At 50.8% G+C, this 115,343-nt stretch carries 108 protein-coding genes and 8 tRNA genes (2 of these 116 cut by a window edge); 77 read left to right on the forward strand and 39 right to left on the reverse strand.

What is annotated here, in order from left to right; all coding sequences use genetic code 11:
* The 4 genes in view from E1H14_RS07370 to E1H14_RS07385 are tightly spaced (at most 6 nt apart) and all read left to right on the forward strand, a layout consistent with a single transcriptional unit that may run on beyond the window.
* On the forward strand, positions 1–875 hold the 3' portion of the coding sequence (locus E1H14_RS07370; RefSeq protein ID WP_149390822.1) for a 2-isopropylmalate synthase. The gene continues 664 nt to the left of window position 1, outside the view; 875 of the gene's 1,539 nt are visible here — the last part of the coding sequence; the start codon falls outside the window, past its left edge; it ends in the stop codon at positions 873–875.
* A 6-nt stretch (positions 876–881) separates the two neighbouring features.
* Positions 882–1,802 carry a uracil-DNA glycosylase family protein gene (locus E1H14_RS07375; protein WP_149390823.1) on the forward strand — a complete coding sequence of 307 codons (921 nt, stop codon included), beginning with the start codon at positions 882–884 and terminating at the stop codon, positions 1,800–1,802.
* Positions 1,799–2,251, forward strand: coding sequence for a ribosomal protein S18-alanine N-acetyltransferase (gene rimI / locus E1H14_RS07380; RefSeq protein ID WP_149390824.1), 453 nt, complete (start codon positions 1,799–1,801; stop codon positions 2,249–2,251). The genes E1H14_RS07375 and rimI overlap by 4 nt, the downstream gene beginning before the upstream one ends.
* Positions 2,251–2,919 carry an energy-coupling factor ABC transporter permease gene (locus tag E1H14_RS07385; protein WP_149390825.1) on the forward strand — a complete coding sequence of 223 codons (669 nt, stop codon included), beginning with the start codon at positions 2,251–2,253 and terminating at the stop codon, positions 2,917–2,919. The genes rimI and E1H14_RS07385 overlap by 1 nt, the downstream gene beginning before the upstream one ends.
* A 91-nt stretch (positions 2,920–3,010) precedes the next feature.
* On the opposite strand, the gene E1H14_RS07390 is transcribed toward E1H14_RS07385, so the two are convergent.
* Together E1H14_RS07390 and E1H14_RS07395 are read right to left on the reverse strand one after the other, a co-directional pair.
* Positions 3,011–3,544: a response regulator transcription factor gene (locus tag E1H14_RS07390; RefSeq protein WP_149390826.1), complete on the reverse strand. Its 534-nt coding sequence runs from the start codon at positions 3,542–3,544 to the stop codon at positions 3,011–3,013.
* On the reverse strand, positions 3,545–4,801 hold the full coding sequence (locus E1H14_RS07395; protein WP_149390827.1) for an ATP-binding protein: 1,257 nt from the start codon (positions 4,799–4,801) through the stop codon (positions 3,545–3,547).
* Positions 4,802–4,927: 126 nt separating this feature from the next.
* On the opposite strand from E1H14_RS07395, the gene E1H14_RS07400 reads away from it, so the two are divergent.
* The 3 genes from E1H14_RS07400 to E1H14_RS07410 all read left to right on the forward strand — a co-directional run bounded on the left by E1H14_RS07400 (position 4,928) and on the right by E1H14_RS07410 (position 8,191).
* Entirely contained in the window at positions 4,928–5,371 is a 444-nt protein-coding gene (locus tag E1H14_RS07400; protein ID WP_149390828.1) for a c-type cytochrome, read from the forward strand.
* 103 nt (positions 5,372–5,474) lie between these two features.
* A complete protein-coding gene (locus E1H14_RS07405) occupies positions 5,475–7,520 on the forward strand; it encodes a TonB-dependent receptor domain-containing protein (RefSeq protein WP_149390829.1) in 2,046 nt (681 codons plus the stop codon).
* A 50-nt stretch (positions 7,521–7,570) separates the two neighbouring features.
* Positions 7,571–8,191 carry a DUF1826 domain-containing protein gene (locus E1H14_RS07410; protein WP_160142043.1) on the forward strand — a complete coding sequence of 207 codons (621 nt, stop codon included), beginning with the start codon at positions 7,571–7,573 and terminating at the stop codon, positions 8,189–8,191.
* A gap of 1 nt (position 8,192) precedes the next feature.
* On the opposite strand, the gene E1H14_RS07415 is transcribed toward E1H14_RS07410, so the two are convergent.
* Positions 8,193–10,562 (reverse strand): ATP-binding protein, encoded by a 2,370-nt coding sequence (locus E1H14_RS07415; protein WP_149390831.1) that lies wholly within the window; start codon positions 10,560–10,562, stop codon positions 8,193–8,195.
* A gap of 96 nt (positions 10,563–10,658) precedes the next feature.
* Positions 10,659–12,521 (reverse strand): putative bifunctional diguanylate cyclase/phosphodiesterase, encoded by a 1,863-nt coding sequence (locus tag E1H14_RS07420; RefSeq protein WP_149390832.1) that lies wholly within the window; start codon positions 12,519–12,521, stop codon positions 10,659–10,661.
* Between the two features lie 230 nt (positions 12,522–12,751).
* On the opposite strand from E1H14_RS07420, the gene E1H14_RS07425 reads away from it, so the two are divergent.
* Both E1H14_RS07425 and E1H14_RS07430 read left to right on the forward strand, forming a co-directional pair.
* Positions 12,752–14,329 carry a peptide chain release factor 3 gene (locus E1H14_RS07425; RefSeq protein ID WP_149390833.1) on the forward strand — a complete coding sequence of 526 codons (1,578 nt, stop codon included), beginning with the start codon at positions 12,752–12,754 and terminating at the stop codon, positions 14,327–14,329.
* Positions 14,330–15,136 (forward strand): TatD family hydrolase, encoded by an 807-nt coding sequence (locus E1H14_RS07430; protein WP_149390834.1) that lies wholly within the window; start codon positions 14,330–14,332, stop codon positions 15,134–15,136.
* 39 nt (positions 15,137–15,175) lie between these two features.
* Here E1H14_RS07430 and E1H14_RS07435 read toward each other — a convergent pair whose 3' ends face one another.
* A complete protein-coding gene (locus tag E1H14_RS07435; protein ID WP_149390835.1) occupies positions 15,176–15,574 on the reverse strand; it encodes a hypothetical protein in 399 nt (132 codons plus the stop codon).
* Between the two features lie 38 nt (positions 15,575–15,612).
* Positions 15,613–17,529, reverse strand: coding sequence for a beta-ketoacyl synthase (locus E1H14_RS07440; RefSeq protein ID WP_149390836.1), 1,917 nt, complete (start codon positions 17,527–17,529; stop codon positions 15,613–15,615).
* Between the two features lie 330 nt (positions 17,530–17,859).
* Between E1H14_RS07440 and E1H14_RS07445 the strand changes: the two genes are divergently transcribed.
* Entirely contained in the window at positions 17,860–18,513 is a 654-nt protein-coding gene (locus tag E1H14_RS07445; protein ID WP_149390837.1) for an OmpA family protein, read from the forward strand.
* Between the two features lie 209 nt (positions 18,514–18,722).
* Here E1H14_RS07445 and zapB read toward each other — a convergent pair whose 3' ends face one another.
* Together zapB and E1H14_RS07455 are read right to left on the reverse strand one after the other, a co-directional pair.
* Entirely contained in the window at positions 18,723–18,917 is a 195-nt protein-coding gene (zapB, locus tag E1H14_RS07450; protein ID WP_149390838.1) for a cell division protein ZapB, read from the reverse strand.
* 116 nt (positions 18,918–19,033) lie between these two features.
* Complete coding sequence (locus E1H14_RS07455; RefSeq protein ID WP_149390839.1) at positions 19,034–20,242, reverse strand: flagellar assembly protein T N-terminal domain-containing protein; 1,209 nt, start codon at positions 20,240–20,242, stop codon at positions 19,034–19,036.
* 134 nt (positions 20,243–20,376) lie between these two features.
* Here E1H14_RS07455 and E1H14_RS07460 point away from each other — a divergent pair, with 134 nt between their 5' ends.
* On the forward strand, positions 20,377–21,090 hold the full coding sequence (locus E1H14_RS07460; RefSeq protein ID WP_149390840.1) for a FlgO family outer membrane protein: 714 nt from the start codon (positions 20,377–20,379) through the stop codon (positions 21,088–21,090).
* Positions 21,087–21,542, forward strand: coding sequence for an LPP20 family lipoprotein (locus E1H14_RS07465; RefSeq protein WP_235017418.1), 456 nt, complete (start codon positions 21,087–21,089; stop codon positions 21,540–21,542). Before E1H14_RS07460 ends, E1H14_RS07465 begins: the two co-directional genes overlap by 4 nt.
* A 22-nt stretch (positions 21,543–21,564) precedes the next feature.
* Here the strand turns inward: E1H14_RS07465 and E1H14_RS07470 are convergent, their stop codons facing one another.
* Both E1H14_RS07470 and map read right to left on the reverse strand, forming a co-directional pair.
* The gene (locus E1H14_RS07470) at positions 21,565–24,267 is read right to left on the reverse strand and encodes a [protein-PII] uridylyltransferase (protein WP_149390842.1); all 2,703 of its coding nucleotides are present in this window, start codon (positions 24,265–24,267) and stop codon (positions 21,565–21,567) included.
* Positions 24,268–24,299: 32 nt separating this feature from the next.
* Complete coding sequence (gene map, locus E1H14_RS07475) at positions 24,300–25,070, reverse strand: type I methionyl aminopeptidase (RefSeq protein ID WP_149390843.1); 771 nt, start codon at positions 25,068–25,070, stop codon at positions 24,300–24,302.
* 266 nt (positions 25,071–25,336) lie between these two features.
* Here map and rpsB point away from each other — a divergent pair, with 266 nt between their 5' ends.
* The 26 genes from rpsB (at position 25,337) to rpoS (ending at position 53,274) form a co-directional block, all read left to right on the forward strand.
* Positions 25,337–26,071, forward strand: coding sequence for a 30S ribosomal protein S2 (gene rpsB / locus E1H14_RS07480; protein ID WP_149390844.1), 735 nt, complete (start codon positions 25,337–25,339; stop codon positions 26,069–26,071).
* 96 nt (positions 26,072–26,167) lie between these two features.
* The gene (gene tsf / locus E1H14_RS07485; protein ID WP_149390845.1) at positions 26,168–27,028 is read left to right on the forward strand and encodes a translation elongation factor Ts; all 861 of its coding nucleotides are present in this window, start codon (positions 26,168–26,170) and stop codon (positions 27,026–27,028) included.
* 115 nt (positions 27,029–27,143) lie between these two features.
* Entirely contained in the window at positions 27,144–27,902 is a 759-nt protein-coding gene (gene pyrH, locus E1H14_RS07490) for a UMP kinase (RefSeq protein ID WP_149390846.1), read from the forward strand.
* Positions 27,892–28,449 (forward strand): ribosome recycling factor, encoded by a 558-nt coding sequence (gene frr, locus E1H14_RS07495; RefSeq protein WP_149390847.1) that lies wholly within the window; start codon positions 27,892–27,894, stop codon positions 28,447–28,449. Before pyrH ends, frr begins: the two co-directional genes overlap by 11 nt.
* 42 nt (positions 28,450–28,491) lie before the next feature.
* Entirely contained in the window at positions 28,492–29,256 is a 765-nt protein-coding gene (gene uppS / locus E1H14_RS07500) for a polyprenyl diphosphate synthase (RefSeq protein WP_149390848.1), read from the forward strand.
* Positions 29,249–30,061, forward strand: a complete 813-nt coding sequence (locus E1H14_RS07505; protein ID WP_149390849.1) for a phosphatidate cytidylyltransferase — start codon at positions 29,249–29,251, stop codon at positions 30,059–30,061. The genes uppS and E1H14_RS07505 overlap by 8 nt, the downstream gene beginning before the upstream one ends.
* Positions 30,062–30,079: 18 nt before the next feature.
* Positions 30,080–31,429 carry an RIP metalloprotease RseP gene (rseP, locus tag E1H14_RS07510; RefSeq protein WP_149390850.1) on the forward strand — a complete coding sequence of 450 codons (1,350 nt, stop codon included), beginning with the start codon at positions 30,080–30,082 and terminating at the stop codon, positions 31,427–31,429.
* Between the two features lie 57 nt (positions 31,430–31,486).
* Positions 31,487–33,862, forward strand: coding sequence for an outer membrane protein assembly factor BamA (bamA, locus tag E1H14_RS07515; RefSeq protein ID WP_149390851.1), 2,376 nt, complete (start codon positions 31,487–31,489; stop codon positions 33,860–33,862).
* A gap of 9 nt (positions 33,863–33,871) precedes the next feature.
* Positions 33,872–34,366, forward strand: a complete 495-nt coding sequence (locus E1H14_RS07520) for an OmpH family outer membrane protein (protein WP_149390852.1) — start codon at positions 33,872–33,874, stop codon at positions 34,364–34,366.
* Positions 34,367–34,375: 9 nt separating this feature from the next.
* Positions 34,376–35,431, forward strand: a complete 1,056-nt coding sequence (lpxD, locus tag E1H14_RS07525; RefSeq protein ID WP_149390853.1) for a UDP-3-O-(3-hydroxymyristoyl)glucosamine N-acyltransferase — start codon at positions 34,376–34,378, stop codon at positions 35,429–35,431.
* Positions 35,428–35,865 carry a 3-hydroxyacyl-ACP dehydratase FabZ gene (fabZ, locus tag E1H14_RS07530; protein WP_149390854.1) on the forward strand — a complete coding sequence of 146 codons (438 nt, stop codon included), beginning with the start codon at positions 35,428–35,430 and terminating at the stop codon, positions 35,863–35,865. The genes lpxD and fabZ overlap by 4 nt, the downstream gene beginning before the upstream one ends.
* Positions 35,862–36,638: an acyl-ACP--UDP-N-acetylglucosamine O-acyltransferase gene (lpxA, locus tag E1H14_RS07535; protein WP_149390855.1), complete on the forward strand. Its 777-nt coding sequence runs from the start codon at positions 35,862–35,864 to the stop codon at positions 36,636–36,638. The genes fabZ and lpxA overlap by 4 nt, the downstream gene beginning before the upstream one ends.
* 21 nt (positions 36,639–36,659) lie before the next feature.
* A complete protein-coding gene (gene lpxB, locus E1H14_RS07540) occupies positions 36,660–37,856 on the forward strand; it encodes a lipid-A-disaccharide synthase (protein ID WP_149390856.1) in 1,197 nt (398 codons plus the stop codon).
* Positions 37,841–38,431, forward strand: coding sequence for a ribonuclease HII (rnhB, locus tag E1H14_RS07545; protein ID WP_149390857.1), 591 nt, complete (start codon positions 37,841–37,843; stop codon positions 38,429–38,431). The genes lpxB and rnhB overlap by 16 nt, the downstream gene beginning before the upstream one ends.
* 54 nt (positions 38,432–38,485) lie before the next feature.
* A complete protein-coding gene (dnaE, locus tag E1H14_RS07550; RefSeq protein WP_149390858.1) occupies positions 38,486–41,992 on the forward strand; it encodes a DNA polymerase III subunit alpha in 3,507 nt (1,168 codons plus the stop codon).
* 102 nt (positions 41,993–42,094) lie between these two features.
* Entirely contained in the window at positions 42,095–43,054 is a 960-nt protein-coding gene (gene accA / locus E1H14_RS07555) for an acetyl-CoA carboxylase carboxyl transferase subunit alpha (RefSeq protein ID WP_149390859.1), read from the forward strand.
* Complete coding sequence (gene tilS, locus E1H14_RS07560; RefSeq protein ID WP_149390860.1) at positions 43,035–44,378, forward strand: tRNA lysidine(34) synthetase TilS; 1,344 nt, start codon at positions 43,035–43,037, stop codon at positions 44,376–44,378. Before accA ends, tilS begins: the two co-directional genes overlap by 20 nt.
* Before the next feature lie 47 nt (positions 44,379–44,425).
* Entirely contained in the window at positions 44,426–46,054 is a 1,629-nt protein-coding gene (locus E1H14_RS07565; RefSeq protein WP_149390861.1) for a CTP synthase, read from the forward strand.
* Positions 46,055–46,091: 37 nt separating this feature from the next.
* The gene (eno, locus tag E1H14_RS07570) at positions 46,092–47,387 is read left to right on the forward strand and encodes a phosphopyruvate hydratase (protein WP_149390862.1); all 1,296 of its coding nucleotides are present in this window, start codon (positions 46,092–46,094) and stop codon (positions 47,385–47,387) included.
* An 89-nt stretch (positions 47,388–47,476) separates the two neighbouring features.
* Positions 47,477–47,776, forward strand: a complete 300-nt coding sequence (ftsB, locus tag E1H14_RS07575; RefSeq protein WP_149390863.1) for a cell division protein FtsB — start codon at positions 47,477–47,479, stop codon at positions 47,774–47,776.
* Positions 47,773–48,837 carry a tRNA pseudouridine(13) synthase TruD gene (gene truD, locus E1H14_RS07580; RefSeq protein WP_149390864.1) on the forward strand — a complete coding sequence of 355 codons (1,065 nt, stop codon included), beginning with the start codon at positions 47,773–47,775 and terminating at the stop codon, positions 48,835–48,837. Before ftsB ends, truD begins: the two co-directional genes overlap by 4 nt.
* A gap of 138 nt (positions 48,838–48,975) precedes the next feature.
* Positions 48,976–49,731, forward strand: a complete 756-nt coding sequence (gene surE / locus E1H14_RS07585) for a 5'/3'-nucleotidase SurE (RefSeq protein WP_149390865.1) — start codon at positions 48,976–48,978, stop codon at positions 49,729–49,731.
* On the forward strand, positions 49,731–50,393 hold the full coding sequence (locus E1H14_RS07590) for a protein-L-isoaspartate(D-aspartate) O-methyltransferase (RefSeq protein WP_149390997.1): 663 nt from the start codon (positions 49,731–49,733) through the stop codon (positions 50,391–50,393). The genes surE and E1H14_RS07590 overlap by 1 nt, the downstream gene beginning before the upstream one ends.
* 20 nt (positions 50,394–50,413) lie before the next feature.
* The gene (locus tag E1H14_RS07595; protein WP_200834059.1) at positions 50,414–51,331 is read left to right on the forward strand and encodes a DUF368 domain-containing protein; all 918 of its coding nucleotides are present in this window, start codon (positions 50,414–50,416) and stop codon (positions 51,329–51,331) included.
* A gap of 17 nt (positions 51,332–51,348) precedes the next feature.
* On the forward strand, positions 51,349–52,215 hold the full coding sequence (locus tag E1H14_RS07600; RefSeq protein ID WP_235017419.1) for a peptidoglycan DD-metalloendopeptidase family protein: 867 nt from the start codon (positions 51,349–51,351) through the stop codon (positions 52,213–52,215).
* A 42-nt stretch (positions 52,216–52,257) separates the two neighbouring features.
* Positions 52,258–53,274, forward strand: coding sequence for an RNA polymerase sigma factor RpoS (gene rpoS, locus E1H14_RS07605; RefSeq protein WP_200834060.1), 1,017 nt, complete (start codon positions 52,258–52,260; stop codon positions 53,272–53,274).
* Between the two features lie 30 nt (positions 53,275–53,304).
* Here rpoS and mutS read toward each other — a convergent pair whose 3' ends face one another.
* Positions 53,305–55,917 carry a DNA mismatch repair protein MutS gene (gene mutS, locus E1H14_RS07610; protein WP_407670242.1) on the reverse strand — a complete coding sequence of 871 codons (2,613 nt, stop codon included), beginning with the start codon at positions 55,915–55,917 and terminating at the stop codon, positions 53,305–53,307.
* A gap of 223 nt (positions 55,918–56,140) precedes the next feature.
* Here mutS and E1H14_RS07615 point away from each other — a divergent pair, with 223 nt between their 5' ends.
* The 15 genes from E1H14_RS07615 (at position 56,141) to E1H14_RS07685 (ending at position 69,760) form a co-directional block, all read left to right on the forward strand.
* On the forward strand, positions 56,141–57,688 hold the full coding sequence (locus E1H14_RS07615) for a GGDEF domain-containing protein (RefSeq protein WP_149390866.1): 1,548 nt from the start codon (positions 56,141–56,143) through the stop codon (positions 57,686–57,688).
* A 74-nt stretch (positions 57,689–57,762) separates the two neighbouring features.
* A complete protein-coding gene (locus tag E1H14_RS07620) occupies positions 57,763–58,992 on the forward strand; it encodes an EAL and HDOD domain-containing protein (RefSeq protein WP_149390867.1) in 1,230 nt (409 codons plus the stop codon).
* A 51-nt stretch (positions 58,993–59,043) separates the two neighbouring features.
* Positions 59,044–59,547: a CinA family protein gene (locus E1H14_RS07625; RefSeq protein ID WP_149390868.1), complete on the forward strand. Its 504-nt coding sequence runs from the start codon at positions 59,044–59,046 to the stop codon at positions 59,545–59,547.
* Positions 59,548–59,609: 62 nt separating this feature from the next.
* On the forward strand, positions 59,610–60,656 hold the full coding sequence (gene recA, locus E1H14_RS07630; protein WP_149390869.1) for a recombinase RecA: 1,047 nt from the start codon (positions 59,610–59,612) through the stop codon (positions 60,654–60,656).
* Between the two features lie 57 nt (positions 60,657–60,713).
* On the forward strand, positions 60,714–61,187 hold the full coding sequence (locus E1H14_RS07635; protein WP_149390870.1) for a regulatory protein RecX: 474 nt from the start codon (positions 60,714–60,716) through the stop codon (positions 61,185–61,187).
* Positions 61,188–61,328: 141 nt separating this feature from the next.
* The gene (gene alaS, locus E1H14_RS07640) at positions 61,329–63,932 is read left to right on the forward strand and encodes an alanine--tRNA ligase (RefSeq protein WP_149391002.1); all 2,604 of its coding nucleotides are present in this window, start codon (positions 61,329–61,331) and stop codon (positions 63,930–63,932) included.
* A 41-nt stretch (positions 63,933–63,973) separates the two neighbouring features.
* On the forward strand, positions 63,974–65,209 hold the full coding sequence (locus E1H14_RS07645; RefSeq protein WP_149390871.1) for an aspartate kinase: 1,236 nt from the start codon (positions 63,974–63,976) through the stop codon (positions 65,207–65,209).
* A 55-nt stretch (positions 65,210–65,264) separates the two neighbouring features.
* Positions 65,265–65,453: a carbon storage regulator CsrA gene (gene csrA / locus E1H14_RS07650; protein ID WP_149390872.1), complete on the forward strand. Its 189-nt coding sequence runs from the start codon at positions 65,265–65,267 to the stop codon at positions 65,451–65,453.
* Positions 65,454–65,512: 59 nt separating this feature from the next.
* Positions 65,513–65,602 (forward strand) — tRNA-Ser (locus E1H14_RS07655).
* A 12-nt stretch (positions 65,603–65,614) separates the two neighbouring features.
* Positions 65,615–65,691, forward strand: a tRNA-Arg gene (locus E1H14_RS07660).
* A 29-nt stretch (positions 65,692–65,720) separates the two neighbouring features.
* Positions 65,721–65,797: transfer RNA gene (locus E1H14_RS07665), tRNA-Arg, on the forward strand.
* 40 nt (positions 65,798–65,837) lie between these two features.
* Positions 65,838–65,914: transfer RNA gene (locus tag E1H14_RS07670), tRNA-Arg, on the forward strand.
* A 450-nt stretch (positions 65,915–66,364) separates the two neighbouring features.
* Complete coding sequence (locus tag E1H14_RS07675) at positions 66,365–66,619, forward strand: OadG family protein (RefSeq protein ID WP_149390873.1); 255 nt, start codon at positions 66,365–66,367, stop codon at positions 66,617–66,619.
* Between the two features lie 33 nt (positions 66,620–66,652).
* On the forward strand, positions 66,653–68,446 hold the full coding sequence (oadA, locus tag E1H14_RS07680; protein WP_149390874.1) for a sodium-extruding oxaloacetate decarboxylase subunit alpha: 1,794 nt from the start codon (positions 66,653–66,655) through the stop codon (positions 68,444–68,446).
* Positions 68,447–68,458: 12 nt separating this feature from the next.
* Positions 68,459–69,760 (forward strand): sodium ion-translocating decarboxylase subunit beta, encoded by a 1,302-nt coding sequence (locus E1H14_RS07685; RefSeq protein ID WP_149390875.1) that lies wholly within the window; start codon positions 68,459–68,461, stop codon positions 69,758–69,760.
* Between the two features lie 81 nt (positions 69,761–69,841).
* On the opposite strand, the gene E1H14_RS07690 is transcribed toward E1H14_RS07685, so the two are convergent.
* From E1H14_RS07690 to E1H14_RS07700, 3 genes are all read right to left on the reverse strand, one after another.
* Positions 69,842–70,939: a TRAP transporter substrate-binding protein gene (locus E1H14_RS07690; protein ID WP_200834061.1), complete on the reverse strand. Its 1,098-nt coding sequence runs from the start codon at positions 70,937–70,939 to the stop codon at positions 69,842–69,844.
* An 87-nt stretch (positions 70,940–71,026) separates the two neighbouring features.
* Positions 71,027–72,121, reverse strand: coding sequence for a TRAP transporter substrate-binding protein (locus tag E1H14_RS07695; RefSeq protein ID WP_149390876.1), 1,095 nt, complete (start codon positions 72,119–72,121; stop codon positions 71,027–71,029).
* Between the two features lie 87 nt (positions 72,122–72,208).
* Entirely contained in the window at positions 72,209–73,123 is a 915-nt protein-coding gene (locus tag E1H14_RS07700; RefSeq protein ID WP_149390877.1) for a DMT family transporter, read from the reverse strand.
* 146 nt (positions 73,124–73,269) lie between these two features.
* Between E1H14_RS07700 and E1H14_RS07705 the strand changes: the two genes are divergently transcribed.
* From E1H14_RS07705 to E1H14_RS07715, 3 genes are all read left to right on the forward strand, one after another.
* A complete protein-coding gene (locus tag E1H14_RS07705; protein ID WP_149390878.1) occupies positions 73,270–74,010 on the forward strand; it encodes a sulfite exporter TauE/SafE family protein in 741 nt (246 codons plus the stop codon).
* A 127-nt stretch (positions 74,011–74,137) separates the two neighbouring features.
* The gene (locus tag E1H14_RS07710) at positions 74,138–74,686 is read left to right on the forward strand and encodes a TRAP transporter small permease subunit (RefSeq protein WP_149390879.1); all 549 of its coding nucleotides are present in this window, start codon (positions 74,138–74,140) and stop codon (positions 74,684–74,686) included.
* A 2-nt stretch (positions 74,687–74,688) separates the two neighbouring features.
* Positions 74,689–76,083: a TRAP transporter large permease gene (locus E1H14_RS07715; RefSeq protein WP_149391004.1), complete on the forward strand. Its 1,395-nt coding sequence runs from the start codon at positions 74,689–74,691 to the stop codon at positions 76,081–76,083.
* A gap of 128 nt (positions 76,084–76,211) precedes the next feature.
* On the opposite strand, the gene E1H14_RS07720 is transcribed toward E1H14_RS07715, so the two are convergent.
* Both E1H14_RS07720 and E1H14_RS07725 read right to left on the reverse strand, forming a co-directional pair.
* Entirely contained in the window at positions 76,212–77,141 is a 930-nt protein-coding gene (locus tag E1H14_RS07720) for a histone deacetylase family protein (protein ID WP_149390880.1), read from the reverse strand.
* A gap of 227 nt (positions 77,142–77,368) precedes the next feature.
* Positions 77,369–78,736: a DEAD/DEAH box helicase gene (locus tag E1H14_RS07725; protein ID WP_149390881.1), complete on the reverse strand. Its 1,368-nt coding sequence runs from the start codon at positions 78,734–78,736 to the stop codon at positions 77,369–77,371.
* A 196-nt stretch (positions 78,737–78,932) separates the two neighbouring features.
* On the opposite strand from E1H14_RS07725, the gene E1H14_RS07730 reads away from it, so the two are divergent.
* The 8 genes from E1H14_RS07730 (at position 78,933) to E1H14_RS07765 (ending at position 82,280) form a co-directional block, all read left to right on the forward strand.
* A complete protein-coding gene (locus E1H14_RS07730) occupies positions 78,933–79,436 on the forward strand; it encodes an NlpC/P60 family protein (protein ID WP_149390882.1) in 504 nt (167 codons plus the stop codon).
* Positions 79,437–79,695: 259 nt separating this feature from the next.
* On the forward strand, positions 79,696–80,679 hold the full coding sequence (locus E1H14_RS07735) for a sensor domain-containing diguanylate cyclase (RefSeq protein WP_149390883.1): 984 nt from the start codon (positions 79,696–79,698) through the stop codon (positions 80,677–80,679).
* A gap of 123 nt (positions 80,680–80,802) precedes the next feature.
* Positions 80,803–80,890, forward strand: a tRNA-Ser gene (locus tag E1H14_RS07740).
* Between the two features lie 18 nt (positions 80,891–80,908).
* Positions 80,909–80,984: transfer RNA gene (locus E1H14_RS07745), tRNA-Asn, on the forward strand.
* A gap of 16 nt (positions 80,985–81,000) precedes the next feature.
* A tRNA-Lys gene (locus E1H14_RS07750) sits at positions 81,001–81,076 on the forward strand.
* 17 nt (positions 81,077–81,093) lie between these two features.
* A tRNA-Lys gene (locus tag E1H14_RS07755) sits at positions 81,094–81,169 on the forward strand.
* Between the two features lie 84 nt (positions 81,170–81,253).
* Entirely contained in the window at positions 81,254–81,745 is a 492-nt protein-coding gene (gene greB, locus E1H14_RS07760; protein ID WP_149390884.1) for a transcription elongation factor GreB, read from the forward strand.
* A 73-nt stretch (positions 81,746–81,818) separates the two neighbouring features.
* On the forward strand, positions 81,819–82,280 hold the full coding sequence (locus E1H14_RS07765) for a hypothetical protein (protein ID WP_149390885.1): 462 nt from the start codon (positions 81,819–81,821) through the stop codon (positions 82,278–82,280).
* A gap of 46 nt (positions 82,281–82,326) precedes the next feature.
* Here the strand turns inward: E1H14_RS07765 and E1H14_RS07770 are convergent, their stop codons facing one another.
* The 7 genes from E1H14_RS07770 to dapC are packed head-to-tail and all read right to left on the reverse strand — an operon-like array spanning position 82,327 to position 87,567.
* On the reverse strand, positions 82,327–82,710 hold the full coding sequence (locus E1H14_RS07770; protein WP_149390886.1) for a hypothetical protein: 384 nt from the start codon (positions 82,708–82,710) through the stop codon (positions 82,327–82,329).
* Entirely contained in the window at positions 82,685–82,978 is a 294-nt protein-coding gene (locus E1H14_RS13160; protein WP_200834062.1) for a hypothetical protein, read from the reverse strand. The genes E1H14_RS07770 and E1H14_RS13160 overlap by 26 nt, the downstream gene beginning before the upstream one ends.
* Entirely contained in the window at positions 82,975–83,817 is an 843-nt protein-coding gene (locus tag E1H14_RS07780; RefSeq protein ID WP_149390887.1) for a putative RNA methyltransferase, read from the reverse strand. The genes E1H14_RS13160 and E1H14_RS07780 overlap by 4 nt, the downstream gene beginning before the upstream one ends.
* Positions 83,814–84,950 carry a succinyl-diaminopimelate desuccinylase gene (dapE, locus tag E1H14_RS07785; protein WP_149390888.1) on the reverse strand — a complete coding sequence of 379 codons (1,137 nt, stop codon included), beginning with the start codon at positions 84,948–84,950 and terminating at the stop codon, positions 83,814–83,816. Before dapE ends, E1H14_RS07780 begins: the two co-directional genes overlap by 4 nt.
* Before the next feature lie 22 nt (positions 84,951–84,972).
* Complete coding sequence (dapD, locus tag E1H14_RS07790; protein WP_149390889.1) at positions 84,973–86,004, reverse strand: 2,3,4,5-tetrahydropyridine-2,6-dicarboxylate N-succinyltransferase; 1,032 nt, start codon at positions 86,002–86,004, stop codon at positions 84,973–84,975.
* The gene (locus E1H14_RS07795; protein ID WP_149390890.1) at positions 85,997–86,356 is read right to left on the reverse strand and encodes an ArsC family reductase; all 360 of its coding nucleotides are present in this window, start codon (positions 86,354–86,356) and stop codon (positions 85,997–85,999) included. The genes dapD and E1H14_RS07795 overlap by 8 nt, the downstream gene beginning before the upstream one ends.
* A gap of 11 nt (positions 86,357–86,367) precedes the next feature.
* Complete coding sequence (gene dapC / locus E1H14_RS07800; protein ID WP_149390891.1) at positions 86,368–87,567, reverse strand: succinyldiaminopimelate transaminase; 1,200 nt, start codon at positions 87,565–87,567, stop codon at positions 86,368–86,370.
* A gap of 205 nt (positions 87,568–87,772) precedes the next feature.
* On the opposite strand from dapC, the gene E1H14_RS07805 reads away from it, so the two are divergent.
* The gene (locus E1H14_RS07805; protein WP_149390892.1) at positions 87,773–88,804 is read left to right on the forward strand and encodes a hypothetical protein; all 1,032 of its coding nucleotides are present in this window, start codon (positions 87,773–87,775) and stop codon (positions 88,802–88,804) included.
* On the opposite strand, the gene E1H14_RS07810 is transcribed toward E1H14_RS07805, so the two are convergent.
* From E1H14_RS07810 to E1H14_RS07825, 4 genes are read right to left on the reverse strand one after another with little or no spacing between them, the layout of a single operon-like run.
* Positions 88,770–89,462, reverse strand: a complete 693-nt coding sequence (locus tag E1H14_RS07810; RefSeq protein WP_407670244.1) for a hypothetical protein — start codon at positions 89,460–89,462, stop codon at positions 88,770–88,772. The genes E1H14_RS07805 and E1H14_RS07810 overlap by 35 nt on opposite strands.
* A 27-nt stretch (positions 89,463–89,489) precedes the next feature.
* Positions 89,490–91,427: a PqiB family protein gene (locus tag E1H14_RS07815; protein WP_149390894.1), complete on the reverse strand. Its 1,938-nt coding sequence runs from the start codon at positions 91,425–91,427 to the stop codon at positions 89,490–89,492.
* Positions 91,427–92,056 (reverse strand): paraquat-inducible protein A, encoded by a 630-nt coding sequence (locus E1H14_RS07820; RefSeq protein WP_149390895.1) that lies wholly within the window; start codon positions 92,054–92,056, stop codon positions 91,427–91,429. The genes E1H14_RS07815 and E1H14_RS07820 overlap by 1 nt, the downstream gene beginning before the upstream one ends.
* On the reverse strand, positions 92,046–92,690 hold the full coding sequence (locus E1H14_RS07825) for a paraquat-inducible protein A (RefSeq protein ID WP_149390896.1): 645 nt from the start codon (positions 92,688–92,690) through the stop codon (positions 92,046–92,048). The genes E1H14_RS07820 and E1H14_RS07825 overlap by 11 nt, the downstream gene beginning before the upstream one ends.
* A gap of 131 nt (positions 92,691–92,821) precedes the next feature.
* Between E1H14_RS07825 and pdxH the strand changes: the two genes are divergently transcribed.
* Entirely contained in the window at positions 92,822–93,472 is a 651-nt protein-coding gene (gene pdxH / locus E1H14_RS07830; RefSeq protein WP_149390897.1) for a pyridoxamine 5'-phosphate oxidase, read from the forward strand.
* A 34-nt stretch (positions 93,473–93,506) separates the two neighbouring features.
* Here pdxH and E1H14_RS07835 read toward each other — a convergent pair whose 3' ends face one another.
* Positions 93,507–93,701, reverse strand: a complete 195-nt coding sequence (locus E1H14_RS07835; protein ID WP_235017420.1) for a hypothetical protein — start codon at positions 93,699–93,701, stop codon at positions 93,507–93,509.
* A gap of 403 nt (positions 93,702–94,104) precedes the next feature.
* On the opposite strand from E1H14_RS07835, the gene E1H14_RS07840 reads away from it, so the two are divergent.
* On the forward strand, positions 94,105–95,187 hold the full coding sequence (locus E1H14_RS07840; RefSeq protein WP_149390899.1) for a DUF3541 domain-containing protein: 1,083 nt from the start codon (positions 94,105–94,107) through the stop codon (positions 95,185–95,187).
* A 13-nt stretch (positions 95,188–95,200) separates the two neighbouring features.
* Here the strand turns inward: E1H14_RS07840 and E1H14_RS07845 are convergent, their stop codons facing one another.
* On the reverse strand, positions 95,201–95,401 hold the full coding sequence (locus E1H14_RS07845) for a hypothetical protein (protein ID WP_149390900.1): 201 nt from the start codon (positions 95,399–95,401) through the stop codon (positions 95,201–95,203).
* A 268-nt stretch (positions 95,402–95,669) separates the two neighbouring features.
* On the opposite strand from E1H14_RS07845, the gene E1H14_RS13370 reads away from it, so the two are divergent.
* The gene (locus tag E1H14_RS13370; protein ID WP_268814361.1) at positions 95,670–95,801 is read left to right on the forward strand and encodes a hypothetical protein; all 132 of its coding nucleotides are present in this window, start codon (positions 95,670–95,672) and stop codon (positions 95,799–95,801) included.
* 87 nt (positions 95,802–95,888) lie between these two features.
* On the opposite strand, the gene E1H14_RS07850 is transcribed toward E1H14_RS13370, so the two are convergent.
* The 3 genes from E1H14_RS07850 to E1H14_RS07860 form a co-directional block, all read right to left on the reverse strand.
* Positions 95,889–98,726 carry a valine--tRNA ligase gene (locus E1H14_RS07850; protein WP_149390901.1) on the reverse strand — a complete coding sequence of 946 codons (2,838 nt, stop codon included), beginning with the start codon at positions 98,724–98,726 and terminating at the stop codon, positions 95,889–95,891.
* Positions 98,727–98,854: 128 nt separating this feature from the next.
* Positions 98,855–99,304 (reverse strand): DNA polymerase III subunit chi, encoded by a 450-nt coding sequence (locus E1H14_RS07855; RefSeq protein WP_149390902.1) that lies wholly within the window; start codon positions 99,302–99,304, stop codon positions 98,855–98,857.
* Between the two features lie 41 nt (positions 99,305–99,345).
* Complete coding sequence (locus E1H14_RS07860) at positions 99,346–100,890, reverse strand: leucyl aminopeptidase (RefSeq protein WP_149390903.1); 1,545 nt, start codon at positions 100,888–100,890, stop codon at positions 99,346–99,348.
* A 96-nt stretch (positions 100,891–100,986) separates the two neighbouring features.
* Between E1H14_RS07860 and lptF the strand changes: the two genes are divergently transcribed.
* Both lptF and lptG read left to right on the forward strand, forming a co-directional pair.
* The gene (gene lptF, locus E1H14_RS07865; protein WP_149390904.1) at positions 100,987–102,096 is read left to right on the forward strand and encodes an LPS export ABC transporter permease LptF; all 1,110 of its coding nucleotides are present in this window, start codon (positions 100,987–100,989) and stop codon (positions 102,094–102,096) included.
* Positions 102,093–103,157, forward strand: a complete 1,065-nt coding sequence (gene lptG / locus E1H14_RS07870; RefSeq protein WP_235017421.1) for an LPS export ABC transporter permease LptG — start codon at positions 102,093–102,095, stop codon at positions 103,155–103,157. The genes lptF and lptG overlap by 4 nt, the downstream gene beginning before the upstream one ends.
* Before the next feature lie 18 nt (positions 103,158–103,175).
* Here lptG and E1H14_RS07875 read toward each other — a convergent pair whose 3' ends face one another.
* The 3 genes from E1H14_RS07875 to gloA form a co-directional block, all read right to left on the reverse strand.
* A complete protein-coding gene (locus tag E1H14_RS07875; RefSeq protein WP_149390905.1) occupies positions 103,176–103,634 on the reverse strand; it encodes an RDD family protein in 459 nt (152 codons plus the stop codon).
* Between the two features lie 62 nt (positions 103,635–103,696).
* Positions 103,697–104,494, reverse strand: a complete 798-nt coding sequence (locus tag E1H14_RS07880) for a tetratricopeptide repeat protein (RefSeq protein WP_149390906.1) — start codon at positions 104,492–104,494, stop codon at positions 103,697–103,699.
* A gap of 158 nt (positions 104,495–104,652) precedes the next feature.
* Positions 104,653–105,045: a lactoylglutathione lyase gene (gloA, locus tag E1H14_RS07885; protein WP_149390907.1), complete on the reverse strand. Its 393-nt coding sequence runs from the start codon at positions 105,043–105,045 to the stop codon at positions 104,653–104,655.
* A gap of 198 nt (positions 105,046–105,243) precedes the next feature.
* On the opposite strand from gloA, the gene E1H14_RS07890 reads away from it, so the two are divergent.
* The 6 genes from E1H14_RS07890 (at position 105,244) to ung (ending at position 110,141) form a co-directional block, all read left to right on the forward strand.
* On the forward strand, positions 105,244–105,570 hold the full coding sequence (locus tag E1H14_RS07890; protein ID WP_268814362.1) for a phasin family protein: 327 nt from the start codon (positions 105,244–105,246) through the stop codon (positions 105,568–105,570).
* Positions 105,571–105,578: 8 nt separating this feature from the next.
* Entirely contained in the window at positions 105,579–106,106 is a 528-nt protein-coding gene (locus E1H14_RS07895; RefSeq protein ID WP_149390909.1) for a flavodoxin, read from the forward strand.
* Between the two features lie 128 nt (positions 106,107–106,234).
* Entirely contained in the window at positions 106,235–106,675 is a 441-nt protein-coding gene (locus E1H14_RS07900; protein ID WP_160142044.1) for a c-type cytochrome, read from the forward strand.
* A gap of 142 nt (positions 106,676–106,817) precedes the next feature.
* Positions 106,818–107,912 carry a peptide chain release factor 2 gene (gene prfB, locus E1H14_RS07905; RefSeq protein ID WP_149390911.1) on the forward strand — a complete coding sequence of 365 codons (1,095 nt, stop codon included), beginning with the start codon at positions 106,818–106,820 and terminating at the stop codon, positions 107,910–107,912.
* 33 nt (positions 107,913–107,945) lie between these two features.
* Positions 107,946–109,448, forward strand: a complete 1,503-nt coding sequence (gene lysS / locus E1H14_RS07910) for a lysine--tRNA ligase (RefSeq protein ID WP_149390912.1) — start codon at positions 107,946–107,948, stop codon at positions 109,446–109,448.
* 6 nt (positions 109,449–109,454) lie between these two features.
* Positions 109,455–110,141, forward strand: coding sequence for a uracil-DNA glycosylase (gene ung / locus E1H14_RS07915; protein WP_149390913.1), 687 nt, complete (start codon positions 109,455–109,457; stop codon positions 110,139–110,141).
* A 73-nt stretch (positions 110,142–110,214) separates the two neighbouring features.
* On the opposite strand, the gene ygfZ is transcribed toward ung, so the two are convergent.
* Genes ygfZ through rsgA form a run of 4 tightly spaced genes read right to left on the reverse strand, consistent with a single transcriptional unit; the run spans position 110,215 to position 114,847 of the window.
* Complete coding sequence (gene ygfZ / locus E1H14_RS07920) at positions 110,215–111,258, reverse strand: CAF17-like 4Fe-4S cluster assembly/insertion protein YgfZ (RefSeq protein WP_160142045.1); 1,044 nt, start codon at positions 111,256–111,258, stop codon at positions 110,215–110,217.
* Positions 111,259–111,297: 39 nt separating this feature from the next.
* The gene (gene asd / locus E1H14_RS07925) at positions 111,298–112,164 is read right to left on the reverse strand and encodes an archaetidylserine decarboxylase (RefSeq protein WP_149390915.1); all 867 of its coding nucleotides are present in this window, start codon (positions 112,162–112,164) and stop codon (positions 111,298–111,300) included.
* 3 nt (positions 112,165–112,167) lie between these two features.
* Positions 112,168–113,802, reverse strand: a complete 1,635-nt coding sequence (locus E1H14_RS07930) for an HDOD domain-containing protein (RefSeq protein ID WP_160142046.1) — start codon at positions 113,800–113,802, stop codon at positions 112,168–112,170.
* Positions 113,803–113,821: 19 nt separating this feature from the next.
* Complete coding sequence (gene rsgA, locus E1H14_RS07935; protein WP_149390917.1) at positions 113,822–114,847, reverse strand: small ribosomal subunit biogenesis GTPase RsgA; 1,026 nt, start codon at positions 114,845–114,847, stop codon at positions 113,822–113,824.
* Positions 114,848–114,955: 108 nt separating this feature from the next.
* On the opposite strand from rsgA, the gene orn reads away from it, so the two are divergent.
* A protein-coding gene (gene orn / locus E1H14_RS07940; protein ID WP_149390918.1) for an oligoribonuclease crosses the window boundary here: on the forward strand, positions 114,956–115,343 show its 5' portion. It continues 155 nt past the right edge of the window; the window shows 388 of its 543 coding nt (coding positions 1–388); its start codon is at positions 114,956–114,958; the stop codon falls past the right edge of the window.

Below are 115,343 nucleotides of genomic sequence, written 5' to 3' on the forward strand. Positions count from 1 at the left end.
GAGCACGTCAGGTCGAGTGTACGATCAATGGATTAGGTGAGCGTGCAGGCAACGCTGCTTTGGAAGAGATCGTCATGGCCTTGCGTACACGCCAGGATGTTATGGGCTTGGAAACAAATATTGATACGACCCAAATCGTACCGGCCTCGCGTTTAGTTTCCAGCATTACCGGCTTTCCAGTACAGCCCAACAAGGCGATTGTCGGAGCGAATGCGTTTGCGCATGAGTCAGGTATTCATCAGGATGGTGTGCTCAAGCATCGTGAGACCTATGAAATCATGACGGCAGAAAGTGTCGGCTGGAATACCAATCGTATGGTGTTGGGTAAGCTCTCAGGGCGCAATGCTTTTCGCAGCCGTTTAGAGGAGTTGGGCACTCAGTTTGCGTCTGAGGCTGAGTTAAATGAAGCCTTTGCGCGCTTTAAAGAGCTGGCCGATAAGAAAAGCGAAATTTTTGATGATGACCTGGTGGCTTTGGTCAGCGACACACGCGCCAGTGCCGGTCATGAAAAATATCGTCTCAGCAGTTTAAGTGTCACCTCACAAACCGGGGAGACTCCGGTGGCTCAGGTGGTTTTAAGTGTCGCAGGCGAAGAAGCGCAGGCGCAATCGAGTGGCGGTGGCCCAGTGGATGCGGCCTTAAAGGCGATTGAAGCGATTGTGGATTCCGGAAGTAATCTTCAACTCTATTCGGTGAATGCCATCACCAGCGGTACTGACTCGCAGGGTGAAGTGACGGTGCGTCTGGAAAAAGGTGGGCGGATCGTCAATGGCCTGGGAGCGGATACGGATATTATTGTCGCTTCAGCTAAAGCCTATATCCATGCGTTGAACATGCTGGATGCCAATATTCAGAAAGCGCATCCCCAGGTTTGATCAGGCATGAGTGAATCGTCATCCAACGCACAGGTGCTGCGACAGCAAGCCTACCTGCAAGCGATGGGGATCGAACGTTGGCTACCTCGGCAGGTGCTGCCGGGAGCGGCGGCTTCGGCATCCTGGGTAGCCGATTTTGTTTGGCCCGCAGCGGCTGAAGATACGCTAGCGGATGAGGTATTTACCGAAGCGCCGGATCTGTCGCCGGAGGTTTCGCTCATGCATCGATCTGCTCAGCCTCAAGCCCGCGTAGGCGAGGTGGCTGGAGTGGTGGCCCGAATCGGATCAGGTGCAGAGGCAAGGGTCAGTGCCTTGGCATCGGTCGGTGCCGATGCTCCGTCCTTAGAGCGGCCACAGGCTTCCAACGCTGTTGTGGCCTTAGAGCCGATTGCGGCCGTGACAACTGGATCGGAATTGACCGTGGCGCTGCCGCCGCGCTTCTCATTGGTCTGGGTCAGCTTGGGAGATCTGCTCTGGATTGATTCACTGCCCCAGCATGCACGGCGAGGTTTTTCATCGGCTCATCTGCGATTGCTCCAGGGCTTATCGCGAGCCATGGGGGTCACGGAAAAGGTGGCCGATGCGACGCCGATACGTCACGATTGGCCAGCCTTTGCCGGTTCTGCGCTGGATCAATCAGCGCCAGAAGCGCTGAAGTCGGTACGTCGGCGCCTAGAGCGGCAGTTAGAGTTTAAGCCAGCGCGTGGTGTGATTTTATGTGGTGAAGCGGCGGCGCAGTGGGTCTTGGAGCGTGATGAAGGCCTCAGCGCTCTGCGTGGTTTGGTGTTTCATCTGCGCCCGGGTGTGCGTGCTCTCGCGACCTACTCCTTAACCGAGATGCTACAACTACCGGAGATGATTAAGCCGGATGTTTGGAAAGATTTGCAAGCTTTAAGCCAAGTCTTGCACCCGAGTCTTAGCGGATGAATGGACAGATTTCACCCTTAGAAATCTCGGCCTTGGCAGAGGTGCAACATCTTGAACCGCTCTGCTTTGATGATCCCTGGCCGACCTCTCTTTGGCAGCATTGTTTGCAAACCTCCCACTTGCAGCCCACCGCTTGGGTTTTACACCAAGGCGAGCAGTTGCTGGCTTTTATCTTGTGTCATGCTGTGTTGGATCAAGCTGAGGTGATGCGTGTGGCGGTGCACCCGGATTGGCAGCGTCAAGGCTGTGCCAGGCGTTTAATGAGTTATGCACTTGATTCTCTACAAAGTCAGGGTATCAGTGAACTGAACCTTGAAGTGCGACGTTCAAATCTAGCAGCCCAAGCCCTCTACCGACGTTTGGGCTTAAGCGAGGTGGGTATCCGTCCTGGCTATTATGATGGAGAGGATGCTTTGTTATTTCAGTCTTGTTTGAATGGCGGTTCGTGATGAGCTTCGCAAATGGATTAATGCAGCCCTTTTGGGTTTGGCTAGCGGCAGCGGTGCAGATCATTTTACTTACCTGGATTGTGACTCGTTTGCCTTGGTCTGTCTTGTTGCGTGAGCGCACGATACAGCATTTGATGTTTGGTTCAGTGGCCGCTTTGGTTTTGTTATGGCAAATGAAAGCCAGTGTGGCGGAGGGTTTGACTATCCATTTTTTGGGCATGACACTGCTGACACTGATGTTTGGCTGGGATCTGGCGATTCTACTTGGAAGCCTGGCGCTGCTGATTGCCTATCTGTTTGCGGCAGGTGGTGTGGATGCTTTGGCTATCCAGATGATTACGCTAGTTGTGGTGCCGGTGTTGGTCAGCTATGGCATTTTGCGTTGGGTTGAAGCGAAGTTACCTCGGAATTTTTTTATCTATTTATTTGCCTGTGCATTTTTTGGAGCCGGTTTTGCGGTGGCGGCTTCAGGTTTGGCGCTCGCCGCTCTGCTTTGGGTGAATCAGGTCTATAGCTGGAGCGAAATCTACCATAATTATGCGATGTATCTCCCTTTGATTATGTTTCCAGAGGGTTTGTTGAACGGCATTATTATGACGGGCATGATGGTTTTCCATCCTGATTGGATACGCACCTTTGATGCGCGTGCCTATATAGATGAGCAATAGTCTAGAGCAACTCTAGCTTGGCATCCCGCTCGTGTATTGAGGTTTTTGCCTCTCCGACTGAGCAGGTGGGTGTGCTGGGAAGTACTTAGACTTAGCGTTTCACTGGATACTTAGCCAGTTTGCGCTGTAGTGTGCGTCGATGCATATTCAACGCCCGCGCCGTCGCGGAAATATTCCCCTCCTGTTCCAACAATACCTTCTGAATATGCTCCCACTCTAAGCGGCTCACGGACATGGGTTCGCTCGGTAGTGCGGCTTCAGCGGTGAAAGCTTGTCCCAACAAGGCTTGTAGAATCTGTTCCGTATCGGCAGGTTTAGGCAGGTAATGATCGGCACCGAGTTTGATCGCCTCGACGGCGGTGGCAATGCTGGCATAGCCGGTCAGCATTAAAATGCGCAGATGAGGTTGCAAAGCACGCAAACGGGGTATGAGCTGTAGGCCACTTTCCTGATCGAGTTTGAGATCAACGCTGGCAAGATCAAAGTGTTCTGTTTCCGCTAGAGAAATGGCAGTTTGCAGATCGCTTGCTACCTGTGTTTGATAGCCTTTGCGTGTTAGAGAACGTGCTAGGACTCGGCTGAACACAGGATCATCATCGACAATGAGAAAATGTGATTCAGACATCTAAGACTTCCTAAGGTGAGTGGTGGGTTCAGATTGGAGAGGAAGACGTACTTCTGTCAAGGTACCACCCTCGGCGCATGAATAGAGTCGGATCTCACCTTGGTGGCGCTCCAGGCTGCTGACACTCAGAAATAAACCTATGCCTAATCCACCTGCGCGTGTCGTGATAAAAGGGGTGCCAAGTTGTTGCAGCTGTTCTGGGCGTATACCTGGTCCGGCATCCTGAATGGAGAGTGTAAGATGTTGCTCTTTTTGACTTAATTTAATTTTAATGTTTTCTGGGCAGGCATCGGCTGCGTTGTTCAATAAATTTAACAGAGCCTGGGGCAAGGTTGAATCACAGAGTAGATACACCCTTTGTGTGAGTTGATTGTCCAGTTGATAGCGGACTTCAGGTCGCAGAAGTTGCCATTCATCGAGCAGGGTCTCGATCAACTCTAAAGCGGGTTGAACCTCAGGCTCTTGGGCCGCTTGGTGGACGAGGCGGTGTAACTTTTGTGAACACAGCTCAACCTGTTGTTGCATCAGTGACAGGTCGTCTAACTCGGGATGGCTAGCGGCAAGATCCTGTAGCAGAATTTTCAAAGTGGACAGTGGCGTGCCGAGTTCATGTGCAGTGCCGGCCGTGACGCTCGCGAGCATGAGCAGTTGTTCGTCTCTGAGACGTTGCTCACGAGCCTGCTGTAACTGAGCCTCCTGTTGTTGCAAGGTTTGGCGCATGCGCACAATAAAAAGAGAGATGAGGAGTGCGGTCAGGATGAAGTTGAGCCAGAGGCCGGTGCGATGCAGATCCACAAGCTGGACTAACGCATGATGATGGCCTGAACTGAAGGCTTCGAGAGGTGTACTTTGGCGCAGTAAAATGGTGTAAAGCGCGGCCACAATCAGTGCCATAAGACTGGTGTATAAACCATTTAATGTGGCAGCGGTAATCAGTAGCGGAGTCAGCAGTAAAAAAATAAAGGGGTTACTGGCCCCGCCAAGTGGGTAAAGCAGGCTGGCGCAGAGAATGGCATCGGCACAGAGTTGGCTAAAGAGTTCAGCGTGGATCACCGGCCAATTTGAATGTAAGCGCAGATACGTGAAGATGAGCAAGAGCAGCATGGCGCTTAAACTGATGATAATCAGCGTCAGATCGGTATCAAAGCCGGGTAAACTGAGGGCAAAAACGATTAAGCCACAAAGGCTGAGAAAAATAACGGCACGAATGTAAGTGAGATGTAACAGGTGCTGATGATGTTGTTGCGGTGAAGTCATGTCGCCGTCAGTCCTGAATCGGAACCTACTAAGTGGGGCAGTATAACCTGAATCTAGGGAACCCTGAGTGCGTCATAAGGTCGCAGAAAAGAATTCGCTTTATGAAATTTAATTGAAGGAGTCCGCATGAAGATAAAACTGATCCTGATCACCTGTCTTGTCAGCCTCAGTACAAGTGTTTGGGCGGATCGTATCAAGCCAGAAGATGCCGTTGAGTACCGTCAGTCAGCTTTTCGTTTAATGGGAGCGCAGCTGAGTGTCATGAATCCTCTGCATCGGCGTCAGGCCTATGACGATGAACAATTTGCGTATCGTGCCCAGGTACTCAGTCAGTTAAGTGCCTTGGCTCTGGAGCATTTCACTGAGGAAAGCAAAGGTATTAAAAGTCGTTCTCATGCACGCGTTTGGGAGGAAAAGGAGCGTTTTACCCAGAGTATGCAAGAGTTTGAAGCCATCACCGCCAATTTGGCAGAAACGGCTGCATCCGGGAATAAGCGTGCCACACGTGATGCTTTCCGTCAGACATTACAGAGCTGCAAAGCTTGCCATGATCGTTATCGGCTAGATTAAGTGTTTACGGCAGTGTAGTAGCATTGCCGATTTCTATAGATCTTAAATATGTTACGATATAACATATACATTAATCTTTATTAATGTATATGGAGTTGACTCAATGCTTTCATCGCGGCCCATCTCTCAATTGAAGCTTTCATTTCTGTCGATTGCGTTAGGCTTGGCGTGGGTGCCCTTGAGTCACGCTCATATTGAGCATCCTGATAGCATCGAATTGGATGAAATCAAAGTTGAGACCTCAGCGCTGTCATTGCAGCTCAGTCGAGATGTGAACATAGAAGATTTGTCCCGCACCCTCGCGAAAGACCTTGATGACGTTTTTAGGTTGGAGCCCAGCGTTCAGGTCGGCACAGGTTCACGTAATGCCCAAAAGATTTTTTTACGTGGAGTAGAGGATTTATTACTTAATGTGCAGGTCGATGGTGCGCGTCGGGGCGCAAACGTGTTTCATCATCAAGGGCGTATTCAGATAGATCCCTTCTTACTTAAACAAGCCCGTGTCTTAACCGGTCCAGCGGCTGCTGATGCAGGCCCTGGTGCTCTAGGTGGCAGTGTGGTCTTTGAAACTGTGGATGCGCAGGATTTGCTTAAGGCTGACCAGACATTTGGAGCTCGTGTTGGTACTCAGTATGAAAGTGCGAGTGATTTAAAGGGCGGTTTGGTGTCATTGTATGCTCAGCCCACTGATCATTTGGGTGTGCTACTTTATGCTCGCGAAAACAAAAACTCTGAAATGCGGGCAGGTGGAGGAGACAAGCTTAAATCAACCGATGGTGAATATACGAACTATCTTTTGAAGGCTAGTTTACTGGATCAGAATGGTCATAACTTACGCATTTCAACCCAGCAAAGTGCAAATTATGGCGGCGCTTTAAGAGGGAATTGGCCTTGGCAAACAAATCAAGGAACGCTTCGTGCCCAAGATCAACAGCGCTTAGCGGAAAGCTCCCACAACATAGGCTATCAATATCGTCCAGAAGGGCAAGAGCAAATCGATTTTCGATGGGATCTATATCAAAGTGAAACAGGACTTAAACGCTTTTTACCGACAGGCAGTGAGGAGTGGTTAACTCAAAGTTATGGAACCAATCTTCGCAATACGCAAAGCGTTGATTTAGGTGCTGTGCAGCATAGCTTCACCTATGGAGTGGACTACTTTAAGGATAAAGGAGTCAGTCGTGATGCAGATTATTCGCTTAGTGAAACGGGTCAGAATTTTGGTTTATACCTACAAGATCGCTTGAGGTTAGGGGCATGGAGCTTTTCGGCAGGACTGAGATATGACATGTATCGTACTGACTATGCAGATATGTACAAAGCATCAGGGCGAGAACTTTCCCCTAATTTGAGTGCAGAATGGGATCTTCTACAGGGAGACACGCAATTGACCCTTTTTGCGGGTTATGGGGAGTCGATCCGTGGAGGACGTTTGAATCAAGCGGGCTGGTTAACCAAGTACTCTGATGATTTTGTGTTGGGGGAAAATGGCAAATTAAAACCTGAAGCCGCAAAGCTGAGCGAAGCAGGTTTGCGTTGGCATGATTTGAACCTGTTTAGACAAGGCGATCATGCGGGGCTAGAACTCACTTTCTATCACACTCGAATTGATGATTATTTGATTACAACAGGGGAGGGGCCGGGGGCAAAAACAGATCGAATCTTTAATGCCGAAGGGCAGGTGATCAGCCAGGGGTTTGAGTTGCGAGGTCATTGGGGAATAGAAAACTGGCTGCTCAATTTGGGTTACAGTCATAATCGTTTGCGTGGTTATGATGGCCTGCCTGCGGATACAACAGGTGATTCGGCTCGAGTAGGGGCTTCGGTAGGAAATAGATGGATATTAGACCTACTCTGGCAAGCACAGCCCGAATTGAGTCTGGGATATACCTTGACGGCCGTTGAGCGTTTAAAAGATGTACGGCCTGGGCGCCCACAAAAACCGGGTTATGTGGTGCATGATCTGCAGATGCAATGGCAACCTAGTCTCGCGCAAGATCAGTTACGATTCATCCTTGCACTTGAAAATATTTTTGATAAGCGTTATGCCGAACATACTAGTGTCAGAGCATTTGGGGCGAACTCTCAAGAGTTTGTGAGTTGGGAAGCAGGGCGTAATCTTCGATTGGGTATGGACTGGTTTTTCTAATAAAAAATATGTTATATCATAACAATTATTTTTGTTATGAGAAAAGCATCATGGCGCTTGTTGAGCCTCAACCTATACAACCCCAATTCTGTTATGAGGCCTCACAGCCTAGGGCGCTTTCACAGATCTATCAGCCTGCTACACAAATAGCAGTTTGGCACGGAGATTGGGGGGTAGAGGCTCTGAATTATGTTGAATCTCTACGAGATTTGCAGTCAGCACTATCGTTACGACAGATTCTTCAGCCTCAGGAGCTAAGTGACTATTTGCAAAGTAGTTTGCCAACAGCTGAGGGTAAGCAAGCCTTAATCGAAGGCATCTCACTAGTAGGTGATATGTTTGGCTATCTCTTTGAGTTGGATCGTTTAGGCTTTCGCTTGGCGATTTTAGAGCAGGCCATGTGTCCAAAATTTCATCGTGATCAAGTACCCTGTCGTCTAGTCTGTACTTTGCGTGGTGCTGCGACAGAGTGGTTGGACGGAAAGCAAGCGTATGACTGGATGCAAAATCCAGCGGCTGAAAGTACTTGTCATCAGCTGCAAACGGGTCATGTGGCTTTGCTCAAGGGCAAGGGTTGGCTAAACAATGAAGATCAGGGCTTAGTGCATCGCTCTCCTCAGGTAAAAAAAGGCGATTGGCGTTTGTTCTTTTCGATGGACTTTGCGCATTAAGTTAATTCAACCAACGTGCTAAAAGCTCAGCCAAACCCTTGAGATGATAAGGCTTGGCAAGGAAGTCGTTCATACCGCACTCGATGCACAAACGGCGATCCTCTGCGGTAGCATTGGCGGTGAGTGCTGCAATCGGGACACGGAAGTCGCTTTGTCTGAGGAGGCGCGTGGCGGTGTAACCGTCCATGACCGGCATCTGGCAATCCATCAAAACAAGATCGTAAACTCCTTCACGTGCCATCTCTAAGGCCTCTTGGCCGTTTTGTGCTAGATCCGCCTGAATCGCAAATTTTTCAAGCAGTTTTAATGCTAGTTTTTGATTCACCAAATTATCTTCTACCAACAAAATCCGTTTGCCTGGATACAGGGTTTGGCCATTACTCTCTACTTTTTCAATCGGAGCCTCACAAGGACGCAGGGGTAAGCTGAACCAAAATTCACTGCCTTGGCCCTCTTTGCTCTCCAAACCCATTTGCCCCTGCATGAGTTTGACCAGTTCTTGGGAAATTTTTAGTCCCAGGCCTGTCCCGCCATATTTTCGACTGGTTGAGCTATCGGCCTGAGCAAAACTTTTGAATAGGCGCTCTTGAGTTTGCGAACTGATGCCGATGCCGGTATCGCGCACGCTGAGGCGGAGCGTTTGGTCAAGACGATGTGCACGCACACAGATTTCACCCTGTTCGGTAAATTTCAGGGCATTCGAAAGTAGGTTGTTGAGAATTTGGCGCAGTCGTAAGGAGTCGCCCAGAATCCAAGAGGGTAGATCTGGTCCGATTTCCAGACGCAGTTCCAGTTTGCGTGCTTGCGCAGCAGGATTAAAGATCTCTTTTAAATTATTCAGAAGTTGCGGCAAATGGACAGGTGCCTGTTCCAGCGTCATTTTTCCCGCTTCAATTTTGGAGAAATCCAAGATGTCATTGACCAAACCAAGCAGTAATTCTGCTGAACTTTGCGCTAAACGCACCTGCTCTGCTTGATGCTCATCCAGCTCACTGTGTTGCAGTAGAGAGAGCATGCCGATTACGCCATTAATTGGGGTGCGAATTTCATGGCTCATATTGGCCAAGAATTGGCTCTTGGCGAGATTGGCTTTGACCATGGCCTGATGCGAAGTTTGTAACTCTAAAGCTGAAGCGTTGATGCCTAGTTTGAGGGCATTCAAATCACCGGGGTAGTCTCCGGTCATACGGCGGTCAAAATCCCCCTGGGCGATGGCGTGAATAACGGAGCTGGATTCTTGTAGACTGGCTTGCAGACTATTCAGAAGACGGTTGAAGTTGATCAGCAAATTGCCCAGCTCATCGTGACGTTTCACTTTTAGGCGCTGCGAAAACTCACCGGCTTGCAAGATATGGTTGATGCAATCGGCCAAGTATTGGATGGGTTGAATAATGCGCTGTTTTACCAGCATCAATAACAGCGCCACAATTAAGATGATGATCGCGACAATGATGGCCGTTACGGTCAACAGAGCATTACGGCTTTCATCTATTTTGGCATTCAGACTATCGGCTTGAGCGGTCAAAAGATGGCGGCCGATCAGTTGTCCCGAGTCATCATAGACGGGTAGGTCAAATTGAATCTCGTTGTCGATTAAATAGGCCTGAGGTGTGGTGCTCGGGGGATGCATACGGGCGATGACACGATCAGCATGGGCTAAATCAAACCAGGTTTCATGGGCGAGCAGGTAGTCATTACCATAACGTTTATTGGCGTGATACACCGGCGGGATTTGGCCGGAGAAGCGTTGCTCCAGACCCGCAATATCCACCAGAAGAGTCCATTCCAAACCCGCCTCTCTGAGGCTTTTGACAACCGAATAGACGCCTTGTGTGACCGAAATCAGACCTAATAATTCGCCCTCTTCAATGACCGGTGCAAATCCAATAATGCCCACACCGGCGTTGCCTATCCCAAAGCTGGCAACCGATCGGCGTTCACTGAGAGCCACTTTAACCAACGGATGGGGAGCCGGTTGTCCTTGGAAGTCTGGATCCCAGGAACGTGCAAGAATGAGGGTATCGGCACGTATCACCTGTGCACGTATGCCCTGATAGGGCGTGATGGCGGCGTAGTCTTCGGTCAGATTGTTTAACGCAGAAAAGGCGAGCGCATGATCCTGATGACGCAGCCCCTCGCGCACGCGCGGATCACGTGCTAGGCTGGCGGCGACTGAAAGGACAGAATCCTCTTTAGAGAGAAGGCGTAGGCTCAGCTCCTTTTCCGCGACCACCATCGCTTCAGCGCTGGCTTGTTGGTCCAAGGGCGCGACTGTCGTTTGGTACATGATGACGATCAGGAAAGAGAGAATCACCAGTGAGGCGAAGACAGCACTCAAAATGAGGGAGCGAAAGATACTGGTGGTGGGCATCAAGTCTGTACTCGTCGATAAGCTTTAAATGACAAAGTTAGCATCCTAATCCCATCGAAACCGTCAGGCAATTCATCCAGTTGGATGACACCATCGCTAGGGTTCTAAAAAGTTCTTTTCCACAGCCTTAGCCGTCTGCAAAAATTCAAGTAACGCGGGTTTTGACATAGGGCGTGCGAATAAAAAGCCTTGTAAAAGATCGCATCCTGATTGTTGTAGAAACGCTTGTTGCTCAGGCTTTTCAATCCCTTCAGCCACCACTTGTAGCTGCATATGATGGGCCATTGAGATGACGCCCTGAATAATCGCGGCATCAGCAGAGCTGTGGGTCACTTCACGTACAAAACTCCGATCAATTTTGATTTTGCTTATGGGTAGACGCTTTAAATAACTCAAACTGGAAAAGCCTGTGCCAAAGTCATCAATCGCGACCTTCACACCGGCTAAGCGCAGAAGTTTCAGTAAACGAATCGCGGTGTCGGGATTATCCATCAAAATCCCTTCGGTCAGCTCCAACTCCAGAGCTTGAGTGGGGCGTTGAAACTCCTCTAAGGAGGCAAATAGATGATCTAAAAAGCTGCTGCGTCGGAACTGCAGGGGTGAAATATTGACGGCAATCGGGTAAAGCTTGTGCAGTTGTTTCTCCAAGTCCAGAGAGTCTAAGCAAGCTTGTTTGATGACCCAGTTACTTAACGGAATGATCTGTCCTGTTTCTTCTGCTAAAGGGATGAAGTCAGCGGGTGAGATATAACCCTTGTCAGGATGATTCCAACGCAGCAGGGCTTCTAGACTGATCACTTCAAGTGTTTGCGCACAAACGAGGGGCTGATAATGCAGCTCGAGCTTTTCAGCATCAATCGCTTCTTGTAGTTCGCGACGTAGGCTTACACGTTGATTTAAACGCTCAGAGATATCGTGGGTGTACCACTCAAAGGTGTTACGCCCCTGTTGTTTGGCGCGTGTCATAGCTTGATCGGCAAACTGAATCAACTCTAGGGCATCTTGCGCCGGATCATGATTGGTCGCAATGCCGATACTGGCGGTGAGATGTAATGCCTCAGGTTCGAGGAGGTAGGGCAGGGCTAGATGGTGCAGAATCTGTTCAGCCAAGGCTTGTGTTTGATCTTCGTCTTCAAGATTCGGCAATAAAAGAACAAACTCGTCGGCGTTAAAGCGTGACAGGGTATCGCTGGGTTGCAGCACACGTTGAATACGCTCAGCCGCTGCGGTGAGGATGGCATCCCCTACCTGATGTCCGAGGCTGTCATTGATGGGTTTAAAGCCATCCAGATCGATAAACATCAGGCTCAGTAAGCGCTGATGCCGACGCGCTAAATCAAAATCATGGCGCAGGCGATCTTCCAACACAGCACGATTGGGTAAAGAGGTTAAACGATCATGGCTGGCAAAATAGGCGAGGCGAGCTTCATAGTCGCGTAATCTAGCGCGATCCTGATGACGTTCTATCGCTAAGCTGGCTAAGCCGGCGGCACGTGCGATACGTTTAATATCTGTCTTACTCGGGCGGCGAGGCTGGCGGTAGTAGGTGGCAAAGGTTCCGAGCAGAGCTTGCTCGGAAGATATCAGCGGATAAGACCAGCAGGCGCGAAGATCATTTTCTTCTGCCAGGGCACGCACCTTACCCCAGCCTGGCGCGGTCAGGATGTCATAGACCACCGTTGCTTCTTTACTCCAAGCGGTATTTCCGCAGGCGCCCATTCCTTCTGCAACCGGGATATGATGCATGGCTTGAGTATAGGCGGCCGGAAGACTGACACTGGCGATCAGATTAAGTGTTTGCTCGGAGGGATCGAGTAACATCACTGAGCAGAGCGCATCGGGGATCTGCTCTTCAAGATAGGCGCAGATGGCATCTAGGACCGCTTGCAGAGAAGCGCCCTGGGCGATCTGATCTTGTATCTGCTGTTGTGCACGCAGTTGCGAGAATATCTGTTGCATCGTTTATCTTTATTATGGAAACCTTCATCAGAAGGTTGGCACAGAATTAATGATTTAGTTGTAACAGATCTTTCTGCAAAATCCCATAAGCCTTTCGCGAAGCTTGCGCAGGCAATGATGACAGCCGTTGTTTAACGTCGCTTGATCAGCGAAAATAGCCGCCAATTTATGATTAACCCACACACGGGGCGCAAGGCCCTGTCCCTGATCAGAACAGAAGACCCAAATTCATGTCGATTGCCCAGGAAGTTTCCAAACGTCGTACTTTTGCGATTATTTCGCACCCGGATGCTGGTAAAACCACCATCACCGAAAAACTCTTGCTCTTAGGTCAGTTGATTCAGGTGGCCGGTACCGTCAAGGGGCGTGGCAGTGACCGCCATGCCACCTCAGACTGGATGAGTATGGAGCAGGAACGTGGCATTTCGATTACCTCCTCAGTGATGCAGTTCCCGTACAACGGACGGATTGTGAATCTGCTGGATACTCCGGGCCACGAAGACTTTTCGGAAGATACCTACCGTACACTGACCGCAGTTGATTCTGCGCTCATGGTGGTGGATGGTGCGAAGGGGGTTGAGGATCGTACGATTAAATTGATGGAAGTGTGTCGGCTGCGTGATACGCCCATCTTCTCCTTTGTGAATAAGTTGGACCGTGATATTCGTGATCCGATCGAGTTGCTGGATGAGATTGAAGAGGTCCTGAATATTCAGGCCGCACCGATCAATTGGCCGATTGGTTCCGGTAAATGGTTTAAAGGTGTCTATAACCTGTACACCGATACTTTACACCTCTACACCCCAGGCATGGGGCACACCCTAGCGGATGAACGTTTGATTCTGGGGTTGGAGAGTGATGAAGCGCGTGCGCTGCTGGACGATGAATACGATAGTTTTGTGGAAGAGATTGAGTTGGTCCGGGGTGCGACCCATGCTTGGGATATGCAGGCTTACTTGCAGGGTGTGATGACACCTGTGTTCTTCGGGACGGCACTGGGCAATTTTGGTGTGCGAGAAATGCTCAATGAGTTTGTGCAGTGGGCACCTGCGCCGCCTTCACGCCCGACTGAAACACGCTCGGTTGCGGCGGACGAGGCCGAGTTTTCCGGGTTTGTCTTTAAAATTCAGGCGAACATGGATCCTAAGCATCGTGACCGTATCGCCTTTATGCGTATCTGTTCGGGCAGTTACACTCGCGGTATGAAGATGCGCCATGTGCGTACTGGAAAGGATGTGCGTATTGCCGATGCGGTGACCTTTTTGGCCGGTGATCGTGAGAACGTTGAAGAGGCCTGGTCGGGGGATATTATCGGGCTGCATAACCACGGTACCATTCAGATTGGCGACACCTTTACGGCAGGTGAAGCATTAAAGTTCACGGGGATTCCTCATTTTGCGCCTGAGATGTTCCGTCGGGTGCGCCCGAAAGATCCGTTGAAAATGAAGCAATTACAAAAAGGCTTGCAGCAGCTTTCGGAAGAAGGTGCGGTTCAGTTGTTCCAGCCACTGAAAAACAACGATCTCATCTTGGGTGCGGTGGGTCAGTTGCAGTTTGAGGTGGTGGTCTATCGTTTGCGGGATGAGTACAAGGTGGAATGTCTGTATGAAGCCGTATCGGTGCAGACCGCACGTTGGGTCGAGTGCACGGATCCGAAAATGCTGGAGGATTTCCGTAAGAAAGCCCATGAAAACCTAGCTTTAGATGGTGCGGGCTTGTTGACTTATCTAGCGCCCACGCGGGTCAATCTCTCTCTCACCCAAGAGCGTTGGCCGGATGTGGCTTTCCGTGCGACACGTGAACATTAAATGCTGATTGATACCCACTGTCATCTTGATTTCCCAGAGCTGGAGTTGGAATGCCAGCTCTGGTTGCAAGAGATAGCTGGGTTAGACTCTGCGTCGAGGGTGGCAGAGGGTCGTTTAGTGGAACGTATCCTTGTGCCGGCGATTAGTGCCGAGTTTTTCCCCCGAGTATTGGCTTGCGCACAGCGGGAGCCGGATCGGATTAAAGTCGCACTGGGTTTGCATCCTTGCTTTCTAGCAGCACATCAGGCGCAAAGTCTTGAGGTCTTAGAGGCTCAACTGGCGGACAATCCTAAGGTGGTGGCCTTAGGTGAGATAGGTTTGGACGCTCGGGAAGGGCAGGCAGATCTAGCTGAGCAGATCCCTTGGTTAGAAGCGCAGTTACGTTTGGCTCAGAGTTACTCTAAACCTGTACTCTTGCATGTTGTGAAAGCACATGATCAGGTTTTGGCTTTATTGCGCCGTTTCTCGCTGCCTTGTGGTGGTATCGTGCATGCTTTCTCCGGCAGTGCACAGCAGGCGCAACAGTATATTGCTTTAGGGTTTTGTTTAGGGGTGGGAGGGGTGCTGACCTATCCACGTGCGCATAAACTCAGGCGCTTGGTGCAGCAGTTGCCTCTCGAGCATTGGGTGTTGGAAACCGATGCCCCGGACATGGTGCCGGCGGGAGTACAGGGCTGTAACTCACCCCGTTATTTGCCCGAGATTGCACATGTTTTGGCAGAGTTGCGTCAAGAATCCTTAGCCAATGTCATCGCACAAACGGGACAGAATGCCTGCCGTTTGATTCCACAGTTAGCTGGGCCTTAAGCCGACTCTTGGAATCGGCAGTTCTTCGCTCCAGCTGCTTTAGCTACGGTTGTAATAACTGGCGTAGATGTTTTCCATAGCACGCCAAGCGGCATCTGTATGTGCATTAATGGGTAAGCGATAAATACGCCCATCATCACTTTCGCTCTGATAACTCTGATCCGGTGGGTTGATCAGCATACGGGCAAAATTAAGGGGATAGTTAGGGCCTTTCACCTGTTGTCCATAGACCTCTTCCACGGGGCGGAGCAGGGTGCGTGCCGAAGCGACATTGCTAAGAGAATAGCAACGTGAGCGCCCATCACCTCGGCAAAGTTTAAGACTGCGAGCGTCCAACGTGTAATAAGTGGCCGCCGGGGTTTGTTGTGGCAGGCTCGGCATCGATAAACAGCCACTGAGCAATAGGCTGGTTAAGGCAACAACCAAGATGGACTTCATCGAATACTCCTTCCTTAGTACAGGCTTCACGCTTAGGGTTATTTTTCTGTCCAGTCGGCATAGGGATTATCCACATCCACCGAGATGGCCTGAGCATAACCGGGCAGTTTGATTTCACGATCGCTGATGGTTAAATCTTCACCGGTCAGCACTTGATGATCGTAGCGATAAATTGGACGTGCCTGACCGCGAATTTGGGCTTGGTCATAGGCCTGAGCGGTTTCGCGAACGCTTTCTCGCGCCTTCTGCCAGTGCGTCAGCGTTTCTGTCGCATAACGTTGTTGCAAAAGTTTCTCGGTCGCTAGGGGAGAGAGTAAAAGGGCGCTGGCATTGTTGCCGCCAAAGCCTTTGGCATTGATTAAAACAGAGTCCATCCCTTCAACACCCACATCCAGATGCTGCAAAGGTAGCTTCAGGTTGGATTGATGGACGTCACCGGCGATCTCTGGCGTCGTGATGAGGCCGGGAATAATGCCATATTTCCAAACCCCTAAAGCGGACATGATCTGATCGCCACCGGCACAGCCTTGCGAGTGGCCAACATAGGCTTTCACTGCCGAGACTGGCCAGTGTGGAATGGAAAATGCTTTGGCTGTTTCGTTAATGACATGCGATTCGGTAACACGGTTTTGTGGCGTGCTGGTGCCATGCGCTTGCACATAACTACGCTGGCGCAGAGACTCTTCACCTAATAAACGGCGTGCTAAGGAGGCCGCTTTAGCGAGGGTCATGTAATTGCCGATACCTGGGGCGGAAATGGATTTTTTATAACCATCGGCATGTACATAAACATCGGCGACCGCTCCGTAAATTTCAGCACCTGTGGCCAAGGCCAGATCATCACTCATCAACACCAGGTATTGGCTGGCTTCTCCGATCGTAAAACCACAGTTATTACCGAAAGGACGACAAGCGCGGCGATAGGCTGCATCGTTCATGGCACTGAGTTGATCCAACGCCATGAGATCCTTGTCTTCAGCCAAAGCCCCCATCGCACGGAAGCCTTCAATGATTTCGGGCGTAACCGGTGCGTCGCTGCCACCCACCAAAACCAGTTTACGGCGCCCACTGCGAATCTCCTCGACACCGCTGCGCAGGTTGTAGAGGAAGGTCGCACAGGCACCCAAGGCGCCACCTGTCATCCCTGCATTGCCTAACAGGTAAGCGTTGACGAAGTCGGCAGGCATCTGTGCATAGCCTAAGGGCATCTGTTTTGAAGTGGTGCGTTTGCCCAAAGCGGGAAATTTAGTCAGCCCCCCAAAACCAGCATCATCTAATTGACCGATGGAGTTGCTGGCAAATACCGCTATTTGATCAGGCGACAGTTGTTGTGCCAGCTGATCAAAATCGATTCCTACCGACTGCATGGCATCGGAGGCCGCAAACACACTCATTTGTAATCCGCGCGGATGGTTGCGCGATTGATAGAGGCTGGCGGGATCAAACCCTGTAGGTAACATGCCGGCACTTTGAACGGCGGCCACACGGCTATCTGGAAAAATTACGTCACACAGGCCGCTGACTTCAACCTGAGTCAACCCACCTTCACGCTCTGTGAGGCGCCAGTTGTCTGGAATGACGGCCGGTAGGTGGCGACTGCGTAAACAGAAGGTTAATCCTGGGGCATCACCTTGAAGGCTCGCGGGACGATTGAGCATGATATGCTGCACATCAAACCAATCCGGATGGATACGTCGGATCAGAGTATTGTCGCGAATGTAGGGCTCGAGCTCCTGGAGCAACTCATGTATGGGGCGTGATTGGCCTTCGCGTGTGACATAGCTGTCACCTTCATAGCGCAGTAAGCCCATCAAGCTGGCCAAGCTCATCAATGTTTCTGTTTTGCTGTCGGTATCCAGTCGATCCAGAATCAAACGGCGGTAGCCGTGATGAAAGGAAGAACGGCCGGCTGGATTAATGCCGCCGAAACCGACGATAACAGGAAGCTGTGACAAGGGGGGCTCCTTGAACTGGCAGTGCAGAAAAATATCAGAGAGTGGTCTATTTTATCTGTAAGGCATCAGGCATACCAGCGTTGTCCGAGGTTGATTCCGATTCAGTCGTTGCTTCATCTTAGGTTCAGGCATTATCCGTTCTGATAGGCCGGTTTTAGGCGCAAGAGTTCAGGCATCAGAGTTTAGGAAGCAGCACTTGGGTGTACAAAGTTTAGTGGGTAGACGTTCGGCTTCAACAACGCTTAAACCTAAGCAAAGGGCGCCGCTTGGATCAGACTGTGCGGGTGCGCAGGAGACATTTTCAATTCAGCTCAAAATGAGATTAAGACGATGAAAAAAATTTTAGTATCGGCTTTGGCATTTAGTGTTTTGGCCGGCTGTACCACGCTAGATCCCTATACGCAGCAGCCCAAAACCTCGAATGTTGTGAAAGGCGGTGCCGGGGGAGCTGTGGGGGGTGCGGCACTCGGAGCCATGGTGGCGGGTAGCGGTAAGCGTAATGAAGGCGCGCTTGCTGGAGCGCTCTTAGGTGCGGTTGTGGGGGGTGGACTCGGTTATTACATGGATCAACAGGAAGCCCAGTTGCGTCAGCAATTACAGGGCACAGGTGTGGATGTGAATCGAGTCGGAGACGAGATTCAGTTGGTGATGCCGGGTAGTATTACCTTTGCAACCAATGAAGATCGCATTGATCCTTCTTTTTTCTCCACTCTGGACTCAGTGGCAAATGTTTTGCGCCAGTATGATCAGACTTTGATTGTGGTGGAGGGGCATACAGATAGCACGGGTTCATTGCAGTACAATCAGCAGCTGTCTGAGCGTCGAGCCAACTCTGTGGCGCAGCGTTTGATGAGTAGCGGCGTGAACGGTATGCGAATCACGACAGTGGGTTATGGCCCTAACCGTCCGGTGGCGGATAATTCCACTGCGCACGGTCGCTCTCTGAACCGTCGTGTTGAAATTAAAATCAGTGGTCAAGGCTAGAGATGATGGCTTGAGGTGAAGTGGCTGAGTGCTTGGCAGAGGGTTCTGGGCTTAGCTTGCTCAAGCCTTTAAATGACTCGAGAATTCTGAACGACTCGATAGATTAGGGGCGCTCAAGCGCCCCTTGTGATACAGTCTAGGCGGTTCGCTGGATAGGTTTGGCGCAAAGTGGGTGGATAATTCGAATCGCCAGATCGGTGTTCCGAGGTTTAAAGGTCGGCGCTTTCATCCAAGCGGTTGAATTTGTTCAGCAGCTGCTGCAAGCGTTCACTTTGGTTTTGGGCGGAGGTTTCCAGCTGAGTTTTTTGTTCACGCAGCTCACTGATTTCCAAGCGTAAGGTTTCTACTTCTTCGATCAAGCTTTCGATTTTGCTGTCTAGCTGATTGAGCAACTCGTTATACATTGCGGGTAAATCTCCGAAAAATCACATGAGGATAGAGCTGCGCAGCCTAAGAGTCGGTTCCTGAGCTGTCAACTTTAAATCTTCACTCCCTAAATATTTACTCTCTAGGGTAGGGTTTAGTGACTGCGCACCCAGTCATCGCGTTGAATGTTGACCGAGGAAGCGGTTTGCGTATTCAGTGTACCTGAAGCAAAGCTGGCTTCAACCTGATCCAGTGTGAGGGTGACGCGCGCATTCTGCAGTTCGGAATAGGGCTGGTGTAAAGTATCGTAATGGGTTTGACGACGGTAGACGCTGAGGCGATCACCCGGTTTGAGTCCGCTCAGACTGCCGGCATTAATCCAAACACGATTGCCTTCTGTTTGGGTGATCCGGGCACTGAAAGCCTGGCAGCGCAACTGTTCACTGATCTCCTGTGACATCTGGCGTATCAAACGCTCAACCGCTTGGCCATAATCTTCCTGCCAAAAGCCAGCGCTGGCAAAGCCTAGAGGCTTTTCACGTGCATTCCAGCGTCCTTGGGTTTGATAGTGTTGTTGGAACATCAGCTGCCCAGTCAGTGCGTCGTGAATAAATAGATCTAGGGCAAACTGTCTTAAGTGATGTTGGCTGGCGTAATCGAGACGGCGATAAAGATCGGTCACCACGTTGGGCTCACGCGGGCCAATAGGATTGGCTTGGCTGAGATCACGAATCACACCGGAAATCAGAAAGTGCACCTGGGTGGTTTCGCTGTGTGCCGTGGCTTGGGTCAGGGTGCCATCCGCCAGTTGTCGAGTCGGTGCCTGTTGTAGGTTGGGATGCAGGCTCAGGTGTGTGGCAAGAATCGTATGCAAGCCGGTTTCATGGCTCAAGCGACGTGCTAACAGGTTTGGCAGTTCAGTCGCTGCATTTTGTAACGCGCCGGTAGCGGCTTGTTGTGGATGTTGGATAGGGAAGGCGGTAAACCCTAAGCTCTTACGGTAGGCCACTTCAGCACGCCCATCCGGACAACCTTGATCGACACTGACTTCAGCGCGGATTCGCACTTTTAAAATCGTGCCTTGAATGCGCTCATCGATGACTTCAACGTTACTGAGGCGGCCTAAACTGCTCATCCTCAGATTGTCCATCTGCAGGATGCCGCCTTGGATTTCGGTGGTGGTGGAAATATAGGCCGCCGCCTGCAGCGCGGCTAACTCAGATGCTTGTGCCACCGCGCTGCGACGCGCATTACCGAGATCACCATTGATAATCGTTGCACTGCCCTCAGCCTCAACCCATAGAGGAGAGGCTTGTGCGGAAAAACAGTAAAGGCTGAGCAATAAAATGCAAAGGCGTAACATGGTTGAGGGTACTCGCTGGTTGAGTCGAGAAGAAAAGGTATGCAATTTGTGCGCAGGCTGCAACTAGCAAAGCCTGTCAGTGGCTGAGGTTTGTGGTAGATTCGCAACATTAAGCGTGAGAAGGCGATAAAAGCATGATCAAAAGAGTTTTGCCGAGTTTAGGGCTGATCAGTGTCTGTTTGGTGAGTTTGGTAGGGTGCCAACGTTGGACTGTGCCGGTCACGCTGGAACAGGTCAGCCCCCAAGCGCAGGTGCAGCTACAAAACAGCCTAGAGGCGTATGATGAAAGTCGCGCTTTGCGTCAGCCTCAACCCTTGCCATTGGTGGAAGCGGTTTCACCCGGTACGGATGCTATCAGTGAAGCCATCGCTTTAATGGCTTCGCATTTGGCGTTGGGTTTGGATGAGCAGCGTGTGCAACGTTTGCCTATGGCGATTATGCCTTTTCGGCGTTTAGAGGCGCGCAACTTTTCCGGTGATATGGGGGAGCGTTTGGCGGAGAGTTTTATCTACCAGCTCCAGCACCTCGGATACAATCTCGTCGATCATCGTGCAATCAGTTTAACCACCACTGCGAAACTTGATCCTGATGGAGAAACCCTCTCTTTGTTGCGCAGTCGTAATCGCATCTATTTTATTCTCACCGGTACATATGCAGCCTACCCTGACGGAGTGGTGATCAATGCTCGAGTGATCGATACCACAACACGTCAGGTGCTTGCCTCGGCACAAAGCCATATTCCGAATCAGCGTTTAGAAGGGCGCTGGCCGGGTTATCATCCGTTGGATGCGATAGAGCGCGGTATGATTATTGAAAATCGTCAAGGTCCAGCTGGAGGTGTGTGGTGATCAAGCGTGCGTTATTCGTTGCATTCTGTGCCTTGAGCTTGAGTGGTTGTGAAACGCTGGCCTATACCCTGGAAAATGCCAGCGCAGATTCTGCACAGTCTCGTCCTGTTCGGCAGGTGGCGAGTCAGCCGCAATGGGTCAGTGCGACAGGCTATGCGCCGATTAGCTTGCAGCCTGGACAAACTGAGCAGCAGAAAATTCTCATGGCGATGCGTGCGTCTAAGTTACAAGCGTATCAAGAGCTGGCGGCGATCATTAACGGACAATACCTGTTCGGGACTTCACGTGTTGAGGATATGGTGCTGCAGAATGATCAGTTCAGAACGTCGGTTGCCGGTATTGTTCGCGGCGCACGGGTGGTGAAAAGCTATCCGGTGCAGAGCGATACCTATGCAACGGTATTGGAAGTCGATTTAAGTCAGGTTGAGCGCGCTTGGGTGCAGGCGCGCTAAGAGTGTAAGTTTAGTCTTGAGGCTAGGTGTTCTGCTGTAAATGCTCGTCGAGCTTTTCACACACGCGCTCCTGAAGGGCGCGGCAAAGCTGTGGGTCACTAATCGGTTGGCCTTCTGGATCGGTTATAAAGAAAAAATCCTCTACGCGCTCGCCGATGTTGGAGATCTTGGCTTTACGCACCGAGATGCCAAACTCTACAAAGATACGCCCTAAGCGTGCCAAGAGCCCAGGTCGATCCGAGGTAATCACTTCCAGCACGGTTTGTTGGGTGCTGGGGTCATTGCTGAGATTAACGCTGGTTGGGATGGCAAATAGCTTCAAGAGTCGTGGTACGCGGCGCTGAATGATTTCGGGGAAATCATCAGGATCGTCCAGCTCCTCGGTTAAACGCTTCTGAATACTGGCTAGATAATCCGGGTTTTCAGACAGAGGTTTGTTGTCCTCGGTGAGTACGGTATAGGTGTTGAGTGTGCGGCCGCTATCGGTGGGAATAATACGAGCATCTTGCACACTTAAATGCAGCTGGTCGAGGGTCGCGACCGTTGCCGGGAAAAGGTTGGGGAGATCATCCGCATAGATAAAAATCTCTGTCGCCCCTTCATACAGGCGGTAAGAGGTTTTTTGCACCAGCACTAAAGGCAGAGGTCGATCACCGTGCTCAAGGATGGCTTGAGTATGCCAGGCAATATTACGAGCGTCTTCGCGCAGAAAGTACTCATCGCCCAGTAATGTCCAGAAGTTGCGGACATCTTGCTCGTTGAGATGGCGCTGCTTCAGCAACGTCATGGCTTCTTGCTGGAGCTGCTCGATGCGGTCTTCTTTGTTAATTGGGTTTTCCAGACCCCGCCTCAGTGCGCGTTTGGTTTCCGTGTAGAGTTGGCGCAGCAGAGTCGCCCGCCAACTGTTCCAAAGGTTGTGATTGGTGGCGTTGATATCGGCGACCGTGAGGGCGTAGAGATAGTTCAGGTGCACAATATCACGAACTTGCATGGCAAACGCATGGATGACTTCGGGATCGGAGATGTCCCGTCTTTGTGCGGTCATCGACATGATGAGATGGTTGCGCACAAGCCAAGCCACGAGGTGGGTGTCCCATTTGCCAATATGATGGCGTTGGCAGAAGGCGATCACATCATCAGCCCCCAGTTCTGAGTGATCCCCGCCGCGGCCTTTGGCAATATCATGATAGAGGCCGGCGATATAGAGAAGCTCGATTTTGGGCAGTTGATTGACGACGCGGTGCGCCAAGGGGAGCTGATCGCGCATTTCCGTATGGCGGAATTGGCGCATCATCTGAATCACCTTCAGGGTGTGGGCATCCACGGTGTAGATATGGAAGAGGTCATGTTGCATCTGGCCGATGATTTTGCCAAATTCCGGTAGATAACGACCCAAAATGCCATAACGATTCATGCGTTTAAGTTGCGTGGATACCCCTTCTGCAGAGCGTAATAGCTCCATAAACAGAGAGGTGTTACGCAGATCTTTGCGGAAATCCTCGTCAATTAAGTGCCGATGTTCGCGAATTAAGCGTATCGTGGAGGCGCGTACACCGCGGATCGCTGGATTTTGCGCAAGCAGAACAAACAACTCCATCAGCGCAAAAGGGTGATGCTCAAACACCTTGTCATAGGTGACTTCTAGATAGTCATCATGGATACGAAAACGGCTGTTAATCGGCTCGATGCGCGGTTCTTGATCGGAGCGCAGAATGGCTTCATCAAAGTATTGCAGCAGCATGTCATTAAACTCCGACATGGCTTTCGCAACACGGTAATATTTGCTCATAAACTGCTCAACGGCCAGAGCGCCCTGTTGATCTTGGTAACCAAAAAAAGCAGCGAGTGTGCGCTGATGATCAAACAGCAGTCGATCTTCGCGACGTTTACACAGCATGTGTAGTGCGTAGCGGACTGTCCATAGATACAGCTCGCCCTTGTTCAGGCTGTCGAGTTCTGATTCCGTTAAAAAGCCGTGGGCAACGAGGTCGCGTAGATAGGTTGCACCAAAGTGGCGTTTGGAAACCCAGCCTAGGGTTTGTAGATCACGCAGGCCGCCAGGAGAGGTCTTGAGATTGGGTTCAAGATTGTATTCGGTGTTGTTGGTTTTAAGGTGGCGTTCTTGTTGTTCGGCAAATTTGGCCTTAAAGAACTCTTGATCTGACCAGGCTTCTTCAGAGACGACCTGGGCATACATTTTCTGTTGGAGTTCGGGGTTGCCGACCAGGGTGCGTGATTCAATCAGGTTGGTCGCAATCGTAATGTCATTGCGACACTCGTTATAACACTCCGAGACACTGCGCACGCTGGAACCGATATCGAGTTTCATATCCCAGAGTAAAGTGAGGAAAGCGCTAATTGTCTCAGAGAAAAGGTTGGCATCCAGTTCATCGGTGAGCAGCAGGATGTCAACATCAGACGCTGGGTGGAGTTCGCCACGGCCATAGCCGCCGACAGCTACCAAAGCGATGCGTTGTGCATCGGGCCAGTCAAATAAGGACCAAGCCGCTTTGAGTACCTGATCCAAGACCCAGGCACGGCCATAAATCAGGCGTCTGATATCGGCTCCCTGGCGAAAGGCTTCGTCCATACGCTCGCTGGCGAGCTTTAAAGCATCGCGCAGGACAAAAAGGGGTTTAGCATCGGCCGCCTGTAAAGCCTGACTGAGTTGATCAGGATCCAGATATTCTGGAACAGCGCATACAACTTCAGTCACTTGGCTCATCTATGCAGACTCCTAGAGCAGGGGGGTAGAAATCAGAATGTCTCTTCGCTGCGGCGGGTGAGGACTTCGTAGCCATCCGCAGTGACTAGAATAGTATGTTCCCATTGGGCTGATAAACGGCGATCCGCTGTTTCCACGGTCCAGCCATCACGTTTAGACAGCTTAACATGACGCTTGCCTGCGTTGATCATGGGTTCAATGGTGAAAGTCATGCCTTCGCGCAGAATCTCCCCGGTCCCCGGACGGCCATAGTGCAAAACCTGCGGATCTTCGTGAAACTCTTTGCCTATGCCATGACCGCAATACTCACGCACAACGGAATAGTGTTGTGCTTCGGCATGCTGTTGGATGATGTGGCCGATATCGCCTAAATGGGTGCCGGGACGTACCAGTTCGATGCCTTTATACAGGCACTCTTGTGTAATTTCACACAAGCGCTGGGCATGGGGGGCGACCTCACCAACATAGAACATTTTGCTGGTGTCACCATGGTAGCCATCTTTAATCACGGTGATATCAATGTTGATGATGTCGCCGGATTTCAGTGCCTTAGGGCCTGGGATGCCGTGACAGACAACCTGGTTCACCGAGGTGCAGATGGATTTTGGAAAGCCGTGATAATTGAGCGGGGCAGGAATCGCTTTCTGCGTTTTGACGATGTACTCATGGCAGATGCGATCGAGCTCTTCGGTTGTGATGCCCACTTCAACATAAGGCGCGATCATCTCTAAGGCTTCGGCAGCAAGGCGGCCCGCCACGCGCATCTTTTCAATTTCATCGGCAGTTTTAATCGTAATAGTCATAAGCTTCCGCAGATCGCTGCTGGTTTGGATAATGAGACACTATTGTAACGAATTCCGGTGGTCTCTGATAACCGCTCTAGAATGCAATTCTTCGCATGGGATGGCTTTAAAAAAAACATGGAATATGCTATAAAATGCGCTCCCAAAAATCGTGCTTCGGCACACCTTAACACACACACTTACCGTCACATATAACCTGGGTGCTGCTTTGCGGTGGGTATATGGGGTAGGTGGAGGTTAAACCCATAATCAGGAATGTAAAGAAAATGGCAAAAGTTTCTATGCGTGACCTGCTGAAAGCAGGTGTTCACTTCGGTCACCAGACGCGTTACTGGAACCCAAAAATGAACAAGTTCATCTTTGGCGCGCGTAACAAAATCCATATCATTAACCTGGAGCACACTCTGCCTGCGCTGAATAATGCGCTGGATGTGGTTCAGGGCATGGCCGCTAACAAAAACAAAATCTTGTTTGTGGGCACCAAGCGTGCAGCGGGCAAGGTTGTGAAAGAAGAAGCTGCGCGTGCAGGCATGCCTTACGTCAACCATCGCTGGTTGGGCGGTATGCTGACTAACTATAAGACGATTCGTCAGTCTATCCGTCGTCTGCGTGACCTGGAAACCATGTCTCAGGACGGTACTTTCGACAAACTGACTAAGAAAGAAGCTCTAGTCCGTCGTCGTGAGATGGAAAAGCTGGAGATGTCTATCGGTGGTATCAAGGACATGGGTGGCTTGCCAGACGCTCTGTTCGTTATCGATGTTGACCATGAGCGTATCGCAATCAACGAAGCGAACAAGCTGGGTATCCCTGTTATCGGTATCGTTGATACTAACAGCGATCCAGATGGCGTTGATTTTGTGATTCCAGGTAACGATGACGCCCTGCGTGCTATCCAGATCTATGCTAAATCCATCGCGGATGCTTGCATCGAAGGTCTGGGTCAGAATGCCGGTGATAAGAGCGAGTTCGTTGAAGTTGAAGAAGCCGCTGCTGAGTAATTCAGTGGGGTTTTGAAGATCGATTCGCAAAGAAGGGGAGCGCGGCTCCCCTTTTTTGAAGACAAGTTTAACGTGATTAATTAAGGGGTAAGCAACATGGCAAACATCTCTGCTGCGCTTGTAAAAGAGCTGCGTGAGCGTACCGGTCTGGGCATGATGGAGTGCAAAAAAGCACTGGTCGAGGCAGAAGGCGATATCGAAAAAGCGATCGACGATCTGCGTAAATCCTCTGGTATGAAGGCAGCTAAGAAAGCAGGCCGTACTGCTGCAGATGGTGTCGTTGCAGTGAAAGTTGCGGAAGACAACAGCTATGCGCTGGTGTTGGAAGTGAACTCTGAAACTGACTTCGTTGCGCGTGATGACAACTTCCTGGGCTTTGTTAACACGGTTCTGGAAAAAGCTTTCGCTGACAAGCAGACAGATATCGCTGCGTTGATGGCAGGTGAGCTAGAAACCGCTCGTGAAGCGCTGGTACAGAAGATTGGCGAAAACATTACTGTGCGTCGTGCCTTCTTAGTTGAGGGTGTGATGGTGGATGCGTACGTTCACAGCACCAACCGTCTGGCTGCAATTGTTGCGCTGTCTGCCGGCACAGCGGATCTGGCGCGTGATGTGGCGATGCACGTTACTGCTGTTAACCCGCGTGTTGTGCGTGGTGAAGATATGCCACAGGAAGAGCTGGATCGCGAAAAAGACATCATCATGGCGCAGCCTGATATGGAAGGTAAGCCTCAGGAAATCAAAGAAAAAATGGCGGTGGGTCGCATCAAGAAATTCCTTGCTGAAAACAGCCTGGTTGAGCAGCCATTCGTTAAAAATCCTGAGCAGACCGTTGCGCAGCTGGTTAAGGCAGCGGGTGCGGATGTAGTTTCTTTCATCCGTGTTGCGGTGGGTGAAGGTATCGAAGTTGAGAAGAAAGATTTTGCCGCTGAAGTTGCTGAGCAGCTGAAAGGTTAATCGATCTCTGCAGCCCGCACTCGTCGGGCTGCTTCTTTTTTGCGCGGAAAAAAGTCTGCGCGCATTCTGGGTTTTCCTGTAAACTATTCCGACTCTTGAGAGTGGAGAAGGACGCATGCCTGCTACAGATAAACAATCCAGTTATAAGCGTATCTTATTGAAACTGAGCGGAGAAGCTCTGCTAGGTGAAGAGAGCTTTGGGATAGATCCTAAGGTTCTGAATCGCATGGCCCTAGAGATCGGCCAGTTGGTAGGTATTGGTGTTCAGGTCGGTATGGTGATCGGAGGAGGGAACCTCTTTCGTGGTGCGGCATTAAATGCAGCAGGCCTCGATCGTGTCACTGGAGATCATATGGGGATGTTGGCCACTGTGATGAATGCCTTGGCCATGCGTGATGCGCTGGAACGTTGTAATATCGCGACCCGAGTGATGTCAGCTATTCCGATGAGCGGGGTGGTGGATCATTATGACCGTCGTAATGCGATGCGTTACCTGCGCCAGAATGATGTGGTGATTTTTGCAGCAGGAACCGGTAATCCATTTTTTACTACGGATTCGGCTGCCTGTTTGCGTGGTATTGAGATTGAAGCCGATGTGGTGTTGAAGGCGACCAAGGTGGACGGTGTTTACACGGCCGATCCGATGAAGGACCCAACAGCTCAACGCTATACACATCTGAGCTTTGATGAGGTTTTGGAAAAGCAGTTGGGGGTCATGGATATGACTGCCATCTGTCTGACACGTGATCACAATATGCCGGTGCGTGTCTTTAATATGAATAAACATGGTGCACTGGTGAATCTGGTGATGGGCGGCGATGAAGGCACACTGATCGATGCTGGCCCGATGGTAGGAGAGAAAAATGATCAATGATATCGTTCGTGATGCTCAGGCACGCATGCAGAAGAGCACAGAGGCTCTCGTTGAAAACTTCAAAAAAATCCGTACCGGACGTGCGCATCCAAGCTTGCTGGATGCGGTTCAGGTGAGTTATTACGGATCACCTGTGCCGATTATGCAGGTGGCGAACATCATGGTTGAGGATGCACGTACTTTGACCATCATCCCTTGGGAAAAAAAGATGGTGCCTGAAGTCGAAAAAGCCATTATGAAGTCGGATTTGGGTTTGAATCCAAATACTGCCGGTGATGTGATTCGTGTCCCGATGCCGGCACTGACCGAAGAAACGCGTAAAGGTTATATTCGTCAGGCACGCAGTGAAGCGGAAGCGGCTAAGGTTGCGGTGCGTAATATTCGCCGCGATGCGAACGGTAACTTCAAAGATCTTTTGAAAAACAAAGAGATCACTGAAGATGAAGAACGCCGTGGTGAAACGGAAATTCAAAAGCTGACCGACAAGTTTGTGGCGGAAGTTGATGCACTGCTGGCTCATAAAGAGTCGGATTTGATGGAAATTTAATAGCTTCAGGGAAAGGGGTCTGAATAGGGCCCCTACTTTTTTATGCCTGCTCAATCATTACAGTCCGATTCCTACTCCCTTTCGATCCCACGTCATATCGCCATCATCATGGATGGTAATAACCGTTGGGCTAAAGCACGTCATTTGCCTTCCCTGGCCGGCCATAAGGCTGGAGTGGAGAGTGTGCGCCAGGTTATAGAGGGTTGCCTGGAGCAGGGGGTGGGGGTGCTTACGCTTTTTGCATTCAGTAGCGAAAATTGGAAACGCCCCGAGCTGGAAGTCAGAGGCTTGATGGAGTTGTTTATGCTGTCGCTGAAAAGTGAAGCAAAAAAACTGCATAAGCATGGCATACGCTTAAAAATTATCGGTGATCGCCAACGTTTTTCCGCCAAGCTGCAAAAGAAGATGCAGGAGGTCGAGGCCTTGACGGCGGGAAACTCGGCTCTGGTGCTGAATGTGGCGGCGAATTACGGTGGGCGTTGGGATATACTTCAAGCCGCCCAAAAGCTCGCCATACATTGCCGAGATCAGCACTTAGATCCTGAGCAGATGACCGAAGCGGATCTGCATGCTTTTACCTCCTTAGCGGATTTGCCCGATCCTGATTTGTGTATACGCACGGGTGGCGAGCAACGCATCAGTAATTTCCTCATCTGGCAAAGTGCCTATACTGAGCTTTATTTTTCACCGGCCTTCTGGCCTGACTTCTCCAAGGCTGAGTTATTGGCCGCTATTCAGGATTATGCCAAGCGTCAAAGACGTTTTGGTCAAACCTCCGAGCAATTAGAGGCGCAGAAGCGTGTTTAAACAAAGATTAATAACGGGCTTAGTGCTTGCACCTTTGGTGCTTGCGGCCGTTTGGTTTGCCCCTGTCTGGCTCTTTTCTCTGTTGATCGCGTTTGCTGTGCTCTATGGAGCTTGGGAGTGGTCGGAGTTTTGCCGTTTTGGTCATCTAGGTCGTGGCTACTACGTTGGATGTTTAGCCTTGTTGATTTTGCTGGTGGCTTGGTTGGCGTCACCAGCGGTGATGTTGTGGATAAATAGTGCGGCTGTCTTATTTTGGCTTATAGCGGCCGTTTGTGTGCTGCGCTATCCAGCTTTAGTCGCTTGGTGGCAAGCGCCGAGTGTGAAACTGCTGATTGGTTGGTTGGTGCTTTTATCTACCTGGTTAGCACTGTCGCAAATCAAGGCTATGCCGCAGGGTGAAGCGTTGATCCTCTTGTTGCTCTTTATCGTATGGGGCGCAGATACCGGTGCCTATGCCGCCGGTAAACTTTTTGGGCGTCATAAAATGATTCCTGCGGTCAGTCCAGGGAAAACTCTGGAGGGACTGCTCGGGGGGGTCTTGACTTGTGCTCTGGTAGGTTGGCTGTTTGCTTGGTTGCAAGAACTTCCCGCTCAGCAGGGAGTCTACTGGCTGTTGTTAAGTTTGGTGGTTGGTCTGGCTTCGGTGTTAGGTGATCTGTTCGAAAGTATGCTCAAGCGTGAGCGTGGCATTAAGGATAGCGGCACGCTGCTGCCAGGACATGGCGGCATGCTGGATCGCATCGATAGCATTACGGCCGCGGCACCTGTGTTTCTTTTGGGGCTGAGTTTTTTGCCTCTAGTTTAAGGTTTTCTGGGGGCTGGCATGGGTCTGATTCATACACTACTTTTTACCCTGATCGCGCTGGGTGTGTTGGTGACCATTCATGAGTGGGGGCACTATTGGGTAGCGCGTCGTTGTGGTGTCCGTGTCCTACGCTTTTCGGTGGGCTTTGGTAAGCCTTTACTGCTTTGGAAGGGTAAAGATCAAACGGAATATGCGATTGCTGCGATTCCTTTAGGTGGTTATGTGCGCATGCTCGATGAGCGTGAAGGCGAAGTGCCGCCTGAGTGGAAATCGCATGCCTTTAATAATAAGCCGGTTTTGCAACGCATTGCGATCGTAGCAGCGGGGCCTCTGGTCAATCTTGCCTTTGCCGTACTCGCCTACTGGTTTTTATTCGTCTGGGGAACCCAAGTGGTGATCCCGAAAATAGGGGATGTGCGTCCCGGTTCGCCCGCTGCTTTGGCGGGTTTGCAGGCAGGTGAAGAGATTCGCTCGGTAGATGGTTTTCCCGTTCAGTCCTGGGACCAAGTGAATTTACGTCTAGCCAGGCATCTCGGCGAGAGTTCGGTTTTGGTGATTGAAGCCGCAGAGCCTGGTCGCAGCACACGTTCTTATACGCTTGCCTTGAATAATTGGGTGGTGGATCTGGAGCGTGAATCCCCTGTCACAGCGATGGGATTCCAGCCTTGGCGCCCACAGATCGAGCCGGTTTTAGGCAGTTTGTTGGCGGATGGACGTGCGGTAGCCGCCGGTTTGCAAACCGGGGATCGGGTGCTGAGTGTCAATCAGGAGACAGTAACGAGTTGGTTGGACTTAGTGGAGCGGGTTCAGGCCAGTCCTGAGCAGCCCATGCTTTGGTGGGTAGAGCGCCAGGGACGCCAGCTAGAATTAGAAGTTGTGCCTGCAGGCAGAGAGGAGCAGGGTGTGGTCACCGGTTTTATTGGTGCCGGTGTGCAGTCGGGCGAATGGCCGGATGAAATGCTGCGTGAAATTCGTTATGGCCCCTTCACAGCGCTCAAAATGGGCTTTGAAAAAACCGGACAGATGATCAGCCTGACGCTCGATTCGATTCGCAAGATGATTATGGGTGTCATCTCTGTAAAAAACTTGAGTGGCCCGATTACCATTGCTAAAGTGGCGGGTGATTCTGCAGCTTCAGGCTTAGAGACCTTCATCAGCTTTCTAGCCTACCTCAGTATCAGTCTGGGTATATTGAATTTACTGCCTATCCCTATGCTGGATGGCGGACATTTAATGTACTATATGGTCGAGCTGATCAGAGGTAAGCCGGTCAGCGAGCAGGTGCAGCTGCTGGGTGTCAAGATTGGCATGTTCTTGTTATTCAGCTTAATGGCTTTAGCACTGATAAATGATCTGGCGCGCCTGTGAGACTTGGACAGACGCTTAAATGCTTTCCCGAGAGTTAACCTTGAAAAGAATCCTGGCATGAAACATACCTTAATACTGTTTTTGATAGCACTGCTCTGGTCGGCTCAGGCTCAGGCGAACACTTCTTTTACTGTCAGTGATGTTCGTGTTGAGGGTTTGCAACAGGTCGATCCGGGGACGGTCTTCCGTAACTTCCCTGTGGTGACTGGTGATCGCGTCGATGAAGTGGGCCTGGCTGCGGCGACGCGTCAGTTGTTCCGTTCAGGGTTCTTTGAAGATGTACAGATCCTGCGTGAAGGTGACGTCTTGGTCTTGCAGTTGCGCGAGCGCCCTGCGGTAGCAATTATTCGTATTAGTGGTAATAAAGCGATCAAAGAAGCGGATCTGCGTGAGGGTTTGCGCCAGTCGGGTCTGCAAGAGGGTGATGTTTTCCGTCGTGCAACTTTAGATCAGATCGAGTTGGATCTGATGCGTGTCTATTCATCTCAAGGACGTTATGGTGCGGATATTCAGACAGAGGTTGAGCCTTTGTCGGGCAACCGTGTGGCTTTGAATATCACCATCCGCGAAGGTCAGATCGCCAGCATCCAGCATATCAATATCGTGGGTAATAGCGTTTTTAGTGATGATGAGTTAACCGATCTCTTCTCTCTGAAACTGCCTAATTTTTTCTCCTTCTATACCAAATCTGATCAATACTCGCGTGAAAAGCTTTCGGGTGATCTAGAGCGTTTACGTTCACACTACCTGGATCGCGGTTACATCAATTTCTCGATTGATTCTGCCCAGGTATCCATCACCCCCGATAAAAAGGATGTGTATATCACCGTGGATATCACCGAAGGTGAGCAGTTCCGTGTGCGTGATGTCAGCATGGTTGGTACCTTAGTCCTGCCAGAAACCGAGTTGCAGCAGAAAGTGAGTTTGGGGCAAGGCGATGTCTTCTCTCGTCGCGAAATGACTGAATCTCAGGAGCGCTTGGTCAAACTGCTGGGCGATCAGGGTTATATGTTTGCGAATGTGAGTCCGATTCCAGAGCTGAATGATGATAACACCGTCTCGATTCGCTACTTTGTTGAGCCGGGTAAACAGACTTATGTGCGTCGTATTAATATCCGTGGCAACACGCGCTCTACGGATGAAGTCGTGCGTCGAGAGTTAGAACAGATGGAGGCCGGCGTGGTTTCGACCTCGGCCATCGAACGTTCAAAAACTCGGATTGAGCGTACTGGACACTTCCGCAACGTAAATATTGAAACCCGCCCAGTGCCTGGTACAGATGATCAGGTAGATCTGGATATCTCTGTGGAAGAGCAGCAGTCTGGTCAGCTTTCAGCCAGTATCGGTTTTTCTCAGAGTGATGGCATTATCGTTCAGTTAGGGGTGTCTCAGGATAACTTCCTCGGCTCAGGGAAAAGTGTTGCCTTTAATATCTCGAATAGCTCAACCCTAACCGAATATAGCTTTAACTATTTGGATCCCTACTTCACCGTAGATGGTGTGAGCCGCGGCTTTAACTTCTACTACCGTGAAGAGGATTTTGATGAAGATGATCGTGGTGATTACAACACCGATGGTATCGGTGGTGGCGTGACCTTCGGTTATCCGATCGATGACTTCCAGCGTTTAAGCTTTTCAGGTGATGTTGAGTTCCTGCGTTTAAAGCCGAATAGCTTTTTATGTACAGATCCCAACGATCGTTCAACCTGTCCAGAAACCAATAATGTTATTCAAACCTTTCTTGATGACAATGGTGATGAATATCTGAACTGGAAACTGACTGCCGGCTGGAGTGATAACCGCCTGAATCGTGGATTCTTCCCGACCAAAGGCTATCAACAGGGTGCAACGCTTGAAGTATCCTTGCCCGGGAGTGATTTAAGTTATTACCGAGCACAGTATAATAATCGTGCCTATTTCCCACTCAATCGTGATGAAACCTGGGTGGCGGCCTTGCGTGGACGTGTTGGTTATGCCGATGCCTATGGCAATAACGATTATCCTTTCTTCAAGAACTATTATGCTGGTGGTTTGAGCAGCATCCGTGGTTTTGAAGCCAATACCTTAGGCCCGCGCTATGAACGGGGAGCAGGTCGTGAACCACGCTCTATGGGGGGGAACGTTCTGGTGGCAGGCAGTGCTGAGCTGATCTTCCCTATGCCTTTCCTCAAGGATAAGAGTGCTTGGCGTACGTTGATGTTTATGGATGCGGGCAATGTGTATACCACGAACTGTTTGAAGAACAATGTTGGCACAAGCAACTCAAGCTGTGTTGACGGCGTTGATCTGAGTGATTTGCGTTACTCGGTGGGTGTGGGTTTAAGCTGGCTGACCCCTGTTGGCCCCTTGTCTATTTCTTTGGGTAAAGCGTTGAATACTAAACCGGGCGATGAGACTGAAGTCTTCCAATTCGCTCTAGGCCAGACCTTCTAAGGGGAAAAAATGAAGTTAAAAGCAGTTGTTTTGGCGGCGATGCTTTTGTGTAGTACATCGGCTTTAGCGGAAACGATTCGGGTTTTAGGCGTGCAAGAAGCACTCTTGAGCTCAAAAGCGGCGGATGCTTTCCGTGCTCAGATGGAGCGCGAGTTTGCCGCAGAAGAAAAAACGCTGCTCGATCTAGAAAAACAAGCCATTGCTGCGCGTGATCGAGTACAGAAAAACCAGGGTTTGGTGTCTGACCAAGAGCTAGAACAGATGCATCTGCAATTCCAAAAAGCTTTTGGTGAGTATCAGGCGCGCGGTGAGTCGATGACACAGCGCCGCATGGAGAAGGAACAGGAGTTCTTAACCCAGATGCGTCCCAAACTGGATCAGGCGATTCGTACCTTGATTGAAAATGAAAAAATAGAAGTGATTGTTGCAAAACAGGCGACTGTTTATGCCAATACTAATATTGATATCACTCCGCGTGTTATTGAACTACTGAACAAGCAGTAAGTTTCTCAGATGATATCTCGTCCTCCCATGCGTTTGGCTGAAATAGCTGAATATGTGAATGCTAAGTGGCATGGAGAGGGCGAGAGTCTGATCACGGGCCTAGCCACTCTGCGTCATGCAAATTCCACTCAGATCTCATTTTTAGCTAATCCGCGTTACCAAAAAGATCTTGCACAAACTCAGGCCGCCGCTGTACTAGTGACTGCTGATTTTGCACAGGTTTTAGGGGATCGTGCTTTAGTCGTCAGCCACCCTTATCTGGCTTTTGCTAAGTTGAGCCAGTTATTTGATTGGCGAGAGCCTTTGGTTCCTGGTATTGCTGGTACGGCGACGGTGGCAGAAACGGCACAGGTTCATCCTGAAGCCCAAATCTGTGCTGGGGCGGTGATTGCTGAAGGTGTGCAGATTGCTGCAGCGGTTTATGTCGGACCTAATACGGTGATAGGCCGAAACTGCACACTTGGTGAGCATACTCGGCTTGAGGCTGGCGTTGTGCTTTATCCACAAGTGCACCTGGGCGCACGCGTATTGGTGCACAGTGGCGCCATTCTAGGGGCGGATGGTTTTGGTTTTGCTCAAGAGCAACAACAATGGGTCAAAATCTGCCAGTTAGGTGGCGTGCGTGTTGACGACGATGTGGAGATAGGTGCGGGGACTACGATTGATCGAGGTGCTCTGGACGACACTTGGGTGCAGAAGGGCGTCAAACTGGATAATCAAATTCAGGTGGCGCACAATGTCGTGATCGGTGAGCATAGTGCTATTGCCGGTGGTACGGCGATTGCAGGCAGTACTCAGATCGGCCGCCATTGCACCATTGCGGGTATGTCAGGGATTACCGGGCATCTCACCCTAGCCGACCATACACATATCACAGCCATGACTTTAGTGAGCAAGTCGATCGAAACGTCAGGCGGTATTTTTTCATCTGGAACGGGTGTCGAGCCTCATGCACAATGGAAGCGTAACGTTGTGCGCTTCCGCCAGTTGGATGAGTTGGCAAAACGGGTTCGCAGGTTAGAGCAGTTATTGGAAACAGATTCTCAAAAAGGTTTAAAAACATGATGGATGTAAAAGAGATCCGCGAATATTTGCCTCACCGTTACCCTTTTCTGTTAGTGGATCGTGTGCTTGAACTGGTTCCAGGTGAATCAGTGGTGGCGATCAAAAATGTCTCGATCAATGAGCCTTTCTTTAATGGCCATTTCCCCGAACATCCGGTCATGCCTGGTGTCTTGTTAGTTGAAGCGATGGCGCAAGCAGCCGGTATCCTCGGTTTTAAAACGATGGATAAGCGTCCACAGGATGGCTCTATTTATTATTTCGTGGGTGCCGATGATCTGCGCTTTAAGCGTCCAGTTGTGCCGGGAGATCAGGTGAAACTGGAAGCAAAGGTGCTTTCTGAGCGTCGCGGCATCTGGAAGTTCGCTGTACAAGCCAGTGTTGATGGCCAGCTGGCCTGTAGTGCAACCATTCTGTGTGCTGATCGTAAAGTATGAGTCAGATACATCCCACGGCCATCATCGAACCGGGCGCTGAGTTAGCCGAAGACGTTAAAGTCGGCCCTTGGACCTATATCGGTGCTGAGGTTGAAATCGGTGCTGGGACGGAAATAGCATCTCATGTTGTGATCAAGGGGCCGACTCGAATTGGCGCTCATAATCGCATCTTTCAGTTTGCCAGTGTCGGTGAAGAGTGCCAGGACAAGAAGTATCGGGGTGAGCCTACTCGTCTTGAGATCGGCGATCACAATGTGATTCGTGAAGGCGCGACCTTGCATCGCGGTACTGTTCAGGATCAAGGTTTGACACGTGTAGGCAGCCACAATCTGCTCATGGCTTACACCCATGTTGCTCATGATTGTGTCCTAGGCGATAACATTATTCTGGCTAATAATGCCGCCTTAGCTGGCCATGTGCAGGTGGATGACTACGCCATTCTGGGTGGCTTTACGGCTGTACATCAATTTTGCCGAATTGGTGCCCATGTCATGTGTGGTGCGGGAAGTGTGGTTTTGAAGGATATTCCAGCCTATGTCATGGCCAATGGGAATTCAGCTGTTCCCCATGGGATTAACAGCGAAGGTTTAAAACGCCGCGGCTTTACTGCGGAATCGATCATGACGCTGAAGCGCGCTTACAAAACGCTCTATCGCCAAGGCTTGACTCTGGAAGAGGCGCTAGAACGTTTACAGGTGTGGTTGTTAGATGAACCTGCACTGGAGCCTTTAATCCGCTCTTTGCGGTTATCTTCGCGTGGCATTATTCGTTAAGCATTCAAGAGGGTGTTCTGAGTGAGGATTGCTCTGGTCGCGGGTGAAGCATCCGGTGATATTCTCGGAGCAAGCCTGCTCCAGGCTTTAAAATCGCGCCTGCCTCAGGTTGAGTTTGAGGGAATCGGTGGAGAATTGATGCAGGCCGAAGGTCTAGAATCTCTCTATCCCCTGGAACGCTTGTCTGTGATGGGCTTGGTGGAGGTGCTGGGACGTTTGCCAGAGCTTATCAGGTTGCGCAAACGCCTCGTACGCGATTGGCGCGCGAACCCCCCAGATCTGTTCATTGGCATCGATGCTCCGGATTTTACTCTGGACCTGGAAAAGTCCTTGCGTGCTGTCGGTATTCCCACCGTTCACTACGTGAGTCCTTCGGTATGGGCTTGGCGCTCAGGGCGAGTGAAAAGTATTCGTCAGGGCACCGATTTGATGCTGACACTCTTCCCATTTGAAGCTGAGTTTTATCGTCGACACCAGCAACCGGTTGCCTTTGTTGGTCACCCTCTGGCCGATGAGATGCCCTTATCACCCGATCTTCAAGCGCAACGGCAGTGGTTAAACCTGCCTCCGGCGGCGAAGGTATTGGCACTTTTACCCGGCAGTCGCGCCGGTGAGGTCCGCCAGCTTGCCAGAATTTTTTTGCAAACTGCCCGTCTTTTATATGCAGAAGATCCAACCTTAATCTTTGTGATGCCAGCGGCTAACCCGCTGCGTTATCAAGAACTCGAAACGCTGATTCGGGAAGATTTTGCAGAGCTGCCGGTGAGGCTGTATCTGAAGCAATCACGTGAAATTATGATGGCCAGCGACAGTATTCTAATTGCCTCAGGCACCGCGACACTCGAAGCGATGATGAGTAAAAAACCGATGGTAGTCGCCTATCGTCTCGCGCCCATGACCTACGCCATTCTTTCGCGGCTCGTCAAAAGTCCTTGGATCTCTTTGCCGAATCTGTTGGCACAAGCGCGCTTGGTACCAGAAGTGTTGCAAAACGAAGTGACACCTGAGCGTTTGGCGGCCGAGCTTAAACCGGGACTGCAGGATGCTGAGTATTGCGCACATTTGTCGGAACGCTTTACTGAATTGCATCAGTCATTGCGTCGTGGCGCAAGTGCGCGTGCGGCGGAAGCGATCCTCGATCTGTTGCGTGCCAAAGGAGTTTTAACCTCTCTAGAAGAGCCAGCATTAGAGGAGCAAAACGCATGCAATGGGGCGTAAGTCTAGAAGGTTTAGCCGGAGTGGATGAAGTAGGGCGGGGCCCGCTCGTTGGGAACGTGGTCGCTGCGGCTGTCATTTTACATCCAGAGCGCCCGATCAGCGGTTTGACGGATTCGAAAAAACTATCTGAAAAAAAGCGTAGACTGCTGGATCTTGAAATTCGTGAGAAGGCGTTAGATTTTGCGATAGCTTTTGCCACCCCTGCTGAAATAGATGAGCTGAATATTTTGCAGGCCAGTTTGTTGGCGATGCATCGTGCGGTGGCCGCCTTAGCGCACAGGCCCGAACTGGTGCTGGTAGACGGTAAGCATTTGCCACATTGGCCTTATAGGGCCAAGGCCGTGATTGGCGGTGATGCGAGTGTGGAGCAGATCAGTGCGGCTTCTATCCTCGCCAAGGTGTATCGAGATCAGGAGATGTTGCACTTGCATCAACAGTATCCGCAATATGCGTTTGATCAACATAAAGGTTATCCAACCGCCCAGCATTTAGCCGCTTTACGTCAGTGGGGGGCTTTGCCTGAACATCGACGCAGCTTCCGACCTGTGCGGCAAGTATTGCAAGATGCGCTCTAAGGGACTCTAGCGCTTTAATCACTGATAGCCACCGCTTAAGTTTGGGAGTTTTTCATGTCATCCGCCAAGTTTGTCCATCTCCGCGTCCACACTGAGTTCTCGCTGGCAGATGGGCTGGTACGTGTGAAAAAACTGGTTGCTCAGGCTAAACAGGTGGGTATGCCAGCGGTTGCTGTTACGGATCACACCAATCTGTATGCGCTGATTAAGTTCTACAAAGCGGCCCTAGGTGCCGGTATTAAGCCGATTTGTGGTGCGGATCTTTGGCTATTAAACCCCGCCGATGAGATGGCTGAGCCTTCACGAATTACCCTGTTAGTTCGAAATGGCCAGGGCTATAAAAACCTAATGCAGCTGATTTCAAGGGCCTATACCCAGGGGCAAGGATTTCAGTCAGAACGTGCTTTATTGCGGCGAGAATGGATATTCGAACAGGCGGAGGGTTTAATTGCGCTCTCTGGTGCGACACGCGGTGAGATCGGCCGCGCGCTTCTAGCAGAGCAGCCCGAACAGGCTGAGCAACTTTTAGACGAGTGGCAAAATGCCTTCCCCGGTGCTTTTTATCTAGAAGTGCAACGTACCGGCCGCCCAGGTGATGAGGTTCTGGTGCATGCCAGTGCAGAATTGTCTGCCCTTAAGGGATGTCCACTCGTGGCCACCAATGAGGTGATGTTCCTTAAACCGGAAGATTTTGAAGCGCATGAGGCGCGGGTGTGCATTAACCAAAGCCGTACGCTGGAAGATCCGAGTCGTCCTAAAGAATACACAGAACAACAATATTTCCGCTCGGCTCAAGAGATGGCTGAGTTATTTGCCGATCTTCCCAGCGCTATCGAAAATACTTGGGAAATCGCCCAGCGTTGTAACATCGAGATTGAATTGGGAACCTACTATCTGCCTGAGTTCCCGATTCCTGAAGGGATGACGTTGGATGAGTTTTTCCGTCAAGCCTCCTCTCAAGGCTTAGAAAACCGTCTGACTCACCTGTTGGATCCTGATGATCCTGAATATGCCGCCAAGCGTCAGGTGTATCTGGATCGACTCACGTTCGAGTTGGACATCATTATTCAGATGGGCTTTCCAGGCTACTTTCTCATCGTGATGGACTTTATCCAGTGGGCTAAGGATAACGATATCCCCGTGGGGCCTGGGCGTGGTTCTGGGGCCGGTTCGTTGGTCGCCTATGCATTAAAAATTACCGACCTCGATCCGCTCGAATACGACCTGCTGTTTGAACGCTTTTTGAATCCAGAGCGTGTTTCCATGCCTGACTTCGATATCGACTTCTGCATGGATAATCGTGACCGAGTGATCGACTATGTGGCCGAAACCTATGGTCGTGAGGCGGTTTCACAGATTATTACGTTTGGCACCATGGCGGCGAAAGCGGTCGTGCGCGATGTGGCGCGTGTGCAGGGCAAACCTTTTGGTTTGGCCGATAAGTTGTCGAAAATGATCCCCTTTGAAGTCGGGATGACTTTGGAAAAAGCGTTTGAGCAGGAAGAGCCCTTGCGAGAGTTTCTTGCGAATAGCGAGGAGGCGGCTGAAATCTGGGAAATGGCGCTGAAGTTGGAGGGGGTGACGCGCAATGTCGGTAAACATGCCGGTGGTGTGGTCATTGCGCCAACGCAGTTAACCGACTTCTCAGCAACCTACTGTGATCCTGCCGGTCAGGGATTGGTGACGCAGTATGATAAAAACGATGTGGAAGAAGCCGGCTTGGTCAAATTTGACTTTCTCGGGCTACGTACCCTGACCATCATAGATTGGGCGTTAAAAACGGTGAATCGTTTGCGTCGCAGTGAAGGTCAACCGGATATCGAGATCGACAAAATTGATTTAGAAGATCCTGAGGTGTTTAAGCTCCTGCAGCGCGCTGAAACGACAGCAGTCTTCCAGTTGGAGTCTAGTGGGATGAAGGATCTGATCCGACGGCTGCAGCCCTCACGTTTTGAGGATATCGTCGCACTGGTGGCACTTTTCCGGCCTGGGCCTTTGCAATCAGGCATGGTGGATGACTTTATTAACCGTAAACATGGTCGTGCCCCTATGGCTTGGCCGCATCCTGATTACCAGTTAGAGAGCTTGCAACCCGTTCTAGAACCCACCTATGGAATCATTCTTTATCAAGAGCAGGTCATGCAGATTGCTCAGGTCATGGCTGGTTACAGTCTCGGTGAGGCGGATCTCTTGCGGCGTGCTATGGGTAAGAAAAAACCCGAGGAGATGGCAAAGCAGCGTGGTGGATTTATCGAAGGTTCTCTGCGCAATGGTATAGATGAAAAATTGGCCGCTAACATCTTTGATCTGGTAGAGAAGTTTGCCGGCTATGGTTTTAACAAATCCCATTCTGCTGCCTATGCGCTGGTTTCTTATCAAACTGCTTGGTTAAAAACCTTTTATCCAGCCCCGTTTATGGCCGCTGTTTTGTCCTCGGATATGCAGAACACCGATAAGGTGGTGATCTTCATTGAAGAGTGTCGACAGATGAAGCTCAAACTGCGCCTGCCCGATGTGAATGCCAGTGAGTTCATGTTCACCGTGAATCCCGCCGGTGAAATCGTGTATGGATTGGGTGCCGTTAAGGGGGTCGGAGAGGGGCCGGTGGAGGCTATAGTCGCCGCGCGTCAAACCGGAGGTGCCTTTAGCGATCTGTTTGATTTTTGTGCACGAGTTGGCGCGAAAAAGCTGAACAAACGAGTCTTGGAAGCGCTGGTGAAATCAGGGGCCTTGGATAGTATGGGTGCTCATCGGGCGCTTCTTTGGGAAGCGATTCCTTCGGCATTACAGGCTGCCGATCAAGCGGCACGTAATCAGGATGCCGGGATGTTCGATCTCTTTGGTGAGGTGGAGGCTGAGATGCCGACGGATCCTTACCTGGAGTTTGCCCAAGCGCGCGAATGGAGTGATAAAGAGCGCTTGCAGGGTGAAAAAGATACCCTGGGGCTGTATGTGACCGGCCATCCCATCGATGAGTATGAGCAGGAGCTGTCGCGTCTGATTAATAAACGCTTGGTGGATATTCAGCCCCAACGTGGGCGTGCGCAAAAGATGGCGGGACTGGTTGTGGATCTGCGGCTTAAAAAAAGCAAAAAAGGCGACAATCTCTGCTTTGTGACGCTGGATGATCGCACTGCACGCATAGACGTGACTTTGTTTGGTGATGTTTACGATCAAGCGCGCCAACTTGTACACAAGGATGCAGTGTTAATTATCGAAGGTGAAGTGGCGCAGGATGATTACAATGGCGGTTTAAAAGTACGCGCACACACGGTGATGAATGTGACTCAGGCACGTGCCCGCCATGCGGCGCGAATTGAAATCTCTGCTCAGCCTAGCCAGTTATCACGCAGGGTTTTACAACACTTAGCGCAGCAGTTAAGCGCCAGCGCTCCGCATACCGAGGCGCTGCCGATCGCTCTGCGTTATCGACGTGAGGATGCGGAGGGGGTTTTGCACTTTGGTGAGGTTTGGCGTTTAGAGCCTTCGGATGACGCCTTGATTCAACTGCGCAGCGAGTTTGGCAATCAGGCCGTGCGTTTGGTTTGGGGGGATCACTGAGTTTGCTGCTGTGCAGCAGGCTGGTGATCTTTTGCCTCAAGAGGTAAAATTGCGTTCTTAAACACTGATTTTTCATCCAACTGACAACAGAAGCGAACGCGCATGAATCCTAACTATCTCGATTTTGAACAGCCCATTGCCGAGCTTGAAGCCAAAATCAATGAGTTACGTAATGTCGGCGAAGGGAATGCCGAGCTGAATCTGTCAGAAGAGATCGAAAATCTTCAGGAAAAAAGCCGTCGTCTGACGCGCTCTATCTTTAGTGAACTTTCACCCTGGCAGGTTTCGCAGTTGTCGCGTCATCCGCAGCGTCCTTATACACTGGACTATATCGCTTTAGCTTTCGATGATTTTGATGAAATTCATGGCGATCGTCATTTTGCCGATGATGCGGCAATCGTCGGTGGTTTGGCTCGTTTGGATGGCGTGCCTGTGATGGTGATTGGCCATCAAAAAGGGCGCGAAGTGAAAGAAAAGGTTCGCCGTAATTTTGGTATGCCACGTCCAGAAGGTTACCGTAAAGCTCTGCGGCTGATGGAGATGGCTGAGCGTTTTCGCATGCCGATCTTAACCTTTATCGATACGCCGGGTGCTTACCCAGGGATAGATGCTGAAGAGCGTGGTCAATCTGAGGCGATCGCCTTTAATTTGGCCAAAATGTCACAACTCAAAACACCGATTATCTCCACCGTGATAGGTGAAGGGGGGTCGGGTGGTGCGCTGGCTATCGGTGTGTGTGATGAACTGCTGATGTTGCAGTACGGCACTTATTCAGTGATTTCGCCCGAGGGTTGTGCGTCAATTCTGTGGAAAAGTGCTGAGCGTGCGTCGGATGCGGCAAAAGCTATGGGTATTACCTCTGAGCGGTTGCATGAGTTAGGTTTAGTAGATCATGTGATCCCTGAACCCTTAGGCGGTGCGCATCGTGATCCTGCAACGATGGCGGCACGTTTAAAAACTCAGCTGCAAGATACCCTGTCCCGTTTGCAGGGCATGGATACAGACACGCTGTTAGCGCGTCGTTATCAGCGTTTGATGTCGTATGGCGCGGGGAGCGTTTAATTCAGGCTCTTTCTCGCCCTCTGCTTGCTTAGCTCAGCTTGATCAAGCTGAGCCCTCTGTACGCCGTTGGGTGATTGCTCTCAGCGGTGGCCTCGATTCAATGGTGTTGCTGCATGCGGCCAGCCAGGTTTGGTCGCCACAATCCCTTCATGTTCTGCATGTTCACCATCAGTTACAAAGTGCGGCCGATACTTGGTCTGATTTCTGTGTAGCGCAAGCGCAAGCGCGTGGTTTGAGCTGTCAGGTGATTCGTGTCGCTCCGACTTCGGCATCGGAGGCGGATGCACGTGCCGCTCGCTATCAGGCGTTTCAGCAAGTGTTGCAGGTGGGTGATTGCTTATTGCTCGCACAGCATGCTGATGATCAGGCGGAAACACTTTTTTTTCGGTTACTGCGTGGTGCTGGCGTCAGGGGCTTGGCTGCCATGCCGGCCTGGCGTCAGCTCGGTTGTGCTGAGTTAAGACGCCCCTTCTTATCCTGGCCACGGCAAGCACTCAAGGCTTGGGCAGAAAGCGAGCGCCTATCTTGGATCGAAGATCCCAGTAATCTGCAAGATCACTATGCACGCAACTTTTTGCGTTTACAGATCCTGCCACGCTTACAAAAACGTTGGCCTGCTCTTGTTACACGTTGTCTAGACACGGCGCAGCAGATGTCTGAAGCTTCGGAATTACTGGATGAGCTGGCGGCTCAGGATCTGGAGAGGCTCATACGTGGGCGCGATAGCCTCTGTTGTCTGGGGTTGAGGTCTTTATCTCTAGCGCGGCAGAGCAATGTGTTACGTTTTTGGTTGCGTCAGGTTGGGCAGACTCCTTCACAAGCGCAGTTACACCAGGTACAGCAGCAGCTGTTAAGTACCCATCCCTCTGAAGAGGCCTGCGTGGAACTTTCTGCTGTGCATTTAAGGGTTTACCGCGAGCAGTTGTATCGCTTACCCAATGTTTGGCCTGAGGCCTATCCGATGTTATCGCACCTCCAGCTTGCCCCCGGCCAGGTGCTCTCTTTGCCGGGGGGTAGACTGTATATTCAAGGGCAGGCCGAAGTCCCCCTTTGTGTGAATCTGCGTTATCGTCGGCTTGGTGAGAAACTGTATCTGCCAGGGCGTGAGCACAGCACACGTCTGAAACATCTATTTCAAGCGCATGGTGTGCCTGTGTGGCAGAGAGAGGGTTGGCCTTTACTTGAGTCAGTCAATCCATCGGAACCGGAGCTGCTTGCGGTGGCCGGTCTGGTGAAAACCAGAGCCTGGCCAGAAGACTGCGGACTTGAGTTTGAGTGGCGGCCATTTTCATTGTCTGAACAGCCTTTTTTTGCTAGTCTGTAGCACCATCTCGTACCCCCTCCCATTATCACGATTTTTACAGGTTTTGCATGACGCGCTATATATTCGTCACCGGTGGTGTAGTGTCCTCACTGGGCAAAGGTATTGCTTCAGCTTCTTTGGCCGCGATTCTCGAAGCGCGTGGTCTGAAGGTCACTATGCTGAAGCTTGATCCTTATATCAATGTGGATCCAGGCACTATGAGCCCTTTCCAGCACGGTGAAGTTTTTGTGACCGATGACGGCGCAGAAACAGATCTGGATTTGGGTCACTATGAGCGCTTCATACGAACCACTATGACGCGCCGTAATAACTTCACAACAGGGCGTGTGTATCAGCACGTGCTGAAAAAAGAGCGCCGAGGTGATTATCTCGGCGGTACCGTGCAGGTCATTCCGCACATTACCGATGAAATTAAACGCCGTGTGATTGACGGTGCCAGTGGCGCGGATGTTGCGCTGGTGGAAATCGGGGGCACTGTAGGTGATATTGAATCTCTACCTTTCCTCGAAGCGGTGCGCCAGTTGCGTATTGAAGTGGGGGCGGCGAATGCGATGTTTATGCATTTAACCCTGGTTCCCTACATCGCGACGGCGGGTGAAACCAAAACCAAGCCCTCTCAGCACTCTGTCAAAGAGCTGCGCTCTATCGGCATTCAACCGGATATTCTGGTGTGCCGTTCTGAGCAGGCGCTGCCCGTTTCAGCACGTCGCAAACTGGCCATGTTTACCAACGTTGAAGAGCGTGCGGTCATCTCTCTCCCTGATGCGAACAGCATCTACAGCATTCCACGTATGTTGGCTGAGCAAGGGTTGGATGAAATCGTTATTGATCGCTTCCGTTTAGCCTGTCCAGCTGCGGATCTCAGTGAGTGGGATCGTGTGTCTGACTGTTTCCTCAATCCAGAGGGTGAAGTCAAAATTGCCATGGTTGGTAAGTACATGGAACTTCTGGATGCGTACAAATCCTTAATCGAAGCCATTACCCATGCGGGCATCGCCTTGCGCAAGAAGGTGCGTATTGATTATATCGACTCAGAGCGCGTTGAGCGTGAAGGTGTTGAAATCTTGCGTGATGCGTCCGCTATCCTGGTTCCAGGTGGTTTTGGGGAACGCGGTGTTGAGGGCAAGATTCTGGCAGCCCGCTATGCGCGTGAAAATAAAGTGCCTTATCTTGGTATCTGTTTAGGGATGCAAGTGGCTGTCATCGAATATGCCCGCCATGTGGCCCAGCTTGAAGGCGCCAATTCAACCGAATTTAATAAACAAGCGCCTCATCCTGTCGTGGGTTTGATCACGGAGTGGGTGGATCTTGAGGGCAATGTTGAGCAACGCTCCGATGATACCGATCTAGGCGGTACTATGCGTCTGGGTGCTCAGGTGTGTCACCTTAAAGAGGGCTCACGCTCGGCACAGGTGTACGGTAAAACCGAAATTCGTGAACGTCACCGCCATCGTTATGAGGTCAATAATCACTACATTCCTTTGCTGGAGGCGGCAGGCCTGTTGATTGCAGGTCGCTCGGCAGATGGAGAGTTGGTCGAAGTGGTGGAAGTACCTGATCATCCTTGGTTTGTTGCCTGTCAGTTCCATCCTGAGTTCACTTCAACACCGCGTTATGGTCATGGACTCTTTACAGGCTTTATTCAGGCTGCGCTGGATCACCAGGCGCACGCATAATTTTTTGCATAACGTTTTTAGCGGGAGACTTGAGGTTATGGCAACCATTGCTGATATCAAAGCGCGTGAAGTATTGGACTCACGAGGGAATCCAACCGTTGAAGCTGATGTGGTTCTCAGCTGTGGTCTGATCGGTAGCGCTTGTGCGCCTTCTGGAGCCTCAACGGGTTCACGCGAAGCTTTGGAACTGCGTGATGGTGATAAATCACGTTATCTGGGTAAAGGGGTATTAAAAGCGGTCGCGGCGATCAAAGGCCCTATCCGTGATGCACTGGTTGGAATGGATGTGACCGATCAGCGTGCCCTAGATAATGCTATGCTGGCGCTGGATGGAACGGAAAATAAATCTAACCTAGGCGCTAATGCGATTCTGGCAGTCTCTTTGGCGGCTGCGAAAGCGGCCGCTCAGGTTAAAGGCATTCCGCTCTATGCGCATATCGCAGATATTAATGGTACGCCAGGTCAGTATTCTATGCCCGTGCCGATGATGAACATCATCAATGGCGGTGAGCATGCTGATAATAACGTTGATATCCAAGAGTTCATGGTTCAGCCTGTCAACTTTACCTCTTTTCCAGAAGCGCTGCGTTGCGGTACGGAAATTTTCCATGCGCTGAAAGCTGTCTTGAAAGCACGTGGCTTGAGCACAGCTGTAGGGGATGAAGGTGGTTTTGCACCTAACCTCGGCTCTAACGAAGAAGCTTTGGTCGTGATTCAAGAAGCGATCGAGAAGGCGGGGTATGTTTTGGGTCAGGACGTTACTCTGGCACTGGACTGTGCATCATCTGAGTTTTATAAGGATGGTCAATATGATCTTGCTGGTGAAGGTAAGGTCTTTGACTCAGCCGGGTTTGCAGATTATCTGAAAGAACTGTCTGAGAAGTATCCTATCGTTTCGATCGAAGATGGTATGGATGAATCAGATTGGGACGGTTGGGCAGATCTGACACGTAAAGTCGGTGATAAGGTGCAGCTGGTAGGTGATGATCTTTTTGTGACCAATACCAAGATTCTGAAAGAGGGCATCGATAAGCAGATCGCCAACTCTATCCTGATCAAGTTCAATCAGATAGGTTCTTTGTCTGAAACGTTGGATGCGATCAAGATGGCGAAGGATGCAGGTTATACGGCTGTCATTTCTCACCGCTCGGGTGAAACGGAAGATACGACTATTGCTGATTTGGCAGTGGGTACTGCGGCTGGGCAGATTAAAACCGGTTCTTTGTGTCGCTCAGATCGTGTCGCTAAGTATAACCGCTTGCTGCGTATTGCAGATGAGTTAGGTGCTGCGGCCGTGTATAAAGGCTTGTCTGAAATCAAAGGTCAGGCGTAAATCACGAGCCGAGATCACAGCGTGAGATAGAATAAGGGGGGCATCGCCCCCCTTTTGTGTCCCAGACAGCAACTAGGGTAGGGTGCTCAGTGTTTCGTTGGTTTTTAATTTTCTTGCTGCTGATGCTGACCGGATTGCAGTATCGACTTTGGTTAGGTACACCTAACCTGCGTCAAGTTTGGCAGCTGGAAGAGGATATTCAGCGGCAAAGACGTGAGAACCAACAGCTCGCTGAGCGTAATCAGCGTCTGGAGGCTGAAGTGGCAGATCTCAAACAAGGCTTGCGAGCCATTGAAGAGCGTGCACGCAGTGAGATGGGCCTTATCCGAGAGGGCGAGGTCTTCTTCCAATTGATCGAACCTCGCCCACAAGAGCGCAAACCAAAATGACCTTAGTTGCCCAACTTCAGGCACGGCCTGAAGCCTATCTATATGGTGAACCTCAAGCTGAGGCACTGATCCGTCATCAACCTGAAGATTTTCGTGTCGACGAGATTTTGGGGTTTGAGCCGGAGGGTGAAGGCGAACATCTGTTTTTGCAGATTGAAAAAATCGGTGAAAATACCGACTGGGTCGCACGCCAGCTGGCGAAATTTATGGGCGCTAATCCACGAGAAATAGGCTATGCCGGTAAAAAAGATCGACATGCTATTACCACTCAGTGGTTTAGCGTCAAACATCCGATTAAAGCGCCTAACCCCAGTTGGGGGTTGTTTAACAGCCCAACCATTCGAGTTCTGCAACAGGTACGCCATAGTCGTAAATTAAAACTCGGTAGCCTGCAGGGAAATCGTTTTAGTATTCGCTTGCGTGAGGTCACTCACCCACAAGAGGTGTTGCAGCGCTGTGCCTTGCTGGAACAGGGTGTGCCTAATTATTTTGGTGAGCAGCGTTTCGGTCATCAGTTGGGTAACCTCATTAAAGGCGAAGCGATGTTGGCAGGGCAGCTGAAAGAGCGCCAAAGCCATAAGCGAGGGTTATACATTTCGGCACTCCGTTCTGCGTTGTTTAATCAAGTGGTGTCCGAACGAATACAGCAAGGTCGTTGGTCGCAGGTGCAATTCGGGGATGTACTGATGCTCAACGGCAGTCAAAGCTGCTTTTTGGCCACAGACGATCTGCTAGAGCTGGAGCAACGTTTGTATCAGCAGGATGTTCATCTTACGGCGCCGATGTGGGGAGTCGGCCCTTTGATGACTCAGGCCGAGGTGGCTGAACAGGAAGCACGTTTAGCACAGGATTGGTCTGTGTGGACGCAGGGTTTGGAAGGCTTAGGTCTTAAGCAAGAGCGTCGTGCTATGCGCTTAGTGCCTCAGGCTCTGCAGGTGGAAAGGATCGGAGAGCAGGATCTGTTGCTGTCCTTTACCTTGACCTCCGGTGCGTTTGCCACCAGTGTGTTACGTGAGTGTGTTAAGGTCAGAAATGAGCGTAGCAGCCTAGATCACGAATAATAAAGAGTCTTGGCGCTAGGTACGAAGAGGATTCGATACTCAGCTTCCAAGAGACAGAAAGCAGTAATAAAAAAGCGTTTAATCATCAAGGCGTTATTTAGGGCGCAATGATTAAAGCGCTATTTTAAGAGAGTGCAGATGAAAATTCTCATTTCCAACGATGATGGTGTCTATGCACCGGGATTGGCGACATTGGCGGCAGCCCTGGCTCAGGATGCGGAAGTCTGTGTAGTCGCGCCGGATCGGAATCGCAGTGGCGCCAGTAATTCTTTGACACTGGATCGACCTCTTGAAGTCTATCGTCATTCCAGTGGTTTTTTCAGTATCAATGGAACCCCTACGGATTGTGTGCATCTTGGGCGTTCGGGTTTGTTCCTGGAGGGCTTTGTACCTGATCTTGTGGTGTCTGGGATCAATGCAGGTGCCAATTTGGGGGATGATGTACTCTATTCTGGTACTGTAGCGGCCGCGATGGAGGGGCGTACCTGTCGATTGCCACCGATTGCGGTCTCCAGTCATAGTTTTCATCCGCAACATTACGCCGCTGCCGCTGAAGTAGTACGTGAACTGGTGAAGCACTTAGAGAGTCTGGTGTTGGCCCCCCGTACGGTGTTGAATGTGAATGTGCCCGACCTGCCTTTACAGCAGTTAAAAGGAATGCATGTGACGCGTTTGGGGCATAGATTACAGGCCGATCTTCCGGTCGCGGCGGAAGATCCACGCGGGCGTTTACGTTATTGGATTGCCGGTGCCGGTGAAGCGGCAGATAAAGAGCCAGGCACTGATTTTTATGCGGTGGAGCAGGGGTATGTATCGATTACACCTTTGCAGATTGATATGACGCACTATTCAGGTATGGATAATCTGGCGAGTTGGCTAGAGGGTCTTGAGTGATAGATTTTGAGTTAGAAGGCATAGGGATGACCTCTCGGCGCACGCGAGAGCGTTTGATTAGCCGCTTGCGTGAAAAAGGGATTCAGGATGAGCGTGTGTTGGATGTAATCTTGCGTACGCCCCGTCATCTGTTTTTAGATGAAGCCTTGGCGCATAGAGCCTACGAAGACACCGCCTTGCCGATAGGTTACAACCAAACCATCTCTCAGCCTTATATAGTTGCGCGTATGACCGAAGTCCTCTTAGCAGCGGGTCCTTTACAACGCGTGCTGGAGGTAGGAACAGGATCAGGCTATCAGACAGCGATCCTGGCTCAGTTGGTTGAGCAGGTCTTTAGTGTTGAACGTATTCGTCCCCTACAGGAAAAAGCGCGCAAACGCTTGCAGCGCTTGAAGCTTTATAACGTCATGCTCAGACATACCGATGGTGGTATGGGCTGGCCCGATAAGGGCGAGTTTGACGGTATTCTTGTAACCGCCGCACCAGAAGAGATCCCCTCCGAACTTTTAGCTCAGCTCGCTGTGGGTGGACGTCTAGTGATTCCGGTAGGGGGGCAACATCAAAATTTACGCCTGGTGACACGTAAAGAGCAGGATCTTTATGAGACGCAAATTCTCGAAGGTGTCAAATTTGTCCCCTTGTTGGGCGGTACCGTTCGTTAAGTTGATATAAGGAACAGAGCATGCAGAGATCAGCCTGGCAGTATTGCAAGCTGGCGGCGAAAGGGATGTTAATGGGAGCGGCCGATGCTGTACCGGGGGTATCCGGTGGCACAGTAGCTTTTATGACCGGGATCTACGAAGAGCTGATCCATAGCATCAAGCAGTTTAACCTTCAGGCATTACGTCTGTTGTTTCAACAGGGCCCTGTCGCTGCTTGGCAACATGTGAATGGTAGTTTCTTGTTCACGCTGTTGGCCGGAATCTTGTTTAGCTTGCTGACTTTGGCACGTGTGGTGCTGTATCTGTTGGCTGAGCATCCGATTTTGATCTGGTCCTTTTTCTTTGGATTGATCCTTGCCTCCACTTGGAGTGTGGTACGCCATATTCCTAAGTTCAACTGGAATCTAGGTGCCGTCTTTCTTCTTGGCTGTGTGTTAGCTTACCAGGTGACTTCGCTCACTCCTGCCGTGGTGGAGCCGCAGCCGCTGATGATCTTTGTGTCCGGTATGATCGCCATCTGCGCCATGATATTACCTGGCATTTCAGGTAGTTTTATTTTGCTGTTACTGGGCATGTATACACCGGTGCTGATGGCTTTAAAGGGCTTAGAGTTGGATTTTATTGCCTTGTTTGTACTGGGCTGTATGATCGGGATTATCAGCTTTTCGCGCCTGTTGAGTTGGGCATTTAAGCACTATCATGCCGTGACTCTGGCCTTGCTCGGTGGTTTTATGCTGGGGTCACTCAATAAGGTTTGGCCTTGGAAGTATACACTGTCTTATAGCATTAACCGTCATGGGGAAGAGGTACCCTTGGTGCAGAAAAATATACTGCCCGAGAGCTTTCTGGAGTTAACGGGACAGGAGCCTTACACCCTGGCCGCTATAGGGTTGATGAGTGTGGGATTGGTTTTGGTTTGGGTATTTGACAGGCGCTAAAGATCACGGGAGTCAGGGTGAGCAGAGTTGGACTTGCAGGTCTGGTGTTGGCAATGCTGCTATGGCTGCAAGGCTGTGGTTCAGGCTTTGCCCCCGTCACCGATCAGTCTTTAGGGGCGCGTTCAGGTAGTTCAGTGACGAGTCTTGCGAGTCCGTCAGCGACGACGAATCGCCCTACACCCTTGCCTAATCCTGGCACTTATCGTGTGGTACGTGGGGATACCCTTTACTCTATATCTTGGCGTTATGGTTTGGATTATCGCCAAGTGGCCATCTGGAACGGCATAGATCAGCGTTACCAGATCTTAGCGGGTCAAACCCTACGCCTGACGCCCCCTGGCACGATCTCTACCAGTTCGGTTGCGATGACCTCTCAGGCGACCCAACAATCTACCTCTTCGGGCACTTCTCAGCCCACTTCGCAGTCCAACTCCCAAACGAATACTCAGACGAATACCCAGGCGCGCACAACGGCTCCAGCTACGGCTCCTCAGTCTGTGGCCCAGGTTGGAAATTTAACTTGGCGCTGGCCGGCACAGGGCCCCATTATTGGCCGATTCTCTGCACAAGCGGGCGGGAATAAGGGGATAGATATTGCGGGTAAAGAAGGTGATCCGATTTATGCGGCGGCACCGGGGCGTGTCGTATACGCAGGGAGTGGTTTGTTAGGTTATGGTAACCTAGTGATTATTAACCACAATCAGCAGTTTCTAAGTGCCTATGCACATAACAGTCGCATACTCGTCAGCGAAAATGATATGGTTAAGAGCGGTGATAAGATTGCTGAGATGGGGCAAACGGGAGCGGATCGAGTGCAGTTGCATTTTGAAATCCGTCGCGATGGTAAACCCGTAGACCCTATGCTCTATTTACCCAAACGATAACAAGAAAGGCGTCGGCATGACCGGCGTAACAGGGGTGATCAGATGGTTTCTATAGACACGAATGATATGGATAAACTGGATGATGATTTTGCCATGGAGGTCGACAATGATAGTGATCTCTATGATGAACAGGATGAGTTGTCTGAAACTGACGATGACTCCGAAGAGTTCCTTGACAGTGCCCGAGGACGCGGAACGCCCACGCATAAGGATCTGATGAATGCTAAGAGCCTGGATGCGACGCAGCTGTATCTGAATGAAATCGGCTTCTCACCTTTACTGAGCGCAGAAGAAGAGGTGTATTTCTCACGTCTGGCTCTGAAGGGTGATGATGCTGCGCGTAAGCGTATGATCGAGAGTAATCTGCGCTTAGTGGTCAAGATTGCCCGTCGTTACATTAATCGTGGACTCACTCTTTTAGATTTGATTGAAGAGGGCAATCTGGGTCTGATACGCGCTGTTGAAAAATTTGACCCAGAGCGTGGATTTCGTTTCTCGACCTATGCGACCTGGTGGATTCGTCAAACGATCGAACGCGCCATTATGAATCAAACACGGACGATACGTTTACCGATTCATGTGGTGAAAGAGCTCAATCTTTATTTGCGAGCATCGCGCCAATTGGCACAAACGCTGGATCATGAGCCGACCGCTGAAGAGATTGCGCAGTTGGTCGATAAGCCAGTGGAAAGTGTCGAGCGTATGCTGGGGTTGAACGAGCGGGTAACCTCCGTCGACGTTCCAGCTGGAAACGGAAATGACAAGCCCTTGCTGGAAACCATTGCTGATAATGAGGCTTCAGACCCAGAAAATCTTCTGCAAAGTACAAACATCACCGGCAATCTCAATCGCTGGTTGGATATGTTGCCAGAGAAGCATGCGGAAGTGTTGTCGCGCCGCTTTGGTTTGCGTGGGTTTGAGATGAGTACTCTGGAAGAGGTCGGTAACGAGATAGGTTTGACGCGCGAAAGAGTGCGCCAGATTCAAGTAGAGGGCTTGCGTAAACTGCGTGAAATCGTAGAAAAGAATGGTCTGACCGGCGAGGATCTGCTGCAGTAAGGCAGGCTGGATCCTCTTCAGTCTACATTCCTAGTTTTTTAATAAGTCCTTGAGTTCATAGATGAGTTCAAGGGCTTTTTTCGGTGTTAACTCATCCGGGTTCACTTCAGCAAGCGCATGTTTGAGTTTCGAGTGATCTGCTTCGATAAACAGATCAGATTGGAGCGGTGTGAGGGTTGGTGAGTGGGGGGCAGATTCGAGCGTCACGGTGGCTGACTGTTTGGCCTGATTCTCCAGCTCGTATAAACGCTTCTGTGCTTGTTCAATCACTTCAGTAGGCACACCGGCCAAACGCGCGACTTGCAAACCATAACTTTGGCTGGCTGGTCCTTCACGCACTTCATGCATAAAAATGATGTGATCTTGATGCTCTAGGGCCGTGAGGTGGACATTAAACACCCCTTCTAGGTTGTCGGGTAGGCTAGTTAATTCAAAGTAATGGGTGGCAAATAACACAAAAGCTTGGACTCGCCGTGCTAGATGTTCCGCGCATGACCAGGCTAGGGATAAGCCATCAAAGGTGCTGGTGCCGCGCCCAACCTCATCCATGAGCACTAGGCTTTGGGCCGTTGCGTTGTTCAGAATGTTAGCGGTTTCATGCATCTCCACCATAAAGGTTGAGCGGCCACCGGCTAAATCATCGGATGAACCCATACGCGTAAAGATACGATCCACTAGACCGATGTGGGCGCTGCGGGCCGGCACGTAACTGCCAATTTGTGCCATCAGGGTGATTAAGGCTATTTGCCGCATATAGGTGGATTTACCCCCCATGTTTGGGCCGGTAATAATCAGCATGCGTCGTGTTGAGTCGAGCTTGAGGTCGTTGGCAACAAAGGGTTGTTGCGTTACGCGCTCGACGACGGGATGGCGTCCCCCTTGAATCCAGATGCCAGGCTCTAGGCTGAGATGGGGAGCAACATAGTCGAGTGTTTCGGCTCTTTCCGCTAAAGTGTTCAGTAGATCTAATTCGGCTAGAGCAGCGGCACACATCTGCAATGGGCCTAGGTCTTCAGCTAAGCGCGTTAACAACTCTTCATACAGGAGTTTTTCGCGTGCTAAAGCACGACTTTTGGCGCTCAGGGCTTTATCTTCGAAAGCCTTGAGCTCGGGTGTTATATAACGCTCAGCGTTTTTTAACGTTTGGCGACGGATATAGTCAGCAGGTAACTCTTGAGTTTGGCTGCGGCTGAGTTCGATGTAATAACCATGCACACGATTATAGCCCACCTTCAGACTGGGAATTCCGCTACGCTCTTTTTCTCTTTGCTCTAATGCCAGCAGATACTCCCCTGCGTTTTCACTCAGGCCGCGCAGCTCATCGAGCTCAGCATCATAACCCGGACGAATCACGCCGCCTTCACGAATCACCACGGGGGGGGTGTCAAGAATGGCCTCCTCAAGTAACTGACATAATTCCGGAAATTCTGCGATCTCTTGGCTGAGTTGTTGAATCCGATCGACTGTACAAGTTCTGAGAGCACTTTGCAGCTGTGGCAACGTTTGCAAAGCGGCGCGCAGGCGTTCTAAATCACGAGGGCGGGCGGAGCCGAGAGCGACCCGCGATAGAATACGCTCACAATCACCGGCCGGTTTGATTAAGGGAGCCAGTTGTATGTGCCGTCCATCCTCCAACAAACAGCGCACAGCCTCTTGGCGAAGTGTCAATCTTTCTAGGTCGCGCAAAGGTCGGTGTAGCCAGCGCTTAAGTAGACGGCTGCCCATGGGGGTTTGACAGTGATCGAGAATCTCCGCGAGAGTGTTTTCACGTCCGCCCTGTAGATTCAGATCTAACTCCAGGTTGCGCCGCGTGGCCGCATCAAGCAGCAGCGCTTCATCTTTTTGTTCAAGGCTGAGTCGGCGTAGATGCGGGAGCTGGTTGCGTTGCGTTTCGCGTGCATAGTGTAAAAGACAACCGGCGGCTGTGATGGCGGCCTCGAGATCTTGGCAACCAAAACCTATTAGATTTTTCACTTGAAAATGTTGGCAGAGGCTCTGCTGTGCTTGCGCAAAATCAAACAGCCAGGGGGCTTGTAGACGTAACCCTTTGCGCTTGCCTAAAAGCTGGCTGAGTGCTGAATCTTCAGAACAGAGAAGTTCAGCCGGTTGTAAGCGCTCCAACTCGGCTAAAAATGCTTCTTCAGAATCTAACTCTAAGACACTAAAACGACCGCTGCTGAGATCCATTTGCGCCAAACCTAGTGCTTGCCCTTGTTGATGCACGGCCACTAAAAGATTATCACGGCGCTCATCCAGAAAAGCTTCATCCGTTAAGGTGCCCGGTGTCACAATGCGCGCCACTTCACGTTCCATCGGCCCCTTGCTGGTTGCTGGATCCCCTACTTGTTCACAGATGACCACGGATTCACCTTGGCGTACGAGGCGTGCAATATAGCCTTCAGCTGCGTGAAAGGGGACACCTGCCATCGGAATCGGATCCCCCGCAGATTTGCCACGTGCGGTGAGTGAAATGTCGAGAAGGCGCGAGGCTTTACGGGCATCTTCGTAAAAGAGCTCGTAAAAATCCCCCATTCGATAGAACACTAGCTGATGAGGATGCTGTGCTTTGATGCGTAAATACTGTTGCATCATCGGGGTATGGGAAGCAAAGCTATCCTGGGTTTCGACTGGCTTGACCATCATGATTCACAAAATAAGAAGTAACAGCAAAAAGGACGAAAAGAATAACAAACCCGCTTTTTTAAAAATAGATAAGAGATGAAAGGGTAAAAATGGGATGTGCAGACAGTGCATCAAAAGGGCTAGTCCTTTGGCCCTATTGTTTAATTCTGACAAAGGTTGGAATCTAGTCAAAGATTTTCAACTCAACCCCTTGGTTGGTGCGCACTAGGATAGACAGTCAAAGATGACAAATACTGAAGATTGGCGTGAAAAATATCGTGCTTTGGCACGCGAGCTGGAGGCCTGCGAAAAACAAGGGTTGAATTTGTCGGAACAGATTCGCAGTCTAGCTATGCAGTTAAGTTTAGCGGTGCACGGTCAAATTCCAGAGTTAGATCGGTTATTAGGGCAACTGACCTCGGCGTTACACCAAGGACCTGCGCCGGCACACCTTGCGCTGCTGCGTGAGACAGAAAAATATATCCGCAGTCTCGATGAAGCACGAGCACAGCAAGCACAAGCCATGCTGGTGCAGTTGCGTGAGTGGATAGAGTTTTTACAGCTCTGGGAGCAAACGCCAATACAACAAACCACCTTGGTAACCCTATCTTCCAAGCTGGACACCGAAGTAGAGGCTTGTCATGCGTTGCCTGGCATGGTGGAAAGCTTGTTGATATTGCAAAAGCAAATCCTTCCGACAGCTTCTGCTCTTTCACTCACTCAGAGTTCGTTACCTTCAGATCAAGAGGTGTTAGCCGCTCGTCTAGCAGAACAATTATTAAAATGCTTAGAGTGTTTGAGTGTGCCGACAGAGCAAGGAGCTCGTGTGCAGCGTTTGATTCAGCGTTTGGAAACTGCCCCCAGTTTTGCTGATCTAGAAGAGTGCGCTCAGGAGCTGGCCGAACTCGCACGTTTATCCGGAGGGGGGGCACAGCAGGAGATTCAGGAATACCTGATTGGCCTCAATGAGCAGTTAGCACATCTACAAAGCTTCTTGGCCAGTGCTGAAAGCATCGAAGCAACACATCGGCAACGCAATAATCTCCTCGATCAAACGGTACGAGTTGATGTGCAGCGCATTCATCATAGCGTTCGCCATAGTGAGAGTCTTGACGAATTAAAACGAGATGTTAAAGCTCAGCTGGTGAGCATTGTTAAAACGATGAACGAACGCAAACAGGCGGAAGATCAACGTTATGAGGCATTAAAAAAAGAACATCAAACACTCCATTTGCGTATGAGCGAAATGGAGCAGGAGTCGGCCGAGTTTCGCAAACAGGCTGAGGCCGCACACAAGCAGTCGCATATTGACCCGCTCACTCATCTGGCTAACCGTTTTGCCTATAATGTTGAATTGGCCAAAGAGTATGAGCGTTTTCAGCGTTATGGAACGGTCTTCTCCCTCTTGATAGCGGATATCGACTTCTTTAAACGAATAAACGATAACTATGGTCATCTGGCTGGGGATAAGGTTCTGCGTCTGATAGCGCGTGTTTTGAAGACCCACCTGCGCCAAGCTGATTTTGTGGCACGTTTTGGGGGAGAGGAGTTTGTGATCCTGATGCCTTCAACTGAGGCGCAGGCAGCCAGTCGAGCTGCAGAAAAGCTGAGGCAGGCCGTCGCGCAGAGCCCATTTAATTTTCAGGGGCAGCCCGTGCAGATTACACTGTCGTTGGGGGTGGCGCAGATTCAGGCGCAGGAGTCACCCGAAGCCCTATTTGAACGGGCGGATCGAGCGCTATATGCCGCCAAACATTCAGGAAGAAATCGTATTTGCATGAGTGAAAAATGATATCTTTAAATCTATCTTTGAATGGAAAGCCATCTAAAGATCTAAGTTTAGGATTCTAAATCAACAAGGAAGCTATGTCCGAAAACCTCACTCAGACCGATTCTGCGGGTTATTGCATTGCTCTTCAGCCGATCTGTGACGCTCAATTACGTCATGTTGCGGATGAGCTGCTTTATCGAGCCTCGGTTCAAGCCAGGGGTGCGATCATCGAGGATCCAATCAGAGCCACGGCAAGAGTGTGTAACGCGGCTTTTTATGAGGCGGGTGTCGAAGCTCTGTGTGGTCAGCGTAAACTCTTTTTTAACGCACCGCGAGATTGGTTGTTACAGCCAGACCTTTTGCCACCGGATCCGCAGCAGGTCGTGATTGAAGTTTTGGAAACCGTGGAAGGGGATGGTGAAGTTATTCAAGCGCTGGAAGAGGTGAAAGCGCGTGGATACACCCTAGCACTGGATGATTTTGTTTTGACGGCCAAGACAAGACCTCTCCTAGAATTAGCCGATATTATCAAGCTGGATATGTTGGAGGCGCCTCCCCAGCTAGGTGATCTCGATCTTTATCGAGGACAAGGCTTAACACTCTTGGCGGAAAAGGTAGAGGATTTTGCCACTTATCAACACTGTGTTGAACAGGGCTTTGAGTTGTTTCAGGGCTATTTTTATGCCCGCCCGGAGATTAAACGCTCAACGGCACTTAAGCGAGCCGGTAATCAAAACGCTCAGCTTCAGCTTCTGGCTGAGCTGCAGAAAACCGACACGGATTTGCGTATTCTAGAAGAGCTTATTGCTCAGGATCCACATCTGTGTATCCGCTTATTGCGCATGATCAACTCACCGTTACACCGCCGCGTGAATGAAATTACTAGCCTGCGCCAAGCGATTTTACTGCTCGGTGAGGTGCGCATGCGGACCTTAGTGACGACCCTGATTTTGGCTAATGATGACCCGAGTAATCTGCTCTTGTTGCCACAGACCTTAACGCGCGCGGCGATGTGCCAACAGATCGCGGTTAATGAGTTTAAGCTCAGTTCAGAAGCGGCATTTATGACAGGCCTGCTATCCATGGCCGACGTATTGTTGAACCAAGACCTGCCCGCGCTCTGTTCGGAGCTGCCCTTGAGTGATGAGATTAAGCGCGCTTTATTGACACAAGAGGGCGACCTAGGGCGAGTATTGAAACTGGTGCAAGCCTTTGAACAAGCCCGTATGGGGAGCTTGAATACGAGGGTGATTGATAAGCTCAATCGCTATTTTTTAGAAAGTCGGCAGTGGTCGAACCAGATTCTGACCGGCATTGAGATTTAGTCTTTAACTGTTGATCTATTGGTCATCTTTTCGAATGTATGTGGGATAGCTATGTTGCTGAACAAGGCTCAAGAAGTTGCTGCTGCGCTCCAAGCTGCTCAAGCAAAGATGAGTTGTGCGGAAAGCTGTACCGGAGGCTGGGTGGCGCAGCTTATGACGGCCATTCCAGGTTCATCAGCCTGGTTTGAAGGCGGTTGTGTCACCTATTCCAATGCGGCCAAAACCAAGATGCTGGGTGTGGATTCAGCGTTGTTTGAACGGGTTGGAGCGGTCAGCCAAGAGGTGGTAGTGGCGATGGCAGATGGAGTGAGAAGGTTGACCGAGAGTGAAATCAGTGTCGCAATCAGTGGTGTAGCAGGACCAGACGGCGGCACACCTGAGAAACCTGTGGGTACAGTTTGGTTGGCTTGGGCCGTAAAAGGTCAACCGACCCAGGCGCAACTCTATCATTTTCAGGGAGATCGTCAGGCTGTTCGTGAGCAGGCGGTACAGGCGGCGTTGCAAGGAATTTTAGACTATCTGCCGAGCTTAACTTGCAATCCTAAGAAAATCTGAAATAATACTGTTCAGATATACAGTAATTATTTCGCGTAACGGCTCAGACTTGGAGGTTCACAATGGACGAAAACAGAAAGAAAGCATTGGATGCGGCTCTGTCACAAATTGAACGCCAGTTTGGCAAGGGTGCGGTCATGCGTATGGGTGATCAGCCCCGCGAGGTGATCCCAAGTGTTTCTACCGGCTCCTTAGGGTTGGATATCGCTCTGGGTTTGGGTGGGTTGCCTTATGGTCGTATTGTTGAGATCTATGGCCCTGAATCTTCTGGTAAAACTACTCTCACCCTGCAAGTGATTGCTGAAGCTCAGAAACAGGGTAAAACCTGTGCTTTTGTGGATGCCGAGCATGCCTTGGATCCGATTTATGCCGAGAAATTAGGCGTTAATGTTGATGATCTGTTGATGTCTCAGCCGGATACCGGTGAGCAGGCTTTGGAGATCACCGATATGTTGGTGCGCTCCAATGCCGTGGATGTCATTGTTGTGGACTCGGTGGCGGCACTGACGCCTAAGGCGGAAATTGAAGGGGATATGGGAGACTCCCATGTTGGCTTGCAGGCACGTTTAATGTCTCAAGCGCTGCGAAAATTAACAGGCAGTGTCAAAAATGCTGGGTGTTTGCTGATCTTTATTAACCAGATACGCATGAAGATTGGCGTTATGTTTGGTTCCCCAGAAACCACAACAGGCGGTAATGCGTTGAAGTTCTATGCGTCTGTACGCCTGGATATCCGTCGTATTGGATCGGTGAAGCAGGGTGATGAAGTGATCGGTAACGAAACACGCGTCAAGGTCGTCAAGAACAAGGTTTCGCCCCCCTTTAAACAGGCTGAGTTCCAGATCATGTATGGTAGTGGCATTTACCACATGGGCGAAGTGATTGATCTGGGCGTTAAGGAAGGTTTAGTGGATAAGTCCGGTGCTTGGTATGCCTATAAAGGTGACAAGATTGGGCAGGGTAAGGCGAATGCAGCGAAGTATCTGGAAGAGCATCCTGAAATCGCGCAGGAGATTGAAGCTGAGATTCGTAAGCGGTTGTTGGTATCCGGGGTATCCGTGAGTGCGGATGCGGATATTGCCACCGAAGCGGAGCTGGATCTAGATTAATTTTTGTTTGACTTAAATAGGGCCGTAAGGCCCTGTTTTGTTTATGGAGCCTGGAGTTTGAAAAAGTCTCAGGACGACGCCAAATCTTTACAAGAGCGCGCACTACGTCTGTTGGCTCGGCGTGAGTACTCTTATGCTGAACTTATGCAACGTTTGAGTCGTTTTGCGTCTAAGGATGTTGTTGAGGAAGTATTGGATCATCTGAGTGAAGCTGGTTATCAAAGTGATCAGCGGTTTGCCGAGGTGTGGATACGTAATCGCCTGCAACAGTATCAAGGAGAGCAGCGTATTCGTTATGAGTTGCGACAAAAAGGGATTGCGCGCGAGCGGGTGGATCAGGAAATCTTGGCCGCGAACCCGAACTGGCCGGAGCTTGCAGCAGCTTTGTATCGACGTAAATATGGAGAAATGCTCGCGCCCAGTCGCGAAGAGCAGGCTAAACGTATGCGCAGCCTACTCAATGCCGGATTTAGTTACGATCAGGTCAGAGAGGCGCTGAAGCATTTGGACTCTGAAGCTGAGTTCGATTAGATCCATCCGTTTTAGCCCATAAAAATTGAGCGCACTCTAGGGCTAGAAAAACGAAAAATATCGTACATTTTATCGATTATCTATATACTATGCGGTCATTTTCTGAACCGTACCAGGCAGCGGATCGATACTATGAAATACATGACAAGTGCGCAGATACGACAGGCTTTCCTTGATTTCTTTGAGCAACAAGGACATAGCGTTGTTGCTTCCAGTCCATTAATTCCCGGCAATGATCCAACCTTGCTATTCACCAATGCGGGGATGGTGCAGTTTAAGGATGTATTTCTGGGAACGGACAAACGTCCTTATAGCCGTGCGACCAGTTCGCAGCGCTGTGTGCGTGCCGGTGGTAAACATAACGATCTGGAAAACGTGGGTTATACTGCGCGTCATCACACCTTCTTTGAAATGCTGGGTAATTTTAGCTTCGGCGATTACTTCAAGCAGGATGCGATTCGTTTTGCCTGGACCTTTTTAACCGAAGTGCTGCAACTGCCGAAAGAGCGTTTGTGGGTAACGGTTCATCACAGTGATGATGAAGCAGAGCGCATCTGGAAAGAGGGTATGGGAATTGACCCAACTCGCTTCTCTAAACTGGATGAAGATAACTTCTGGTCAATGGGTGATACAGGCCCTTGTGGTCCTTGCACGGAAATTTTCTTTGATCATGGCCCGGATGTTGCCGGTGGTCCTCCAGGCAGTCCAGATGATGACGGTGATCGTTACATCGAAATCTGGAACATCGTTTTTATGCAATACAACCGCTCTGCGGATGGGCAGATGACACCTTTGCCCAAGCCATCTGTGGATACCGGCATGGGCTTAGAGCGTATTGCGGCTGTGATGCAGCAGGTACACAGCAATTATGAAATTGATCTCTTCCAAGCATTGCTGCAAGCCGCTGCGGCGGCAGTCGGTACCGATCAGCTGAATAATAAATCCTTACGAGTTATTGCTGACCATATTCGTTCTTCCAGCTTCCTGATTCTCGATGGTGTGCTGCCCTCCAATGAAGGGCGAGGTTATGTTCTGCGTCGTATTATTCGTCGTGCGATACGTCACGGTAACAAATTAGGCGCTAAGCAGGCTTTTTTCCATCAGCTGGTAGCCACTTTGGCTGAGGTGATGGGGGATGCGTATCCTGAACTGCGCCTGCAGCAAGCGCAAATCACCAAGGTTCTGTTAAAAGAGGAAGAGCAGTTTGCGCGCACCCTGGAACATGGAATGGCGATTCTGGAGCAGGCAATCGCCGAGTTGGAAGGGCAGGTCATTGCTGGTGAAACGGTATTTCGTCTTTATGACACCTACGGTTTCCCTGTTGACCTGACCGCTGATGTCGCGCGTGAGCAGGGTTTGACGCTGGATATGGAAGGTTTTGAAACCGAAATGGCGCAGCAGCGCGAACGTGCGCGTGCGGCCGGTCAGTTTAATGTCGATTATAACGATCAGTTGGATCTTGAAGGCCAGACACGCTTTAACGGCTACGATGCCCTAGAGGGGCGTAGTCAGGTGGTGGCCCTGCTAAGCGCAAAAGGTGAAAAGGTGCATCAGCTCAGCGCAGGTGAAGCGGGTGTGGTGGTTTTAGAGTCCACGACCTTTTATGCTGAATCGGGTGGTCAGGCCGGTGATCAGGGGATGTTACGTTGGGATCGTGGCCTCTTTCAGGTGCAGGACTGCACTAAAGAGGGTAAGCATCATTTGCATCATGGCCAGGTCAATGAAGGTGTGATTAAAGTGGGTGACAGCCTGGTCACCGAAGTGGATCAAGCGCGTCGTCAAGCAACGGCGCTGAACCACTCCGCGACACATCTTCTGCATGCCGCTTTGCGTCAGGTGCTCGGTGAGCATGTGCAACAGCGTGGTTCCTTGGTGAATGCCGAGCGTTTACGCTTTGATTTCTCTCACTTTGAGGCGGTGAGCGCTGAAGAGCTGAGTCAAATCGAAGCCCTGGTTAACCAGCAGATTCGTCTCAATAGTCCGGTTGCTACTGAATTGATGCCGATCGATGAAGCGCGTGCTCGCGGAGCGATGGCTCTGTTTGGTGAAAAGTACGACGATGAAGTGCGAGTTTTGAGCATGGGGGGGGACTTCTCGATGGAGTTATGTGGAGGTACTCATGCACAACGTACAGGAGATCTCGGTGTTTTCCGCATTCTTTCAGAAGGAGGCATTGCATCGGGCGTACGTCGTATCGAAGCCGCAGCAGGTGAGAGCGCCTTGCAAACGATTGTGGAAACCGATCAGCTCGTGAGTGAAATAGCGGCCTTGTTAAAAGGCTCACGCGCCACCTTGATGGATAAAGTGAAGTCCTTGGCTGAGCGTAATCGTTCTTTGGAAAAAGAGTTAGAGCGTTTGTCGGCAAAATTGGCTTCTGCGCAAAGCGGCGATCTTCTAGCTCAGGCGGTTGAGGTGCAGGGTGTGCGTGTTCTAGCGACTCAAGTTGAGGGTGTAGATGTCAAAGGCTTGCGTGATCTGCTAGATCAATTGAAAAACAAGATTGGTAGTGGTGTTGTGGTGCTCTTGGCTGCAGATGAAGGGAAGGTCAGTTTGGTCGCCGGTGTCACGGCGGATCTGACGGCGCATCTCTCAGCTGGGAATTTGGTGCGTGAACTGTCAGCCCTCTTAGGGGGTAAGGGCGGTGGTCGTGCGGATATGGCGCAGGGCGGTGGTCAAGATATTAGTGCGATTCCCAAAGCCTTGCAGGCGGTCCCTGAGTGGGTGGCGAGTGCCAGTTTGAATTAAAAGGTTAGTCCTTTAACGGGACGCTCCAGGAGAAAAATGAAATGGCATTGTACGTACAAAAGTACGGTGGTACCTCGGTAGGTTCGATTGAACGTATCGAAGCGGTTGCGGACAAAGTGAAGAGCTTCCGAGATCGTGGGGATGATGTAGTGGTCGTGCTGTCGGCGATGAGTGGTGAAACCAACCGCTTGATTGGCTTGGCAAAAGCCATTTCAGATGAACCCAATCCACGTGAAATGGATGTGCTGGTTTCAACCGGTGAGCAGGTGACAATCGCCCTGTTGTGTATGGCCTTGGAGAAACGTGGTGTCGCCGCGCGTTCTTATACCGGTGCACAGGTCAAGATTCTGACAGATAGCGCCTATACTAAAGCCAGAATTCAGGATATTGAGACTGACAAGATGCGCGCTGATCTGGATCAAGGGCGTGTGGTGGTGGTTGCAGGTTTCCAGGGGATGGACCCGGAAGGCAATATCACAACGCTGGGACGTGGTGGTTCGGATACTACAGGGGTGGCTCTGGCTGCAGCGCTTAAGGCAGATGAGTGCCAAATTTACACAGACGTGGATGGGGTTTATACCACCGATCCACGTGTTGTGGAGTCGGCACAACGTTTGGAAAAAATTACCTTTGAAGAGATGCTGGAAATGGCCAGCCTCGGCTCTAAAGTTCTGCAGATCCGCAGCGTAGAGTTTGCTGGGAAGTACAAGGTGCCTTTGCGTGTACTCTCTAGCATGGTAGAGGGTCCGGGTACATTGATTACAACAGAGGATGAAGAGACTGTGGAAAAACCGGTGATTTCTGGCATAGCCTTTAACCGTGATGAAGCAAAATTGACTGTGATCGGCGTACCGGATCTGCCGGGTGTGGCCTCACGTATTCTCGGCCCAATCAGCCGCGCGAATATCGAAGTCGATATGATTGTGCAGAACGTTGCAGAAGATAAAACAACCGATTTTACCTTCACTGTGCATCGTAATGACTTCGAAAAAGCGCGTAAAATCCTAGATCAGGTTGTCGTTGAGTTAGGTGCGCGTGAGTGTAGCGGTAACAACAAAATTGCTAAGGTCTCGATTGTAGGTGTGGGTATGCGCTCACATGCAGGTGTGGCTAGCCAGATGTTTGATGCGCTGGCGAATGAAAATATTAATATTCAGATGATCTCGACATCTGAAATTAAAGTATCAGTTGTGATTGCAGAGAAGTACCTGGAGTTGGCCGTACGTGCTCTGCACTCTGCGTTCAATCTGGATGCAACCGATACTGTCTCAGAGTGAGACAAAGGTCACCTAGGTGATCCAATCAGCAATAACAAGGAAATAGGAGACCCATATGCTGATTTTAACTCGACGCGTAGGCGAAACCCTCATGGTCGGTGATGATGTCACTGTCACGGTTTTAGGCGTGAAAGGAAACCAGGTTCGTATTGGTGTGAATGCGCCGAAAGATGTATCTGTTCATCGTGAAGAGATTTATCAGCGAATCCAGCGTGAAAAAGTGGAAGGTCAGGAAAAAGAATAATTTTTTTAAATTTTTCTTTTAATTAGGAAATCTTCCTTGTAGTATATGCGCCGTTGTTAGGTGAGTTGGCCGAGTGGCTGAAGGCGCGCCCCTGCTAAGGGCGTATAGGGGAAACTCTATCGAGGGTTCGAATCCCTCACTCACCGCCACTTTTGTTGTAAGCGCCCGTAGCTCAGCTGGATAGAGTACCTGGCTACGAACCAGGCGGTCAGAGGTTCGAATCCTCTCGGGCGCGCCAACAGCAAAACAAACAACGGCTCATGATGTGCGCCCGTAGCTCAGCTGGATAGAGTACCTGGCTACGAACCAGGCGGTCAGAGGTTCGAATCCTCTCGGGCGCGCCATATCTTTATGCATCTGCATATCTGTACAAAGTTCAATAATGCGCCCGTAGCTCAGCTGGATAGAGTACCTGGCTACGAACCAGGCGGTCAGAGGTTCGAATCCTCTCGGGCGCGCCATTGAATCCTCTGATTTTTCGATTACTTAATTCACATCATCTTCTGATTTACATTTCGCGCCAAATGCGCAGGTCCGATTTTCGGTCGTTTTTTGCTTGAGCTGAAAATTGTCGACAATCTGTGCAGGATGGGGTCGGAATTAGCTATTATTCTTAAGTCTAGCTTGGTTTTGTCAGCAGTGATGCAGGCGCAGGCATGGTGATAGCTGTATAGATTGTATTTTTTGTAAAAAAACTACAAGTTGTCGACAATGTTGCTGGCTAGAATAAATTCAGTTTAAATACTTTCCCATATTGTTCGTCGTTGGCAAATCCGCTTTAATGCCAAAGAGAACAAAAACAATATGTATCTGCTGAGTGTCTCTATGTTTGCCTAACCCGGCTAAACAGTGCAGTGGCCAAAAGCCGCCGGCAGATCTTCAACCTGTTTCAGATCATGCAGGAGTATTTTATGGACGATCTAATCGCCGAAGGCTTGTCCTTGATGGTTTTCGGTATGGGGTTTGTCATTGTCTTTCTAACCCTTCTGGTTTTTGTAACCAGTCTCATGTCACGCTTGGTGATGCGCTTTGAGCCGGCACCGGTTGCGAAGCCTGCTGTAACCCGATCTCCGTCTGCTGCACAGCCGGCTCAGAATGATGCTGAGTTGGTCGCTGTGATGACAGCAGCCATCCGTAAATTCCGTTCTGATCGTGATGGTCAGTAATCAAATTTAAGTTTCAGAGAAAAAGGTTATCTCATGTCAGACGCAAAGAAACCGCTTGGCATCACAGAACTCGTTCTGCGTGACGGCCATCAATCCCTCCTCGCAACGCGAATGCGCTTAGACGATATGTTGCCAATTGCGGCGAAATTGGATCAGGTGGGTTACTGGTCAATGGAAAGCTGGGGCGGCGCAACTTTTGATGCTTGTATCCGTTATTTGGGCGAAGATCCTTGGGTACGTATTCGTGAATTAAAAGCGGCGATGCCTAACACACCTCAGCAGATGCTGTTACGTGGTCAGAACTTGCTGGGTTATCGCCACTATGCGGATGATGTGGTGGCTAGGTTTGTGGAGCGTGCGGCAACCAATGGTGTCGACGTGTTCCGAATTTTTGATGCCATGAACGACCCACGTAACTTGGAAGCGGCGATCAAAGCGGTTAAGGCATGTGGTAAACATGCTCAGGGTACTCTGTCTTATACCACCAGTCGCGTGCACACGCTGGATACTTGGGTGGACTATGCGAGAACCCTTGAAGATATGGGTGCTGACTCCATCTTTATCAAGGATATGTCCGGTATCCTCACGCCCTATGATGCCTTTAATCTGGTTTCACGCTTAAAAGCTCAGACCGATCTGGAAGTGCAGCTGCAATCGCATGCGACCTCTGGACTGGCGGATATGACGTTGCTGAAGGCGATTGAAGCGGGTATCGACCGTGTGGATACGTCCATTTCTTCGATGTCGATGACCTATGGCCATACCGCAACGGAAACGGTTGTTGCGGCTTTAGCGGGTCAGGAGCGTGATACCGGTCTGAATCTTGAGTTGTTAGAAGAGATTGCGGCTTATTTCCGTGAAGTGCGGAAGAAGTATGCCAAATTTGAAGGTTCTTTGCGCGGTACTGATTCCCGGATCCTCTTGGCACAGGTGCCAGGTGGTATGTTGACGAACATGGAGAGTCAGCTAAAAGAGCAGGGCGCGGCAGACAAGTTTGATGAAGTGCTGGCCGAGATCCCTAAGGTGCGTGAAGATCTAGGTCTGATTCCATTGGTCACGCCTACCTCACAAATCGTCGGGACTCAGGCCGTGATTAACGTCCTGATGGGTGAGCGTTATAAAACTATTTCCAAAGAAGTTCAGGCCATTTTGCGCGGCGAGTACGGTGCGGCACCGGCACCTTACAATGCTGAATTACAGCAACGCGTTTTAAATGGAGATGAGCCGATCACCTGCCGTCCTGCCGATCTGCTGCAGCCTGAAATGGATAAACTGAATGCTGAGCTGGCGAACCTGGCGCAAGAAAAAGGTATCTGTTTAGAAAGTGGTGAAAAAACCATTGATGACGTGCTTACTTACGCGCTTTTCCCGCAAATCGGTTTGAAGTTTTTGCAAAATCGCGGCAATCCTGATGCGTTTGAACCAGCACCTAGTGCTGAGGCTGCCGTTCCCGCTACCCCGTCTAAAGAGAAGAAAGCTATGTCTGGATCTGAAGTTTATACCATCACTGTGAATGGCCAGAGCTATGTGGTTCAGGTCAGCGAAGGTGGCGATGTTTCTGCCGTTAAAGCGGCTGCACCTGTAGCCGCTGCCCCAGCGCCGGTTGCTGGAAGTGGTGAGCCTGTGGGCGCGCCTCTGGCCGGTAACATTTGGAAGGTTCAAGTGTCGGTTGGACAGCAAGTCAACGAAGGTGATGTGCTGGTCATCCTTGAAGCCATGAAAATGGAGACTGAAGTGCGTGCCGCACGTTCAGGTACCGTTGTTTCTGTGGATGTTAAGGAAGGTGACTCTGTCCAGGTTGGCGATTCTCTGCTGACGCTGGCTTGATAGGGGCGCTACATGGAAAAGCTATTAAATATTTGGTACGCCTCCGGAGCCTACAACCTCAGTATCGGTCAGATGATTATGATTCTGGTGGGTTTGATGTTGCTCTATTTGGCCATCCATAAAAAGTTTGAGCCACTTTTGTTGTTGCCGATCGGTTTTGCTGGGGTGTTAGCGAACATTCCCCAGGCCGGGATGGCATTTTCGGCGGTAGAGAACGCTTTGTACTTCGCGTCAGCAGATGTGCTGAGAGATCTAGCGGTCGTTTTGGGGAGTAGCTCCTTAGATCCAGATCATTTGAAACATTTGTACTATGACTCGAATGCTTCAACGCATGCTGCGGCTTCCCTAGTTGCCCAGGATGCGGGCTATAACAATGGCATGTTGTACAACTTTTACAATATTGCCGTTGCCTCCGGTGCGGCACCTCTGATTATTTTCATGGGTGTTGGTGCGATGACGGACTTTGGCCCACTTTTGGCTAATCCTCGCACCCTGTTCCTCGGAGCCGCAGCTCAATTTGGTATCTTTGCAACCGTTCTGGGTGCTGTGGCCTTGACGGCGATGGGCGTCATGGACTTCTCTCTACGTGAGGCCGCTGCAATCGGTATCATCGGGGGCGCTGATGGTCCGACGGCGATCTATGTTTCAACTATGTTGGCTCCGCATCTTTTGGGCGCCATTGCGGTATCGGCCTATGCCTATATGGCGTTGGTACCAATGGTACAGCCGCCGATCATGCGTCTGCTGACGACTCAGGCCGAGCGTAAGATCGTGATGAGTCAGCTGCGTCATGTTTCGAAACTGGAGAAGATCCTGTTCCCCTTGTCGCTACTGGTGCTAGTGGCCTTGTTGCTGCCAGATGCCGCTCCGCTGTTGGGAATGTTCTGCTTCGGTAACCTGATGCGTGAGTGCGGTGTGGTCGATCGTCTCAGTGACACCGCTCAGAATGCCTTGATCAACATCGTGACCATTTTCTTGGGTTTATCTGTCGGCTCCAAGCTGAGTGCGGATAAGTTCTTGGATATGCAGACACTGGGCATCATGCTGCTGGGGATCGTCGCCTTCGCAGTGGGCACGGCTGCTGGGGTGTTGATGGCCAAGTTGATGAACAAGTTGATGGGTGGCAATGCGATCAACCCGTTAATTGGTTCGGCTGGGGTCTCCGCTGTACCTATGGCTGCACGTGTATCCAATAAGCTAGGTCTTGAGGCTAACCCTCAGAATTTCTTGTTGATGCATGCGATGGGACCAAACGTCGCCGGGGTTATCGGCTCCGCTGTTGCTGCAGGGGTTATGATTAAGTTTGTGGGCTAATCCCGCAACGTTCAACCTAAAAAGCCGGCATTGTGCCGGCTTTTTTAATTTAAGAGCGAGTAGATAAAGATAAGGTTTGGGTTAATCCAGTTGAAAGAACTTCTCGCGGGCGGCTAAGAAGGCTTGATCGACCTGCTCAGTGCGGGTGCGCAGAATAGACAGTGCGGAGGTAAAACTGTCTGCTGTTTTCTGGGTCAGGGCATCTCCACTCGCACGCAGCTCCTGCAGAATTTCGTGAGCGGCTAAAGCACCGGCTTCTAGTATTTCATCTGGGAAACGATGTAAGCGGACACCATGTTGTTCAACCAGTGTTTTTAAGGCGATGGGGTCGTTGGCATAAAACTCAGAAGCTACTTGGTCATACTCCGCCTGACAAGCCGTCTCGACTATCTGCTGCAGGTCTTTGGGCAGAGCTGAGAATTTTGCCTTGTTCACGACCAGTTCAGTGGCTAAGCCTGGTTCGATGAAGCTTGGAAAGTAATAATCCTTGCAGACCTGATGAAAGCCTAGGGCTAAATCGTTATAAGGGCCGACAAACTCAGCGGCATCTAACGCACCAGATTGAAGCGCCGCATAGATTTCGCCCCCCGCCATATTCACCACAGTCGCTCCCAGTTTCTGCCAAACCTGTCCACCTAAACCTGGGGTTCGAAAGCGCAGCCCCTTAATATCCTCTAGACTCTCTAGAGGCTTGCGGAACCAACCACCGGCTTGTGTTCCGGTATCACCGGACAGGAAGCCTTTCACACCAAACTGATCATAGACCTCATCCCAGATCTCCTGCCCGCCCATATAACGAATCCAGGCCGCCAGTTCGCGGGAGGTCATGCCGTAGGGAACACCGGTGAAAAAAGCGGTGGCACGACTTTTGTTTTGCCAGTAATAAGCGGCACCATGGCTCATTTCCGCCGAGCCTTCTATTACGGCATCAAAGGTCCCTAAGGCGGGCACCAGCTCACCAGCGGAGAAAACCTGAATGGTGAGTCGGCCACCGGACATTTGCGTGATGCGATCAGCCAAGCGCTGAGCACCCGTGCCTAAACCCGGGAAGTTTTTCGGCCAGGTGGTGACCATGCGCCAAGTGATACGTGTTTGTGCGAGGGCGGGGGCAACGCTGCTACCGGCGGCTAAACCGGCTCCTAGCGCGGCACCTTTAATAAAACTGCGGCGTTTCATCATGCAAAAATATCCTGTGTGATCGGAGACAAAAACGCAAAAAGGCTACCAGGGTGGTAGCCTTTTGAGTAGTCAGCTTGTGTTTATTCGTTAAGAAATATTGAAATATTTCTGACGTGCCGCGAGGAAAGCCATATCCACAGAATCGGTGCGAGTGCGCAGAATATTCAAGGATTTGACATAGCTTTCTGCTGTTTTCTTGGTCAGCGCATCCCCCCCTTCTCGCAGCTCCTGTAAGATCTCCAGAGATGCTTTGGCACCGGCTTCGAGAATCTCCTCTGGGAATTGATGCACACGTACACCATGCTGATTCACCAGTGTTTGTAATGCGATGGGATCGTTGGCATAGAAATCGGATGCGACCTGGTCATATTCTGCTTGGCAGGCAGTTTCGACGATCATTTGCAGATCTTTGGGTAGAGCTAATAGTTTATCCTTGCTAACCACCAGCTCACAGGCTAGACCGGGTTCAATGAAGCTTGGGAAATAATAATCCTTGCAGACTTGGTGGAAGCCTAGGGCGAGATCATTGTAGGGGCCAATGAACTCAGCGGCATCCAAAGCACCCGACTGCAATGCCGCATAAATCTCGCCTCCGGCCATATTCACCACCGTTGCGCCGAGTTTTTGCCAAACCTGGCCGCCGAGTCCGGGGGTGCGGAAGCGTAATCCACTGATATCACTCAGTCCCTTAAGTTCTTTGCGGAACCAACCGCCGGCTTGTGTACCTGTGTCACCGGACAAAAAGCCTTTGACACCAAACTGATCATACACTTCATCCCAGATCTCTTGGCCACCCATATAACGTATCCACGCGGCCAGTTCGCGCGAGGTCATGCCATAGGGAACACTGGTGAAAAAGGAAGTGGCACGACTCTTATTCTGCCAATAGTAGGCAGCGCCGTGACTCATCTCTGCTGAGCCTTCAATGACGGCATCAAAAGTACCTAGGGCAGGGACAAGCTCACCGGCGGAGAATACTTGAACCGTCAGGCGGCCTTCAGACATCTGGGTGATGCGATCAGCAAGACGCTGAGCGCCAACACCAAATCCAGGGAAGTTACGTGGCCAGGTGGTCACCATGCGCCAATTGATTCGACGCTGAGCAATAGCGGGGGCCGCAGCACCGGCAGCCGCAATACCGGCACCTAGGGCGGCACCTTTGATAAAACTACGACGTTTCATAGATTAAAGCTCCGTTTGTTTTTGTTTTAAAAGCTCAACTTAACTTAGCGATAGACTTGGATTTTGTCGAGTCTGGTGTATGAATTTTTAATTTTTGACGGTTACGGCTCGACCGGTAGAAAGGATCAGCCCACCGACTATCATCCCGATTCCCAAGGCATGAAAGAGATACAAACGTTCTGCCAGAAACAGGTAAGCCAGTAAAATCCCCCAGACAGGGATCAAGTGAATGAAGTAGCCTGTCCGATTAGCACCTAGTTGAGCAACGCCTTGATTCCAAAATAAAAAAGCAAGAACCGAGGCGAAAATGCTGACATAAAAAAGCGCATAAAGACTTTGCTCGTTCCAGATCAGGATTCTAGCTTGAACCCAGTGTTCATAGAGATAAAAAGGCGTTAACAATAAAAAACCTAGGATGACGCTGCTGGCAAAAAACTCAAACCCGGTCAGGCCATGGGGACGCAAGCGTAAGAGCACGGAGTAAAAAGCCCAGCTGATAACGGCGAGCAGAATCCAAATAAGACCCAGATTGCCCTCGAGCTGCGATAGCAGTCGCCAAGGTGCTCCACGACTAATGATCATCAGCACCCCGAGAAGGGACAAGCTCACACCCAACAACTGCCCCGTGCTGATTTTTTCACGATACAACACCCAGGAAATGAGCAGAATCAGAATGGGACCTGCTGAGAGAATCAGTAACGCATCACTGGCGGTTGCTGTTTGTAAACCGAGATAGACTAGGGTGTTAAAAGCCGTAACGCCTAATGCCGCAAGGAGTAAGAGAGGCCAGCGTGCCTGCCATAGTTGCCGACGCTTGCGCCATAAAGGCACTAAGCAAAAGGGTAAGATGAGACCCAGGGCAAAGCACCAGCGCCACCAAGCGAGGGCGATGGGAGGGATTTCAGAGGATACTGCGCGTCCAACCACAAAATTACCGCCCCAAAAAAGTGCGGTGAGAGTTAGCAGGCCATAAGCGATTGCATCAGAGCGTGAAGGCATCATCAGGTTTCTCTAAACCAAGGTTTCAGTCTATAAATTGTCCATTAAGCCAGCTTTTTCTTCCAGGCTAGATTGACCCTTGCTCTTGCGCTGGGTATAACCCCAAGTCAAATTCCGCAAAGACGGAAAACGCGATAGGAGCCCCAGAGATGCTTGAATGGTCCGTGCTGATTCTAGCCGGTTACAGCGCAGGTGTTTTGAATGCGATCGCCGGTGGCGGTAGTTTTCTGACCTTTCCGGCACTGGTCTGGGCGGGTGTTCCTCCTATCATGGCAAATGCGACCAGTGCGCTTGCAGTCTTGCCAGGTTATCTCGGAGGCTCTCTAGGTTTTCGTCGAGAGCTGCGTCATATAGCGCTGAAGCAACATTTACAGATGGCCGCAGTGGGCTTGGCGGGTGGTTTGCTGGGTGCCTTATTGTTGTTGATTACACCGGCCCAAGTCTTTGCTTTTGTCATCCCTTTGTTGCTCTTATTTGCTACCCTGATGTTTGCATTGGGTCAGCGCTTACTGGTTTTAGTGCGTAAAAGCGAACTACCCCTACCGCTTCTCCCGGGCTTGTTCTTGGTTGCCGTCTATGGGGGGTACTTTAATGGCGGCTTAGGGATTCTTTTGCTCGCGCTTTTTGCCGCAGCGGGGATGCAAAGCCTGAATCAGATGAACGGCCTCAAAAACAGTTTGTCGTTTATTCTCTCTTTCATCTCAGTGGCCGCCTTTGCTTGGGCAGGCAAAATACTCTGGTGGGAAGGAGGTGTCATGATGCTTGCCGCAACACTTGGCGGTTATCAGGGGGCGGCTTTGGCGCGGCGCTTACCGGTGCAATGGGTACGTTACCTAGTCATTTTAACCGGCTCCTTAATGACGCTCATATTTACCTGGCGCCTTTTCTGATTTCTGCCTATAAGTTAAGGGCTTTGAGTGGATTGTTCCTTGAGGTTTGGGGTGCTTTAATGGCGCACTTTTTTCAGGCTGCAGGATGCGACCTTTCTTTTTAATGCGGCTCTGTTTGAGGGGTATTATGCACATACTGGCATTTTTTGTTCGTTTGATCTGTCGGATCAATCTGATTCTTGGTCATATTTTTTCCTGGTTTTCACTAGGCATAGTCTTGGTCTGTTTTACGGTTGTAGTGCTGCGCTACTTCTTTTCCACAGGATTTGTTTGGTTGCAAGATCTTTATGTCTGGTTGAATGGCATGATGTTTATGGGCATCGCCGGTTATACCTTGATGAAGAATGGGCATGTCCGTGTTGATATTTTTTACCGCCCTGCAAGCGATCGGCGCAAAGCCTGGGTCGACTTGATCGGTTCGCTGGTGTTCGTGACGCCTTTCCTATGGATTCTAACCAGTTACAGTCTGCCCTATGTGCAGCGCTCTTGGCGTTTTATGGAAGCCTCCAGCAACTTTGGCGGCATGCCGGGTTTGTATATTGTGAAGTCTTTTATTCTGGTGTTTGTCGCGGTCGTGGCATTACAGGCTTTGGCGATGGTGTTGCGCAGTATTTTGATTCTGACGCATCATGAAGAGTTGGTGCCGGAAAGTTTCCGTTATGGTGAAGGGGGGTGATGATGGATCCGGTACTGCTCGGCGAGATACTTGCACTGGTGATGTTTTTCAGCATCATCGTGATTCTGATGATGGGATTCCCCGTGGCCTTTTCTCTGGCAGGGACCTCGGTGATCTTTGCCGCCATTGGCCATGCGTTGGGGGTGTTTGATTTATCGAATTTTTCCAGTCTGGCACCACGTTATATCGGTGTCATGCTCAACGAGGTCTTGGTCGCCGTTCCTTTGTTCATTTTTATGGGCATGATGCTGGAACGTTCTGGGATTGCCGAGCAGTTGCTGATTACGATGGGGCGCTTGTTCGGCAAAATGCGCGGTGGTTTGGGGCTGTCGGTCATTGTGGTGGGGGCCTTGTTAGCGGCATCAACGGGTATCGTGGGTGCCACGGTGGTGACTATGGGGCTTTTGTCTCTGCCGGCCATGATGCGTGCCGGTTATGATCCAAAACTCTCTACCGGTGTGATCTGTGCTTCGGGAACCTTGGGTCAGATTATCCCGCCTTCCACAGTGTTGATCTTTATGGGAGATATGCTGGCGGGTGTGAACCAACAGGTACAGATGTCCAAAGGTAACTTTGCGCCCACTCCGGTTTCAGTCGGGGATCTGTTTGCCGGAGCCTTTATCCCCGGCCTGCTGCTGGTGGCAATCTATATGTGTTTTATGATTTATAAATCGATTCGCCACCCTGAGACCTGCCCGGCATTGGAGGTGACTGCGGAAGAAAAAGCACGCTTGAAGCGGGATGTGCTGGTGACGCTCTTGCCACCTTTGGTCTTGATTATTGCCGTTTTGGGTTCGATTTTAGGCGGGGTGGCAACCCCAACGGAGTCGGCTTCTGTCGGGGCGGTTGGAGCAATGATTTTGGCGGCATTTCGTGGCCGATTAAACTTCAGTAATCTGCGTCAGGTGATGTTTGCGACTGCGAACACGACAACAATGATTTTTATCATTCTTATCGGTGCATCTGTTTTCTCTTTGGTTTTCCGCATGATGGGCGGAGAGGAGCTGGTCAGCGATTTCCTCAATAGCCTGCCAGGCGGTAAGGTCGGTGCGATCATTTTTGTCATGCTATTGATGTTCTTGCTCGGTTTTATCCTAGATACCTTTGAGATCATTTTCTTGGTTATTCCGATCACAGCACCCATTCTGTTGATGATGGATATCGATCCCATCTGGTTAGGGGTGATGGTCGCTGTTAATCTACAAACCAGCTTCTTAACCCCCCCGTTTGGTTTCTCACTCTTTTATCTGCGGGGTGTGGCGCCAGATGCGATCACGACACGGCATATCTACCAGGGTGCTTTACCCTTTGTGGGTTTGCAGGTGTTGATCATCGCTTTGCTGATCCTGTTCCCTGGTTTGGTGACTTGGTTACCAAATATGATTTTCGGACGTTAGAGGGCGTCAAGTTGGAGTTCGAAAAAAGGCTGAGTGAATGACCACTCAGCCTTTTTTTGGAGTGCTTTCTCGGCCAGCAATCCGCAAGTGGGGAGGTGGTCAGACACTTGGATGCTATTTGAAAACGCCTAGTCGCTCAAACCGGCCAGTGTTTCAACATGTGCCTGGACACTGAATGCGAGGGAGACAGGGTTGTATCCACCTTCAAGCACCGAGACGATTCGTTTCTGGCTAAAGCGTTCAGCGATCTGCATGATCTGTTGCGTGACCCAGCGATAATCCTCTTCGTCCAGATTTAAATCCGCCATGGGATCTTCCTTGTGGGCATCAAAACCGGCCGATATAAAAATCATATCCGGTTGATGTGCTTCTAAAGCGGGTATCCAACGTTCAAGAATGGCTTGGCGAAACACCTCAGGCTCTGAGTGGGCAGGGATCGGACAGTTCACGATGTTCGGGCGGTCAATTTCGACATAACGCTCCGGGTAATAGGGATGCTGAAAGGTTGAGCAGACCAAAACCTCGGGACGATCCTTGAAGATATCCACAGTACCGTTGCAGTGGTGTACATCAAAATCCAAAACCGCGACCCTTTCTATACCGTCATGCAGTAAGGCATGGCAGGCACCGATAGCAACATTGTTATAGAAGCAAAAACCCATAGGAGTATTAAATTCAGCATGGTGTCCGGGCGGGCGCACAGCACAAAAGGCATTCTCTGCCTTGCCACTTAAGACACGGTTGGTGGCAAGAATCACGCCTCCGGCCGCTAAACTTGCAGCATGCAGTGAATCTGGACAGAGCGCGGTATCATCATCGGTATACACGACACCTTGCTCAGGAACTTTCATTTCCAGTTTTTTCTGATGCAGAGTGGCATGTGCCAAGCGTATCTGCTCATCAGTAACGGGCACGGCCGTTAGGCAATCCAGTTGCTCCATCAAGCCGGTGCGCTCTAAAACTTTACGGATGGCTTGTAAACGAACAGGGCTTTCCGGATGTTCGGGGCCCATGTTATGCAAAAGACAATCAGAGTGTGAGATGTATGCAGTGGTCATAGTTTTTATAGGCTCCTCAACTCCATTCATTTTAGTGTAAAAAAAGAGTCTTGAGGGTTAGGCGAAGGTTGTAGAGATCAAGAAATCTCTACAGAAGTAAGCGGGTTTTGATTTAGATCAATAACCCGCGTTGCGTGCTTGTTAAGATATCCCTGCAGATAGAACTTACTGAGGCATCCTGCGTTTCACCCAGCGCTTGATGCCTATTTTTTTGTCTGCAGTTCGGCTTAATTGGGGTGGGTTTTACGTTTCAGGGGGGCAAAGCCCTGATCCGTCGCGGGTTTGTCCTGCTGTGTAGCGGCCTCGCCGGGAACACTCGGCGTACGACGCTTACCGATGCTTTTTTGATCACGCAAGCGCTTCTTCACTTTCGGCTTGTCTTCACCCTTGCTGCCTTTTTTGTCTTTCTTTTTCTTGTCTGTGGAGGCTTTTCCAGAAGCCTTCACCCGTTTCGGTCCGGTGAATTGACCTTCAAAGCCAGGTAGAGAGCGGGGTTCTAAACGGATTTTTAGATAACGCTCAACTGAAGACATCAGGTTCCATTCTTGCGGAGCGATGAGCGTGATGGCTAGGCCTTCACGTCCAGCACGTCCGGTACGCCCGATACGATGTACATACTCATCACCACTGCGCGGCATTTCAAAGTTGATCACCAGATCGATCCCTTCGATATCCAAACCGCGAGCGGCCACATCGGTAGCGACCAGCACACGTATCTGTTGATCACGTAATAAACGGATGACTTGGCGACGCTGGGGTTGATCCATTTCACCATGCAGCACGGCCGCACGATGCTTGTGATAACGTAAAACATTGCCTAGATGATTGGCTTGCGAGCGGGTATTGGTAAACACAATCACCTGATTGGCGCTTTCCGATTGCAGCAGAGCATGCACTAGGCGTTCTTTGTGTTTGAGATCATCGGCTAGCACGCGTTGTTGTGTGATGGCTTCGACCTGGGTTTGTGCACTGCTGAGTAAGCAGGTTTCCGGGTCGCGCAAGACTTCGGCGATCAGCTCGCCCAGTTGCTGTTTCTTTAAAGTGGCTGAGAAAAGTAGGGTCTGGCGCTCTGGACGGCAGGCGTGTGTGATTTTGAGCACATCTTCACGAAAGCCCATGTCGAGCATGCGATCGGCTTCGTCGAGCACTAAAAACTCTAAGTCTTTAAAATCCAGCGAGCCTTTATCCAGGTGTTCGATGATGCGCCCCGGTGTCCCTACAATCACTTCTGGATTCTTACGAATTTTGGCCGATTGCTCACGGAAACCTTCGCCACCACACACTGAGAGAGCTTTGATAAAGGTGAAGGCTGAGAGTTGCTCACAGGCTTTACAGACCTGTTCAGCCAGCTCGCGGGTGGGGGTGAGGATTAAGGCGCGAGTGCCGGCACGAGGTGCAGATTGTTGCAAAAAAGCGTGCAGGATCGGGAGTAAGAAAGCGAAGGTTTTACCGCTGCCGGTCTGGGCACTGACCAGCAGATCCTTGGCATTCAGTGCCCGAGGAATCACTTCGGTTTGTACCTCGGTTGGTTGCTGGATTTGAAGATGATCCAAGGCTTTGAGCAGGCGCTCATGTAAGGAAAATTCGCTAAACAAAGTGTTTTCTCACTGAAGAATCAAAATGGCTAAAAATCTTAGCCTGCATAGTAGCAGATGTGCTGTCATTTGTCGGATTTTCGATCCTGCACGCCGCCTGTCCGGACAGGGATTGTGCCTATGCAGCATTTAGGGCTTGTCAAAAGCCTTGGCTTAGGCTTATATAGGCGTTTTGATTTTTAAGACACTTTTTATTATGCGTTCAGTCCTGATTCTTCTACTGGCCTTATTCTTGAGCGGCTGTTATACCCAGACGCGTCAACCCCAGTCTCTAGTGCAAAAGCCGGAACCTGTGCAGGCACCGTTGGAAATTCGTTTAGCCTTAGAGCAGCAATATGTGAGTTGGGCGGGTACCCCTTATCGGTTAGGGGGAACAGATCGCAGTGGGATCGATTGTTCCGGTTTTGTGCGCGAAGTGTTTAGCAATGTTTATGCCTTAGATCTGCCGCGCAGCACCGATGAGCAGGTGCATTTAGGTGCGGAAGTATCACGTCAGGCTTTACAGCCTTCAGATCTTGTTTTCTTCCGTACCGGTGCGACTCAGCGGCATGTCGGAATTTACTTGGGAGAGGGCAAGTTTCTGCACGCGTCCACCAGTCGAGGGGTGATTATCTCACGTTTGGATAATCCCTATTGGAAACGAAACTATTGGACGGCTCGCCGCCTAGCGGATGAACCTCAAACACTGGCCAGTCTCTGACTGGCTTTTTTTTGGTCAAAATTTGCTGGGGTGAAGTGAATCTAAGCGTTAAAGGCAGTGCTGGTGCTTTTTTGTACGCTTTTGCAGATGCCTAAGCTGGTGCGGTCTTGGGCACTTGCCCCCGAACTCTTCAGATCTTATGCACAGACTTATGCAAGGAATGTGTGGATAAGCCAAATTCATCTAAAGCCGTCTGGGGTAAGTTGCCAGGCTCTGCTATGTTTAAGCCATTCATCAGCGATCGAGTTGAAGAGAGACTATGCTGATCCAGTCCTTTGATCGAATTGCGATCCCGGTATTTGTTCTCGACAAAGAGCATCGTATTGTTTTTTGGAACAAAGCCATTGAAGCCATGAGTGGATTGAGCAGTGCCTGCATGATTGGCACGCGTGATCAGTGGCGCTGCTTTTACGCCTCTCCGCGTTATTGCATGGCGGATCTGATGTTATTGGAAGATCCCATATCTCATCTCGAAACCCTCTATGCCGGGCGCTATCGTAAAAGTGATTTAATCGAAAATGCGGTGGAAGCCAGTGATTATTTTCCAGAAATCGGAGGCGGGCGTTGGTTGTCTTTTACCGCTGCGGCGCTCTATGACGCCCAAGGCGAGGTGTGCGGTGCTATCGAGACCCTGGTCGATATATCAGAGCAAAAACGCTTTGAGCAGATGTTACAGGAGCGTGAGCAGCACTTCCGTGAGCTGAGTATTACCGATTCCCTGACAGGGCTGTATAACGTACGCCATCTACACGAGCAGTTACGCCGCGAATTAGCGCGTGCGGTCAGGCATCCACAAGGTTTGAGCCTGTGTATGCTTGATCTCGATTACTTCAAGCAAATTAATGATCGTTATGGACATTTGCTGGGCGATCGCGTTTTAGAGATGTTTGCCGGTGTTGTGCGGACCAGTCTGCGCGAAGCGGATCTAGCTTTTCGCTTTGGCGGAGAGGAGTTCTTATTGCTATTGCCCGATACTTCGGCCGCTGAAGCGTTTCTGGTGGCTGAACGTATTCGTCAGACCCTAGAGCTCAATACCGCGCTGAGCGCAATTCTGGAAGGTTCGGTGGAGGATTCGGTTGCGGATTTAGAACAGGGCCTGAACATGCCTCTACCGCGTGTGACCGTCAGTTGTGGTATTACCGAATACCGACCGGGGGATAACGAAAAAACGCTGATTCAGCGCGCGGATCAGGCCTTGTATCAAGCTAAAGGTGCGGGCCGTAACCGCACGCTGATTGGCTGAATACACCTCCCGATCAAGACTTCCATGCTTCCTGATTAGCAGGAAAAATCAAAAAATTTATTTTTTATTTCAAAAGGGTGTTGACATAAATCGGCTAGGCTGTAGAATCTGCGCCCATCCTTTGGAGGGATGGCTGAGTGGTCGAAAGCACCGGTCTTGAAAACCGACGAGTCGAGAGGCTCCCAGGGTTCGAATCCCTGTCCCTCCGCCAAAGGATAACTTTGAGTGTTCCCTGATAGCTCAGTCGGTAGAGCAGTAGACTGTTAATCTATTGGTCGCAGGTTCGAGTCCTGCTCGGGGAGCCACACTCAGAGGATGAGCGGGTCGTTAGCTCAGTCGGTAGAGCAGTTGGCTTTTAACCAATTGGTCATAGGTTCGAATCCTATACGACCCACCATTTCATCCTCCCAGTTTGGGTCGTTAGCTCAGTCGGTAGAGCAGTTGGCTTTTAACCAATTGGTCATAGGTTCGAATCCTATACGACCCACCATTTTCCAAACTCCCTTCCGTGTTACCCTTTGTTTATCCATAATTTTCGTTTTGAATCTTATCCTAAGCACCGAGTTTTTCTGCCATGAAAAGTCCTTTGATTACGCGTGCAGGTCGTGATGCTTTAAAAGCTGAGCTGGATTATCTCTGGAAGGTCGAGCGCCCTAAGGTCACGCAAGCGGTCTCTGAGGCAGCGGCTTTGGGTGATCGCAGTGAGAATGCTGAGTATAAAGAGGGCAAGCGTCAGTTGCGTTGGATTGATCGACGTGTGCGTTTTTTGGTCAAGCGTTTAGAAGAAGTCAAAGTGGTGGATTACGCGCCGGAGCAGGAAGGGCGTGTCTATTTTGGTGCTTGGGTCGAAATTGAAAACGATGCCGGTGAAATCAAGCGCTGTCGTATTGTGGGCAGTGATGAAATTGATACCGATCTGCAGCATATCACTATCGACTCCCCTATGGCGCGTGCCCTAATCGGCAAGCAGGTGGATGATGAAGCTCTCGTGCACACCCCCTCCGGACCCAAGGTTTGGTATATCAATCGCATCGAGTACACGCCCTTCTCGGATGCAAAGAGCTGAAAAAGCGCGTTGAAAATCACTCAAGCTTAACTCTGCTTGGCCGATACCCTGACTATTCATCAATGGAGTGGTTATGCAGGCCGATTCTTCGCAACTAGCCCATCAGGTACCGCCAACGGTACAGCAGAAAATCGAGCGTTTGACCGCGAGTCTGCCACAAGCTGTGCGTGGGCCGCGTCAGGCGGATTTTGGTTTTTTGCTATCCCTGATAGCCTCTCAGCAGGAATTGCGTCGTGAAGGGCCTTCTGAAGCGTCTGGAGCGGGCTTTCAATTGCCTGAGTCAGCTGTTTTGCGTTATCCGCATCCAGACTCTCTGGTGACCCCCCAAGTGGTTGAGCGTTTAAATACTTCGGTGCGTGAAAGTCAAAGAGGTGAGTTGGCCTATTGGGTGAGCCATCTTGAGGTGAAAGCGCGGATGCCACTGAGCCAGCCACTGGCGAATGATCGTTTTGCGAAAATGAGCTTAGCCTCTTTAGGCGGTGAGTTGCTAAAGCAGATCGAGGCTTCTGAGTCTCTGTTTCAAGCGGTGGCTTAACCGCACTGAGGCGGCCTTGCCGAAGGTGACCGAGTGGTCATTAAACTTACTCGGTACGCCACAAAACTTTTGTCGCTTCCCCCTGTTCTACAGACCACCATTCATCCGGCTCATCGCCTTCTTGCCAGCCTGAAACAATGCAACGTATCTGCGTGTTCAGCGCCGTTGCCGCTTCCTGTGCGCAGTCTAAATCCTGTGACCAGGGGGTTTGGTTGGATTGAAACCAGAGGCTCATCCAGGCCTTTCCGGCCACTTTTTCATGCAGAGTGATAGGAATTTTCTGCCCTTGCCATGTCAGGGCGCTGGTGTGTACCAGGCCTTTACTCTGCCAGGGAGCTAGAGATCCAAAGCGTTGCTCCAGCCAAGCGCTGATTGCTTCAATGGGTGTCGATTTGATATAGATTTCAATATCGGGGTGGGGACTGCTCATCATCAGAATCCAAAAAGCGCATGACACGCAAAATACTTAAACATAGGTAAGCGACAAAAGCGAGTATGCTGCCGAGGCCGATGAGGATCAAGCCTGCCAGTGCCATCAGCTCTTGGCCGAGAGAGGGCAGAAGCGTGAATTCAGCAGCCGTGACCAGCATCAAGCCGAGGAGAAAAATGCCAAAGCCGAGCAAAAGTAAGAAAAAATTCTCGCGTGCTTGATCCGCGCGCTGGTAGAGCCAGGCTTTGATCTTGGTCAGGCGTTTCATCGTTTTTGATAAAGACTCAGCCAGATATCAGCCTGGAGTTGCATCGCCGGTTCCGCTAAGAGTGCGGCACGGCGTTCGGCACGCAAGCGTTGGCCGTGTGGGGTCATCATCAGCAGGTGCTCTAAGTCTTCAGCACGACTGATGTCGAAGCGAAAGCGCAGACGTTCAGCGCGGCAGGGCGTGAAGAGCGTGTTGAGCTGGGCATCGGGATTTAAGTCGGAGTCTTGAACCTGATCATAGATGCGCTCACGCAGCTCGCGTAGATGATCCGGACCTGCCCAGACAACCAGAAAATAACCGCCGGGTTTGAGAATCTTTGCGGTGGCTTCGGGCAGGAGGCGGGCAAAAATCAGCGTTGCAACTTCAACACTGTTGGCTTGTAGAGGAATATCCGCACCGGTTGCGACCAGCCAGCTAATCTCACGATTGCGCTGGCAAGCGAGGCGGATGGCGTCTTTCGAGATATCCAATGCGTAGGTGGTCAGTTGAGGGTCTTGCTCAAGTAGGGCTTGGTGCAGTTGAGTGGTGTAATAGCCTTCACCACAACCCAGATCCAAAAGTGATAAGGGCGTTCGCTGTGCACAGGACTCTGCCAACATCTGTGCCAAGGCCGTGGCGAGAGGGTGGTAAAAACCGCGATCCAGGAAGGCGCGGCGTGCTTGTACCATCTCTAGGTTGTCACCGGGCATTCGTGAACGTTTGCGTTGGGGTAACAAAAGGTTCCAATAGCCTTGACGCGCGGCATCAAAACTATGCCCTTGCATACATTGCAGTTGCTTGTTGTTGAGTAATAGAGGATCTGAACAGACCGGGCAGCGCAACAAAGCGGTGGGCTTCATGTCAGCAAACGTACCAAAATTTGTTCATAAATCGCCGATAACTCATCCAAATCCTGAGCTTTCACGCACTCATTGACCTTGTGAATCGTTGCATTCACGGGGCCTAACTCAACCACCTGCGCCCCAGTCGGAGCAATAAAGCGTCCATCTGAAGTCCCACCGGCGGTCGACAGCTCAGTCTCGCGACCACAAACCTGACGAATCGCCTGACGTGTGGCCTCGACGAGATCACCGGACGCGGTGAGAAAAGGTTGTCCGGATAGGGTCCAATCGATCGACCAATCCAAGGCATGGCCTTCCAGGATTTCGCTGACTCGCGTTTGAATCTGCTGTGCCGTGATTTCCGTGGAAAAACGTAAATTAAACGCTGCTTTCAGTTCTCCGGGCACCACGTTGGTGGCTCCGGTTCCTGCATGAATATTGGAAATCTGGAAGCTGGTCGGCGGGAAAAAATCATTGCCCTGATCCCAAACCTCCTGGCTTAATTCAGCCAAGGCGGGCACCGCTAGGTGGATGGGGTTTTTCACGAGATGTGGATAGGCCACATGCCCCTGAACACCGCGAATGGTTAAATCCCCACTAATGGAACCACGACGTCCATTTTTGATTACATCCCCAACCTCGGCGGTACTGGAGGGCTCTCCAACGATACACCAAGTGATCTTTTCTTGGCGGGCTTCCAAGGTGTCAATCACCCGTGTGGTGCCGTTGATAAAAGGGCCCTCTTCATCGCTGGTGATGAGCAGGGCAATCGAGCCTTGATGATCTGGGTGCTGAGTGAGGAAGCGCTCCAGTGCCGTCATGAAGGCAGCGATACTGCCTTTCATGTCGGCCGCACCACGTCCATACAGATAACCATCGACTATCTGGGGTTCGAAAGGTGGATAAGTCCATTTATCTAGAGGGCCTGAAGGCACGACATCAGTGTGTCCGGCAAAACAAAACAGCGGGCCTTCCTGACCGCGACGTGCCCAGAGATTGGTCACTTCCTCAAACGGCATAGGCTCTAGGTTAAAGCCCAAGGCCTCTAAGCGCTGCATGAGTAGCGCCTGACAGCCGGCATCTTCTGGCGTGACGGAAGGGCGACGAATCAGCTCACAAGCCAGTTCGAGAGTCGCGGAAGGAGTGCTCATGGATCGTTAGCCTTTTTCAGGATCAGTTATGTTTATGCAATTCAGCGTTTAACTCGATAGCCGATTGATTGGTTTTGACTTCAATCTGGCCATTTTGTGAGTTACGGCGGAAAAGTAGATCGGGTTTCCCGGCTAAATCGGAGGCTTTAATGACTCCTACAGGTTGATTTTGATCATCCAGTAGAGTGACTTTAGAGCCGCCTGTAACGTATAGGCCGGCTTCTAAGGTGCAGCGATCTCCTAGCGGAATACCCAGGCCGGCATTGGCTCCGATCAGGCAGTTTTCACCGACCGCAATGACAACATTGTTACCACCGGACAGGGTGCCCATGGTTGAGCAGCCACCGCCAAGGTCGGAACCGTTCCCGACCACCACACCGGCAGAAATACGCCCTTCGACCATGCTGACGCCTAGGGTGCCGGCGTTAAAGTTAATAAAGCCTTCGTGCATGACGGTCGTGCCTTCACCTACATGGGCACCTAGGCGGATGCGTGAAGCATCACCGATACGCACACCTGCAGGCACGACATAGTTGGCCATTTTCGGGAATTTATCCACAGAGAGAACATCCAGTACACGTCCCTGGGCGCGTGCGGCCAGTTGATGGTTTGGCAGTTCTTCCAGAGCGACCGCACCTTCTGATGTCCAGGCAACATTCGGCAGCAAACCGAACATGCCGTTCAGATTAACTGCATGAGGCTTGACCAGGCGATGGGATAGAAGGCTGAGTTTTAAATACACTTCAGCAGTGCTGCTGGGCGCATCATCACTTTCCAGAATGCACAAGACAAGAGGCTGCTGCGTGCCTTCCAGCACTTCGGTGATTTCAGCTTGTGCTTCCGCGCCGACGGCTAAAAAAGCGGCTTCCAGTTCTTTGAGCTGTGTGTTTTTCAGTTCGATTGCCTGATTGCCACCGGTGTAACCCACTTTCTCTGCCACGATGCTGAGGAGTTCGCTGGAAGCATTCAGCAAGGGAGCGTGGTAGTAGACTTCCAGCCAGGTTCCCTGGGATGAACGGGTGCCCACACCCAAACCTAAGGCAAAATTATTCATTGTCTGCTCCATGTAAAAATTCAGTGTAGTTCAATTCATTAAAGCCGATTAAGCACCCTTTGGGGGTTTCTAGAACCGGGCGTTTGATTAGCGTAGGGTGCGTGAGGATCAGCTGTATCAGCGCCTGTGCATCGCTCAGCGCTTTATCCGCATCGGGCAGTTGCCGCCAAGTGGTGCCACGTTTATTCAAAATCTGTTCAAGGCTGACATACTCTAACCAGGATTGAATCTGCTCCTGTGTTAGGCCATCTTTGCGAAAATCATGGAAATGATAGTCCAATTGTTCTGCGTCCAGCCATTTATGTGCTTTACGCACCGTATCACAGTTACTGATGCCAAAAAGTTTGAGCATGCTGCGCCTCCTTAAAGTGTTTCGATATAACGACGGATGCGCTGCGCCGCTTCCACACACTCATCCAGCTCGGCGACCAGCGCCATGCGCACATAGCCAGCCCCTGGCAGGATGCCATCCACTTCGCGTGATAGATAGCGGCCTGGTAAAAGCGTGAGGTTTTCAGCCGCAAAAATGCCTTTCGCAAACGCATCATCGGCGATGGGGGTTTGTGCCCAGAGATAGAAGCTGGCTTGGGGTGCGGCAAAATTCATGACGGGCGCTAAAATGTCCCCGACGGCTGCAAATTTAGCGCGATATTGATCGCGATTGGACAAGACATGGCGCTCATCCTGCCAAGCCGCAATGGAGGCTAGCTGATGTTGTACTGGCATAGAGCTGCCGTGGTAGGTTCGGTACTGGAGGAAAGGCTGAATCAGCGCGGCATCACCGGCGATAAAACCGGAGCGCATACCGGGCAAATTTGAACGCTTGGACAGACTGTGGAAGACGATGCAACGCTTATAATCATGGCGTCCCAGTTCTGCGCAGGCTTGGAGTAGCCCCGGGGGTGGGTTGTCTTCATCCAGATAAATCTCGGAATAACACTCATCGGAAGCCAGAATAAAATCATACTCATCTGCGAGTGCAATCAAGGCTTTTAATTGCTCTAGGCTATGCACCGCTCCGGTTGGGTTGCCGGGTGAGCAGATAAACAGCAACTGGCAGCGCTGCCACACATCCGGTGCGACGGACTGATAGTCGGGAATGAAGTTCTGTTCGGCTAAGCAATTTAAATAATAGGGCTCAGCACCCGCTAAATAGGCCGCCCCTTCGTAAATCTGATAAAAGGGATTAGGGGAAACCACCAGGGGTGCTTTCTGTGTCCGATCCACAGCAGCTTGAGTAAACGCAAAAATGGCTTCACGCGTGCCATTCACCGGCAGAACGTGCTGATTAGCATCTAAGCTTTCAGGCTTGAGATGAAAGCGTGTCTCGGCCCAGCGCGCAATGGCTTGGCGTAACTCAACGATCCCGGCGGTAGTCGGGTAATTGGACAAGCTTTTGAGGTTTTGAGTAAGGGTGTCGGCGACAAACGCAGGAGAGTCATGCTTAGGCTCGCCAATTCCTAACGAAATATGCGCTAAAGCAGGGTTGGCGATAACGCCCTGTTTTAATTGTGCGAGTTTCTCAAAGGGATAGGGCTGCAGTCTGCTGAGATCAGGGTTCATTGCAATATCCTGTAAAATCCGCGCAAAAACCGCGGGTTTGTCGTCTGAAATGGGGCGAAAGTATACCTCAAGGCCGTTTCGCTGGCCAAGAATAGTGTCGGGCTCTGTACGCGCGTCTATATTTTCACTTGCAAGCCTAGGCTGGAGTCGCTCTAATCCCAGCCCATTCTATGTCTAACCGGATACACGTAACCAAGAGGTGTGCATGAGCGTTTTGGTCCATTGGCCGACTGAACATCTGTGTCTGAGTGACGAACAATTGCGCTCCGCGGTTCGAGCTGTGGAATCGGCCTTTGCATCTACCCTGGAAAGCTTAAGGGTCGATATAGGTTTAAAAGAGATGGTACAGGAGATCTACGTGCCCATGTGTGGCTGGATCGCCTGCTGGCAGCAGCGTAAGGGTGGGCCACTGGTACTGGGCATCAATGGTGCTCAGGGGGCAGGGAAGTCAACCCTGTTTAATCTGCTTGAGGTGACTCTGAGTGAAGGCTTTGGCCTCAAAGTGGTGGGGTTTTCCATTGATGATCTGTATAAAACGCGTGCGGATCGTGAGCGCTTGGCGCAGCAAGTCCATCCTCTACTGAGCACACGAGGTGTGCCGGGCACGCACGACGTGGATCTGGGCATTCAGATTTTGGATTCGCTGTTGCAGGCGGAAGAGAATACGGTCACGAAAATCCCTGTATTTGATAAATCGGTGGATGATCGTTGTCTTGATTCAGTTTGGCAGGAGTGGACGGGCAGTGCTGATATCATCGTTTTTGAAGGTTGGTGTGTCGGGGCTCAGGCTCAGGATGAAGCCGAGTTACCCCATCCGGTGAATCAACTGGAAGCGGAAGAAGACCCGCAAGGCCATTGGCGGCGTTATGTGAACGAGCAGTTACAGACTGCCTATGCTGACCTTTTTTCACGCTTGGATCTTTTGATCATGTTGCAGGTGCCGAGTATGCGTTCCGTGTATGAGTGGCGCTCCTTGCAAGAGAAGAAGCTGGCGGAGCGAATGCGTTATATCCATGACACTCAGCAGCCGACAGACCATCTGCGCATCATGAACGAAGAGCAGATCGTACGTTTTATTCAGCATTATGAGCGCCTGACCTGCGCCATGTTGAAAGAGATGCCACAACGTGCGGATCTGACTTTACGCCTCAATGAAAATCACAAAATCTGTGACCTTCTGCTCAATCAACCCTGCTGCTTGTCTAAATTGGAAAAAGCGCGGTGGTCGCCAAGCTAAACACGGTTTTGTTGATGGTGCGGTTGGTTTTATCTGAAACAATCCGTGCCATCATATCCTGATGAGCAATCAGTTTGCCGAACAAGCGCTCAAAGCTCAGATTGGCTACACCCTGCTCATCCCAGCCATTGGTTAGCAGGAAAAGCTCCCCTTGCGGATTTTTACGGTTACTGAGTCGCCAGACGATGATCTCAAGATTGCGTGCCGAATCGTAAAGCTTTTGTTGGTCGATCTCGTTCAGTAGGTAAAACTCATGGCGATAATTGTAAGAAGCATGCAGCATACCGCCAATGCCTACCATTAAGGCAAAGACGCGATCACCGTCAAAATCTGGATCGAACACCAGAGGAATCGCATCCACTCCATAACGATAATCCAGTTCAGAATGAGTGATAAAGCGGGGGCGATCGAATAACAGGGCTAAACGCCGTTCCAGTGTCATGCCGGGCGGGCCTTTACGCAGCTCACGTGGGTTGCGTTGGTAGAGTTTGATCGTGAGTTCATGGGCTAAGCGCGTGACTTCTTCAACATGAGCATCGGCGACTAGGTCGATATCACTCTTAGCCAGATTCTTCAGTAGAAACGGGCGCTCTCCTGGTGATTGTGCGCAGCCCATCAGGCCCAGACACAAAACAGGTAGAAGCCAAAGTCGTTTCACAAGCATTCTCCGCGTCAGGTGGGTGGATCAACGTAGTTGGGGCTCTTCAGCGCTTAGCAGCGGAAAGTGTAAGCCTTCCGTTGCCACGGGCGCTGATCCGGGGGTAATCAGCTCGATACCACCTACTAAAAGGGTTTCTAAGCTGGATACTTGAAGATCTAAACCTTTAAATAAGCCCGCACTGGCACGAATGCCTCCGACATTACGAAACTGGCTCGCGGTGGTCACCAGGGATTGGTATTGCGGTTGAATATGCAGATAAATCTCTACCCGCTCCCCCTGGGGGCTGAGCTGATAACCACTGACTTCGCCAATCGCCACACCACGGTAGAACACTTGACTACCTTGATCTAAAGAATCCAAGCGTTCCGCTGTGAGAACCAGATTTAACCCCGGCCCAGGTAAAAAAGCGGGGGCTGTTGAGAGAGCAACAAAGTGTTGGCGCGGCTCGCGACTTGCGCCTGCGCTGACGGCAACATGATTACCTAAGAGTAAGGCTTCCGGATGGCGCACCCCGCTGAGACGAATTTTGGGTTGTACCACCCAGAAGCGGCTGCCTGCTCGAGCGAGAAAGCGCGCTTCGGGATAGAGTAGAGCCTCAGCAAATAAGTGCCCTTCGGCATTTAGCAGAGAAACTGAGAGAATTTCTCCCACCGGCTGTTCACGAAAGCGTATCTGACTACCGGCGTGTAGAGCAGGGCCGGGTGGAAACTCCAAGGTGATTCGAATGCTATCTTGATGGCTTTCGCTCTCATTGTTGAAGAGCGTAAAGTGTGTGCCCGCAGGGGCCTGCGGGCCATCGGAGGTGGAGAAAGCAATACCGCCTTGAATCAGCGTGCGCAGAGTATCCATTTCCAGCTCAAACCCTTGCTGCAGGGAAAAGCGACTGCGCACAGGCTGTAAGCGCCAGAAGCGAGAGTCCTGCCGTAGCAGATGGGCATAACGTTGGCGCAGGCTGGCGTAAATAATGACCCCGGGTTCGTTAGGATTGAGTTGATACCCTGTAACCTGGCCAACTTTAATACCGGAATGTAATAAAGCGCTGCCGCGTGTAATGCCATCCAGTGCTGGGGCCAATAAGCGCAGACTGACGCCCTCAAACCCCGGGGCTTGATAGTTCAGATCTTCACGTGAGCTGTCTTCGTCGGCATAGAGAGTAAATTCGGCGCCTTGTCGAGCCGGGCGTGGCTGCCCGAAATCAGGTGAGTCAAAATGAATCCCTCCACTGATCATCGATAAGAGAGAGCCAGTATGTAGGGTAATATCTGGCAGCTGGGCATCGATCTGTATGCCACTGGCGTTCCAAAAACGTGAGCGTTCGGTGACGCGTGTTGCAAACTCAGGGCGAATATATAGATCAATTAACACCTGTTTGCCCGAGTCATCCAGGCGGTAATCGAGAATGCGGCCAGCTTCCAGGCTGCGGAAAAATACCGGCGCATCACGTTGTAAGGAGCGTGCCGAATCGGCTCGTAGCGTGATATACAAGCCCTCTTCATCGCGGGAGGGCGGAGGGGGTTGAGTCAGGGCGATAAATTGGCGCTGACTCTCACCTTCACCCGGTAAGATTCCAATATAGTAACCTGAAATCAGGGTTTCCAAGCCACTCACTCCCTGGAGCGACACCTGGGGTTTGACTAACCAAAAACGTGTTTCTGAGTTCAGCATGCTCTGTGCAAGGCTGTTCATTTCGATATGCGCGGTAACGCTCTGGAAATCCTCATTGAGTGTAATGCGGCGCACATCTCCGGCCGCTAAGCCTTTGTACATGACACGGGTTTTCCCCGCTTCCAAGCCTTCCGCAGATTCAAACACCACTTCGATCATAATGCCTGCTTCTTGGTAGGTTTTGTACACCAACCAGCCCGCAATCAGTGCCGCCAAAAGTGGAAGTAACCAGACCACGGAGGGGCCACGGTGTTTGCGGATTACAGCGCGTTGCTTGAGTGGACTCGTGTCAGACATTAACTACTCTCATCAGGATAGCGGTCCCAAATCAGGCGGGTATCGAAGGTGTTGGCGGCCAGCATAGTGCAAATCACCACGCCGGCAAAGGCTGTGGTACCCTGCTGTCCGCTGATCTGAGCGAGATTGCCCATCTGCACTAGGCTGACTAACACCGCGACCACAAAAATATCCAGCATCGACCAACGCCCTATCCAATGCACCATGCGAAACATCAGCATCTTTTGTTGCATGTTGGTGGTCCAGCCCATTTGTAGGGTGAAAAGCATGATCAACAAACCGCAGAGCTTGCCAATGGGGATCAGCAGGCTCGCAAGGAATACAATAAACGCGATGCCATACAGGCCATGCTGAGTGAGTTCAAGAATGCCGCCTATAATCGTAGCCGGTTCACCACGTCCCAAGCTTGTAATCTGCATGATCGGTAATAGATTCGCAGGTAGCAGTAAAAAGGCGGAGGTGAGGAGCAAAGCCCAGGTACGTGTCATGGCCGCCGGTTTGCGCAGATGCAGTCGACTCCCGCAGCGGGCGCAATGTCCGGGCGCTTCCTCTACAGGCCAGAGCGCGTGGCAGTCGTGGCAACTGATCAGTTGTTGTTTGGCGGCTGAAATGCCAGTCTTAACGCCCATCTTGATCAGGCTCCTGTAGCGCTTCAATACGGGCCCAGAAGAGATCCTTGTCCAGCATTGAGGAGCTGAGTGTGGTGACCAAAATCAAAGCGGCTAAACAGAAAAGCCCCGGCCCCGGTTCTAAGCTGGCCATAGCGGCCAGTTTGACCACCGAAACTAGGACACCCACCAGATACACCTCTAACATGCCCCATTCATCCAGATGCAGATAGCTGCGTAGAGCAAAGCTTAACCCCGGTAGAGACCAGCGCATTTGCAACCCAAGGCTCACCCAAAAGAGTAAACAGAGCTTACAGATAGGCACCAAAATAGTGAAAAGCAAGACCAATAAAGAGACCCCCCAGAGTCCATCCTGAAACAAAGCCATGGCGCTAGAGAAGATGGTTTCAGATCGGCTTTGCCCTAAGAGTTCCAGTGTGAGTAAAGGGTATAGATTGGCGGGGAGAATCAGAATGAGTCCTGCACAGGCCAGCGCCAAACTGCGTTCAATACTGTTGGCGCGGGCACTGATTAATACGCTCTGACAGCGTGGGCAGCGTGCGGTTTGGCTGATCCGAATCACCGGCCGATGCAGTAAAAGATCGCATTCATTACAAGCGATAAGATGACGATAGTCTGGATGAGTTGTCGGCATGGTCGCTCCGAATCAAAAACTTAGGCGCAGGCTTAAACCTAGACCCGCAGGCTTAGACCTTGATCCTGCGCAGCCGTTTCGTGCGTGTTTTCGTTTATAGTAAAGAGAGTATACCTTGCTAGGAGAGTCTCATGGAGAAGTCGAACGCGGATATCAGCACCCTCAGACGCGAATACGCTGTGGGTGGATTGGATCGTGATGCCTTGGCAGCGGATCCACTAGAGCAGTTTAAACACTGGTTAGAACAGGCTATCGCCCAATATGCAGATGAAGCGACGGCGATGACTCTGGCGACCGCCAATAAAGAGGGGATGCCGGCTGCGCGTATAGTTTTGCTGAAGCGTTATGATGCGGAAGGTTTTACTTGGTTTACCGATTACCGTAGTGAGAAGGGGCAAAATCTCGCGGAGAATGCGCAGGCTGAGCTGCTGTTTTATTGGCCAGGTCTGGAACGTCAAGTACGGATTCGAGGCCGTGTGCAAAAAGTCGAACGTGCGTTGAGTGAACAGTATTTTAATGAGCGCCCACTAGGTAGTCGTTTGAGTGCTGCCATTTCTTGCCAAAGCTCACCGGTCGACAGTCGTCAAACCTTGGAAACTGCCGTGGCCAATTTACAGCAGAGTTTAGATGAGCAGGCTGTAGCCTGTCCGCCCACCTGGGGAGGATATTTGCTCAAACCTGAACGTTATGAGTTTTGGCAAGGTCGCCCGAGTCGATTACATGATCGCTTTATCTATCAGGCCACAGCCGAGGGGTGGCAGATTACCCGCTTACAACCTTAGCTTTCCTATCCGGTCTCATTTTGCTGATGCAGCATTATGAGACCTTTTCGCGCCACTGTAACTCGCCTATCTGCACATTCAGCCAGTCAAAACCGATGCGTTTGGCGACGGCCGCTGCCCCATCCAGGCTTTTAAATTCCCGTTCATCCTTAGATCGCTGCAGATTGAGTGTGATCACCTCCTGATCGCGTGTCACAAATTTTAGTGTCCAACCGCGAGACATAGACACCGGTATCGCCTGGCAGGATTCAAATACGCCGGCTTTGAAAAGTAGTCTTATTTCCTTCTCTTGCATCATCATTTCCTTAAAATGCATTGTTATAAATAATTAATGATATTTTAAATTAAATTAATGATTTTGCAAGTTTAAGCCTGGATTTTATTGGATTTAACTAATTGATTTTATTGGTATTTATCTATCGATTCTGGTTTTTTTACTGCTTGGTTTTAATGAAGTTAACTTGTTGTTTTATATAAATAAAATTTTCAATTGTTTTTAGACCTTTATCGAATAAAGCTAATTCAAAAATGATAAATTGATATATCTAAAATTGATTTTGAATGTTTATGGAGAAGGCTGTGAAGAAACGTTAGGATGCATCTGAAAACAGACGCTAGGTGAGGAGGCAGCTGTGCGCACAGATCGCAGTATTAAACGGCATTGGATGCTTGGGTTTTGGGTCATGTTTTGTTTGGTGATTTTGCCGGGTTGCCAGGACAAGGCTGCGGTTTTGGATGCCGGAGAAGTGGCTGAGCGCATCCAACAGCGGTATGAGCGTGATTTTCATCTTTTACCGATGAGCAAGCAGAGACACTATGCCCAGCGTCTTTACCGCTTGACCGGAAGTGAGGCTTACCTCGAGGTCAATCAGCAGTATGCGGATCAGGTGCTCAGTCGTTTGCGTCAGGATTTGGATGCTTTGGCTGAAGATGCTGCGTTTCTAGATCAAGTGGTTACTGCAGCGCTGGCGCGTTATCCTTTACGCAGTGAGCGTCAGCGCCAGCGTTATCATCTTTTGTCACAGCGTGAGGATCTAATTTTTGCCAGCCGTTTGCTGTTTCGTTTGACTCAAGTGCGTTATTACGGCTTAGAGGCCGAACTCACACCTCTGCAATGGCAAACCGCGCGGGCGTATCTGTCCAGTCGGCCTTTTCAGTCTTGGGTGACCCATCCCGACATGCTAGAGCGTTATACAGCGCAGACAGCGAACTGGGTCTGGTTCTTACATGAGCTGGAGTTCTTGGATTTACGCTCCGAGTATGTGCAGGCTTTTCAGGCTCACTTTCCATTGGAACGTGATCCCTATCTGAATCAGACGGCGCTGCGCAACAAACTCTATGGCTTGACCCATATCGTGATTGCTGCCAGTCGCTACTATCAGCAGGAGGTCAGTGCTGAGGAGTTTGCTTGGGTGCTGGAGGCATTCCGGGCATTGGATCAGCGGATTCTGCGTGAGGCCACCGAAGATATTTACACGGAAGTCGGTATTTCTTTACGTTTGATGGGGCAGCAGGATGAGCCGCTGTTAGCGAAGATTGAAGCCGCCTTGATTCAGGCGTTTGATTCAGAGGCTAATCTGATTCCTTCGCCTCAAGGCAGTCGCTCACTGGTGTCTGGGCAGCATCGTAATGTCTTAGCGATTTTGCTACTGAAGTGGCCTGAGGCGCTACACCCCGGGCCACGCTTAGCAACACTCAGTTCGCCCGAGCCTTAGGCTGTTCTGGCGCTTAGGAGTTTTGGCGTGCGTCTAGACGCATCTTTAGAGCGGCTTCGACCGCATCCAGAGTTTTTTTCATATCAGCCACGCTGGAGTCGGAGTCATCTATCTCGGGTGAGAATTTGATCATATCGAGAACTTCAACCATAAAGGTCTCTTCATTCATTTTGATCAGCTGCTCAGGTGTCCAGCGGTGAATACGACTGGGCATGGTGTGTCTCCTTATTTTTGAGGACTTAAATCACTAGCAATCACTAGCAAGAGCCTGACATACGTCAGTTTTGCTTGCTTCGTCTATAGTGTAGATGCAGTTTTCAGGAATTGACCAATCTAATCTCGACTTAGTTGACTGAGATTAGACACAGATCAGCCTGAGCATCGGCTCTGTTCTTCTCGGCAAAAATCTTGAGCTGCATCAATATTCAGCTGGCATGAACAGGGTAATCTGACCGCGAATTCAAATTTTTGAGGGTAGGGTCATGTTTGGTATCGATGTACACAGTCTGGAAGTTTTGGTGCCGAGTCTGGTGGGCGTGATTGGCATCAGTGCTGTGATGGTTTGGGCCTTTATCAAAGTCCGTCATCTGATGAATGAAGATGAAAAGAAGTGATGTCGCAGGGTAGAAGGAGCGGATCCTGAGATGACAAGATCCGCTCCGAAGCCTTAGCGCTCTGTGAGCGCTAAGATAAAGAAGCGCTTAGATGCGCGCGATTTCAGCTTGTTGTTCACTCAAACGTGTATAAGCCGATTGCATTTCAGCCAGTTTTTCACGTTCTTTTGCAACCACTTCGGCAGGTGCTTTGCTGACAAAGCCTGCATTCGAGAGTTTGCCATCTAGGCGCGCAATTTCCTTATTCAGCTTGTCCAGTTCTTTGGCCAGACGTGCCAGTTCGGCTTCCTTGTCAATCAATCCTGCCATAGGCACTAGGATTTCCATGTTGCCCAGTAGACCAGTGGCGGCCATCGGTGCGTCAGCACCTGTGGCGAGAACTTGAATCTCTTCCAGTTTTGCCAGCTTGAGCAGCAGGGTGCGGGTTGTTTCTAAACGGCGTAGATCTTCCTGATCGGCATTGCGCAGTAAGATACGAATCGTTTTGCCTGGGCCGATATTCATTTCGCCGCGAATATTACGGATCGCCAGCATCACTCCTTTGAGCCATTCGATATCAGCATTGGCCGCAGGATCAATCAAGGATTCATCTGCTAAAGGATAGGCTTGCAGCATAATCGTATCACCCTGCTGTCCGGCCAGTGGCGCCACGCGTTGCCAGATCTCTTCGGTGATGTAAGGCATCAGCGGATGGGCAAGACGCAGAATGGTTTCCAGTACCTGTACCAGAGTGCGACGCGTACCGCGCAAACGTTCAGCGGGTGCGTTTTCATCCCAGAGTACAGGTTTCGACAGCTCCAGATACCAATCACAGTACTCGTTCCAGACAAACTCATAGAGTGCATTCGCTAAGAGATCGAAGCGATAGTCGGCAAAATGCTTGGCGATCTGTTGCTCTGTTTCCTGTAAGCGCGACAAAATCCAGCGATCAGGCAGCGTCAGCTCGACGGCTTCACCCTGGATACCGCAATCCTGATTTTCGGTATTCATCAAGACGTAACGTGCGGCATTCCAGAGTTTGTTGCAGAAGTTACGATAACCTTCCATGCGGTTCATATCGAATTTGATATCACGACCTGTAGAGGCGAGTGACAGGAAGGTGAAGCGCAAGGCATCGGTGCCGTAAGCTGAAATGCCCTCTGGGAAGTGTCGACGAGTTTGCTCTTCGATCTTTTTCGCTAATTGTGGCTGCATCATATTGCCGGTGCGTTTAGCCACGAGGGTTTCCAGCTCGATGCCATCGATCAGATCCAGTGGATCAAGAACATTGCCTTTAGATTTAGACATTTTTTGACCATCCTGATCACGAACCAAGCCATGAACATAAACAGTCTTAAACGGCACCTCACCGGTGAATTTAAGGGTGAACATGATCATGCGTGCCACCCAGAAGAAAATGATGTCAAAACCGGTGACCAAGACACTGCTTGGGTGGAAGGTTTTTAATTCAGGGGTCTGCTCCGGCCAACCCAGGGTGCCAAAGGTCCAGAGGGCAGAGGAAAACCAGGTGTCCAGAACATCGTTGTCTTGAGTCAGTGCGAGGTCGTGGCTGAGCTGGTATTTGCTGCGAGCTTCCGCTTCGGTACGCGCGACATAGACATTACCGCAATCGTCATACCAGGCCGGAATGCGATGGCCCCACCAGAGTTGACGAGAGATACACCAATCCTGCAGATCGCGCATCCAAGCAAAGTACATGTTTTCGTACTGCTTAGGCACAAACTGAATATCGCCTTGCTCAACTGCGGCAATGGCCGGTTTGGCCAGATCAGCCACGGCCACAAACCATTGATCGGTGAGTAGGGGTTCGATGACAGTACCGGAGCGATCCCCGTAAGGAACCTTAAGAGCGTGGTCATCGATTTTTTCGAGAAGACCCGCGGCCTCAAACTCGCTGATGATTAATTTACGTGCTTCAAAACGATCTAGGCTGTGGTACTGCTCAGGTAGGCGATCATCCAGATCTCCATTGGCAGTACCATCGCTGTTAAAGACCTCCGCCCGGCTCAAAACGGCACCATTATGGTCGAGGATGTTAAACATCGGGAGCTGATGGCGTTTGCCGACTTCATAGTCATTGAAGTCATGAGCGGGAGTGATCTTAACGCAGCCTGTACCGAATTCTGCGTCGACATAATCATCGGCGATAATGGGTATGCGACGGCCCACCAGGGGCAGGTCGATATATTGACCGACTAGATTTTGATAACGCTTGTCCTTTGGATTCACCGCCACCGCGCTGTCACCGAGCATGGTTTCTGGACGTGTTGTAGCGACTACGATGTAGTGCTTGCCTTCGGCGGTGAGCGCTCCATTCGCAAGTGGGTAGCGGAAGTGCCAGAGGTGTCCGCTCTGATCTTTGTTTTCGACTTCAAGATCGGAAATGGCGGTATGCAGTTTGCAGTCCCAGTTGACCAAGCGTTTACCACGGTAGATGAGTTTATCGTCATAGAGACGAACAAATACTTCCTGTACCGCCTTGTAGAAACCTTCGTCCATGGTAAAACGCTCACGGCTCCAATCGAGGGACGCGCCCATGCGGCGTAATTGACGCGTAATGGTACCGCCGGATTCTTCTTTCCACTCCCAAATACGTTCAATAAACGCATCCCGGCCTAGATCGTGACGTGATTTACCTTCTTCTGCCGCCAGTTTGCGCTCGACCAGCATCTGGGTTGCAATACCGGCATGGTCGGTACCGGCCTGCCACAGAGTGTTTTTGCCGAGCATACGCTGATGGCGAATCAGGCTGTCCATGATCGAATCTTGGAAGGCATGGCCCATGTGCAGACTGCCGGTGACATTCGGCGGTGGAATCATGATGCTGTAGGCATCACCCTGACCAGACGGAGCAAAGTAATTCTTTTGCTCCCACTTTTCGTACCAGGCGCGTTCGATTTCGTGTGGCTGATAGGTCTTATCCATGCTTCTCTCGATAAATGATCTGGGCGATAAAGGACAGGTCGCAGTCGTGGCTGCAGGCTGATTCGAAAACCTTGCATTATAGCGATTGCCGGCGCTGGGGTGTAGATTAGCGGTTGGCTCTTTTGCGATTACGCCTGGGGGAGTGAGCGCATGTCATGGCGCTCGAGAGAGAAACCGGCTTGACGGCATAATTGATAATTTTGACGTGACACCTCTAAGGCTAGTGCCTCTTGTCGCACTACTTCTGCAAGGCGGGGGAGTTGGAAGGCAAAGTCGGGCAGGTCATCGGCGGCATTGATTAACAGATCAATCGATTCCAGTTGTGAGTTGCTGAGGCGTGGATCATGGCTGATGAGAATGGGGGCTTGAGCCGACTCCTGCATTAGGCAATGCGGCAAAAAACTCTCGGCACGCCAAGACCATAGCCAACGATCATAAAATTCTGCCTGACTCTCGTTGCGCGTGTACAAAAGGACCTGTAAACCTTGATTGAAGGCTTTCTCGCACAGACGCGCGATGAAGACAGAGCGACTGTCTTCATCGGCATCGGCCAGTAGATAGAAATCAGCGCGGGCCATAGTGGGGGTGTGGCGCTCCTGAATAGCCGGTGATTTCGGGTTTAGTGGTAGTGATGGTGGTGAGGTGCACCTTCTTCCTCTTCAGCGGCATCCGTCGCTTCTTCAGCAAGATCGATCAGGTACTGGCAGAGTAAAGGTACGCAGCGGCCGGTTGCACCCTTGTCTTTGCCATTACTGTTCCAAGCCACCCCGGCGATATCTAGGTGAGCCCAGCGGAATTTTTTGGCAAAGCGTGAAAGGAAGCAAGCGGCGGTGATGGTGCCCGCTGAACGTCCACCGATATTGGCCATATCAGCAAAGTTAGAATCCAGAAGCTCTTGGTATTCATCCCAAAGTGGTAGGGGCCAGGCGCGGTCAGAGGCATAGTCACCGGCTTGCATCAAGGCATCGGCAAGCTCTTGGTCATTGGAAAGCAGGCCGCTGGCATGATGCCCTAAAGCGATGATGCAGGCGCCGGTCAGGGTGGCGACATCGATCACGCTGGCCGGATTAAAGCGTTCAGCATAGGTCAGGGCATCACACAGAACCAGGCGTCCTTCGGCATCGGTATTGAGAATTTCGACTGTCTGGCCGGAGAGAGTCGTGACTACATCACCGGGTTTTGTTGCCTGGCTGCCTGGCATGTTTTCGGCGGCTGCGACCAGCGCGACAAGATTGATGGGAAGGTGCATTTCAGCGGCGGCTTCAATCGCACCCAGTACGCTGGCGGCACCACACATGTCGAACTTCATCTCATCCATGCCTGCGCCAGGCTTTAAGCTGATGCCGCCGGTGTCAAAGGTAATCCCTTTACCAACCAAGACATGCGGTGCACTGTCATCATCGCCGCCGTTATATTCGATGACGATCAGTTTTGAAGGCTGCGCACTGCCACGACCTACGGATAAGAGGCTGTGCATGCCAAGCTTTTCCATCTTGTCTTCGTTTAAAACCTTGACCTTAAGGCTGTCAAACTCTTCAGCCAAAGCTTTGGCGCGATCCGCTAAATAGCTCGGAGTGCAGATATTACCTGGCAGGTTGCCCAGTTCGCGGGCGCTGCTGACACCGTTGGCAATCGCGACTCCATCGAGCAGTGCGCTTTCACCGAGTTCAGCGTCTTCCATGGGGAGGTGAATCGCAAATTGCTCCAGGGTGATGGGGTCTGCTTTTTTACTTTTTGTTGTGTCATATTGATAGAAGTCAGCAGATGTCCACTCCACTAATAGGCGCGTCTGGCGATAGAGATCAGGCAGCTCGCTGGCGCGTCCATCCAAGGCGACGACGACACGACTCAGATTGAGTTTGCTCAGGGTGGCATTAATGCCTTTAATCAGTTTGCGATAGTGGCGATCTTTGCGCTCATCTTCTTTGCCTAAGCCTGCCACCAGAAGACGTTTGGCTTGAATGCCTGGCAGTTTGTGTAGCAGCAGTAGCTCGCCTGCTTTACCGCTGAGATCCTGACTCTGGATCAGGTCGGTCAAGGCACCCGAGGTGGCCTGATCAATGCGTGCGGCGCTAGGCGTGAGTTGTCCGTCGGCCTCAAGACCCACAACGAGACAGTCGGTTTCCAGAGTTTCCGGGTTGTCGCTGAGAATTTCAAAAAACATGTAGGCTCCAAACAAGACATTCAAAGACGATTAAAGGATAATGCACTATAAACCATTTGCCCCGATTGAAACCACGTCGACGACCAGGATTCTGTCTTGATCATATTCCGCTATCTCTCCCGCGAAGTCTTGCAAAGCACTCTGGCGGTTACGGCTGTCTTGATGCTTATCATTACCAGTGCGCGCCTGATTAAATATCTCGCGGATGCCGCTGCAGGTAAGCTTGAGGCGGGCGCGGTGTTTCTGGTGTTGTTATACCGTATGCCCGGTTTTTTGGAGTTGTTGCTCCCGCTCGGCTTATTTTTAGGCATTTTGTTGGCCTATGGGCGCTTGTATCTCGACAGTGAAATGGTGGTGTTAAGTGCAACAGGTGTCAGTCAAAAGCGTTTACTCCTCTACACTCTAGGTCCGGCCAGTGTCGTCGCAGTCTGTGTGGCCGTTTTATCTTTATATCTCTCGCCCTATGGTTTGAGCCAGGCAGAGCGTGTCTTTGCGCAGCAGGAGTCGCGAAGTGAGTTGGATCTGTTAACACCAGGGCGTTTTCAGTCACAATCCTCGGGCCAGGTAACCTATGCTGAAGCGCTGGTTGATGATCGCTTGAAACAGGTATTTATCAGTCAGTTGGATAATCAAGGGCGGCCTATTTTGTTGATTGCGGAATCGGCGGAACGTCGCTTGTTGCCTGAGCAGAATCAGCGTTTTCTTGTCTTGCATCAGGGTTACCGTTTTGATGGACGCCCTGGCGATCTGAACTTCACGCGCATCGCCTATCAGGAATATGGCGTGCAGTTGCCTGAGCCTGAATTAAGCGCCGAGATTCGTGCTCTGGATGCACAATCGAGTGCCGCGCTGTGGCAAGCGACGGGTGCGCGTGAGCGTGCGGCCTTGCATTGGCGTTTTTCTTTACCGGTGTTAGCCCTAGTGGTCGCACTCTTAGCGGTGCCTTTAAGCCATACCAATCCCCGGCAGGGGCGTTTTGCGCGTTTGATCCCTGCAATTCTGGCGTACCTTTTATACGTAGGCTTGTTGACGAGTGTGCGTTCTGAGCTGGAGAAGGGGGCGCATCCAGCTGTACTTTGGGCCATCCATCTGGCCTTTTTGCTGATTGCGGCGAATCTTATCTGGTTGAGCCGTTTCTGGTCGAAGCTTGTGTCTAGGGGTGTCGCACGCCTAATGACCTGGTTGCCGAAAAAGAGGGCGGTATGATGTTGCGTCTTGATCTCTACATTATGCGGCATGTGCTCTTGGCCATCCTGTTGGTGTTACTGGTGATCCTGGGTTTGGATCTGCTGATGGCTTTTCTCGATCAGTTGAGCAATCTCAATGAGCATTACACTCTTGGTGGTGCGTTGCATTATGTGCTTTGGACGCTGCCACGACGCTTATACGAATTTATCCCCTTGAGTGCGCTTGTCGGGGCTATGATTGGTCTTGGGATGCTAGCCAGCCATAGCGAGTTAACGGTGATGCGTGCCAGTGGATTCTCAACCGCACGTATTGCCTGGGCGGTGTTTCAACCGGTGCTGATTTTGGCCGCTTTGGCGATGTTACTGGGGCAGTTTATTGCACCTGTGACAGAGCAGCGTGCGCAGAGTGTGCGTGCGATTGCGATGGCCGGTGGCGGTGCGCTCTTCTCACGCAGCGGTGTTTGGCACAAAGAAGGATCAACCTACATCCACATTAATGCGGTGGAGTCCGGCGAGAAAATTCATGGTGTTACGCGTTACGAGTTTTCACCTCAGATGGTGTTGCAACGTAGCAGTTATGCCCGCCAGGGTGAGTATCGAGAGGGAGCTTGGCACCTGAGCGGTGTTCAGGAGACACGTCTTTATGCACAAAATACCGAAACACAAGAGTTGAGTGCTGAAGTCTGGCCAAGCGGCTTGACCCCTGAGCTCTTGTCTGTTGTGGTGGTTGAGCCCACAGATCTGTCGATTTCAGGGCTTTGGTCTTATTCAGCCTATTTGCAACAGCAGGGCGTAAATGCGGATGTTTATCTCTTAGCTTTCTGGGCGAAGTTGTTGCAACCTCTCTCGATGTTGGCGCTGGTTCTAGTCGGTATTTCGTTTATCTTTGGCCCTTTGCGCAGTGTCTCTATTGGGCAGCGTGTCATCACCGGTGTGGTGTTGGGGTTAATATTCAAATTCGCCCAGGATCTGTTAGGGCCGGCCAGCAGTGTCTTTGGCTTCCCACCCTTTTTAGCGATTCTTCTGCCGATTATGCTCTGTGTACTCGGTGGTGGTTGGTTATTACGTAAGGCCGGTTGAGAGATGCCGTCTTGACCCCTATTTTTTATAAGGCGGCAACAGTACAACGCAGGTGTCTGACCACTTGTCATGCCAGGTCATGCGTTCATCACTAAAGAACATCCAGAGATAACCCAGACCGAACAGCGCGATAGACGGGATGGCGAGCATGAAGCGCAATAAAGACTGCGTCCAGTTCAGGCGATAACCATCTAGAGTTTGGACACGAATACGCCAGGCTTGCATGCCTAGCGTTTGGCCGTTACGTGTCCAGAAGAAGGCAAAAAACAGAAAGGTGACACAGAAAAGTAAGCTGTTGAACCAGGGGCCTTCCACCGCTTCTCCAGAATTCAGTCCTACCGCTACAAACCCTAGGATCATCCAGATCGCGAGCAGAATCATAAAGTCGTACAGCATCGCCATGAGGCGGCGGAAAAGTGGCGCGGTGCCGAGAATTTCGGGATTGTTGCGAAAAGGGCGTCTTGGGTAGGCTGACATGCGAAGGTCCTAAAACAAGGAATCAGGATGGCAACTGAAGCGGCCATCCTGAGAGGAGAGGATCAGTTTTTGACGTAACGGCTTTTGTACTCTTCAGCCAGAACTTTGGCAGTTTCGATTTCTGCTTCATCTAGCTTCATCAATAGACGCTGAGCGATGGGCTGTGCTGTTTTGTCTCCGAGCTCTGCTGCATTCTGTAACCAAGCATAGGCGATAATGTCGGGATTATGACTATCATCTGTACCGTGGTCCGTGGCGTAGAGAGTGCCGAGATAAAACAGAGAGTTGGTATAACCGCGTTCTGCGGCTTGTAGGTACCAGCGCTCAGCGGTCGCAAAATCCTGCTCAACACCGGTGCCGAAGTTGTAACTGCGGCCTAGATTATGCCAGGCTGAGATGTCGCCCTGTTCAGCCGCACGCTGATACCAGTTATAAGCTTCATCGCCGTTACGCTCGACGCCCATGCCAAACTCAAGCATTTCACCAATACGATTCTGCGCTTCGCTGTTCCCAGCTTCCGCCAGGGGTAAAATACGTGCGAACTCCTCTGCATAAGCTTTATTTCGAAGCGCACGTAGGCTGGTTACACTATCAAGGTGGCCTTGACGCGCGCCGAGGTCGTAGAGGCGGGCGGCTTCGGTTTCATCCACATCAACACCTAAACCCTGCTCATACATTTGTCCCAACAGGTTGCTGGCATCGGCATCCCCATCACGAACTAAGAGTTTGAGTGTCGTCAGAGCTTGGTTATAGTTTTCAGCCTCTAGGTCAGCGCGTGCACTGGCGAGACTGCTAGCGTAAACAGGTGAGAAGCACAGAGTGAGGGCAAGGCCTGCGGCAGCGAGGGCTAGTTTTTTCATGCATGGTTACCTTTAGTGTCCGATCCGGTTAAGTGAACAGATGCAGCACAAAAGGGCAGAGAAAAATGCGTTCAACTGCCCTGATTTAGTATTTTCTAATAATCTGGCTGTATTCTATCAAAAAAAATCTTGTCCGGCAGTGATGCGCGTGACCTGCTTTAATCTTTACGGCTTGGGCTGAGCAGTTCGATCAGATAACCGTCTGGGTCCTTAACAAAGGCTAGGATGCTCGCGCCATGTTTCATGGGGCCCGCTTCACGCACCACCTCACCGCCCTTTGCTTTAATTGCATCACAAGCGGTGTATACATCTTCTACTTCAATGGCAATGTGGCCATAACCCTTACCTAAATCATATTGATCTGTATCCCAGTTGTGGGTGAGTTCAAGTACCGTGTTCTCGGACTCTTGGCCATAACCGACAAATGCGAGTGTGAAGCGGCCTTCAGGATAGTCTTTCTTGCGTAACAAGGTCATGCCCAACACTTCGGTGTAAAAAGCCAAGGAGGCATCAAGGTTGCCAACGCGTAGCATGGTATGCAGTAATCGCATAAGAAAGCTCCTGTTTTTAAAGCTTGTTTTTAAAAGCCTATTGATAAAAATAGAGACAATGGCTGGAATCGATGCACTATGATAAACCTGCGAAACTGGCGCTGTCACTGAATCGCAGAAAGGGTCATTGCAAAGTGGTGTAATAACCCTAAAATGAATATGGCTTATGACCTCCGGGAGATGGATATGTTTCAGGATATGACAAAAATAATGAATGATTCTGTAGCACCTCTACGCGAACTGATTGATGTGCAGTCGCGTATGTTAGAAGAGCTGACGCGCCACCAGTTTGATTACACTTGCGCGTGTATTGATCTGGCGATGAAGCAGGGAGAAGAGTGGCAGAAGTGTAAAACACCAGTGGATCTGATCTCTCTGCAACATAACTATGCTCAGGCATTGGAAAAATCCTTACGGGGTGCCAATGAACAAAACTTGCGTGCCTTGCAAGAAGCTCGAGCCGCAATGGAACGGATTGCGCGTGGTGCACTCACCGGCTTAAAGCGCGATACCAACGAGGAATAATACAGCGGATGCTGCAACCAGAGATTAAAGTCGGCATTTTTTACGCCAGTACAACCGGTCACACCGAAGAGATTGCGCATAGAATTGCGCAATTCTTAGGGCGCTCGGCTTCCCTACACGATATAGCTCGTGAGGGTGTCGCGGCACTGCCTCAATATCGATATCTCATATTGGGAATACCGACTTGGGACTTTGGCCAGAAGCAAGAAAATTGGGCTGAACATTGGGCTGAGTTGGAAGTCATGGACTTTCACCAGGTCAAGGTGGTGCTCTTTGGTCTTGGAGATCAGATCGGGTATGGGGAGTGGTTTGTGGATGCACTCGCCGATCTGGCTGATTTGTTGCAAGTTCGTGGCGCTGAACTCTTAGTCCCCTGGTCAGTCGAAGGCTATAGCTTTGAGGCTTCGCGTGCCCTGACAGAAGATGGCCAGCACTTTGTTGGCTTGGCTCTGGATCAAGATTGTCAGGCGGCAGAAACTGATGAGCGCTTACATACTTGGTTGTCACGTGTGTGTCATGCTTTTCAAGCAGGCTAGAGTGTGACAGATTCATCAGTTATGTCTAATATGGTGTTTCGAGTATTAAAACGGGGTTAGGATTAAAGATTGACATGCTTATGTATGTAATCAATGTTTTATCTGCCCACTTAACAAAGGAACCTGTTATGAAAAAAATGGCAACAACTGTTCTAGCCGCCGCATTGGCGCTGGGTGCTCAGGCCGCGATGGCGGATGCGGAAAAATCGATCGAATACCGTCAATCTGTATTCAAAGTTGTGAAGTGGCATATGGACCCACTAGGGGGTATGGCGCGTGGTATGGTGGAGTATGATGCGGACAAGGCTCTGCACCATGCTCGCCAGTTGTCGGCGCTGAGTCATATGCCTTTAGAAGGTTTTGGTCCTGGCACTGAAGGTGGCGACTCTAAAGCAGAAATTTGGGCAAAATGGGATATGTTTGCCGGCGGTATGGAAAAATTCCAGGCGGATTCTGCGGCGCTGGTTGCTGCGGCAGAAGTGGGTACTCTGGAAGCCTTGCGTCCAGCGGTCGGTCAGTTGGGTCAAACTTGTAAAGGTTGTCACGACAGCTTCCGTGTGCCGCGTTAATTCACGGCCATGAAATCAGCAGGGGAGCTTAGTGCTCCCTTGTTTGTTTTTTGCACTTCACCTCCGCGCAAGAATTCAAAGCAGGGCATGAATCAGGTAGACTAGGCGCCTTTTCCCAAACCCTGAGTTTGTAAGTGCCAAGATGGAAATCAACCCGATTCTGAACAGCCTGAAAGATTTCAGTGAACGTACCGAAACGCTGCATCGCTACCTGGATTATGCTGCTAAGCGTGAGCGTCTAGAAGAGGTCGAGCGTGAGCTGGAAAATCCTGAAGTCTGGAATAACCCTGAGAATGCTCAGCAGCTGGGGCGTGAGCGCAACAGCTTGAGTACCATAGTGCAGACCCTGGATGAGTTGTCCAGTGGTATTCAGGATGCGCGTGATCTTCTGGATCTGGCGGTTGAAGAAGATGATGCCGACACCGTCACTGAGGTGGAATCAGAAGTTGTTGCCTTAGGAGATAAGTTGGCACAGCTGGAATTCCGTCGGATGTTTTCTGGGGAAGCGGATGCTAACAACGCTTTCGTAGATATTCAGGCAGGTTCGGGTGGAACCGAGGCTCAAGACTGGGCGAGCATGATGCTGCGCATGTATTTGCGCTGGGGTGAGGATAAGGGTTTTAAAACCGAGTTGATTGAAGTCTCCGATGGCGAGGTCGCAGGTATTAAGAGTGCTACGATTCGCTTTGAAGGCGAATATGCCTTTGGTTGGTTACGAACCGAAATAGGTGTGCATCGCTTAGTGCGTAAATCACCTTTTGATTCCGGTGGTCGTCGTCATACCTCCTTTGCGTCGGTGTTTGTTTCGCCTGAAATTGACGACAACATCGAGATCGAAATCAATCCAGCCGATTTGCGAGTAGATGTGTATCGTGCTTCAGGCGCGGGTGGACAGCACGTTAACCGTACGGAATCGGCGGTACGTATCACCCATGTGCCTTCCGGTATTGTGGTGCAAAGTCAGTCTGCACGCTCACAGCATCAAAACCGTGATGTCTGTATGAAGCAGTTGCGTTCTAAACTGTACGAGATGGAAATGCTCAAACGCAACGCCGCCGCACAAGAATTGGAAGATTCCAAAGCGGATATTGGATGGGGCAGTCAGATACGTTCGTATGTCCTCGATGATCAGCGCATTAAAGATTTACGCACTGGTGTGCAGACCTCCAACTGCGACCGTGTGTTAGATGGTGAGCTGGATCAATTTATTGTTGCCAGTTTGAAAGCCGGCCTCTGATTGCATTAATTCTACAGATTAGGATAGAACTTCATGTCTGAAGTGACTCAAACACAAGATGAAAACCGTTTGGTAGCCGAGCGTCGCGAAAAGCTGAGCGCCTTACGTCAAGCAGGGCAGGCCTTCCCCAATCAGTTCCGTCGCGATGCCTATGCTCAGGATTTACAGGCTGAGTACGGTGAAGCCACTAAAGAAGCGCTGGAAGCTGAGCCTAAAACAGTTGCTGTCGCCGGACGTGTAATGTTGAACCGTGGCGCGTTTATGGTGCTGCAGGATATGACAGGTCGTATCCAGCTGTATGTAAATAAAGAGGCGCGTGCCTTTGCCAAATCTGTGGATCTGGGCGACATTATCGGTGTACGTGGTCCTCTGCATAAATCAGGCAAAGGGGATCTGTATGTCGATATGGTTGAGTGCCAGCTGCTGACTAAGAGTCTGCGTCCTCTGCCGGATAAGCATAAGGGTCTGCAGGACACTGAGATGCGTTATCGCCAGCGTTATGTCGATCTGATTACCAATGAGCATTCACGTCGAGTGTTTGAGACGCGCTCTAAAATTGTTGCAGGGATTCGTCAATATCTAACTGAGCGTCGCTTTATCGAGGCGGAAACGCCTATGTTACATGCGATTCCAGGCGGAGCTTCCGCACGTCCATTTGTAACGCATCATAATGCGTTGGATCTGGATATGTATCTGCGTATTGCACCCGAGCTGTACTTGAAGCGTTTGGTGGTGGGTGGTTTTGAGCGTGTATTCGAGATCAACCGTAACTTCCGTAATGAAGGCTTATCTACTCGCCATAACCCTGAATTCACCATGATCGAGTTTTATCAGGCCTATGCCGATTATCATGATCTGATGGATCTGACCGAAGATATGCTGCGCACCTTGGCGCAAAATATCCTGGGTACCACGATGTTGGTTAACACGGTGCGTAACGAGCAGGGTGAAGTGCTGGAGGAGTTTAAATACGATCTGAGTCAGCCTTTCCGCCGCATCAGTGTGTTTGATTCTATTCTGCACTACAACCCAGAGATTAAAGCGGAGGCGCTGGTGGATCTGCACGCGGCGCGTCAGATCGCTGAGCGTTTGGACATCGCTTTGATGGACAACTGGGGCTTAGGTCGTATTCAGATGGAGATTTTCGATAAAACAGTCGAACATCACCTAGATCAGCCGACCTTTATTACAGAGTATCCTACTGAAGTGAGTCCTTTAGCACGTTTGAATGATCATAACCCGCATGTGACTGACCGTTTTGAATTCTTCGTCGGTGGGCGTGAATTAGCCAATGGTTTCTCCGAGTTGAACGATGCGGAAGATCAAGCGGAGCGTTTCCGTCGTCAGGTGGAAGAGAAGGATGCCGGTGATGATGAAGCGATGCATTATGATGCGGATTATGTCACCGCGTTGGAGTATGGCTTGCCTCCGACTGCAGGCGAGGGTATCGGGATTGATCGTTTGGTGATGCTGTTCACTGATTCGCCTTCGATCCGTGATGTGCTTCTCTTCCCGGCGATGCGTCCTCGCGGTTAAATCGCTATGCCCTTGGAAAGAGCACCACAATGGCAAGGCTTGTTGGAGGAAGAGTTCCAAAAGCCTTATATGCAGAAGCTGAAAACCTTTCTGCGTGAGCAGAAGGATCAGCGTAAGGTGATCTTTCCGCCCTCATCTCAGTGGTTTCATGCCTTAGAATCCACCCCTTTGGATCAGGTACGTGTGGTGATTCTGGGGCAAGATCCCTACCATCAGCCGGGCCAAGCGCATGGTCTCTGCTTTTCGGTTCTGCCAGGGGTGCGTATTCCACCTTCGCTACAGAACATCTATAAAGAGTTGCAGAGTGATCTGGGCTGTCAACCGGTCGGGCATGGCTACCTAGAAAGTTGGGCCAAGCAGGGCGTACTTTTGTTAAACGCGGTGTTGACGGTGGAGCAGAGTCAAGCCAATGCGCATCAGGGGCAGGGATGGGAGATCTTCACTGACCGCATCATTGAGTTAGTGAATGAGCGCGCAGAGCCTTGTGTATTTATGCTCTGGGGGAGTTATGCGCAGAAAAAAGCGGGGATGATTAATACCGCACGTCATCATGTGTTGAAGGCACCTCATCCCTCCCCACTTTCGGCACATCGTGGCTTTTTAGGCTGTCGCCATTTCAGTCAAGCGAATGCCTGGTTGCAGGCGCAAGGTCGTACCCCAATTGATTGGCAGTTGCCTACCCATCCAAATTGAGACTTAAATCCAAAGTGAGCTTCGTTTCTCTTCGGATTCACAGCCTGCTCTGGTGAGCGGCACACTGCTCTGATTAGCGCTTGCTTTCAAACAGCTTAGGGTCTAATTCATAGGGTAAGCTGAGTAACCTCAGTTTCTCGCCTGAGCTCAAATACAGATCTTCTTGCTCGGCACGCTCTTTGAGGGCCACGACAAGGAGCTCTACTTCTTCAGGTTGTGTCTGAGCTGCTAGGACAACCTGACCGACGTTGTCTTTCTCTGCCGCACGCAATAGCTCTCCGGCTTCAGGAGTACGCTTGCAAGAGACGGCCATGTGGAACATCGGACGTTTTAACTGCCCGCGATGTTGTAAACGTGTCACGATCTCCTGTCCGGTATAACAGCCTTTTTGGAAGCTGACGCCCTCAAGTGCCTGAAGGTTAGTCATCTGTGGAATGAAAGCTTCGCAGGTCGCGGGACGCAGATCAGGAATGCCGGCACGGATATCGGCCAGCAACCAATCATTACTGGATAGCATCTGTCCCTCTGTGAGCAGGGTTGTGAGCAGAGGTTGTAAGCTGTTGAAGCTGCCCCAGAGTTCGTAGCGCTCAGTTTCAAGGCAGGTCAGTGCCCAGTTTTCCCCGTGTCGACTGGCGTGCGCTTGGCTTGGCCAATCATTCAGTGTCGGGAAGTGGGTCTGCAGCAGCGCTTTAACTCCAGGCCCACTCAGGCCCATTCCACAGGTTTCTGGGCTGAGATCCTCAAGCTTAGCTTTGGAAAAAATGATGTATTTAGCCAATCGTGCTTGGGCGTCGGCGGCCATCTCGCTCTGTGTTCGCAGCCAATAACGCCCCTCTTCCAGTTTAAAGACCCGAAATAAGCTGGCCATATGGCCTTTAATATTGCAGTGTGCACCCAGTAGGCTCAGATTCTGATCCAGTTGTCGCAGATCACAGGTCAGTTGACCTTGTAAGAATTTCTGGGCATCGCTGCCGACAACCTGGATCAGTTGCTGCGACAGCAAAGGCGTCCAGCAAAGCTCTGTATGCGTGAGGGTGGGGGCTGCGATCCAGCCTTGTGCCGAGAGGCTGCCTAGGCTTGGGTTTTGCGCCAGAAAATCTGTCCAGAAATGTGACATAACAAGCATCCTTTGAAGCAAACGAACAGACTCAAGAAATTAAACTGAATTCTCTTGTGCATAGTGTGCCAGAGTTTCTCCCATCCGGACCGGACTCCCAGCCTGCAGCTGAGTCGACCAGTTGAGCGCATTCTGACCAAACAGTAGGATGACTGTTGAACCCAGTTTAAAGCGGCCCATTTCATCACCCTTATTCAGGCTAATGCTAGGGTTAAGGCTGCGGCTAAGAATACGTGGCTGTTTCAGCACTGGAGCAACTTGACCTTCCCATACGGTTTCAATGCCTGCAACGATCATGGCACCGACGAGTACCATAGCCATGGGCCCAATTTCTGTATCAAAAATGGCCACTAGGCGCTCATTGCGCGCAAAAAGGTTGTCGACACCCTCGGCTGTGGTTTGGTTAACGGAATATAAATCACCCGGAATATATAGGGTTTCACGCAACACGCCGGCGATCGGCATATGTACACGATGATAGTCGCGAGGTGAAAGATAAATGGTGGCAAACTCACCCTGGATAAAGGGGGCTGCACGATCTAAATCACCACCGAGTAGCGTTGTTAGACTGTAACTGCGTCCCTTGGCTTGAAAAATACGCCCATGATCAATTTTACCCAGCTGACTGATCGCGCCGTCTGCGGGAGAGACGAGGTGTTCGGGATCTTCAGCGATAGGGCGTAATTCGGGCTTGAGTGCACGTGTAAAAAAAGCATTAAAGCTGGGGTAGGCTAAAGGATTTTCTTCGATCGCCTCCGTCATGTTGATCGCATAACGCTTATGAAACCAGCGGATAAATTGATTCTTGATCCAAGGGGTTTCAGAGTTGGCTAGGGCGCCAACGCAACGCGAGATCAGATGCTGAGGTAAGCAATGCTGGAGCAGAATAAATAAAAACGCTTTCACAACTTAGTCCTGATTAAGAGTCTTAAGAGCCTGGCTGGCCTGGCTACAGAGTGAACGGAAGTGTTCGGCAAAAAAAGGATCCTCAAGGCACAGGTCTGCCCCCATATCGGCATAGACGATGGCCAAAGGCATGTTCTTGGTAAATAAGGATAGTAACAAGGCACCACTGGGTGGCTCCAGTGCTAGAAAGCTTGCGGGTAATAAAGGCGCAAGTTTTTCTCTTTGTTCTGACGTGAGCCAAACAAAGCTCGGTTTCTCAACCATGCGTTTAAACAGACTGGGAATCTCCAGATCGAGGCTGAAGTTATCCATTGGATGCTGATCAAACCCCTGTTGGAAAACAGTTTTTAATTTGCGGCCTGGCTGGATTTGCAACAAAGCCAAACGCTTTAATCCCAACCCTTGATGTAAGCCCTTTAATAGCTCACGCATCAACGATGCACTGGTTAGGGTTTGACGACTGGCTTTTTGTAAGTTGAGGAGTGTGCGTTGGTAGAAGTCTTCATCCCGAAACCCTTTGTTCGCGGTTGCGATCTGCGAGGGTGTCGGTGCTGGTTCAGTCTGTAGGTGAGCGACAGGCTGAACCTCTGGTACGTCTGGGCCTAGTTTGGCTATTTCGGCGGCGCTAAGTAAACCGGGTGTGAATTCCATCTTGGCTGGAATGAACAGAAGTTCAGCAGCCGGGGTGAGTACGCCTGGCAGGGGATAGAGGCGTGATGAGAGGGCGCAGTGTTGATGCAGTTGTGCCAGAGTTTGGTCTTTGGATTGATTGAGATAATCACTGATGATGTCAAAGAGGCGCTGGGCTTTCGGACTCTGCCAGCCACGCGTCGCGGTTAAGGCCAGCCAATTGGCCAGTTTGACGGGAAAAGCGCGTGTTTGAGCAAAATGACTGACCTCCCGCAGTTTGGCTTCCGTTAATCTGGGATCGCCTAGGGCTTTTAAATGCAGCAGTTGTAACATGCGTGCCGATGGCGAAGTGTCATGATCCAGGGCCTGTTGGATTAATTCGGGGAGCTGCCAGGCTTTGGCAAGCTCTAGCCCCAGAGCCTGTAGGGTGCAACCAAACACTTCGTGCTCGGCCAGGGCGACATCCTGCTTCTGCTGATAGACGCGTTCTTGATAGGCATGCTTATGGCGTGGCGCATAAAACCAAACCATCCAGTGCACAAAACCATAAAGAAGAGCGGCTAGGCGTAATTCTTCGGCGCCATTCATCTTCTTTTGCTCCGCCCAGCTCCAGGCTTGGGTGCTGGCATGATGGCTGTCTGCCGTGGCACGGTAAAACATTTTGTGTGCCACTTGATGAATGTTGATCTTAAGCACAGGCATCTCTTTGATCAGTGCTTGGATACGCTCAAACCCGAGGGTTTGAATCGCATGGCTCACTCCCGAAACCTGTGAGTCCTTACTCTGATGCAGTGCTTGGGCTGCGCGGGTCAGATGTAAACATAAGACAGGATCCTGCTGAGCAACCGGGATGAGGCTGAGTAGGTTGCTGTTTGGATTCTGTAAAAGCTTAAGCAGGCGCTGGCGCGTACTGGCACGTATCGGCAAGGTCTTGTCGACAAGGAAGTTCAACCAAGCATCTAAGCCATAGAGAGTCGGAGCTGGAGAGGCTGCTTGAGGAGGAGTCATGCTGTGCATACCGCTTGGATTAGGGTGCCATATTTAAGGAGTTAAGGATCTGGCGATAACTGTTAAATCGTTGCTCACTGATCTCGCCATTCTCCAGAGCTTGGAGGAAGGCGCAGCCTGGCTCTTGTTCATGACGGCAATCACGGAAACGACAATGCCCTAGCAGAGGCTGAAACTCGCGAAAACCCTGCAAAACATCTTCTGCGGGAATGTGCCAGAGCGCAAATTCACGAATGCCTGGTGAGTCGATTAAATCGCCACCCTCGGGGAAGTGAAAGAGTCGTGCTGTGGTGGTGGTGTGGCGACCTTTGCCGCTCTGTTCAGAGAGCGCGCCGACCCGTAGATCTACGCCGGGCAAAAGCGCATTAATCAGCGAGGATTTGCCGACACCTGATTGGCCAACAAAGACACTGATGCGATCTTGTAAGGCGGCTTTGAGTTCAATTAAGCCCTCTGTGGAAGAGGTTGAGGCTTCCAGAATTCGATAGCCAATCTGTTGATAGATCTCGAGCATTGGCTCCAGCCAAGCACGATTTTCGTCATTCAGAAGATCGATTTTATTCAGCAGTAGTACCGGCTCAATTTCGCTTAGCTCCGAGGCAACGAGATAACGATCGATGAGGTTTGCATGCGCTCTAGGTTCCGGCGCAAAGGTAATCACAATCTGATCGATGTTTGCAGCCACCGGTTTCAACTCGCCATGATTGTTAGGACGCTGCAATTGACTGTGGCGCGCTTCGGTTGCAACGACCACTCCCCCATCGGGAGAGGGGCGCCAGATCACACGATCACCGGTCACCAGTTGCCCCAAATGGGTACGCATATGACAGCGGATAATCTGCCCCTGCTGCTCACCAGCCAGGGCCTCTACATCAACCTGTCGGCCAAAGTGGGAAATGATCAGTCCGTGCTGCTCTGGGCCGAGCTCACCCCCTAAAAGCTGTTGTTCAATGTTGGCATCCAGCTTGCCCGCACGGGCGCTGCGTTCGTTTTGGATTTTTTGGATGCGCCAAGCTTGGCGTCGGGTGACTTTGCGTTTTGACATTCTCAGCCTGTGAGGTGGTTTTTCTGCGGCCAGCAGATGCGCAGGCCCAAGCGCTTAAGGTATTCTAAATGGAGTTAATTATACAGAGTTATGACAGGAGCGCGCGGCATGTCACGTCAGAATCGTTTACTTTGGATAGATCTCGAAATGACCGGGTTAAATCCCGAGCAGGATCGGATCATAGAGATGGCGGTGATCGTGACCGACGATGATCTGAATCTGGTGGCTGAGAGTCCAGTAATAACCGTTCATCAGCCAGATACCCTGCTGGCGCAGATGGATGAGTGGTGTACACGTCAGCATGGGCAGTCGGGTTTAACACAGCGTGTGCGCGACTCTAAGGTTTCCGAAACTCAAGCTGAGCAGATGATGTTAGCTTTTGTACGCGAGCATGTGGATAAGGGGGCATCACCTATGTGTGGTAATAGCATAGGTCAGGATCGTCGTTTCTTGGTGCGCTATATGCCCGAGCTGGAAGCCTATTTTCACTACCGAA

The organism is Nitrincola tapanii (assembly GCF_008368715.1).
GTDB classification, from domain to species: Bacteria; Pseudomonadota; Gammaproteobacteria; order Pseudomonadales; family Balneatricaceae; genus Nitrincola; species Nitrincola tapanii.

Coding starts and splice junctions, on each gene's coding strand:
- E1H14_RS07375 (WP_149390823.1), top strand. CDS start 882: ATGAGTGAATCGTCATCCAACGCACAGGTGCTGCGACAGCAAGCCTAC.
- rimI (WP_149390824.1), top strand. CDS start 1,799: ATGAATGGACAGATTTCACCCTTAGAAATCTCGGCCTTGGCAGAGGTG.
- E1H14_RS07385 (WP_149390825.1), top strand. CDS start 2,251: ATGAGCTTCGCAAATGGATTAATGCAGCCCTTTTGGGTTTGGCTAGCG.
- E1H14_RS07390 (WP_149390826.1), bottom strand. CDS start 3,544: ATGTCTGAATCACATTTTCTCATTGTCGATGATGATCCTGTGTTCAGC.
- E1H14_RS07395 (WP_149390827.1), bottom strand. CDS start 4,801: ATGACTTCACCGCAACAACATCATCAGCACCTGTTACATCTCACTTAC.
- E1H14_RS07400 (WP_149390828.1), top strand. CDS start 4,928: ATGAAGATAAAACTGATCCTGATCACCTGTCTTGTCAGCCTCAGTACA.
- E1H14_RS07405 (WP_149390829.1), top strand. CDS start 5,475: ATGCTTTCATCGCGGCCCATCTCTCAATTGAAGCTTTCATTTCTGTCG.
- E1H14_RS07410 (WP_160142043.1), top strand. CDS start 7,571: ATGGCGCTTGTTGAGCCTCAACCTATACAACCCCAATTCTGTTATGAG.
- E1H14_RS07415 (WP_149390831.1), bottom strand. CDS start 10,562: ATGCCCACCACCAGTATCTTTCGCTCCCTCATTTTGAGTGCTGTCTTC.
- E1H14_RS07420 (WP_149390832.1), bottom strand. CDS start 12,521: ATGCAACAGATATTCTCGCAACTGCGTGCACAACAGCAGATACAAGAT.
- E1H14_RS07425 (WP_149390833.1), top strand. CDS start 12,752: ATGTCGATTGCCCAGGAAGTTTCCAAACGTCGTACTTTTGCGATTATT.
- E1H14_RS07430 (WP_149390834.1), top strand. CDS start 14,330: ATGCTGATTGATACCCACTGTCATCTTGATTTCCCAGAGCTGGAGTTG.
- E1H14_RS07435 (WP_149390835.1), bottom strand. CDS start 15,574: ATGAAGTCCATCTTGGTTGTTGCCTTAACCAGCCTATTGCTCAGTGGC.
- E1H14_RS07445 (WP_149390837.1), top strand. CDS start 17,860: ATGAAAAAAATTTTAGTATCGGCTTTGGCATTTAGTGTTTTGGCCGGC.
- zapB (WP_149390838.1), bottom strand. CDS start 18,917: ATGTATAACGAGTTGCTCAATCAGCTAGACAGCAAAATCGAAAGCTTG.
- E1H14_RS07455 (WP_149390839.1), bottom strand. CDS start 20,242: ATGTTACGCCTTTGCATTTTATTGCTCAGCCTTTACTGTTTTTCCGCA.
- E1H14_RS07460 (WP_149390840.1), top strand. CDS start 20,377: ATGATCAAAAGAGTTTTGCCGAGTTTAGGGCTGATCAGTGTCTGTTTG.
- E1H14_RS07470 (WP_149390842.1), bottom strand. CDS start 24,267: ATGAGCCAAGTGACTGAAGTTGTATGCGCTGTTCCAGAATATCTGGAT.
- map (WP_149390843.1), bottom strand. CDS start 25,070: ATGACTATTACGATTAAAACTGCCGATGAAATTGAAAAGATGCGCGTG.
- rpsB (WP_149390844.1), top strand. CDS start 25,337: ATGGCAAAAGTTTCTATGCGTGACCTGCTGAAAGCAGGTGTTCACTTC.
- tsf (WP_149390845.1), top strand. CDS start 26,168: ATGGCAAACATCTCTGCTGCGCTTGTAAAAGAGCTGCGTGAGCGTACC.
- pyrH (WP_149390846.1), top strand. CDS start 27,144: ATGCCTGCTACAGATAAACAATCCAGTTATAAGCGTATCTTATTGAAA.
- frr (WP_149390847.1), top strand. CDS start 27,892: ATGATCAATGATATCGTTCGTGATGCTCAGGCACGCATGCAGAAGAGC.
- uppS (WP_149390848.1), top strand. CDS start 28,492: ATGCCTGCTCAATCATTACAGTCCGATTCCTACTCCCTTTCGATCCCA.
- rseP (WP_149390850.1), top strand. CDS start 30,080: ATGGGTCTGATTCATACACTACTTTTTACCCTGATCGCGCTGGGTGTG.
- bamA (WP_149390851.1), top strand. CDS start 31,487: ATGAAACATACCTTAATACTGTTTTTGATAGCACTGCTCTGGTCGGCT.
- E1H14_RS07520 (WP_149390852.1), top strand. CDS start 33,872: ATGAAGTTAAAAGCAGTTGTTTTGGCGGCGATGCTTTTGTGTAGTACA.
- lpxD (WP_149390853.1), top strand. CDS start 34,376: ATGATATCTCGTCCTCCCATGCGTTTGGCTGAAATAGCTGAATATGTG.
- fabZ (WP_149390854.1), top strand. CDS start 35,428: ATGATGGATGTAAAAGAGATCCGCGAATATTTGCCTCACCGTTACCCT.
- lpxA (WP_149390855.1), top strand. CDS start 35,862: ATGAGTCAGATACATCCCACGGCCATCATCGAACCGGGCGCTGAGTTA.
- rnhB (WP_149390857.1), top strand. CDS start 37,841: ATGCAATGGGGCGTAAGTCTAGAAGGTTTAGCCGGAGTGGATGAAGTA.
- dnaE (WP_149390858.1), top strand. CDS start 38,486: ATGTCATCCGCCAAGTTTGTCCATCTCCGCGTCCACACTGAGTTCTCG.
- accA (WP_149390859.1), top strand. CDS start 42,095: ATGAATCCTAACTATCTCGATTTTGAACAGCCCATTGCCGAGCTTGAA.
- tilS (WP_149390860.1), top strand. CDS start 43,035: ATGGCGCGGGGAGCGTTTAATTCAGGCTCTTTCTCGCCCTCTGCTTGC.
- E1H14_RS07565 (WP_149390861.1), top strand. CDS start 44,426: ATGACGCGCTATATATTCGTCACCGGTGGTGTAGTGTCCTCACTGGGC.
- eno (WP_149390862.1), top strand. CDS start 46,092: ATGGCAACCATTGCTGATATCAAAGCGCGTGAAGTATTGGACTCACGA.
- truD (WP_149390864.1), top strand. CDS start 47,773: ATGACCTTAGTTGCCCAACTTCAGGCACGGCCTGAAGCCTATCTATAT.
- surE (WP_149390865.1), top strand. CDS start 48,976: ATGAAAATTCTCATTTCCAACGATGATGGTGTCTATGCACCGGGATTG.
- E1H14_RS07595 (WP_200834059.1), top strand. CDS start 50,414: ATGCAGAGATCAGCCTGGCAGTATTGCAAGCTGGCGGCGAAAGGGATG.
- rpoS (WP_200834060.1), top strand. CDS start 52,258: ATGGTTTCTATAGACACGAATGATATGGATAAACTGGATGATGATTTT.
- mutS (WP_407670242.1), bottom strand. CDS start 55,917: ATGATGGTCAAGCCAGTCGAAACCCAGGATAGCTTTGCTTCCCATACC.
- E1H14_RS07615 (WP_149390866.1), top strand. CDS start 56,141: ATGACAAATACTGAAGATTGGCGTGAAAAATATCGTGCTTTGGCACGC.
- E1H14_RS07620 (WP_149390867.1), top strand. CDS start 57,763: ATGTCCGAAAACCTCACTCAGACCGATTCTGCGGGTTATTGCATTGCT.
- E1H14_RS07625 (WP_149390868.1), top strand. CDS start 59,044: ATGTTGCTGAACAAGGCTCAAGAAGTTGCTGCTGCGCTCCAAGCTGCT.
- recA (WP_149390869.1), top strand. CDS start 59,610: ATGGACGAAAACAGAAAGAAAGCATTGGATGCGGCTCTGTCACAAATT.
- alaS (WP_149391002.1), top strand. CDS start 61,329: ATGACAAGTGCGCAGATACGACAGGCTTTCCTTGATTTCTTTGAGCAA.
- E1H14_RS07645 (WP_149390871.1), top strand. CDS start 63,974: ATGGCATTGTACGTACAAAAGTACGGTGGTACCTCGGTAGGTTCGATT.
- csrA (WP_149390872.1), top strand. CDS start 65,265: ATGCTGATTTTAACTCGACGCGTAGGCGAAACCCTCATGGTCGGTGAT.
- E1H14_RS07675 (WP_149390873.1), top strand. CDS start 66,365: ATGGACGATCTAATCGCCGAAGGCTTGTCCTTGATGGTTTTCGGTATG.
- oadA (WP_149390874.1), top strand. CDS start 66,653: ATGTCAGACGCAAAGAAACCGCTTGGCATCACAGAACTCGTTCTGCGT.
- E1H14_RS07685 (WP_149390875.1), top strand. CDS start 68,459: ATGGAAAAGCTATTAAATATTTGGTACGCCTCCGGAGCCTACAACCTC.
- E1H14_RS07690 (WP_200834061.1), bottom strand. CDS start 70,939: ATGATGAAACGCCGCAGTTTTATTAAAGGTGCCGCGCTAGGAGCCGGT.
- E1H14_RS07695 (WP_149390876.1), bottom strand. CDS start 72,121: ATGAAACGTCGTAGTTTTATCAAAGGTGCCGCCCTAGGTGCCGGTATT.
- E1H14_RS07700 (WP_149390877.1), bottom strand. CDS start 73,123: ATGATGCCTTCACGCTCTGATGCAATCGCTTATGGCCTGCTAACTCTC.
- E1H14_RS07705 (WP_149390878.1), top strand. CDS start 73,270: ATGCTTGAATGGTCCGTGCTGATTCTAGCCGGTTACAGCGCAGGTGTT.
- E1H14_RS07710 (WP_149390879.1), top strand. CDS start 74,138: ATGCACATACTGGCATTTTTTGTTCGTTTGATCTGTCGGATCAATCTG.
- E1H14_RS07715 (WP_149391004.1), top strand. CDS start 74,689: ATGGATCCGGTACTGCTCGGCGAGATACTTGCACTGGTGATGTTTTTC.
- E1H14_RS07720 (WP_149390880.1), bottom strand. CDS start 77,141: ATGACCACTGCATACATCTCACACTCTGATTGTCTTTTGCATAACATG.
- E1H14_RS07730 (WP_149390882.1), top strand. CDS start 78,933: ATGCGTTCAGTCCTGATTCTTCTACTGGCCTTATTCTTGAGCGGCTGT.
- E1H14_RS07735 (WP_149390883.1), top strand. CDS start 79,696: ATGCTGATCCAGTCCTTTGATCGAATTGCGATCCCGGTATTTGTTCTC.
- greB (WP_149390884.1), top strand. CDS start 81,254: ATGAAAAGTCCTTTGATTACGCGTGCAGGTCGTGATGCTTTAAAAGCT.
- E1H14_RS07765 (WP_149390885.1), top strand. CDS start 81,819: ATGCAGGCCGATTCTTCGCAACTAGCCCATCAGGTACCGCCAACGGTA.
- E1H14_RS07770 (WP_149390886.1), bottom strand. CDS start 82,710: ATGAGCAGTCCCCACCCCGATATTGAAATCTATATCAAATCGACACCC.
- E1H14_RS13160 (WP_200834062.1), bottom strand. CDS start 82,978: ATGAAACGCCTGACCAAGATCAAAGCCTGGCTCTACCAGCGCGCGGAT.
- E1H14_RS07780 (WP_149390887.1), bottom strand. CDS start 83,817: ATGAAGCCCACCGCTTTGTTGCGCTGCCCGGTCTGTTCAGATCCTCTA.
- dapE (WP_149390888.1), bottom strand. CDS start 84,950: ATGAGCACTCCTTCCGCGACTCTCGAACTGGCTTGTGAGCTGATTCGT.
- dapD (WP_149390889.1), bottom strand. CDS start 86,004: ATGAATAATTTTGCCTTAGGTTTGGGTGTGGGCACCCGTTCATCCCAG.
- E1H14_RS07795 (WP_149390890.1), bottom strand. CDS start 86,356: ATGCTCAAACTTTTTGGCATCAGTAACTGTGATACGGTGCGTAAAGCA.
- dapC (WP_149390891.1), bottom strand. CDS start 87,567: ATGAACCCTGATCTCAGCAGACTGCAGCCCTATCCCTTTGAGAAACTC.
- E1H14_RS07805 (WP_149390892.1), top strand. CDS start 87,773: ATGAGCGTTTTGGTCCATTGGCCGACTGAACATCTGTGTCTGAGTGAC.
- E1H14_RS07815 (WP_149390894.1), bottom strand. CDS start 91,427: ATGTCTGACACGAGTCCACTCAAGCAACGCGCTGTAATCCGCAAACAC.
- E1H14_RS07820 (WP_149390895.1), bottom strand. CDS start 92,056: ATGGGCGTTAAGACTGGCATTTCAGCCGCCAAACAACAACTGATCAGT.
- E1H14_RS07825 (WP_149390896.1), bottom strand. CDS start 92,690: ATGCCGACAACTCATCCAGACTATCGTCATCTTATCGCTTGTAATGAA.
- pdxH (WP_149390897.1), top strand. CDS start 92,822: ATGGAGAAGTCGAACGCGGATATCAGCACCCTCAGACGCGAATACGCT.
- E1H14_RS07845 (WP_149390900.1), bottom strand. CDS start 95,401: ATGCCCAGTCGTATTCACCGCTGGACACCTGAGCAGCTGATCAAAATG.
- E1H14_RS13370 (WP_268814361.1), top strand. CDS start 95,670: ATGTTTGGTATCGATGTACACAGTCTGGAAGTTTTGGTGCCGAGTCTG.
- E1H14_RS07850 (WP_149390901.1), bottom strand. CDS start 98,726: ATGGATAAGACCTATCAGCCACACGAAATCGAACGCGCCTGGTACGAA.
- E1H14_RS07855 (WP_149390902.1), bottom strand. CDS start 99,304: ATGGCCCGCGCTGATTTCTATCTACTGGCCGATGCCGATGAAGACAGT.
- E1H14_RS07860 (WP_149390903.1), bottom strand. CDS start 100,890: ATGTTTTTTGAAATTCTCAGCGACAACCCGGAAACTCTGGAAACCGAC.
- lptG (WP_235017421.1), top strand. CDS start 102,093: ATGATGTTGCGTCTTGATCTCTACATTATGCGGCATGTGCTCTTGGCC.
- E1H14_RS07875 (WP_149390905.1), bottom strand. CDS start 103,634: ATGTCAGCCTACCCAAGACGCCCTTTTCGCAACAATCCCGAAATTCTC.
- E1H14_RS07880 (WP_149390906.1), bottom strand. CDS start 104,494: ATGAAAAAACTAGCCCTCGCTGCCGCAGGCCTTGCCCTCACTCTGTGC.
- gloA (WP_149390907.1), bottom strand. CDS start 105,045: ATGCGATTACTGCATACCATGCTACGCGTTGGCAACCTTGATGCCTCC.
- E1H14_RS07890 (WP_268814362.1), top strand. CDS start 105,244: ATGACAAAAATAATGAATGATTCTGTAGCACCTCTACGCGAACTGATT.
- E1H14_RS07895 (WP_149390909.1), top strand. CDS start 105,579: ATGCTGCAACCAGAGATTAAAGTCGGCATTTTTTACGCCAGTACAACC.
- E1H14_RS07900 (WP_160142044.1), top strand. CDS start 106,235: ATGAAAAAAATGGCAACAACTGTTCTAGCCGCCGCATTGGCGCTGGGT.
- prfB (WP_149390911.1), top strand. CDS start 106,818: ATGGAAATCAACCCGATTCTGAACAGCCTGAAAGATTTCAGTGAACGT.
- lysS (WP_149390912.1), top strand. CDS start 107,946: ATGTCTGAAGTGACTCAAACACAAGATGAAAACCGTTTGGTAGCCGAG.
- ung (WP_149390913.1), top strand. CDS start 109,455: ATGCCCTTGGAAAGAGCACCACAATGGCAAGGCTTGTTGGAGGAAGAG.
- ygfZ (WP_160142045.1), bottom strand. CDS start 111,258: ATGTCACATTTCTGGACAGATTTTCTGGCGCAAAACCCAAGCCTAGGC.
- E1H14_RS07930 (WP_160142046.1), bottom strand. CDS start 113,802: ATGACTCCTCCTCAAGCAGCCTCTCCAGCTCCGACTCTCTATGGCTTA.
- rsgA (WP_149390917.1), bottom strand. CDS start 114,847: ATGTCAAAACGCAAAGTCACCCGACGCCAAGCTTGGCGCATCCAAAAA.